Annotated in this window: 85 protein-coding genes, 5 tRNA genes, 3 pseudogenes and 1 CRISPR repeat array (1 of these 94 cut by a window edge); of the genes and pseudogenes, 19 read left to right on the top strand and 74 right to left on the bottom strand. The window is 47.9% G+C overall.

What is annotated here, in order from left to right:
- From ACTHTK_RS09670 to ACTHTK_RS09690, 5 genes are all read right to left on the bottom strand, one after another.
- Positions 1 to 2,329, bottom strand: the 5' portion of a protein-coding gene (locus tag ACTHTK_RS09670; RefSeq protein WP_440378585.1) for a valine--tRNA ligase. Its footprint begins 500 nt before the window's first position; only the first 2,329 of its 2,829 coding nucleotides appear in the window; its start codon is at positions 2,327 to 2,329; its stop codon lies beyond the left edge, outside the window.
- A 96-nt stretch (positions 2,330 to 2,425) separates the two neighbouring features.
- Complete coding sequence (gene zupT, locus ACTHTK_RS09675) at positions 2,426 to 3,235, bottom strand: zinc transporter ZupT (protein ID WP_107724214.1); 810 nt, start codon at positions 3,233 to 3,235, stop codon at positions 2,426 to 2,428.
- 180 nt (positions 3,236 to 3,415) lie between these two features.
- Positions 3,416 to 4,672, bottom strand: a complete 1,257-nt coding sequence (locus ACTHTK_RS09680) for a D-amino acid dehydrogenase (protein ID WP_107724215.1) — start codon at positions 4,670 to 4,672, stop codon at positions 3,416 to 3,418.
- Positions 4,673 to 4,754: 82 nt separating this feature from the next.
- Positions 4,755 to 6,146 carry an alanine/glycine:cation symporter family protein gene (locus ACTHTK_RS09685; protein WP_107724216.1) on the bottom strand — a complete coding sequence of 464 codons (1,392 nt, stop codon included), beginning with the start codon at positions 6,144 to 6,146 and terminating at the stop codon, positions 4,755 to 4,757.
- 370 nt (positions 6,147 to 6,516) lie between these two features.
- Positions 6,517 to 7,374 carry an ATP-grasp domain-containing protein gene (locus ACTHTK_RS09690; RefSeq protein ID WP_440378586.1) on the bottom strand — a complete coding sequence of 286 codons (858 nt, stop codon included), beginning with the start codon at positions 7,372 to 7,374 and terminating at the stop codon, positions 6,517 to 6,519.
- Between the two features lie 126 nt (positions 7,375 to 7,500).
- Between ACTHTK_RS09690 and ACTHTK_RS09695 the strand changes: the two genes are divergently transcribed.
- The 5 genes from ACTHTK_RS09695 to ACTHTK_RS09715 all read left to right on the top strand — a co-directional run bounded on the left by ACTHTK_RS09695 (position 7,501) and on the right by ACTHTK_RS09715 (position 11,636).
- Positions 7,501 to 8,736, top strand: coding sequence for an FAD-binding domain-containing protein (locus ACTHTK_RS09695; RefSeq protein WP_440378587.1), 1,236 nt, complete (start codon positions 7,501 to 7,503; stop codon positions 8,734 to 8,736).
- A gap of 147 nt (positions 8,737 to 8,883) precedes the next feature.
- The gene (gene minC, locus ACTHTK_RS09700) at positions 8,884 to 9,603 is read left to right on the top strand and encodes a septum site-determining protein MinC (RefSeq protein ID WP_371493053.1); all 720 of its coding nucleotides are present in this window, start codon (positions 8,884 to 8,886) and stop codon (positions 9,601 to 9,603) included.
- A 26-nt stretch (positions 9,604 to 9,629) separates the two neighbouring features.
- Positions 9,630 to 10,445 carry a septum site-determining protein MinD gene (gene minD / locus ACTHTK_RS09705; RefSeq protein ID WP_108700195.1) on the top strand — a complete coding sequence of 272 codons (816 nt, stop codon included), beginning with the start codon at positions 9,630 to 9,632 and terminating at the stop codon, positions 10,443 to 10,445.
- 3 nt (positions 10,446 to 10,448) lie between these two features.
- Positions 10,449 to 10,712, top strand: a complete 264-nt coding sequence (gene minE, locus ACTHTK_RS09710; RefSeq protein WP_003680625.1) for a cell division topological specificity factor MinE — start codon at positions 10,449 to 10,451, stop codon at positions 10,710 to 10,712.
- Between the two features lie 3 nt (positions 10,713 to 10,715).
- Positions 10,716 to 11,636: a hydrogen peroxide-inducible genes activator gene (locus ACTHTK_RS09715; protein ID WP_049330768.1), complete on the top strand. Its 921-nt coding sequence runs from the start codon at positions 10,716 to 10,718 to the stop codon at positions 11,634 to 11,636.
- A gap of 63 nt (positions 11,637 to 11,699) precedes the next feature.
- Here the strand turns inward: ACTHTK_RS09715 and ACTHTK_RS09720 are convergent, their stop codons facing one another.
- Positions 11,700 to 11,912: a glycine zipper 2TM domain-containing protein gene (locus ACTHTK_RS09720; protein ID WP_003684747.1), complete on the bottom strand. Its 213-nt coding sequence runs from the start codon at positions 11,910 to 11,912 to the stop codon at positions 11,700 to 11,702.
- A 254-nt stretch (positions 11,913 to 12,166) separates the two neighbouring features.
- On the opposite strand from ACTHTK_RS09720, the gene ACTHTK_RS09725 reads away from it, so the two are divergent.
- Positions 12,167 to 12,616, top strand: coding sequence for a CopD family copper resistance protein (locus ACTHTK_RS09725; RefSeq protein ID WP_049330770.1), 450 nt, complete (start codon positions 12,167 to 12,169; stop codon positions 12,614 to 12,616).
- Positions 12,617 to 12,649: 33 nt separating this feature from the next.
- Positions 12,650 to 13,624 (top strand): TerC family protein, encoded by a 975-nt coding sequence (locus ACTHTK_RS09730; protein WP_049330771.1) that lies wholly within the window; start codon positions 12,650 to 12,652, stop codon positions 13,622 to 13,624.
- A gap of 63 nt (positions 13,625 to 13,687) precedes the next feature.
- Here the strand turns inward: ACTHTK_RS09730 and ACTHTK_RS09735 are convergent, their stop codons facing one another.
- On the bottom strand, positions 13,688 to 14,119 hold the full coding sequence (locus ACTHTK_RS09735) for an Ag473 family lipoprotein (RefSeq protein WP_440378588.1): 432 nt from the start codon (positions 14,117 to 14,119) through the stop codon (positions 13,688 to 13,690).
- 182 nt (positions 14,120 to 14,301) lie between these two features.
- Here ACTHTK_RS09735 and ACTHTK_RS09740 point away from each other — a divergent pair.
- The 8 genes from ACTHTK_RS09740 to cas2 all read left to right on the top strand — a co-directional run bounded on the left by ACTHTK_RS09740 (position 14,302) and on the right by cas2 (position 25,279).
- Positions 14,302 to 14,377, top strand: a tRNA-Lys gene (locus tag ACTHTK_RS09740).
- A gap of 300 nt (positions 14,378 to 14,677) precedes the next feature.
- Positions 14,678 to 16,120 carry an aldehyde dehydrogenase gene (gene aldA / locus ACTHTK_RS09745; RefSeq protein WP_440378589.1) on the top strand — a complete coding sequence of 481 codons (1,443 nt, stop codon included), beginning with the start codon at positions 14,678 to 14,680 and terminating at the stop codon, positions 16,118 to 16,120.
- A 137-nt stretch (positions 16,121 to 16,257) separates the two neighbouring features.
- Positions 16,258 to 16,833, top strand: coding sequence for a hypothetical protein (locus ACTHTK_RS09750; RefSeq protein WP_440378590.1), 576 nt, complete (start codon positions 16,258 to 16,260; stop codon positions 16,831 to 16,833).
- Between the two features lie 429 nt (positions 16,834 to 17,262).
- A complete protein-coding gene (gene lysS / locus ACTHTK_RS09755; protein WP_440378591.1) occupies positions 17,263 to 18,774 on the top strand; it encodes a lysine--tRNA ligase in 1,512 nt (503 codons plus the stop codon).
- A 262-nt stretch (positions 18,775 to 19,036) separates the two neighbouring features.
- Complete coding sequence (locus ACTHTK_RS09760; protein WP_101756299.1) at positions 19,037 to 20,461, top strand: alanine/glycine:cation symporter family protein; 1,425 nt, start codon at positions 19,037 to 19,039, stop codon at positions 20,459 to 20,461.
- A 269-nt stretch (positions 20,462 to 20,730) separates the two neighbouring features.
- Entirely contained in the window at positions 20,731 to 23,979 is a 3,249-nt protein-coding gene (gene cas9, locus ACTHTK_RS09765; protein WP_440378592.1) for a type II CRISPR RNA-guided endonuclease Cas9, read from the top strand.
- Positions 23,980 to 24,045: 66 nt separating this feature from the next.
- Complete coding sequence (gene cas1, locus ACTHTK_RS09770; protein WP_311477062.1) at positions 24,046 to 24,960, top strand: type II CRISPR-associated endonuclease Cas1; 915 nt, start codon at positions 24,046 to 24,048, stop codon at positions 24,958 to 24,960.
- On the top strand, positions 24,953 to 25,279 hold the full coding sequence (cas2, locus tag ACTHTK_RS09775) for a CRISPR-associated endonuclease Cas2 (RefSeq protein WP_036493500.1): 327 nt from the start codon (positions 24,953 to 24,955) through the stop codon (positions 25,277 to 25,279). Before cas1 ends, cas2 begins: the two co-directional genes overlap by 8 nt.
- A gap of 63 nt (positions 25,280 to 25,342) precedes the next feature.
- A CRISPR array of direct repeats spans positions 25,343 to 27,885; the repeat unit is 36 nt; unit sequence ATTGTAGCACTGCGAAATGAGAAAGGGAGCTACAAC.
- Between the two features lie 113 nt (positions 27,886 to 27,998).
- Here cas2 and rplQ read toward each other — a convergent pair.
- From rplQ to rsmD, 48 genes are all read right to left on the bottom strand, one after another.
- Positions 27,999 to 28,373 carry a 50S ribosomal protein L17 gene (gene rplQ, locus ACTHTK_RS09780; protein ID WP_036493502.1) on the bottom strand — a complete coding sequence of 125 codons (375 nt, stop codon included), beginning with the start codon at positions 28,371 to 28,373 and terminating at the stop codon, positions 27,999 to 28,001.
- 24 nt (positions 28,374 to 28,397) lie between these two features.
- Positions 28,398 to 29,384: a DNA-directed RNA polymerase subunit alpha gene (locus tag ACTHTK_RS09785; protein ID WP_003749298.1), complete on the bottom strand. Its 987-nt coding sequence runs from the start codon at positions 29,382 to 29,384 to the stop codon at positions 28,398 to 28,400.
- Between the two features lie 25 nt (positions 29,385 to 29,409).
- Complete coding sequence (gene rpsD / locus ACTHTK_RS09790) at positions 29,410 to 30,030, bottom strand: 30S ribosomal protein S4 (protein ID WP_039863983.1); 621 nt, start codon at positions 30,028 to 30,030, stop codon at positions 29,410 to 29,412.
- A gap of 19 nt (positions 30,031 to 30,049) precedes the next feature.
- Positions 30,050 to 30,445, bottom strand: coding sequence for a 30S ribosomal protein S11 (rpsK, locus tag ACTHTK_RS09795; RefSeq protein ID WP_002216249.1), 396 nt, complete (start codon positions 30,443 to 30,445; stop codon positions 30,050 to 30,052).
- A gap of 19 nt (positions 30,446 to 30,464) precedes the next feature.
- Positions 30,465 to 30,827: a 30S ribosomal protein S13 gene (rpsM, locus tag ACTHTK_RS09800; protein ID WP_003749295.1), complete on the bottom strand. Its 363-nt coding sequence runs from the start codon at positions 30,825 to 30,827 to the stop codon at positions 30,465 to 30,467.
- 67 nt (positions 30,828 to 30,894) lie between these two features.
- Entirely contained in the window at positions 30,895 to 31,008 is a 114-nt protein-coding gene (gene rpmJ, locus ACTHTK_RS09805) for a 50S ribosomal protein L36 (protein ID WP_003697674.1), read from the bottom strand.
- Positions 31,009 to 31,026: 18 nt separating this feature from the next.
- Positions 31,027 to 31,245, bottom strand: a complete 219-nt coding sequence (gene infA, locus ACTHTK_RS09810; RefSeq protein ID WP_003684714.1) for a translation initiation factor IF-1 — start codon at positions 31,243 to 31,245, stop codon at positions 31,027 to 31,029.
- Between the two features lie 4 nt (positions 31,246 to 31,249).
- Positions 31,250 to 32,563 (bottom strand): preprotein translocase subunit SecY, encoded by a 1,314-nt coding sequence (secY, locus tag ACTHTK_RS09815; RefSeq protein WP_101756298.1) that lies wholly within the window; start codon positions 32,561 to 32,563, stop codon positions 31,250 to 31,252.
- A gap of 13 nt (positions 32,564 to 32,576) precedes the next feature.
- Positions 32,577 to 33,011 carry a 50S ribosomal protein L15 gene (gene rplO / locus ACTHTK_RS09820; protein WP_004520192.1) on the bottom strand — a complete coding sequence of 145 codons (435 nt, stop codon included), beginning with the start codon at positions 33,009 to 33,011 and terminating at the stop codon, positions 32,577 to 32,579.
- Position 33,012: 1 nt separating this feature from the next.
- On the bottom strand, positions 33,013 to 33,198 hold the full coding sequence (gene rpmD, locus ACTHTK_RS09825) for a 50S ribosomal protein L30 (RefSeq protein ID WP_003684808.1): 186 nt from the start codon (positions 33,196 to 33,198) through the stop codon (positions 33,013 to 33,015).
- Positions 33,191 to 33,709, bottom strand: a complete 519-nt coding sequence (gene rpsE / locus ACTHTK_RS09830) for a 30S ribosomal protein S5 (protein WP_003684704.1) — start codon at positions 33,707 to 33,709, stop codon at positions 33,191 to 33,193. Before rpsE ends, rpmD begins: the two co-directional genes overlap by 8 nt.
- A gap of 17 nt (positions 33,710 to 33,726) precedes the next feature.
- Positions 33,727 to 34,080 carry a 50S ribosomal protein L18 gene (rplR, locus tag ACTHTK_RS09835; protein ID WP_003749287.1) on the bottom strand — a complete coding sequence of 118 codons (354 nt, stop codon included), beginning with the start codon at positions 34,078 to 34,080 and terminating at the stop codon, positions 33,727 to 33,729.
- Between the two features lie 13 nt (positions 34,081 to 34,093).
- On the bottom strand, positions 34,094 to 34,627 hold the full coding sequence (gene rplF, locus ACTHTK_RS09840) for a 50S ribosomal protein L6 (protein ID WP_004464590.1): 534 nt from the start codon (positions 34,625 to 34,627) through the stop codon (positions 34,094 to 34,096).
- A gap of 13 nt (positions 34,628 to 34,640) precedes the next feature.
- Positions 34,641 to 35,033, bottom strand: a complete 393-nt coding sequence (rpsH, locus tag ACTHTK_RS09845) for a 30S ribosomal protein S8 (RefSeq protein ID WP_003684738.1) — start codon at positions 35,031 to 35,033, stop codon at positions 34,641 to 34,643.
- 14 nt (positions 35,034 to 35,047) lie between these two features.
- Positions 35,048 to 35,353 carry a 30S ribosomal protein S14 gene (gene rpsN / locus ACTHTK_RS09850; RefSeq protein WP_003684736.1) on the bottom strand — a complete coding sequence of 102 codons (306 nt, stop codon included), beginning with the start codon at positions 35,351 to 35,353 and terminating at the stop codon, positions 35,048 to 35,050.
- Between the two features lie 2 nt (positions 35,354 to 35,355).
- Complete coding sequence (rplE, locus tag ACTHTK_RS09855; protein WP_003684750.1) at positions 35,356 to 35,895, bottom strand: 50S ribosomal protein L5; 540 nt, start codon at positions 35,893 to 35,895, stop codon at positions 35,356 to 35,358.
- 9 nt (positions 35,896 to 35,904) lie between these two features.
- Positions 35,905 to 36,228 (bottom strand): 50S ribosomal protein L24, encoded by a 324-nt coding sequence (gene rplX / locus ACTHTK_RS09860; RefSeq protein ID WP_036493506.1) that lies wholly within the window; start codon positions 36,226 to 36,228, stop codon positions 35,905 to 35,907.
- Between the two features lie 11 nt (positions 36,229 to 36,239).
- Positions 36,240 to 36,608 carry a 50S ribosomal protein L14 gene (gene rplN, locus ACTHTK_RS09865; protein WP_002215434.1) on the bottom strand — a complete coding sequence of 123 codons (369 nt, stop codon included), beginning with the start codon at positions 36,606 to 36,608 and terminating at the stop codon, positions 36,240 to 36,242.
- Between the two features lie 227 nt (positions 36,609 to 36,835).
- Positions 36,836 to 37,099, bottom strand: a complete 264-nt coding sequence (gene rpsQ / locus ACTHTK_RS09870; protein ID WP_003684766.1) for a 30S ribosomal protein S17 — start codon at positions 37,097 to 37,099, stop codon at positions 36,836 to 36,838.
- A complete protein-coding gene (gene rpmC, locus ACTHTK_RS09875; RefSeq protein WP_003684705.1) occupies positions 37,099 to 37,290 on the bottom strand; it encodes a 50S ribosomal protein L29 in 192 nt (63 codons plus the stop codon). Before rpmC ends, rpsQ begins: the two co-directional genes overlap by 1 nt.
- Complete coding sequence (gene rplP / locus ACTHTK_RS09880; RefSeq protein ID WP_003684741.1) at positions 37,290 to 37,706, bottom strand: 50S ribosomal protein L16; 417 nt, start codon at positions 37,704 to 37,706, stop codon at positions 37,290 to 37,292. The genes rpmC and rplP overlap by 1 nt, the downstream gene beginning before the upstream one ends.
- Complete coding sequence (gene rpsC / locus ACTHTK_RS09885; RefSeq protein ID WP_003684753.1) at positions 37,690 to 38,382, bottom strand: 30S ribosomal protein S3; 693 nt, start codon at positions 38,380 to 38,382, stop codon at positions 37,690 to 37,692. The genes rplP and rpsC overlap by 17 nt, the downstream gene beginning before the upstream one ends.
- 9 nt (positions 38,383 to 38,391) lie before the next feature.
- On the bottom strand, positions 38,392 to 38,721 hold the full coding sequence (rplV, locus tag ACTHTK_RS09890) for a 50S ribosomal protein L22 (protein WP_003749277.1): 330 nt from the start codon (positions 38,719 to 38,721) through the stop codon (positions 38,392 to 38,394).
- An 8-nt stretch (positions 38,722 to 38,729) separates the two neighbouring features.
- Complete coding sequence (gene rpsS / locus ACTHTK_RS09895) at positions 38,730 to 39,008, bottom strand: 30S ribosomal protein S19 (protein WP_002215422.1); 279 nt, start codon at positions 39,006 to 39,008, stop codon at positions 38,730 to 38,732.
- A gap of 5 nt (positions 39,009 to 39,013) precedes the next feature.
- Complete coding sequence (gene rplB, locus ACTHTK_RS09900) at positions 39,014 to 39,847, bottom strand: 50S ribosomal protein L2 (protein ID WP_003684813.1); 834 nt, start codon at positions 39,845 to 39,847, stop codon at positions 39,014 to 39,016.
- Between the two features lie 5 nt (positions 39,848 to 39,852).
- The gene (gene rplW / locus ACTHTK_RS09905) at positions 39,853 to 40,167 is read right to left on the bottom strand and encodes a 50S ribosomal protein L23 (protein ID WP_002243944.1); all 315 of its coding nucleotides are present in this window, start codon (positions 40,165 to 40,167) and stop codon (positions 39,853 to 39,855) included.
- Positions 40,164 to 40,784 carry a 50S ribosomal protein L4 gene (gene rplD / locus ACTHTK_RS09910; RefSeq protein WP_003684798.1) on the bottom strand — a complete coding sequence of 207 codons (621 nt, stop codon included), beginning with the start codon at positions 40,782 to 40,784 and terminating at the stop codon, positions 40,164 to 40,166. Before rplD ends, rplW begins: the two co-directional genes overlap by 4 nt.
- Entirely contained in the window at positions 40,784 to 41,428 is a 645-nt protein-coding gene (rplC, locus tag ACTHTK_RS09915; protein WP_004464584.1) for a 50S ribosomal protein L3, read from the bottom strand. The genes rplD and rplC overlap by 1 nt, the downstream gene beginning before the upstream one ends.
- Before the next feature lie 251 nt (positions 41,429 to 41,679).
- Complete coding sequence (gene rpsJ / locus ACTHTK_RS09920; protein ID WP_002642322.1) at positions 41,680 to 41,991, bottom strand: 30S ribosomal protein S10; 312 nt, start codon at positions 41,989 to 41,991, stop codon at positions 41,680 to 41,682.
- Between the two features lie 17 nt (positions 41,992 to 42,008).
- Positions 42,009 to 43,193 (bottom strand): elongation factor Tu, encoded by a 1,185-nt coding sequence (gene tuf, locus ACTHTK_RS09925; protein ID WP_004520187.1) that lies wholly within the window; start codon positions 43,191 to 43,193, stop codon positions 42,009 to 42,011.
- A gap of 88 nt (positions 43,194 to 43,281) precedes the next feature.
- Positions 43,282 to 45,387, bottom strand: coding sequence for an elongation factor G (gene fusA / locus ACTHTK_RS09930; RefSeq protein WP_070825978.1), 2,106 nt, complete (start codon positions 45,385 to 45,387; stop codon positions 43,282 to 43,284).
- A gap of 18 nt (positions 45,388 to 45,405) precedes the next feature.
- Positions 45,406 to 45,876, bottom strand: coding sequence for a 30S ribosomal protein S7 (gene rpsG / locus ACTHTK_RS09935; RefSeq protein ID WP_002240962.1), 471 nt, complete (start codon positions 45,874 to 45,876; stop codon positions 45,406 to 45,408).
- Between the two features lie 117 nt (positions 45,877 to 45,993).
- The gene (gene rpsL, locus ACTHTK_RS09940; RefSeq protein WP_002218431.1) at positions 45,994 to 46,365 is read right to left on the bottom strand and encodes a 30S ribosomal protein S12; all 372 of its coding nucleotides are present in this window, start codon (positions 46,363 to 46,365) and stop codon (positions 45,994 to 45,996) included.
- A gap of 330 nt (positions 46,366 to 46,695) precedes the next feature.
- Complete coding sequence (gene rpoC, locus ACTHTK_RS09945; RefSeq protein ID WP_107724223.1) at positions 46,696 to 50,871, bottom strand: DNA-directed RNA polymerase subunit beta'; 4,176 nt, start codon at positions 50,869 to 50,871, stop codon at positions 46,696 to 46,698.
- Positions 50,872 to 51,026: 155 nt separating this feature from the next.
- Positions 51,027 to 55,205, bottom strand: coding sequence for a DNA-directed RNA polymerase subunit beta (gene rpoB, locus ACTHTK_RS09950; RefSeq protein ID WP_107724224.1), 4,179 nt, complete (start codon positions 55,203 to 55,205; stop codon positions 51,027 to 51,029).
- A gap of 189 nt (positions 55,206 to 55,394) precedes the next feature.
- Positions 55,395 to 55,766 carry a 50S ribosomal protein L7/L12 gene (gene rplL, locus ACTHTK_RS09955; protein ID WP_003677916.1) on the bottom strand — a complete coding sequence of 124 codons (372 nt, stop codon included), beginning with the start codon at positions 55,764 to 55,766 and terminating at the stop codon, positions 55,395 to 55,397.
- 57 nt (positions 55,767 to 55,823) lie between these two features.
- A complete protein-coding gene (rplJ, locus tag ACTHTK_RS09960; RefSeq protein WP_003680699.1) occupies positions 55,824 to 56,324 on the bottom strand; it encodes a 50S ribosomal protein L10 in 501 nt (166 codons plus the stop codon).
- 222 nt (positions 56,325 to 56,546) lie between these two features.
- Positions 56,547 to 57,242, bottom strand: a complete 696-nt coding sequence (gene rplA, locus ACTHTK_RS09965) for a 50S ribosomal protein L1 (RefSeq protein WP_003677918.1) — start codon at positions 57,240 to 57,242, stop codon at positions 56,547 to 56,549.
- Positions 57,242 to 57,676: a 50S ribosomal protein L11 gene (gene rplK, locus ACTHTK_RS09970; RefSeq protein ID WP_002220151.1), complete on the bottom strand. Its 435-nt coding sequence runs from the start codon at positions 57,674 to 57,676 to the stop codon at positions 57,242 to 57,244. The genes rplA and rplK overlap by 1 nt, the downstream gene beginning before the upstream one ends.
- Positions 57,677 to 57,780: 104 nt before the next feature.
- Positions 57,781 to 58,314, bottom strand: a complete 534-nt coding sequence (gene nusG, locus ACTHTK_RS09975) for a transcription termination/antitermination protein NusG (protein WP_003680697.1) — start codon at positions 58,312 to 58,314, stop codon at positions 57,781 to 57,783.
- Positions 58,315 to 58,316: 2 nt separating this feature from the next.
- On the bottom strand, positions 58,317 to 58,592 hold the full coding sequence (secE, locus tag ACTHTK_RS09980; protein WP_070461116.1) for a preprotein translocase subunit SecE: 276 nt from the start codon (positions 58,590 to 58,592) through the stop codon (positions 58,317 to 58,319).
- Between the two features lie 131 nt (positions 58,593 to 58,723).
- Positions 58,724 to 58,799 (bottom strand) — tRNA-Trp (locus tag ACTHTK_RS09985).
- Positions 58,800 to 58,805: 6 nt separating this feature from the next.
- Positions 58,806 to 59,990 (bottom strand): elongation factor Tu, encoded by a 1,185-nt coding sequence (tuf, locus tag ACTHTK_RS09990; protein ID WP_002215366.1) that lies wholly within the window; start codon positions 59,988 to 59,990, stop codon positions 58,806 to 58,808.
- Between the two features lie 48 nt (positions 59,991 to 60,038).
- A tRNA-Thr gene (locus ACTHTK_RS09995) sits at positions 60,039 to 60,113 on the bottom strand.
- Positions 60,114 to 60,122: 9 nt separating this feature from the next.
- A tRNA-Gly gene (locus tag ACTHTK_RS10000) sits at positions 60,123 to 60,196 on the bottom strand.
- Positions 60,197 to 60,227: 31 nt separating this feature from the next.
- Positions 60,228 to 60,311, bottom strand: a tRNA-Tyr gene (locus tag ACTHTK_RS10005).
- 98 nt (positions 60,312 to 60,409) lie between these two features.
- A complete protein-coding gene (locus tag ACTHTK_RS10010) occupies positions 60,410 to 60,661 on the bottom strand; it encodes a YfhL family 4Fe-4S dicluster ferredoxin (RefSeq protein ID WP_003679513.1) in 252 nt (83 codons plus the stop codon).
- A gap of 122 nt (positions 60,662 to 60,783) precedes the next feature.
- Positions 60,784 to 61,356 (bottom strand): 16S rRNA (guanine(966)-N(2))-methyltransferase RsmD, encoded by a 573-nt coding sequence (gene rsmD, locus ACTHTK_RS10015; RefSeq protein WP_440378593.1) that lies wholly within the window; start codon positions 61,354 to 61,356, stop codon positions 60,784 to 60,786.
- 266 nt (positions 61,357 to 61,622) lie between these two features.
- Here rsmD and ACTHTK_RS10020 point away from each other — a divergent pair, with 266 nt between their 5' ends.
- Positions 61,623 to 62,318: a hypothetical protein gene (locus ACTHTK_RS10020; protein ID WP_440378602.1), complete on the top strand. Its 696-nt coding sequence runs from the start codon at positions 61,623 to 61,625 to the stop codon at positions 62,316 to 62,318.
- Between the two features lie 73 nt (positions 62,319 to 62,391).
- On the opposite strand, the gene topA is transcribed toward ACTHTK_RS10020, so the two are convergent.
- The 11 genes and pseudogenes from topA to def form a co-directional block, all read right to left on the bottom strand.
- Positions 62,392 to 64,698 carry a type I DNA topoisomerase gene (topA, locus tag ACTHTK_RS10025; protein ID WP_440378594.1) on the bottom strand — a complete coding sequence of 769 codons (2,307 nt, stop codon included), beginning with the start codon at positions 64,696 to 64,698 and terminating at the stop codon, positions 62,392 to 62,394.
- A 79-nt stretch (positions 64,699 to 64,777) separates the two neighbouring features.
- Positions 64,778 to 65,233 (bottom strand): DUF494 family protein, encoded by a 456-nt coding sequence (locus ACTHTK_RS10030; protein ID WP_003749244.1) that lies wholly within the window; start codon positions 65,231 to 65,233, stop codon positions 64,778 to 64,780.
- 25 nt (positions 65,234 to 65,258) lie between these two features.
- Positions 65,259 to 65,414, bottom strand: a pseudogene (locus ACTHTK_RS10035) (DNA-processing protein DprA); the annotation flags it as partial.
- A 104-nt stretch (positions 65,415 to 65,518) separates the two neighbouring features.
- Positions 65,519 to 66,449: pseudogene (dprA, locus tag ACTHTK_RS10040) on the bottom strand (DNA-processing protein DprA); the annotation flags it as partial.
- Between the two features lie 234 nt (positions 66,450 to 66,683).
- Complete coding sequence (locus ACTHTK_RS10045) at positions 66,684 to 67,958, bottom strand: sigma-54-dependent transcriptional regulator (RefSeq protein WP_440378595.1); 1,275 nt, start codon at positions 67,956 to 67,958, stop codon at positions 66,684 to 66,686.
- Entirely contained in the window at positions 67,945 to 70,071 is a 2,127-nt protein-coding gene (locus ACTHTK_RS10050) for an ATP-binding protein (protein ID WP_440378596.1), read from the bottom strand. The genes ACTHTK_RS10045 and ACTHTK_RS10050 overlap by 14 nt, the downstream gene beginning before the upstream one ends.
- 3 nt (positions 70,072 to 70,074) lie before the next feature.
- Positions 70,075 to 70,668, bottom strand: a complete 594-nt coding sequence (locus ACTHTK_RS10055) for a DUF4390 domain-containing protein (RefSeq protein ID WP_049322230.1) — start codon at positions 70,666 to 70,668, stop codon at positions 70,075 to 70,077.
- Positions 70,634 to 71,893: a 16S rRNA (cytosine(967)-C(5))-methyltransferase RsmB gene (gene rsmB / locus ACTHTK_RS10060; RefSeq protein ID WP_440378597.1), complete on the bottom strand. Its 1,260-nt coding sequence runs from the start codon at positions 71,891 to 71,893 to the stop codon at positions 70,634 to 70,636. Before rsmB ends, ACTHTK_RS10055 begins: the two co-directional genes overlap by 35 nt.
- 47 nt (positions 71,894 to 71,940) lie before the next feature.
- Complete coding sequence (locus ACTHTK_RS10065; RefSeq protein ID WP_440378598.1) at positions 71,941 to 72,459, bottom strand: O-acetyl-ADP-ribose deacetylase; 519 nt, start codon at positions 72,457 to 72,459, stop codon at positions 71,941 to 71,943.
- Positions 72,460 to 72,492: 33 nt separating this feature from the next.
- Complete coding sequence (gene fmt / locus ACTHTK_RS10070) at positions 72,493 to 73,419, bottom strand: methionyl-tRNA formyltransferase (protein ID WP_315611437.1); 927 nt, start codon at positions 73,417 to 73,419, stop codon at positions 72,493 to 72,495.
- A 135-nt stretch (positions 73,420 to 73,554) separates the two neighbouring features.
- Positions 73,555 to 74,058 (bottom strand): peptide deformylase, encoded by a 504-nt coding sequence (def, locus tag ACTHTK_RS10075; protein ID WP_003678675.1) that lies wholly within the window; start codon positions 74,056 to 74,058, stop codon positions 73,555 to 73,557.
- A 234-nt stretch (positions 74,059 to 74,292) separates the two neighbouring features.
- Between def and ACTHTK_RS10080 the strand changes: the two genes are divergently transcribed.
- Positions 74,293 to 75,558 (top strand): LysM peptidoglycan-binding domain-containing protein, encoded by a 1,266-nt coding sequence (locus tag ACTHTK_RS10080; protein WP_107724234.1) that lies wholly within the window; start codon positions 74,293 to 74,295, stop codon positions 75,556 to 75,558.
- Positions 75,559 to 75,813: 255 nt separating this feature from the next.
- Here ACTHTK_RS10080 and ACTHTK_RS10085 read toward each other — a convergent pair whose 3' ends face one another.
- Both ACTHTK_RS10085 and pyk read right to left on the bottom strand, forming a co-directional pair.
- Entirely contained in the window at positions 75,814 to 77,229 is a 1,416-nt protein-coding gene (locus ACTHTK_RS10085; protein WP_107724235.1) for an OmpP1/FadL family transporter, read from the bottom strand.
- A 176-nt stretch (positions 77,230 to 77,405) separates the two neighbouring features.
- Positions 77,406 to 78,878 (bottom strand): pyruvate kinase, encoded by a 1,473-nt coding sequence (gene pyk, locus ACTHTK_RS10090; protein ID WP_107724236.1) that lies wholly within the window; start codon positions 78,876 to 78,878, stop codon positions 77,406 to 77,408.
- Positions 78,879 to 79,091: 213 nt separating this feature from the next.
- Here pyk and ACTHTK_RS10095 point away from each other — a divergent pair, with 213 nt between their 5' ends.
- Positions 79,092 to 79,595 carry a hypothetical protein gene (locus ACTHTK_RS10095; protein ID WP_049336347.1) on the top strand — a complete coding sequence of 168 codons (504 nt, stop codon included), beginning with the start codon at positions 79,092 to 79,094 and terminating at the stop codon, positions 79,593 to 79,595.
- 65 nt (positions 79,596 to 79,660) lie between these two features.
- Here the strand turns inward: ACTHTK_RS10095 and ACTHTK_RS10100 are convergent, their stop codons facing one another.
- The 5 genes from ACTHTK_RS10100 to pyrB all read right to left on the bottom strand — a co-directional run bounded on the left by ACTHTK_RS10100 (position 79,661) and on the right by pyrB (position 83,197).
- Positions 79,661 to 79,786, bottom strand: coding sequence for a hypothetical protein (locus tag ACTHTK_RS10100; RefSeq protein ID WP_003684698.1), 126 nt, complete (start codon positions 79,784 to 79,786; stop codon positions 79,661 to 79,663).
- A 23-nt stretch (positions 79,787 to 79,809) separates the two neighbouring features.
- Positions 79,810 to 80,673 (bottom strand): GNAT family N-acetyltransferase, encoded by an 864-nt coding sequence (locus ACTHTK_RS10105; RefSeq protein WP_049331270.1) that lies wholly within the window; start codon positions 80,671 to 80,673, stop codon positions 79,810 to 79,812.
- Between the two features lie 275 nt (positions 80,674 to 80,948).
- Entirely contained in the window at positions 80,949 to 81,614 is a 666-nt protein-coding gene (locus ACTHTK_RS10110; RefSeq protein ID WP_107724237.1) for a hypothetical protein, read from the bottom strand.
- 193 nt (positions 81,615 to 81,807) lie between these two features.
- Positions 81,808 to 82,266, bottom strand: coding sequence for an aspartate carbamoyltransferase regulatory subunit (gene pyrI / locus ACTHTK_RS10115; protein WP_003684689.1), 459 nt, complete (start codon positions 82,264 to 82,266; stop codon positions 81,808 to 81,810).
- 10 nt (positions 82,267 to 82,276) lie between these two features.
- Complete coding sequence (gene pyrB / locus ACTHTK_RS10120) at positions 82,277 to 83,197, bottom strand: aspartate carbamoyltransferase (protein ID WP_107724238.1); 921 nt, start codon at positions 83,195 to 83,197, stop codon at positions 82,277 to 82,279.
- Between pyrB and ACTHTK_RS10125 the strand changes: the two genes are divergently transcribed.
- The gene (locus tag ACTHTK_RS10125; protein ID WP_440378599.1) at positions 83,196 to 83,492 is read left to right on the top strand and encodes a hypothetical protein; all 297 of its coding nucleotides are present in this window, start codon (positions 83,196 to 83,198) and stop codon (positions 83,490 to 83,492) included. The two genes, pyrB and ACTHTK_RS10125, sit on opposite strands and share 2 nt — an antisense overlap.
- Positions 83,493 to 84,250: 758 nt before the next feature.
- Here the strand turns inward: ACTHTK_RS10125 and ACTHTK_RS10130 are convergent.
- A pseudogene (locus ACTHTK_RS10130) lies at positions 84,251 to 84,445 on the bottom strand (type IV pilin protein); the annotation flags it as partial.

Genomic DNA, 84,445 nt, shown 5'->3' on the forward strand with positions numbered 1-84,445 from the left:
TAATGCTGTCGGCGGTTTTGGCATTCGCCAGAGGCGCAACGACCTGCCACAGCTCTTCGGTAATGAACGGCATGATTGGGTGCAGCAGGCGCAGGATGGTTTCGAGTACGCGCACGAGGGTGCGGCGTGTGGTGCGCTGGGTTGTCGGGCAGCCGGTTTGGATTTGCACTTTTGCCAGCTCGATGTACCAGTCGCAATATTCGTTCCACACAAATTCGTACAGCGTTTGCGCGGCAAGGTCGAAGCGGTAGGTTTCAAAGGCTTCGGCAACGGCGGCTTCGGCTTGTTGCAGTTTGCCGATAATCCATTGGTCGGCAAAGGTAAACGCCAACGGCTGCATTTCGTCTTGGCCGCAGTCTTTGTCTTCGGTGTTCATCAACACGAAGTTGGTGGCGTTCCACAATTTATTGCAGAAGTTGCGGTAGCCTTCGGCACGTTTGAAGTCGAAGTTGACGCTGCGGCCGAGGCTGGCGTAGCTCGCCATGGTGAAGCGCAATGCGTCCGCACCCATGCTCGGAATGCCTTCGGGGAAGAGTTTTTTGGTTGCTTCTTCCACTTTCGGCGCGGTTTCGGGTTTGCGCAGGCCGGTGGTACGTTTCACCAGCAGTTTTTCCAAGTCGATGCCGTCAATCAAATCCACAGGGTCGATGACGTTGCCTTCGGATTTGGACATTTTTTTGCCTTCATGGTCGCGCACGATGCCGTGGATGTACACGTCTTTAAACGGTACTTTGCCGGTGAAGTGGGTGGTCATCATAATCATACGCGCCACCCAGAAGAAGATGATTTCGTAGCCCGTAACCAAGACATTGGACGGCAGGAAGGCTTTGAGTTCGTCGGTTTCAGACGGCCAGCCGAGTGTGGAGAACGGCACGAGCGCGGAGGAGAACCATGTATCCAATACGTCTTCTTCGCGGGTCAAACCGGTTTTGCCGGCTTGTTTTTCGGCTTCTTCCTGATTGCGGGCGACGTACACATTGCCTGCTTCGTCGTACCATGCAGGGATTTGATGGCCCCACCACAGTTGGCGCGAGATACACCAGTCTTGGATGTTGTTCATCCATTGGTTGTAGGTGTTGACCCAGTTTTCAGGGATAAAGCGCACTGCGCCGCTGTCGACGGCTTTTTTTGCTTTGTCGGCGAGGCTCAAGCCTTTGAATTCGCTGTCAGGCTCGCCGCCGTTTGGCGTGGCGGACATGGCGACAAACCATTGGCTGGTCAGCATCGGCTCAATCACCGAACCGGTACGGTCGCCTTTCGGCGTCATCAGCGTGTGCGGTTTGATTTCGACCAAGAAACCTTGTTCCTGCAAATCGGCAACCATTTGTTTGCGCGCGGCAAAGCGGTCTAAGCCTGCGTATTTTTCAGGCAGGGCAAAGCCTTGTTGCGCTTCGCCTTTGAAGTTGAACACTTCGGCGTTTGCCAGCACTTTGGCTTCCAAATCGAACACATTAATCAGGCGCGTGTCGTGGCGTTTGCCGACTTCGTAGTCGTTGAAGTCGTGCGCAGGCGTAATTTTCACGCAGCCTGTACCAAAGTCTTTTTCGACGTATTCGTCGGCAATCACGGGGATAGTACGGCCGGTCAGCGGCAGGATCAATTCTTTGCCGATCAAGTGGGTGTAACGTTCGTCTTCAGGATTGACGGCAACGGCAACGTCGCCCAGCAGCGTTTCAGGACGGGTGGTCGCCACGATAACGGCTTCGGCGGGATTGTCGGCCAGCGGATAGCGGATGTGCCACATAGAGCCTTGTTCTTCCACGCTTTCCACTTCCAAATCAGACACTGCGGTACCCAATACCGGATCCCAGTTCACCAAGCGTTTGCCGCGGTAAATCAAGCCTTGTTCAAAAAGGCGCACGAACACTTCGGTCACGGTTTCGGCGCGCACGTCGTCCATCGTGAAATATTCGCGCGTCCAGTCGGCAGAGCAGCCCACGCGGCGCATTTGTTGGGTAATCGTGCCGCCGGAAACTTCTTTCCATTCCCATACTTTTTCCAAGAATTTTTCGCGGCCCAAGTCATGACGGGACACATTTTGCGCGGCAAGTTGACGCTCGACCACGATTTGCGTGGCGATGCCCGCGTGGTCGGTGCCCGGAATCCAGGCGGTATTGCAGCCTTTCATGCGGTAGTAGCGGGTCAGGCCGTCCATGATGGTTTGGTTGAAGGCATGGCCCATGTGCAGCGTGCCGGTTACATTGGGCGGCGGCAGTTGGATGGAGAAAGACGGTTTGGTCAAATCCATATCAGGCTGGAAATAGCCCTGCTTTTCCCAGTTTTGATAATGTTTGGATTCGATTTCGGCTGGATTGTATTTGTCTAACATGATGGAACTTTGTGAAATTAAGGTTATTTTTGATGTGCGGATTATAACGCAAAAAGGCCGTCTGAATCATTTCAGACGGCCTTTGGCATACGGGTTTTAAAAATGGAACAATACCAGGCTGACGGCAATCACCGCCATGCCCGTTGTCAGGCCGTAAACGGTTTCGTGGCCGTCTGAATAGCGTTTGGCGGCCGGCAGCAGCTCGTCCAACGCCAAAAACACCATCACGCCGGCTATCACGCCAAACACCGAGCCAAAAACGGCAGGCGACAAAAACGGCTGCAAAACCAAATAGCCCAAAGCCGCCCCCAAAGGCTCGGCCAAACCGGATAACAGACACGCCCATACCGTTTTCTTACGGCTTCGGGTGGCAAAATAAACCGGCGCAGCGATGGAAATACCCTCCGGAATATTATGGATGGCAATCGCCAAGGCCAAAGGCATCCCGACCGCCGGATTTTCCAAGGTGGCAAAAAACGTCGCCAAGCCTTCGGGGAAATTGTGCGCCGTAATCGCAAACGCCGCCATCATGCCGACTCGCGCGATATGGCGGCGTTTGCTTTCTTGAAACGACGGGTCTTGCGCGTCCAAGGTTTCATGTGGGTTCGGCACCAGGCGGTCAATCAGCGCGATGCCGCCCATCCCGGCCAAAAATGCCATGGTCGCCGCCGCAAACGCGTGGTCTTTATCATAAATTTCAGCAAACGCCTCGCTGGATTTACTGAAAATCTCCGTCAGGGAAACATACACCATCGCACCGCCGGCAAATGCCAAACCAAACGACAACACGCGTGGATTGGGCGTTTTGGAAAACATCACCAAACCGCTGCCTAATACGGTAAACAAACCGGCAGCCAGCGTGATGGAAAAGGCAGCGGCCAAATTGGACATCGAAAAATCGGGCATGAGAAAACCTGCGCTAAAAGCTGGGACAGGTTCAGACTAACACTTTTTAATGTATATGATAATAGTTATTATTTATTTTATTGATTGGATACCCGGATTTTAAAACAAAAGGCCGTCTGAAAAATATTTTTCAGACGGCCCTTAAGTTTGAAATATCACCAAACCTTATCGCTTTCCAGCTTAAGCCTGATAGCGCGACAGGCTCAAGTCGTCGCTGCGGATTTCGGCGTCTTTGCCGCTCACGATATCGGCGGTCAATTTTGCCGAGCCCAGCGACATGGTCCAACCCAAAGTGCCGTGACCCGTATTCAGGAACAGGTTGTCAAAGCGGGTACGGCCGATTAGCGGCGTGCTGTCGGGTGTCATCGGTCTGAGGCCGCTCCAGAACAATGCCTGATTCAAGTCGCCGCCTTCGGGGAATAAATCGTTGACGACCAAAGCCAAGGTTTCGCGGCGTTTTTCGGGCAGTTTGATTTCGTAGCCGGACAATTCCGCCATACCGCCGACGCGGATTCTGTTGTCGAATCGTGTGATGGCGACTTTGTAGCTTTCGTCCAAAACGGTGGACACCGGCGCGCCGTCGGAATTTGTGACCGGCAGGGTCAAGGAATAGCCTTTGACGGGATAAATGGGCAGATTGAGGTCCAACTGCGCCAAAACCGTCCTGCTGAAGCAGCCGAGCGCGCAGACGAAGGCATCTGCTTCAAACCGTTCTGTTTCAGTTTCCACTGCGCTGATGCGCTGGCCGTTGTGTTCGATGCGGTGGATGGTTCGGTTGAAATGGAACTGTACGCCTTTTTCCAGACACAGTTTGTACAGGTTTTGGGTGAAGAGGTGGCAGTCGCCGGTCGCATCCGCAGGCAGGTGCAGACCGCCGGCAATTTTGGCGGTAACGCGTGCAAGTGCAGGCTCGAATTCTGCGCATTCTTCGGGTTTCAGACGACGGTAGGGTACGCCGTAGCGTTCCAAAACGGCAATGTCTTGTTCTGCCGCTTCGACTTCTTTGGCTTGGCGGAAAATCTGCAACGTCCCTTTTTTGCGCCCTTCGAAATTCATGCCGGTTTGCGCTTCAAAACGGCGGAACATTTCACGGCTGTATTCGGAAATCCTGACCATGCGCTCTTTATTGATTTGATAGCGCGCTGCCGTGCAGTTTTGCAGCATTTGCCACAGCCATTCGATTTGATACAGGCTGCCGTCGGGGCGAAACAGTAAAGGCGGATGGCTTTTAAACAGCCATTTCAGCGCTTTGGTCGGAATGCCGGGTGCAGCCCAGGGCGTGGTATAGCCGTAAGAAAGCTGGCCTGCATTGGCAAAACTGGTTTCTATCGCCACGCCCTCGGCGCGGTCGATGACCGTTACTTCATGTCCTGCCTCTGCCAGATACCACGCGGAAGATACGCCTGCCACGCCGGCACCTAAAACAAGCACTTTCATTTTTCTCCTCCTCTGACTTTTTTCAAAACAAACTGATATCCATCGGGCCGTCTGAATGTTCCGTTTCAGACGGCCTTGGACATCAATGCGGCAATTCGCCGTTTTTGATTTTTTGTTTGAAGTCGCGCGTTTCATTGACGATGACTTTCGCCATCAACAAAAGCGCAATCAGGTTGGGCAATGCCATCAAGCCGTTGAACGTATCCGAAGCCAGCCACACCAAATCAAGGCTCAATACGGTACCCAGCATGACGGAAGAGACGTAACCCACGCGGTACAGTCCGGCAAAGCGTTCGCCGAAAACGTACACCGCGCATTTCTCGCCGTAATAACACCAGCCGAGAATGGTTGAGTAGGCAAAGAAAATCAGGCCGATGGTAACAATCCAGCCACCGATGCCGGGCAGCATTTTTTGGAACGTGACGGTTGTCAGCGCCGCGCCGCTCAATTCAGGTTTGACAAACTCGCCGCCTGCGCCGAGCAGACCCATAACCAACACGATACCGGTAATCGAGCAGACAACGATGGTGTCCAAAAACGTACCGGTCATGGAAACCAATGCCTGACGGACGGGGTGGTCGGTTTTCGCGGCGGCGGCGGCAATCGGCGCAGAACCCATGCCCGCTTCATTGGAGAACACACCACGTGCCACGCCGTAGCGGATGACCGTGCCGATGGCACCGCCGGCCACAGCTTGCGCGCTAAACGCATCGGAGAAAATCAGTTTGACGGCAGGCATCAGTGCGTCAGAATTCACGACAATAATGGAAATACCGCCCACTACATAAAATACGGCCATGGCAGGCACGATAAAGGACGCGGCTTTGGCGATGCCCTTAATGCCGCCCAAAAGCACGATGGCCGTTAATACGGTCAATATCACGCCGGTGTAGGCAGGCTCGACGCCGAAGCTGGTTTGCACTGCCTGCGCAACCGAGTTGGACTGCACCGAGCTGCCGATACCGAAGGAAGCGAATGTGCCGAACAGGGCAAACGCGACGGCCATCCATTTCCAGTTTTTGCCCAAGCCTTTTTCGATGTAATACATCGGGCCGCCGGACATCTCGCCTTTGGAGTTGGTCACGCGGTATTTCACCGCCAACACGCCCTCGCCGTATTTGGTGGCCATGCCGAAAACGGCGGTCATCCACATCCAAAATACCGCGCCCGGGCCGCCGGTTACCACCGCAGTCGCCACGCCAGCGATATTGCCCGTACCGATGGTGGCCGACAGCGCGGTCATCAACGCCGCGAAATGGGAAATATCGCCTTCATGGTCTTCGCCGTTTTCATGCTTCTTTGACGGCACAAACGCCTGTTTCAGCGCATAACCCAACATGGTGAACTGCAAACCTTTCAGCAAAACGGTCAGCAAAATGCCCGTACCGACCAGCAGCATCAACATAATAGGTCCCCAGACCCAGCCGCTAATGGTTTCGAAAAAGGCTTTGAGATTGTCTAAAAACATTTGCATGGCTTTCTCCTTTGTCTGTTTTATTTTTTATGCACTACTTTTTTGTAGTGTCATGTAATTTCAGCACAGAATATTCAATAAGACAATATCTTTCTTTTTAAAAAGATTTTTGAGGTTTTACCCTAAAAAGATATCTATTTAGACCGGCCGGATTGTTTACAATCCGCTAAAAACAAAGGCTGCGGCCGAGATAAAATGCCAAATAAAAGTTAATCAACCATCAATTAAGACTGCAACAATTAAAATGACACAATCGACAAATGACACATTATTGAAAAATACAAACACGCAAATCTTGTTTAAAAAAGCCTCAGGCCGTCTGAAAGATGGTTTTCAGACGGCCTGAGGCTTGCTATTTATATTGATAAAGTCAGGTTGATGAATGTTGCCCAAGCAACTGCGCCAACACTCGGGCAAAGTGTTCCGTTGCGCCTTCGCTGGTGTGCAAATACAGGGCGGGCTCGATGAGTTCCAATTCATTGAGCAGGAAGGTGTCGCCGACCAATGTTCCGTCCACTCGGGCATAAACCGGCATTTGCGACAAAGCGGCCAGTACGTCTTGCGCGGCACTGATGGCAAACTCGGGCGGCTCAATACCGAACACCGACACGCCATAGGCAGAGTTGGCGCGCCATTCGCCTTGCGGCGGCTGACGGCGCACGGCATGGCTGAATATGCCGTTGAAAAACACCAGCGAGGTTTCGCCCACCGTTTCGATTTCGCGGATATAAGGTTGAACAATCATACCTTGCGGATAATCCGCCATGTTCACGTCCAATTCCTCCGCACAAACTTTGACCACGCCTTTGCCGCTCTGCCCGAATGCCGGCTTGATGACCGCTTCCGTCCAGCCTTGTTGGTTCAGGATGTCGGCCAATACGGCTTTTTGCGGCGGAACGAACACGCTGGGAATCACTTGCGTGCCGCGCGCCACCAAATCGCACAAATAAGTCTTTTCCATATTCCAAGCCATCAGCTCGGGCGGATTGATAAAACGCTGCCCCGCCTGCTCGGCTTGTTCCAACCATTGGCGGAAGGCTTCGGGTTCGGCGGCATAATCCCATGCGCACAAAGGCAGCAAAAACGGCGCGGACGGATGGTTTTGCCACGCATCAAATACGGTTTTCACGCCCATGCTTTCCAAGCATGCCGCCAATGTTTTCAGGTTGTCCGATGGTTCGGGATAAGTTTGGCAGGTAATGAGTGCCAAAACGGTTTGCTCGGTCATGGTTGCCGCCTCGTCGCTAAAACCAAAATTATATAGCGAAATCAAACCAAAAGATTTTTCAGACGGCCTGATACATGAGGCCGATTCTGATAAAATGGTTTTCTCCTTTTCCGTCGGAACATGCTCATGAAATCTGCCCACGTCCTTGTCTGGTTCCGCCGCAACCTCCGCCTGCACGACAATGCCGCGCTTAATGCCGCCGTTGCAAGCGGTTTGCCCATTGCCTGCGTCTGGGTCAGCCAAAGGCCGTCTGAAAACCACAATCCGCGTCAAAGCCTGTTTCATTATCAAGCCGCACAAGAGCTGCACACCCGTCTGGCGGCACACCATATTCCTTTATATGCCGTCGCTTCCGACGAAGACCTCCTCCCCTTGGCTGCTGCGCTCAATGCCCATACCGTCATCACAGACGAAGCCTATACCGAAGCCGAAATCCGCCAAGACAACCACCTCTGGCACAATCTCGACCGAGCAGGCATTGCCCTGCAACACGCCAACGACCGCGGCATTTTGGCCAAATCCCCCCTCATGGATGCCAACGGCCTGCCCTACACCGATTTTGCTGCCTATAAACAAGCATGGTTGCAGGCTTATTCAGGACAAAGGCCGTCTGAAACCGAATTGCCTGTTCAAACCGGACAAAACATTCCACTGTTTCCAGCCTATACCGGCGCAGTATTGCCTGCCTATCAACAGGGCGGCGAAACCGCAGCCTTAACGCAATGGCACGCGTTCAAACAGAATTTGGTTCACTACCCGATTACCCAAAACTTTCCGGCACGAAAAAACACCAGCCTACTCAATGCCTTCCTGTCCGCAGGCTGCATTTCACCGCGTCTGCTGGCTGCCGAAGGCTTGGCAAACCGATATTTCGAGTGGCTGGACAAACTTATTTTCCGCGACTACTGCTACCAGCTCGCCTACCACCGCCGCCTGCCCGAAACAACCGATGCCGCCCCGATACGCGAATACTGGCGACGCGGCCAAACCGGCGTACCCATCATCGACGCCTCCATCCGCGGCCTCGAAGCCACCGGCCACTTACACCCCGTTCTCCAGCAGCTGTGCGCCCACTATTTCTGCCATGCCCTCAACTTCAACCCCAACCAAGGCATCGCGTGGACAGCCTCCGTCCAAACCGGCACCGACCCTGCGCTCAACCAAGCCAACTGGCACCTTGCCGCCCAAGACACGGCCACCGTCCGCTATGCCCACCGTTCGCATCAAATCGATCCCGACGGCAGCTACATCCGCAGTTACCTCCCCGAATTGGCGCACCTGCCGTCCACCCTCATCCACACGCCGTGGGCCGCCGCCGACGACATCGACACACACGGCTATCCCTTTCCCACGGCCGTCTGAAACCTGCGTTCACACCAAAAAACCACACTAAATACAGCTGAAAAACGTTCAAACAAAATATTTTGGTTTCAGACGGCCAAACAGATTGAATAGCCAAGATTTACACGGTAAACTTACGTCATTAAAAAATTTTATTATTTCATTACAATGAAACCCGCATTCGACATAAAAACGTCACGTTTGGACGTCTTATCCATCCATCTGCACACCGCAGATCTAACCGAATTGGAAGAATTCCTGCGCCAACTGGCAGGCCAATCCCAAGACGAATTCGTTCCCTTCATTTTAGACGTACAAGATTTCGACCATCCAGAATCCATCGATTTGGGCGGCATGATTTCCCTGTTTGCCCGTTACGGCATGCAAATTTTAGGGTTGCACCACACCAGCGATACCTGGGCGGCAGCGGCGGCGCGTTACCACTTGGTCTTCAAACAAGGCAACGCCACCCAGGCAGCCGACACACAGGCAGCACCTGCTCCGCGCCAAGCACCACAGCCGCAAGACGTACAGGCCACCGTCATCAACAATCCGACCGTATTGGTCAGCACGCCCGTGCGTACCGGCCAGCAGGTGTACGCTGAAAACGGCGACCTCATCGTTACCGGCATCGTTAGCCAAGGCGCAGAACTTATCGCCGACGGCAACATCCATATTTACGCCCCCATGCGCGGCAGAGCGTTGGCCGGTGCGAAAGGCAACACCAACGCGCGCATCTTCATCCATTCCATGCAGGCCGAGTTAGTCTCCGTTGCCGGCATCTACCGCAACTTCGAGCAAGACCTGCCCGAGCATCTGCACAAAAAACCCGTACAAGTATCATTGCAAGACAACCGACTGGTTATCAGCGCAATCGACGCCGAATAAACATCAGTACTTAAAAAGGAAATATCGTGTCCAAAATCATCGTAGTAACTTCAGGTAAAGGCGGCGTAGGCAAGACCACTACCAGCGCCAGCATCGCAACCGGCCTAGCCCTGCGCGGCCACAAAACCGCCGTAATCGACTTCGACGTCGGTTTGCGCAACCTCGACCTGATTATGGGTTGCGAACGCCGCGTCGTGTATGACCTCATCAACGTCATCCAAGGCGAAGCCACACTCAACCAAGCCCTGATTAAAGACAAAAACTGCGAAAACCTCTACATCCTGCCCGCCTCGCAAACCCGCGACAAAGACGCGTTGACCCGCGAAGGTGTGGACAACGTGATGAAAGAGCTGTCCAGCGAAAAAATGGGCTTCGAATTCATTATCTGCGATTCCCCTGCCGGTATCGAACAAGGTGCACTGATGGCACTCTACTTTGCCGACGAAGCCATCATTACCACCAACCCTGAAGTATCCAGCGTCCGCGACTCCGACCGCATCTTGGGCATTTTGCAAAGCAAATCCCGCAAAGCCGAACAAGGCGGCACTGTTAAAGAGCACCTGCTGATTACCCGCTACTCCCCTGAGCGCGTGGCTAAAGGCGAAATGCTGTCTGTACAAGACATCTGCGACATCTTGCGTATTCCGTTGATCGGTGTGATTCCTGAATCACAAAACGTTCTGCAAGCTTCCAACGCCGGCGAACCTGTCATTCACCAAGACAATGCCGCCGCAGCCGAAGCCTACAAAGACGTTATTGCCCGCCTCTTGGGTGAAAACCGCGAAATGCGTTTCCTTGAAGCCGAGAAAAAAGGTTTCTTAAAACGACTGTTCGGAGGTTAATACATGTCACTGCTCGATATGCTGTTCGGCAGAAAGCCGAAAACCGCCACCGTCGCGCGCGACCGCCTGCAAATCATCATCGCGCAAGAGCGCGCACAAGAAGGCCAAGCTCCGGATTATCTACCAACCTTGCGTAAAGAGTTGTTGGAAGTCCTGTCCAAATACGTCAACGTATCATTGGACGATATCCGCATCTCCCAAGAAAAACAAGACGGCTTAGACGTTCTTGAGCTGAACATCACCCTGCCGGAACAAAAAAAGGCTTAACACATGACCTTGACCGAATTGCGTTACATCGTAGCCGTCGCACAAGAACGTCACTTCGGACGTGCCGCACGACGCTGCTTTGTCAGCCAGCCCACCCTCTCCATCGCCATCAAAAAGCTGGAGGAAGAGCTGTCGGTATCCCTGTTCGACCGTAGCAGCAACGACATCATCACGACCGAAGCGGGCGAGCGCATTGTCGCCCAAGCCCGACGGGTTTTGGAAGAAGCCGAACTCATCAAGCACCTTGCCAATGAAGAGCAAAACGAATTGGAAGGTGCGTTCAAACTAGGCCTGATTTTCACCGTTGCCCCCTACCTTCTGCCCAAGCTCATTACCGCGCTGCGTGAAACCGCGCCGAAAATGCCGCTGATGCTGGAAGAGAACTATACCCACATCCTGACCGAGTCGCTCAAACGTGGCGATGTCGATGCAATCGTCGTTGCCGAGCCGTTCCAAGAGCCGGGCATCGTGACCGAGCCTCTGTATGACGAACCTTTCTTCGTCATTGTTCCCAAAGGACATCACTTTGAAGAACTCGATGCCGTTACGCCTCAGCTTTTGGGTGAAGAACAAGTGTTGCTGCTGTCCGAAGGCAACTGTATGCGCGACCAAGTGTTGGCAAGCTGTTCCGAATTAGCTTCCAAGCAAAAAATCCAGGGCTTGACCAATACCCTGCAAGGCAGCTCCATCAACACCATCCGCCACATGGTTGCCAGCGGCCTGGCCATCAGCGTCATGCCGGCTACCGCATTGACCGAAAACGACCATATGCTTTTCAGCATTATCCCGTTTGAAGGCACTGCACCGCACCGCCGTGTCGTTTTGGCCTATCGCCGCAACTTTGTCCGTCCGAAAGCACTGACTGCTTTGCGCACTGCCATTTTACAATCGCAACTGACCGGCGTAACCTTCGTCAACGAATAAACCGCAAAACAAAAGGCCGTCTGAATGTTCAGACGGCCTTTTTATTTTTAACCGAATAAAGGATTAGTAGCGGGTATGAACCTGACTGCCGATAACACCACCCAAAGCCGCACCACCCAAGGTAGAGCCGGTATCGCCACCAATCAAGTTACCTGCCACGCCACCCAATACCGCACCAGCAGCAGTGTTGCGCTGGGTTTGAGTCATATTGGCACACGCACCCAAAGAAGCGGCCAGCATGATCAAGGTCACAGTTTTTGCAAAAGTTTTCTTCATGGTTTGATTCTCCATCAGGGGTTAAGCTTTATATGGAGCAGTATGGCACAACCTTTCATTAATATATTTTCTGATAAGTAAAGACAGATTAAACTAAGATAACGCTCTTGATGAACGGTTAACTTCAAAAATAAACGGCAATTCCAATAGAATATTTATAAAATTTAATATATTTGGCATAAAATTGCGCATACATCAACCGCATTCGGTAGTGATACAATGACGGCTTGTCTGAATTACCGGAAACACCCGTCATGAGTATCTACGCACTGGCACACATCATCCACGTTTATTGCGCGATTGCCTTTGTCGGCGGCGTATTTTTCGAAATGCTGGTTCTCTCCGTTTTGCACACCGGTCGCGTTTCGCGCGAATCGCGCCGCGAAGTCGAACGTGCCATGTCCTATCGTGCCGTTCGCGTAATGCCGCCTGTCGTCATTACCTTGTTCATCAGCGGCATCGTGATGGTGTACAACCGCTACCTGCCGATACTGCACCACCCATTCGACAGCTCTTTCGGCATCATGCTGAGCATCAAAATCCTGTTGGCAATAAGCGTTTTGGTACATTTTGCCATCGCCGTCGTCAAAATGGCACGGCACACCCTCACCGTCGGCTGGTCGAAATACATACACGCCGTCGTATTCAGCCATATGCTGTTTATCGTCTTTTTTGCCAAAGCAATGTTCTACCTGTCTTGGTAAACCTTACCCATACCCCACACACAAGGATTGTTTATGACCCAATACCCGTCCGTCGGCTCGCCGATGTTTTACGGCATCTTCTTTATTGCCGTCTTAATCATGATCGCCATCGATATGGTATCGCTGAAAAAAAACGGCGCCCACAAAGTCAGCATCAAAGAAGCCCTCGCTTGGAGCGGCATTTGGGTGGCCGTATCCTGCGCATTTGCCGGCTGGCTCTATTTCGAACTGGCGGGCAACCCGGCTTACGGTGCTGTTGTCGCCAAAGAAAAAATCCTCGAATTCTTCACCGGCTATGTGCTCGAAAAATCCCTTGCAGTCGACAACATCTTCGTTTTCCTGATGATTTTCGGCTATTTCAAAGTCGAACCCAAATTCCAACACCGCATCTTGCTCTATGGTGTATTCGGCGCCATCGTCCTGCGCGCCATCATGATCTTCATCGGCGCAGCCTTGGTACAACAATTTGAATGGATTTTGTACCTCTTCGGCGCCTTCCTCTTATACACCGGCATTCACATGATGAAGCCGGAAGCCGAAGCTGAAGAAGACCTTTCCCAAAACAAAATCCTGACCCTACTCAAAAAAGTCATCCCGACCAGCCAACAGTTTGACGGTGAAAAATTCTTTACCATCGAGAACGGCAAACGCATCGCTACACCGCTTTTGCTAGTATTGATTATGATCGAATTGAGCGACGTCATCTTCGCCGTGGACAGCATCCCCGCTATTTTTGCCGTAACCACCGACCCTTTCATCGTCCTCACTTCCAACATTTTTGCCATCTTGGGCCTGCGTGCCATGTACTTTTTACTGGCGGATTTTGCCGAACGCTTTATCTTCCTCAAATACGGCTTGGCCTTCGTATTGAGCTTTATCGGTATCAAGATGCTGATTATGCACTGGGTGCATATCCCGATTTCCATTTCCCTGTCCGTCGTCTTCGGCGCACTGGGCGCGTCCATCCTGACTTCTTTGGTGTACACGCGTCAGCAAGAGAAAAAATAATCTGCCGATATAAAAAGGCCGTCTGAACATTTCAGACGGCCTTTTCAAATATCAAACACCAGCTTATTTAGCAGCGTCTTTCAATTTGTCGGCAGCTTCTTGAGTTGCATCGGCAGCTTTACCCAAAGCATCTTTAGCCGCATCTTTGGCAGCGTCTTTAGCTTCGCCCACAGCAGCTTTTGCATCGTCCAAGGCTTTGTCGCTGGCTTCTTTAGCACCATCGATGGCTTTACCGGTAGTTTCTTTAGCATCGGAAATTGCTTTCTCCGCAGTTTCCTTCGCATCGGCACCGGCTTCTTTAGCGTCAGAAACAGCCTGTTCAGCAGCGCCTTTAGCTTCGGAAGCAGCAGCATCGGCAGCAGAAGCCGCGTGTTCGGCAGCAGCGTTCACATCAGAAGCAACGGCAGAAGCCGCTTCTTGAGTTTCCTGTTTCGCCTCTTGAGAACAAGCAGTCAAACCAGCCACCATCATCGCAGCAATCAATAATTTTTTCATGTTGTATATCCTTTGGTCTAAAAAATATCCATCAGAACTGACAGATTAGAAAATCATAACATAATTAATACTCGAAAACGGGAGAATTAACGCCAAATAACAGCCGGTTTACGTTTTTTGAAAAAAATTTCAAAAAAACAGTTGACGAAAAGAAACAAGCTCCCTATAATGCACAGCTCATCGGGTCGTTAGCTCAGTCGGTAGAGCAGCGGACTTTTAATCCGTTGGTCGAGCGTTCGAATCGCTCACGACCCACCAAATATGAAAACCTGCTTTGAAAAAAGCAGGTTTTTTTATATTCTCCATCAAGCCTTTCTTCATTTGATACCTCCCTTATTATCAACATCAATAATATTCGAGCTTTGCCACAATGCTGTTATAGATGCAACTCAAAGCATCACAAACCTCTTGAATCAATCAAACCCAACTCTTCACCCATCACCTTTTTCTAAAAACTTCCAAACACCTATCATCAACCCATGCCAAATCCTCTTGTATGCCAGACAATTTAGGCATAGACTAAAACTACATCCAACTACAACAACAGGAGAAGGTTTGATGAAACAACTGTCTATGTATATCAACGGCCGCTTTGAAACCGACTTTAACGGCACATGGCGTGATGTATTGAATCCAGCAACCGAAGAAGTCATCGCGCGTGAGCCTAAAGGCGGAAAAGCCGATGTTGACCGTGCCGTTGCCGCGGCCAGAGATGCACAAACTTCATGGGAGCGTTTGCCTGCCGTTGAACGCGGCGCATACCTGCGCAAAATTGCCCAAGGCATCCGCGAACGTGCCGACGAGCTGACGGATACTATTGTTGCCGAAGGTGGCAAAACCAAAGATTTGGCACGCATAGAAGTCATGTTTACTGCCGATTATCTCGATTATCAAGCCGAATGGGCGCGCCGTTATGAAGGCGAAATCATCCAGAGCGACCGCCCGCGCGAAAACATTTTATTGTTCAAACGTCCTTTAGGCGTGATCGCCGGCATTTTGCCGTGGAACTTCCCATTCTTCCTAATCGCCCGCAAAATGGGCCCGGCTTTGGTAACCGGCAATACCATCGTCGTCAAACCAAGCAGCGTTACCCCGATTAACTGCCACATTTTTGCTGAAATCGTTCATGCCTCAGGCTTACCGGCCGGCGTATTCAACGTCGTCAACGGCCCGGGCGCAGAAATCGGCAACGCCTTGGCATCGCATCCGCAAGTCGATATGGTCAGCCTGACCGGTTCTGTCGATGCAGGCCGTCAAGTGATGGAAGCTGCCGCCGCCAACATTACCAAAGTCTCACTGGAACTGGGCGGCAAAGCCCCTGCCATCGTTCTGAAAGATGCCGACTTGGATCTGGCCGTCAAATCCATCTTGGCTTCACGCGTGGGCAATACCGGCCAAATCTGCAACTGCGCCGAACGCGTGTATGTCCACAGCAGCCTGAAAGACGCGTTTATCGAAAAAATGACCGCCGCCATGAAAGGCGTGCGCTACGGCAATCCAGCTGAGGCCGAACCTGGCGCACTGGAAATGGGCCCGTTGATTGAAGAACGCGCCGTCAAAGCCGTTGCCGAAAAAGTGGAACGCGCCGTCAAACAAGGTGCGACGCTGGTTTGCGGCGGCAAACGCGCCGAAGGACGCGGCTATTTCTTTGAGCCAACCCTGTTGACCGACACCGACAACAACATGGACATCATGAAGGAAGAAACCTTCGGCCCTGTCCTGCCCGTTTCCACTTTCGACACGCTCGACCAAGTCATCACCTTGGCAAACGACTGCGAATTCGGTCTGACCAGCTCCGTGTACACCACCAACCTGAACGAAGCCTTCTACGTCACCCGCCGCCTGCAATTCGGCGAAACCTACATCAACCGCGAAAACTTCGAAGCCATGCAGGGCTTCCACGCGGGCTGGAAAAAATCCGGCATCGGCGGCGCGGACGGTAAACACGGTTTGGAAGAATATCTGCAAACCCAAGTCGTTTATTTGGAAACCGATATCTAACTGCCGATACGGCCCTTCATGAAACAAAAGGCCGTCTAAAACTGATTTTTCAGGTTAAACTGCACCCAAAAAGTTGCCACTCCAACTAACAAGGTGCAGTTTTTTATAACTAATTTTTATTAAATAGGAAAGTAACCATGTTGCACAAAATCGGAATAATGAGCGCGTTGATCTTGGGTCTTGCTATGCCAGCTGCTGCCGAATGTTTGATTCAAAAAGACAGTATCGGAGGAATTAAATTGGGGCAAAACTTGAAGCAGGTAAAACAGAAACTTCCGAAAGCAAAAATGGATAAAACAAGCGATGCCGATGGCGTGTCTTTTGTTGCCATCGCACTGTCTAAAGACATCTTGGTTTTCGCTTCTCAAGATGGGGAAGATGATCCTGATACCCCTATAAAACTGCATAAAAAAATTAATTTTTTGGAAACCGATTCTCCTACCTGTCACACGGCTTCAGGTGTACACCCGGGCATGAAGATTAAAGACGCAGAAGCCAAGCTGGGCAAAGTCAAAGGAATCCAACTATCAGAAATCAAAGCGCGTGAATACGCAACATTTGCCCGCCAACCGAAACATTTCGGATTTATAGTAGAACAGGGGGCAGGGATTTATCCGGGTAAAGGTGGAGCACCGAATCAAACTCGGCGTTACCATCAAACGGCACGTATTGAAGCAATTTCCGTATCTAAATCCAGAGGTTTTGATAATTGAAGAACACGATATTAGGCAGAATGAACTGCACCCAAAAGTTGCTCCCTCCAACTAACAAGGTGCAGTTTTTTATGACCCAATATACATTACACTTCAAATACCAAACCGTATTCCACTACCTGCCCACGTACACAGATCAATAGCGCATCTCGCGCACCCATCTGCGACGTTGGATAACCGCCTGTCAGGAAAGCGGCATCGGCGCACTCAAACCCTTCAGTCCAAAATCATAACCGACCACCGCAAAACCCCTTCATCGCCGACAAGCCGATCACAAAAATACAGTTTGGGAAGGCAGTTCAGGTTTCAGACGGCCTTTCTGCCTTTATAGAAAAAAACACCGACATCGCGTAAAATAGAGCCAATTTTTCACTTTATTCAGGCCGTCTGAAAACTCCGGCAGCCTGACTCATTTTTCCGGAAAACACCATGAGCGAACAAAACAATCCGCAAATCGAGCCGCAGTTGGACGAAAACCAAATCATCGCCCTGCGCCGCGAGAAACTGCACAACATCCGCAAAGAACGCAACGCCTACCCTAACGATTTCAAACGCGACAGCTTTGCCGCCGACCTGCACACCCAATACGGTGAAATCAGCAAAGAAGAACTCGACCCGCAAGGCATTCCCGTCAAAGTGGCCGGCCGCATGATGCTCAAACGTCAGATGGGCAAAGCCAGTTTCGCCACCATTCAAGACGTTACCGGTCAAATCCAGCTTTATCTGAACAACAAAGGCGTGAGCCAAGAAGTTTTGGACGACTTCAACCACTGGGACTTGGGCGACATCATCGGTGCGGAAGGTACTTTGTTCAAAACCAACCACGGCGAATTGACCGTGCGCGTGTCCAACATCCGCCTACTGTCCAAATCCCTACGTCCGCTGCCGGACAAACACAAAGGCTTGAGCGATCAGGAAACCAAATACCGTCAACGCTACGTCGATTTGATTGCCAACGAAGAATCACGCAATACCTTCATCAAACGCAGCCAAATCATCCAATCCGTGCGCAATTTCATGGTCAATGAGCATTATTTGGAAGTTGAAACCCCAATGATGCACCCGATTCCAGGCGGTGCGACGGCAAAACCGTTCGTTACCCACCACAATGCCTTGGACATTCCGCTCTATCTGCGCATCGCTCCCGAGCTGTATCTGAAACGCCTGGTTGTCGGCGGCTTGGAACGCGTGTTTGAAATCAACCGCAGCTTCCGTAACGAAGGCATGTCCGTGCGCCACAACCCTGAATTCACCATGATCGAATTCTACGAAGCCTTCTCCGACTACGAACGCATGATGCAAATGGCGGAAGACATCATCCGCAATGCTTCCCGCGCAGTAAACGGCACGGCAAAAATCAGCTACAACGGCAAAGAAGTCGATTTGGAAAGCCCGTTTGAACGCCTGACCATTCTCGGTGCCATCAAAAAATACAATCCGCACTACACCGATGAGCAGTTGAACAATGAAGAATGGCTGAAAAAAGAAATCGTCAAACACGGCGAAAGCCTGCCTCCGTCTCCGGGCATCGGCAGCCTGCAACTCGCCCTGTTTGAAGGTTGCGCCGAGGGCAAACTGTGGAACCCGACTTTCATCATCGACTACCCTGTCGAAGTATCGCCATTGGCACGCGCATCCGACAGCAAACCGGGTTTGACCGAACGCTTCGAGCTCTTCGTTGTCGGCCGCGAACTGGCAAACGGCTACTCCGAGTTGAACGATCCGGAAGATCAAGCCGAACGCTTCAAAGCGCAAGTGGCGCAAAAAGACGCCGGCGACGACGAAGCCATGCACTACGATGCCGACTACATCCGCGCCATGGAATTCGGCCTGCCACCGACCGGCGGTTGCGGCATCGGCATCGACCGCTTGGTAATGTTGCTGACCGATTCGCAAACCATCCGCGACGTGATTCTGTTCCCGCAAATGCGTCCTGAATAACACATTGAAATAAAATCAAGGCCGTCTGAAAACAAGACTCTGTTTTCAGACGGCCTTTTTGTTCAAATATGTAAAATGGGAAAATTAAAATCAATAAATCCTTTACACCATAATAATAAAATTACATGATAATCAAAAAGATAATATAAAAAAGAATATGTAAACGTTTTTCAATTTGTTGACAGTCTGCTAGAATACATCCAATTACAGGCAGCCCACACACACAGGCCGTCTGAAAATGCAGAAACTCTGAAAGGTTTGTATGGATCAATTTTTCGAACAGCTTCACGGCTGGGTAAACGCCATCAACGACCCAATGTGGTCGGGATTGGTATATATGCTTTTAGGCGCAGGCCTATTTTTTACCATTACCACCGGTTTTGTACAATTCCGCCTCTTCGGCCGCAGTATCAAAGAAATGCTAGGCGGTCGCAAACAAGGTGATGATCCGCACGGAATCACACCGTTCCAAGCATTTGTTACCGGCTTGGCCAGCCGCGTAGGTGTGGGCAACATCGCCGGTGTGGCGATTGCCATCAAACTCGGCGGGCCGGGCGCGGTATTCTGGATGTGGGTAACTGCCTTAATCGGCATGAGTTCGGCGTTTGTCGAATCTTCACTGGCCCAACTCTTTAAAGTCCGGGACTACGACAACCACCACTTCCGCGGCGGTCCTGCCTACTACATAACTCAAGGCCTGGGACAAAAATGGCTGGGCGTTTTGTTCGCCCTGAGCCTGATTTTCTGTTTCGGCTTTGTATTTGAAGCCGTACAGACCAATACCATCGCCGATACCACCAAAGCGGCATGGGGCTGGGATCAACACTATGTCGGTGTCGCCCTGGTCATTCTGACTGCCCCGATTATCTTCGGCGGTATCCGTCGCGTATCTAAAGCCGCGGAAATTATCGTTCCGCTGATGGCGGTTTTATATCTCGTCATAGCACTCTTCATCATTGCTACCAATATTTCCCTAATTCCTGATGTGTTCGGTCAGATTTTCTCCAACGCGTTCAACTTCGATTCGGCTGCAGGCGGTTTCCTCGGCGGTCTGATTTCGACCACCATGATGCAGGGTATCAAACGCGGCCTGTATTCCAATGAGGCGGGTATGGGTTCCGCGCCGAACGCCGCAGCCGCAGCCGAAGTGAAACACCCCGTCTCCCAAGGCATGATTCAAATGCTGGGCGTTTTCGTTGATACCATCATCGTCTGCTCATGCACCGCCTTTATCGTCTTGACCTATCAACAGCCTTACGGCGACCTGAGCGGTGCGGCGCTGACCCAAGCGGCAATCGTCAGCCAGGTAGGCGAATGGGGCGCGGGCTTCCTTGCCGCCATCCTGTTTATGTTTGCCTTTTCAACCGTTATCGGCAACTATGCCTATGCTGAGTCCAACGTCCAATTCATCAAGAGCCATTGGCTGATTACCGCCGTTTTCCGTATGCTGGTTTTGGCATGGGTCTACTTCGGTGCAGTTGCCAACGTACCCTTGGTATGGGATATGGCAGACATGGCCATGGGCATCATGGCATGGATTAACCTCGTTGCCATCCTGCTCCTGTCCCCACTTGCCTTCCTGCTGTTGAAAGACTACACAGCCAAGCTGAAAATGGGCAAAGACCCAGAGTTCAAACTCTCCGAACACCCTGGCTTGAAACGCAAAATCAAATCCGATATCTGGTAAAACCAAAGGCCGTCTGAAATTTCAGACGGCCTTTTTAATCCCTGCCATTTAGACAAAACGATGCCCCTTAAAGCAGAAGCCTTAAGGGGCAGAGCGTTGCGGCACATCTTTTCAGACGGCCTTATTGTAGCAACGTTTCTCATTTCGCAGTGCAACAATATGGACAGATTCTAATTCCAAATCGGTACCCAGTCAAGCATTTCATTTGCATGTTAATACTTACCTAGGATATATTTATACTTGCCAAACATCACATTACGGAGAAACTGATGACTGCCTTCAAACCCAATCCAATCAACTACATCCTCGGTCTCGATATCGGCATCGCATCCGTCGGCTGGGCAATGGTAGAAATTGATGAAGAAGAAAACCCCATCCGCCTGATTGATTTCGGCGTGCGCGTATTTGAGCGTGCGGAAGTACCGAAAACAGGCGACTCTCTCGCAGCGGCAAGACGCTTGGCACGTAGCGTCCGCCGTCTGACCCGCCGTCGCGCCCACCGCCTGCTTCGGGCCCGCCGCCTATTGAAACGCGAAGGCGTATTACAAGCCGCCGATTTTTATGAAAACGGCTTGGTCAAATCCTTACCGAATACACCATGGCAACTTCGCGCAGCCGCATTAGACCGCAAACTGACGCCTTTGGAGTGGTCGGCAGTCTTGTTGCATTTAATCAAACACCGCGGTTATTTGTCGCAAAGAAAAAATGAGGGCGAAACTGCCGACAAGGAACTTGGCGCTTTGCTCAAAGGCGTAGCCGACAATGCCCATGCCTTACAAACAGGCGATTTCCGCACACCAGCCGAATTGGCTTTAAATAAATTTGAGAAAGAAAGCGGCCATATCCGCAACCAGCTCGGTGATTATTCGCATACATTCAGCCGCAAAGATTTGCAGGCAGAGCTGAATTTACTGTTTGAAAAACAAAAAGAATTCAGCAATCCACATGTTTCAGACGGCCTTAAAGAAGGTATTGAAACCCTGCTGATGGCGCAACGCCCTGCCCTGTCCGGCGATGCCATTCAAAAAATGTTGGGGCATTGCACCTTCGAACCGACAGAGCCGAAAGCCGCTAAAAACACCTACACAGCCGAACGTTTCATCTGGCTGACCAAGCTGAACAACCTGCGTATTTTAGAGCAAGGCAGCGAGCGGCCGTTGACCGATACCGAACGCGCCATGCTTATGGACGAGCCATACAGAAAATCCAAATTAACTTACGCACAAGCCCGTAAGCTTTTGAATCTAGACGATACGGCATTCTTCAAAGGCTTGCGTTACGGCAAAGACAATGCCGAAGCCTCAACACTGATGGAAATGAAGGCTTACCACGCCATCAGCCGTGCGCTGGAAAAAGAAGGATTGAAAGACAAAAAATCCCCATTAAACCTTTCGCCCGAATTACAAGATGAAATCGGCACGGCATTCTCCCTGTTTAAAACCGATGAAGACATTACAGGCCGTCTGAAAGACCGTGTTCAGCCTGAAATCTTAGAAGCGTTGTTGAAACACATTAGCTTCGATAAGTTCATCCAAATTTCCTTGAAAGCCTTGCGCCGAATTGTGCCTTTAATGGAGCAAGGCAAACGTTACGACGAAGCCTGCGCCGAAATCTACGGAGACCATTACGGCAAGAAGAATACGGAAGAAAAGATTTATCTGCCGCCGATTCCCGCCGACGAAATCCGCAACCCCGTCGTTTTGCGCGCCTTATCTCAAGCCAGAAAAGTCATTAACGCCGTTGTACGCCGTTACGGCTCCCCTGCGCGTATCCATATTGAAACGGCAAGAGAAGTAGGTAAATCGTTTAAAGACCGCAAAGAAATCGAAAAACGCCAAGAAGAAAACCGTAAAGACCGGGAAAAAGCCGCCGCCAAATTCCGAGAGTATTTCCCCAATTTTATCGGCGAACCCAAATCCAAAGATATTCTGAAACTGCGCCTGTACGAGCAACAACACGGCAAATGCCTGTATTCGGGCAAAGAAATCAACTTAGGCCGTCTGAACGAAAAAGGCTATGTAGAAATCGACCATGCCCTGCCGTTCTCGCGCACATGGGACGACAGTTTCAACAATAAAGTGCTGGTATTGGGCAGCGAAAACCAAAACAAAGGCAACCAAACCCCTTACGAATACTTCAACGGCAAAGACAACAGCCGCGAATGGCAGGAATTTAAAGCGCGTGTTGAAACCAGCCGTTTCCCGCGCAGTAAAAAACAACGGATTCTGCTGCAAAAATTTGACGAAGACGGCTTCAAAGAACGCAATCTGAACGATACGCGCTACGTCAACCGTTTCCTGTGCCAATTTATTGCCGACCATATGCTGCTAACAGGTAAAGGGAAAAGACGTGTCTTTGCCTCCAATGGACAAATTACCAATCTGTTGCGCGGCTTTTGGGGATTGCGCAAAGTGCGTGCGGAAAACGACCGCCATCATGCTTTGGACGCCGTCGTCGTTGCCTGCTCGACCGTTGCCATGCAGCAGAAAATTACCCGTTTTGTACGCTATAAAGAGATGAATGCGTTTGACGGTAAAACCATAGATAAAGAAACAGGAGAAGTACTGCATCAAAAAACACACTTCCCGCAACCTTGGGAATTTTTCGCACAAGAAGTCATGATTCGCGTCTTCGGCAAACCGGACGGCAAACCCGAATTTGAAGAAGCGGATACCCCCGAAAAACTGCGCGCGTTGCTTGCCGAAAAATTATCTTCCCGCCCCGAAGCCGTACACGAATACGTGACGCCACTGTTTGTTTCACGCGCGCCCAATCGGAAGATGAGCGGGCAAGGCCATATGGAGACCGTCAAATCTGCCAAACGACTGGACGAAGGCATCAGCGTGTTGCGCGTACCGCTAACACAGTTAAAACTGAAAGACTTGGAAAAAATGGTCAATCGGGAGCGCGAACCCAAACTATACGAAGCGCTGAAAGCACGGCTGGAAGTGCATAAAGACGACCCGGCCAAAGCCTTTGCCGAGCCGTTTTACAAATACGATAAAGCAGGCAACCGCACCCAACAGGTAAAAGCCGTACGCGTAGAGCAAGTACAGAAAACCGGCGTATGGGTGCGCAACCATAACGGCATTGCCGACAACGCAACCATGGTGCGCGTAGATGTATTTGAGAAAGGCGGCAAGTATTATCTGGTCCCGATTTACAGTTGGCAGGTAGCGAAAGGGATTTTGCCGGACAGGGCTGTTGTACAAGGAAAAGATGAAGAAGATTGGACGGTAATGGATGATAGTTTTAAGTTTAAGTTTGTACTTTATGCGAATGATCTGATTAAGCTAACTGCTAAGAAAAATGAATTTTTAGGCTATTTCATCAGCCTAAATAGAGCCACAGGAGCAATTGATATTCGTACACATGATACGGATAGCACCAAAGGGAAAAACGGCATTTTCCAAAGTGTTGGTGTCAAAACCGCCCTTTCATTCCAAAAATACCAAATTGACGAACTGGGTAAAGAAATCAGACCATGCCGTCTGAAAAAACGCCCGCCTGTCCGTTAAATTAATCCATCCCTGTTTCAGACGGCCTGAAGCAGGGATTTTTTATATACAAATAAGGGGAAAAACATGACTTGGCGCAGCCTGCTTATTCAAAACGGCGGCAAATTATCTTTGCAACGCCGGCAATTGCTGATTCAACAAAACGGCGAGTCCCATACCATACCATTAGAAGACATCGCCGTTATCATCATCGAAAACCGCGAAACCCTGATTACTGCCCCGCTCCTATCGGCCTTAGCTGAGCATGGTGCAACCCTGCTGACATGTGACGAGCAATTCCTGCCCTGCGGACAATGGCTACCTTATGCCCAATATCACCGCCAGCTCAAAATCCTCAAGCTGCAACTGAATATAAGCGAGCCCTTAAAAAAGCAACTCTGGCAACATATCGTCCGCCAAAAAATCCTAAATCAAGCATTTGTCGCAGACGAAACAGGCAATGATCTTGCAGCCAAACGGCTGCGCACTTTGGCAGTCGAAGTCCGTTCAGGCGATACCGGAAACCGTGAAGCCCAAGCTGCCGCCCTCTACTTCCAAGCCATTTTTGGAGAAAAGTTTACCCGTAATGATAACAATGCCGTCAATGCCGCATTGAACTACACCTACGCCGTACTCCGTGCAGCAGTTGCACGCGCCCTGACCTTATATGGTTGGTTGCCTGCATTAGGCTTGTTTCATAGAAGCGAACTGAATCCATTCAACCTCGCCGATGACTTTATCGAACCCTTACGCCCACTGGCCGACCTGGTCGTTATACATTTGCATGAACAAGGCCGTCTGAAGACTGATTTGACCCCCGGCATCAAACAAAACCTTATCAAGACCCTTCACTGTCAAATCCGCATCGAACGGCAACACTTCAGCACCTTGGCCGCTATCGACAAAATGATTTCTTCACTTCAAGCCAGCGTAACCGCCAAAAACGCCAAACAGCTGAAATTGCCTGAAATCTTGCCATTGAAAGAATACCAATATGAGTGAGGCCAAATTTATGAGGATTATCGTCTTCTTCGACCTACCGGTTACCACAGCGGCCAAGCGCAAAGCCGCCAATCAATTCCGCCAGTTTTTATTAAAAGATGGATACCAAATGCTCCAGCTTTCCGTATACAGCCGTATTGTCAAAGGTCGAGATTCGTTGCAAAAACACCACAATAGACTATGTGCAAACCTGCCACAAGAAGGCTCAATCCGCTGTTTGGAAGTAACAGAAAAGCAATTTGCCACCATGAAACTGCTGTTGGGGGAGCTAAAAACCCAAGAAAAAAGGGTCAATTCAGACCAACTATTATTATTTTAAAGCCATTTTTTCAGACTAAATAAAACGGGAAACCCTTATAGAATAAGGATTTCCCGTTGAGGTATTGTAGCACTGCGAAATGAGAAAGGGAGCTACAACGGAAAATGTAGGTGAAGTGTTTTCTACGGTATTGTAGCACTGCGAAATGAGAAAGGGAGCTACAACACCTGGAACAGCAGCAAGTAAACTAAACTTATTGTAGCACTGCGAAATGAGAAAGGGAGCTACAACCTGAACATGTGATTGAATATGGGAAGGTCGATTGTAGCACTGCGAAATGAGAAAGGGAGCTACAACCAGCGGAGCAACCGGCATAAACCCCGGATGATTGTAGCACTGCGAAATGAGAAAGGGAGCTACAACAATTACTTGATAGCTTTTAAAGCAAAGGCTATTGTAGCACTGCGAAATGAGAAAGGGAGCTACAACTTTAGCCGCTTTGGACGAAAGAGCAGAACAATTGTAGCACTGCGAAATGAGAAAGGGAGCTACAACTGAGTATGGTATCAAACCGTCTCAATAGCAATTGTAGCACTGCGAAATGAGAAAGGGAGCTACAACACCCTCTTATTTTTTTTGTTTCGGATTTTTATTGTAGCACTGCGAAATGAGAAAGGGAGCTACAACTACCATCGTCGGTATAAGCGTACCAGAAATATTGTAGCACTGCGAAATGAGAAAGGGAGCTACAACCGTTAATATCGCTTATGGTTCGTCGAAATAATTGTAGCACTGCGAAATGAGAAAGGGAGCTACAACGGTAAGTATTTTCTAAATCAGTTCCAAATTATTGTAGCACTGCGAAATGAGAAAGGGAGCTACAACCTCCTCCGAGGCGACAGGGAGATGGGTCAGATTGTAGCACTGCGAAATGAGAAAGGGAGCTACAACGCTTCTTTACTTGATGAGATGCAAACTTTGATTGTAGCACTGCGAAATGAGAAAGGGAGCTACAACATCCAACTACCGTCAATAAGTGCCGGTTGTATTGTAGCACTGCGAAATGAGAAAGGGAGCTACAACACGACGACGGCGAAATAGATATAAAGGAAAATTGTAGCACTGCGAAATGAGAAAGGGAGCTACAACATAAATGTTACATCTTGAACATATTCCGTAATTGTAGCACTGCGAAATGAGAAAGGGAGCTACAACGATGATGTCGACCGCATGACTGTTAAGGAGATTGTAGCACTGCGAAATGAGAAAGGGAGCTACAACATTCAACAAGTACTGAAAGATAGTAAAGACATTGTAGCACTGCGAAATGAGAAAGGGAGCTACAACGCATTGTCAACAAATCAGGCGACACCGCCAATTGTAGCACTGCGAAATGAGAAAGGGAGCTACAACATTGATTCAGCGCACCGCGCAAACCGCGCCATTGTAGCACTGCGAAATGAGAAAGGGAGCTACAACTGCGGCCAGCGTGCGTTGCAAAGCAGCATGATTGTAGCACTGCGAAATGAGAAAGGGAGCTACAACCGTCCGTCTGCTTCTCACGCGCTCGTTTCAATTGTAGCACTGCGAAATGAGAAAGGGAGCTACAACTTCTTAGCAAAAACAATAACTTATAGAAAATTGTAGCACTGCGAAATGAGAAAGGGAGCTACAACTTAGCAAGGATTACCAAAGCCAAAAAATCGATTGTAGCACTGCGAAATGAGAAAGGGAGCTACAACCAATAATCGGAGACATGGCCGGCATATTGGATTGTAGCACTGCGAAATGAGAAAGGGAGCTACAACGAAGCCGTCGGACGTAAACACAAGATTAAGATTGTAGCACTGCGAAATGAGAAAGGGAGCTACAACAATGACATTGTAACGGGGTTATGACAAAGCATTGTAGCACTGCGAAATGAGAAAGGGAGCTACAACTTCCAGTTTTTGAAATGCTGATTGATTGCGATTGTAGCACTGCGAAATGAGAAAGGGAGCTACAACCACTTAACGCGCCTAAAGACGGTCGGTGTAATTGTAGCACTGCGAAATGAGAAAGGGAGCTACAACATCGACCAATTGCGCCTTGCCATGCTCCAAATTGTAGCACTGCGAAATGAGAAAGGGAGCTACAACGCAAATTCCGCTTGAGATTAAGTCGGTTTCATTGTAGCACTGCGAAATGAGAAAGGGAGCTACAACATCAGTCCTTTCATAGGTTTGGGATGATGTATTGTAGCACTGCGAAATGAGAAAGGGAGCTACAACTCGAGCTGACGAGCCTAATCGGGAGCGTGAATTGTAGCACTGCGAAATGAGAAAGGGAGCTACAACTGAGGCTCAGAAGCGGGCGGCCAATATTCGATTGTAGCACTGCGAAATGAGAAAGGGAGCTACAACAACTTCGAGGACGTTTTGCAGACTGGGCGGATTGTAGCACTGCGAAATGAGAAAGGGAGCTACAACTTCTAAGCAAATGCGCCGTTTAATGCGGCTATTGTAGCACTGCGAAATGAGAAAGGGAGCTACAACTGGCAGGCTTGGGGACAACACCGCAGGCGTATTGTAGCACTGCGAAATGAGAAAGGGAGCTACAACTCAACCGTCAAAATATCGACCGCCTCTGCTATTGTAGCACTGCGAAATGAAAAAGGGGGCTACAACTATATTCACCCCATTGAATGAAACAATAAAATTGTAGCGTTGCAAAATAAAATAGAGACTTCCTAAATAAAAAAAGCACTACCTAAATAGGTAGTGCTTTCATATCAATTTGCTTATTCAGCAGAATCAGCTGCTTTATCAACCAATTCAACCAATGCTAAAGGAGCATTGTCACCTTTACGGAAACCGTATTTCAGTACACGAACATAGCCGCCGTTACGAGCAGCAAAACGTGGACCCAATTCGTCAAACAATTTAACTACAACATCACGATCGCGAGTGCGGTTAAAAGCCAAACGACGGTTTGCCAAAGATGGTTTTTTACCCAAAGTAATCAAGGGTTCAACTACGCGGCGCAATTCTTTTGCTTTCGGCAAAGTTGTCACGATGGTTTCGTGAGTCAACAAGGAATTCGCCATATTGCGCAGCATCGCAGCGCGGTGGCTGCTAGTACGGTTTAATTTGCGGTTGCCATTACGATGACGCATGTCATTATCCTTTAATCTTCAAACTTACGGCTTTTCTAAGCCTACAGGCGGCCAAGCTTCTAATTTGGAACCTAATGTCAGACCTTTAGAGGCCAACACTTCTTTGATCTCATTCAAAGATTTACGACCCAAATTAGGGGTCTTGAGAAGCTCGGTTTCAGTACGTTGAATCAAATCGCCAATATAGTAAATATCTTCAGCTTTCAGACAATTAGCTGAACGTACGGTTAATTCCAAATCATCCACAGGACGCAGCAAGATAGGATCGATAGGAGGCGCTTTTTCTTCAACCTCTTCAACCGGAGTACCTTGCAGATCTGCAAAAATAGACATTTGGTCAATTAAGATACGTGCGGCACTACGTACAGCTTCTTCTGGATCAATAGAACCATTGGTTTCAATATCTAAAACCAATTTATCCAAATCCGTACGTTGCTCTACGCGTGCAGGTTCAACTTCAAAGCTAACACGACTGATGGGCGAAAAGCTCGCATCCAACTGAATCGCACCAATCTGTTTGTTCTCATCACGCAATACGCGACGACCTGAAACAGATTGATAACCACGACCTTGCTCTACTTTAATTTCCATGTCGATTTGACCATTGTCGGACAAGTGGCAAATAACATGTTCAGGATTGATGATTTCCACATCATGTGGCAAATCAATATCACCGGCTACAACAGCACCGGCACCTGCTTTTTTCAAAGTCAACTGAACTTGATTACGACCGTGAAGCTTAAATACGATACCTTTAATGTTCAAGAGAACGTCAACAACATCCTCTTGAACACCATCAATAGTAGAGTATTCGTGCAATACGCCGGAAATAACTACTTCAGTTGGGGCAAAGCCATTCATGGATGACAGTAAGATACGACGCAAAGCATTACCTAAAGTATGACCAAAACCACGTTCAAATGGCTGCATAGACACCTTGGCCCGAGTGGAAGACAAAGTATCTACATCGATTTGACGAGGTTTCAAAAATTCGGTTGTGCTATTTTGCATTTAACTGTCCCTCATTGAGCTAGCATTATTTAGAGTAGAACTCTACCACCAGCTGTTCATTAATATCGCCAGACAATTCTGAGCGATCCGGCATATTTTTGAATACGCCTTCCAATTTGTCGGCATCAACAGATACCCAGCTTGGCAAGCCAATTTGAGTAGCCAGGCTCAATGCTTCTTGGATACGTACTTGTTTCTTAGCTTTTTCACGAACAGCTACAACATCACCTGCTTTAACTTGGAAAGAAGGGATATTAACAACTTGACCGTTTACGACGATAGCTTTGTGAGAAACCAATTGACGTGCTTCGGCGCGAGTAGAGCCGAAACCCATACGGTAAACGACATTGTCCAAACGGGACTCCAGCAATTGCAGCAGCAATTCACCGGTAGAGCCTTTACGACGAGCTGCTTCCGCGAAGTAACGACGGAATTGACGCTCTAATACGCCATAAATACGACGGATTTTTTGTTTTTCACGCAATTGCAAACCGTAGTCTGACAAACGTGGTTTTTTCGCACCGTGTTGACCAGGTGCAGAATCCATTTTACATTTGGAATCCAAAGAGCGACGTGCACTCTTCAAAAACAGATCCGTACCTTCGCGACGTGCTAATTTACATTTAGGGCCAATATAACGTGCCATGTTTTAAATCACTCCAATATTAAATACGACGTTTTTTAGGCGGACGGCAACCGTTATGAGGCAACGGGGTAACGTCAGTAATGCTGGTAATCTTGAAACCAAGAGCGTTTAAAGCACGTACAGAAGATTCGCGACCAGGGCCAGGGCCTTTAATGCGAACTTCTAAATTTTTAACGCCATACTCTTGGGCAACTTTACCAGCTGCTTCTGCTGCAACTTGTGCTGCAAATGGTGTACTTTTACGAGAACCTTTAAAACCAGCGCCGCCAGAGGTAGCCCAAGACAATGCATTGCCTTGACGGTCAGTGATTGTAATGATGGTATTGTTGAAAGATGCATGAACGTGCACAATACCTTCGCTTACGGTTTTACGTACTTTTTTACGTACACGCGAAGCTGTGTTTGCTTTAGCCATTAATCAAATTCCTTAAAATTTATTTCTTACCGGCAATCGCTTTGCGCGGACCTTTACGGGTACGAGCATTTGTGCGAGTGCGTTGACCACGACAAGGCAAGCCACGACGATGACGGAAGCCGCGATAGCAACCCATATCCATCAGTCGTTTAATGCTCATCGTTACTTCACGACGCAAATCGCCTTCAACTTCATATTTAGCAACTTGCTCACGCAAAGCGTCTAATTGAGCCTCGTCCAAATCTTTTGCTTTAGTAGTAGGAGCAATATTTGCTGCCTCACAAATCAATTTAGCACGAGTCGCACCAATACCATAAATAGCCTGAAGGCCAATTACGATATGGGCATTATTAGGGATATTTACCCCTGCAATACGAGCCATATTTTTTCCTTTTTAGGGCAAAGTATGTCACTATACCACAAAATCAATAGTTAAGAAAACTAGCTTCTTAACCTTGACGTTGTTTGTGACGTGGGTCAGTACAAATTACGCGAACTACACGATTACGACGAATAATCTTGCAATTGCGACAAATTTTCTTTACAGAAGGTTGTACACGCATTTTATTTCCTTTTATCGTTTATCTTGCTCGGAAAACAATCCGAGCACGGGTTAAATCATAAGGAGTTAATTCAACTGTTACCTTATCACCTGGAGAAATACGGATATAGTGCATTCGCATTTTTCCAGAGATATGACCAAGTACTACATGATCATTTTCCAGTTTTACTTTAAACGTTGCATTGGGCAAAGTCTCAAGGATTTCACCCTGCATCTGTATGGTATCTTCTTTAGCCATAAGCCTACTTACGTGATAAAGATTTCATATCTGGACGACTCATCAAATCTTCATACTGACTGCTCATTACGTAGGAATTGATTTGCGTCCTAAAATCCATTGTAACGACAACCAAGATAAGCAAAGATGTTCCGCCTAAATAGAAAGGTACATTCAATGCTGTCGTTAAAAATTCAGGTATCAGACAGATTGTAGTGATATACAAAGCACCAAATAATGTTAGTCTCAGTACAACTTTTTCCAAATATCTAGAAGTTTGCTCACCTGGGCGGATCCCAGGTACAAATGCACCACTTTTCTTCAAATTCTCAGCCATTTCTTTAGGGCTAAATACTAAAGCAGTATAGAAATAGCAGAAGAAGATAATAGTTGTTGCAAATAATCCAATATACAAAGGCTGTCCGTGTTGCAGCATTGCAGCAACCTTATGAAGAACAGAATTCGTACTATTTGAACCAAACCAACCTAAAAGTGTAGATGGAAATAAAATAATACTGGAAGCAAAAATAGGAGGAATAACACCTGCCATATTTAGCTTGAACGGCATATGAATGCTTTGTCCCGGCATCATTCCAGAGCCAAACTGTCTTTTAGCATAATGCACAGGAACTTTACGCTGAGCACTCTCAAAATAAACTACAGCATAGATCAACAGCAAAATACCAATCACAATTGATACCGCCATCAACATACTCATAGAGCCTTGTTCAGTCAAAGTTAATAACCGAACAATACCGGATGGGATACCCGATACAATGCCTGCTGTAATAATTAAAGAAATACCATTACCAATACCACGCTCGGTAATTTGCTCCCCTAACCACATCAGAAACATAGTACCTGTAACCAAACAGACCACTGTAGAAATATGAAACTCAAGCGAACTCGTTACAACAACACCTTGTTGATAAACAAATGTTGCAACACCAAAGCTTTGCAATACAGCCAATAATACCGTCCCATACCTAGTATATTTCGTAATTATTTTCCTACCAGCCTCACCTTCCTTCTTTAAAGCTTTTAAAGAAGGAACAATTTCAGAAGCAAGCTGAACAATAATCGACGATGAAATATAAGGCATGATACCAATTGCAAATATACTAAAGCGCTCCAACGAACCACCCGAGAACATATTTAACATTCCGAATATGCCGTTTGCAGCGCCTTCGTATAACTTAGCTAATGCAACAGCATCTACGCCCGGTACCGGTATATGAGCACCAATACGGAAAACGACTAAAGCACCTAAAAGGAACACCAGACGTTTTTTCAGATCACCAAATTTGGATAATCCTGATAAAGATTGTTGATTAGCCACTGTAGTGCAAGCCTTATTCTTCTACTTTACCACCGGCAGCTTCAATAGCAGCTTTAGCACCTTTAGTAGCTTTTACACCTTTCAAGGTAACTGCTTTTGAGATTTCACCAGAAGCAATAACTTTTACATTAGAAGCAGTTGCAGGAATCAGACCAGCTTGTTTAAGAACCAAGACATCAATCTCGTTCACAGCAATCAGATTCAATTCACTCAAACGAACTTCAGCATTAGCGGCTGCAGTCAAAGATTTGAAACCACGTTTCGGCAGACGACGTTGCAAAGGCATTTGACCGCCTTCAAAACCTACCTTGTGGAAGCCACCAGAACGACTTTTTTGACCTTTATGACCACGACCACCTGTCTTACCCAAGCCGCTACCAATACCACGGCCTACACGACGACTAGCGTGAGTAGCACCCTCAGCAGGTTGAATAGTATTCAAAAACATATTAAGACTCCACTTTCAACAAGTAGCTGATTTTATTGATCATGCCACGGTTTTCAGGGGTATCCAAAACCTCTACAGTATGTTCACGACGGCGCAAACCTAAACCGCGAGCACATGCACGATGAGATTCAATTGTACCGATCAGGCTCTTAACCAATGTAACTTTAATCTTTTTTTGCTCAGTCATGGTTAGCTCCCAAAATATCTTCTACTGTCAAGCCACGTTTAGCAGCAATATCAGCAGGGGTATACAATTTAGACAAACCGTCTAATGTAGCGCGTACAATATTGTAAGGATTAGTAGAACCATGTACTTTAGCTGAAATGTTATGAATACCCATAGCATCAAATACTAAACGCATTGGACCACCAGCTTTCACACCGCTACCTTCTTTAGCAGGTTGCATAAATACCTTAGTAGCACCATGACGACCAATAACTTCATGATGAATAGTACCGTTTTTCAAAGGTACTTTAATCATAGAGCGTCGAGCTTGATCCATTGCTTTTTGAACAGCAACTGGTACTTCTTTTGATTTACCTTTGCCCATACCGATGCGACCATCACCATCACCAACAACAGTCAGTGCAGAGAAAGCCATGATACGGCCACCTTTAACTACTTTAGTCACGCGATTAACTGCGACCATCTTTTCAATCAGGCCGTCACCGCGTTCTTCAATTTCATGTTTTGCCATCTGAAAGTCTCCAAATATTAGAAGCTTAAACCATTTTCACGTGCAGCTTCAGCCAAAGCTTTCACACGACCGTGATATTGGAAACCTGAACGGTCAAAAGCAACTTTTTCAACACCCACTGCTTTAGCTTTTTCAGCAATACGCTTACCAACTACAGCTGCTGCTTCAACGTTGCTACCTGATTTCAGGCTACTACGTACTTCAGCTTCCAATGTAGAGGCTTGAGCCAATACTTTATCACCTTCAGCACTAATTACTTGAGCATAAATATGATTATTGCTGCGGAACACACATAATCTTACCATTTTCAAGTCCGCAATACGCGCACGGGTTTTGCGTGCACGACGGAGTCGGGTTGTATGTTTATCCATTAGTGAACCTCAATTATTTTTTCTTGGCTTCTTTCATCACTACTACTTCACCCACATAACGAACACCTTTACCTTTATAAGGCTCAGGAGAACGGAATGCACGAATTTCAGCAGCGACTTGGCCAACCACTTGTTTATCTGCACCAGTCAAAACGATTTCTGTTTGGCTAGGAGTTTGAACAGAAACACCTTCAGGCATTTCGTATACGATTGGATGAGAGAAACCCAAAGACAAGTTCAAAACTTTGCCCTGAGCTTGGGCACGATAACCCACACCAATCAATTGAAGTTTTTTCTCAAAACCTTCAGAAACACCCTTAACCATGTTATTAACCAATGCACGAGCAGTACCAGACATAGCATTAGCCTGTTTACTGTCATTTTTTGCAGCAAAAGTCAATTTACCATCGTTCAGTTCAATAGCAACATCGGAATGCAAAGGAAAAGACAATTCGCCGTTTTTACCTTTGATAACCAATGCATCTGTTCCGAATTTTACTTCTACACCAGCAGGAACAGTCACTGGGTTTTTTGCGACGCGTGACATTTACTTTTCTCCACTAGGCTACGATGCACAACAACTCACCACCAACACCCTCAGAACGGGCTTTGCGATCAGTCATTACACCTTTAGAAGTACTAACAATAGCGACACCCAGGCCATTCATTACGCTAGGGATCTCACTTGATGCTTTGTAAATACGCAAACCTGGACGTGAAACACGTTTAATTTGCTCAATCACAGGACGACCTGCATAGTATTTCAATTGAATTTCCAATACCGGTTTTGCATCAGCAGAAACCGCAAAATCCTCGATATAACCTTCTTCTTTCAGAACTTTTGCAATTGCACATTTCAGTTTAGAAGAAGGCATGGCAACTGCTGCTTTATTAGCACGTTGCGCATTGCGAATACGAGTCAACATATCGGAAATAGGATCATGCATACTCATTATTTATACTCCTATTACCAGCTAGCTTTAACAACACCAGGGATCTCGCCACGCATAGCGATTTCACGGATTTTAATACGGCCCAAACCAAATTTACGGAAAGTGCCACGAGGACGACCTGTTAAAGCACAACGACGACGTTGACGTACAGGTGCTGCATTACGAGGAATGGATTGAAATTTCAAACGTGCCTCAAAACGTTCTTCTTCAGTCGCATTAGCATCATTAATAACAGCGAAAATTGCCTCACGTTTAGCTGCAAACTTTTTCGCCAATGCTTGACGTTTCAGCTCACGATTAATAAGTGCTTTCTTAGCCATGATTATCCTTTAAACGGAAACTTGAACAGTGACAACAAAGCTTTCGCTTCTTCATCAGTTTTTGCAGTAGTTGTAATAGTAATATTCAAACCACGCAAAGCATCGATTTTATCGTATTCAATTTCCGGGAAAATAATTTGCTCACGAACGCCCATATTGTAATTGCCACGACCATCAAATGATTTACCGCTTACACCACGGAAGTCACGTACGCGAGGCAATGCAATAGTAATCAAACGATCTAAAAATTCAAACATTTGATCACGACGCAATGTTACTTTGCAACCAACTGGATAGTTATCACGGATTTTAAAACCTGCGATAGATTTACGAGCAACAGTAACAACTGGTTTTTGACCAGCAATTTTCTCTAAATCAGAAACAGCGTGTTCCATAACTTTTTTATCAGCAACAGCTTCACCTACACCCATATTCAAGGTGATTTTTTCAATACGTGGAACTTCCATTACTGATTTGTAACCAAATTGTTTAACCAATTCAGGAACAACTGTATCTTTATAAAACTCTCTCAAACGAGCCATGTTATCTCCTTATGCTCCAATGATAGAGCCATTTGATTTGAAGAAACGAACGCGTTTAACTTTGCCTTCATTTTCAATCAGCTTAATACCAACACGGTCTGCTTTATTAGTTTCCGGATTCAGGATTGCAACATTAGAAATATCCAAAGGCATTTCTTTAGTAATAATACCACCCTCAATACCGCGCATTGGATTAGGTTTTTGATGGCGTTTTACAACATTAACACCCTCAACAACAACTTTATCACCCAACACTCGAACTACTTGACCTTGCTTACCTTTATCTTTACCGGTAATCACTACAACCTGATCGCCTTTAATGATTTTATTCATCGCGCTATTCCTTATAATACTTCAGGCGCCAATGAAACGATTTTCATAAATCGCTCAGTACGCAATTCACGGGTTACCGGACCAAAAATACGAGTACCCAAAGGTTCAAGTTTATTATTCAATAACACAGCAGCATTGTTATCGAATTTAATTAACGCACCATCAGGACGACGCACACCCTTAGCAGTACGAACAACTACCGCATTGTATACATCACCTTTTTTGACACGACCACGTGGGGCTGCATCTTTAACTGCAACTTTAATAATGTCGCCAACAGAAGCGTAGCGACGCTTAGATCCGCCCAATACTTTGATGCACATTACGCGACGCGCACCAGAGTTATCAGCCACATCTAAGATGGTCTGCATTTGAATCATATTAGTACCTTTAAATTAACCAACTTAATTTACCACTTTCATATAACTCGCACCTTACTTTAAGCTGCTTATTAAATGAAACCATCACGGTTCTAGTAAACCAGTCTTGGATCCCGAAGGGAGAGAAACTTCCATAAGAAGCTGGAAGATAAGAAACGAAGTTTACACGCAAATTAACTTTGCTGCAAGACTTCGTTTCTTATTAAGCTACATTACTGTGTTTTAAATCAAACAGTACGCGCTTTCTCAACCAATTCTTTCACAACCCAAGACTTGGTTTTTGACAAAGGACGAGATTCCTCGATTACCACTACATCACCAATGCCATATTGATTGTTTTCATCATGAGCATGGATTTTAGTTGATAAACGAATAATTTTACCGTACAGAGGGTGTTTAACTTTACGCTCAACCAATACTGTAACAGTTTTGTCCATTTTGTCGCTTACCACTTTGCCTTGCAAAGTACGAACATTTTTAGCTTCGCTCATTACTTAGCACCTTTTTCAGTTAAAATGGTTTTAATACGAGCAATATCGCGACGTACACGTTTCAACTCGCTAGATTTACCCAACTGACCGGTTGCATTTTGCATGCGTAAGCCAAACTGAGCTTTCAACAAGTCCAACAAATCAGAGTTTAATTGCTCAATAGATTTGTCTTTCAATTCATTTGCTTTCATTATTGACCCACCTGTCTTACTACAAAGGTTGTAGGAATAGGCAATTTGGCAGCGGCCAATTCAAATGCTTCACGAGCCAAAGACTCAGGAACACCGTCCATTTCGTACAATACTTTGCCTGGTTTAACTTCAGCAATGTAATATTCCACATTACCTTTACCGCCACCCATACGAACTTGAATAGGTTTCTCAGTAATTGGTTTATCAGGGAATACACGAATCCAAATACGACCGCCACGTTTAATATGACGAGTCATAGTACGACGAGCAGCTTCGATTTGGCGGGCAGTCAAACGACCACGGCCTACGGCTTTCAAACCGAACTCACCGAAACTTACTTTGTTACCGCGAGTAGCAATACCGGTGTTGCGACCTTTTTGTTGCTTGCGATATTTCAGTCTAGTTGGCTGCAGCATTACGTCCACCTGCCTTTCTTTGTTTCTTCTCATGCTCAGGTTTAGAAGATTTAATATTACCTTCTGTATAAACCCAAACTTTCAGACCCAGTACACCATAAGTAGTGTGTGCTTCGCTAGTTGCATAATCCACGTTCGCACGCAAAGTATGCAAAGGTACACGACCTTCACGGTACCATTCGCTACGAGCAATATCAGCACCATTCAGACGGCCTGAAGTCATGATCTTGATGCCTTTAGCACCAGAACGCATTGCATTTTGCATTGCACGTTTCATAGCGCGACGGAATTGAACACGTTTTTCAAGCTGCTGGGCAATACCATCAGCAATGATTTGCGCATCCAATTCAGGACGGCGAATCTCTTCAATATTTACATGAACAGGCACACCCATCAGAGCTTGCAAGTCACGTTTCAAGATTTCGATATCTTCGCCTTTTTTACCAATAACCACACCTGGACGAGCAGAGTGAATGGTAATACGTGCAGATTTAGCAGGACGCTCGATCACTACGCGACCAACTGAAGCATTAGCCAGTTTTTTACGCAAGTAGTTACGAACATCAATATCTTGTTTCAAAACAGTAGAAAAGTCGGTGCTTTTAGCAAACCATTTTGAAGCCCAGTCTTTAGTTACCGCCAGGCGAAAGCCTGTAGGGTTAATCTTTTGTCCCATAGCTTTTCCTTAGTTGCCCACTGTCACGTTAATATGACAAGTTTGTTTCTCGATGCGGTTACCGCGACCTTTGGCACGAGCTTGGAAACGTTTCAAGCTTGGGCCTTTGTCAACAAAGATAGTTACCACTTTCAGTTCGTCAATGTCAGCACCATTGTTGTGCTCGGCATTGGCGATTGCTGATTCCAACACTTTTTTAATCAGCTCAGCACCTTTTTTAGGGCTGAATGCCAAGATATTCAAAGCTTGGGCAACGTCTTTACCACGAATCAAATCAGCTACCAAACGAGCTTTTTGAGCTGAAATACGGGCGTTTTTATGTTGTGCACTTACTCTCATGATTCACCTTATTTCTTTTTAGCCTTTTTATCAGCCAAGTGGCCTTTAAAGGTACGGGTCAATGAGAACTCACCTAATTTATGACCAACCATGTTGTCGCTGATGAACACAGGCACGTGAGTGCGACCGTTGTGAACAGCGATAGTTAGACCGATGAAATCAGGCAAAATGGTAGAACGACGTGACCAAGTTTTAATTGGGCGTTTGTCGTTGCTTGCACGAGCAGCATCTACTTTTTTCAGCAAATGCAGGTCTACATATGGGCCTTTTTTTAATGAACGAGCCATACTAATTAACCTTTATTTGAGTAACGACGACGAACAATCATGTTATCCGTGCGTTTATTATTACGAGTGCGGTAGCCCTTAGCAGGAGTACCCCATGGGCTAACCGGTTCGCGAGCCTCACCAGTACGGCCTTCACCACCACCATGTGGGTGATCAACAGGGTTCATTACAACACCACGAACGGTCGGACGAATACCACGCCAGCGGTTAGCACCAGCTTTACCGATTTTTTTCAGGCTTTGTTCTTCGTTACCAACTTCACCGATAGTTGCACGGCAATTCACGCTAATTTTGCGCACTTCACCAGAACGCAAACGAACTTGTGCGTAAGCGCCTTCTTTTGCAAGCAATACCGCAGAAGCACCAGCAGAACGTGCAATTTGCGCACCTTTACCAGGTTTCATTTCGATACAGTGAATAGTTGTACCAACAGGAATATTGCGGATCGGCAGAGTGTTACCTACTTTGATAGCAGCTTCAGCACCGGAAACCAATACTGCACCGGCTTGAATACCACGAGGAGCAATGATGTAGCGACGCTCACCATCTGCATAGCACAACAATGCGATAAATGCAGTACGGTTAGGGTCATATTCGATACGCTCTACTTTTGCAGGGATACCGTCTTTGTTACGTTTAAAATCTACTACGCGGTAATGATGTTTATGACCACCGCCTTTATGACGGGTAGTGATATGACCATTGTTGTTACGACCGGCAGTAGAATTTTTCTTTTCCAGCAGAGGTGCATAAGGTGCACCTTTGTGCAAACCTTCTGTTACCACGCGAACCATGCCGCGACGGCCTGCAGAGGTCGGCTTCATTTTAACGATTGCCATTTTGTTTATTCCTTATCTGCAGCTGCAGCAGCGGCTTCCAAATCCAACTCTTGACCGGCAGCCAAGCTTACATAAGCCTTTTTAACATCGCTGCGACGACCTAAAGTGCGACCAAAACGTTTAACTTTACCTTTAATGGTAACAGTAGTAACGTCTGCAACTTGAACGCCGAACAGCAGCTCAACAGCCGCTTTAATTTCAGGTTTGGTTGCATTTGCCAAAACTTTAAACGTCATTTGGTTACGTTTTTCAGCCAATACGTTGCTTTTTTCAGAAACGATAGGTGCCAAGATTACTTGAGTCAAACGTTGTTGATTCATACCCATTGCTCCTCTAATTGTGCAACTGCATCTTTAGTGATAACGACTTTTTTGTAACGCAGCAAGCTGTAAGGATCAACTTGTTGAGCTTCCAAAACCAATACGTTAGGCAAGTTGCGTGAAGCCAAGTAAACATTCTCGTCGAGCTGTTTAGTTACAAACAGCACTTGCTCCAAACCCAAGTTTTTCACTTGTTCGGCAAAAACTTTGGTTTTAGGAGTTTCAGCAGTCAATGCTTCGATTGCAAACAAACGTTCGTCACGAGCCAATTGGGACAAAATAGTCGCCATACCGGCACGGTACATTTTACGGTTCACTTTTTGAGTAAAGTTTTCGTCAGGTTTGTTTGGGAATGCACGACCACCTTTACGCCACAGCGGAGAAGAAGTCATACCGGAGCGAGCACGACCGGTACCTTTTTGGCGCCATGGTTTTTTAGTAGAGTGGTTTACTTCGGCACGAGTTTTTTGAGCACGATTACCAGAACGGGCATTTGCCAAGTAAGCAGTAACCAGTTGGTGAACCAGAGCTTCATTGTATTCACGAGCAAACAAAGCATCAGAAACAGCCAAGCTGCCAGATACTTGTCCTTTAGCGTCAATTACTTTCAATTCCATTACGCACCTACTTTCACGCTAGGACGAACCACGACGTCACTGTTAACCGAACCCGGAACAGCACCTTTAACCAACAAGAGTTGGCGTTCAGCATCAACACGCACAACTTCCAATTTTTGAACAGTTGCTTTAGTGTTGCCGTATTGACCTGCCATACGCTTACCAGGGAACACGCGGCCAGGGTCTTGTGCCATACCGATAGAACCAGGAACACGGTGGGAACGGGAGTTACCGTGGGAAGTACGTTGAGCACCGAAGTTATGACGTTTGATCGTACCAGAGAAACCTTTACCTTTAGAGGTACCGGTTACATCTACCAATTGACCAACTTCAAACATAGAAACGGTAATTTCATCACCGGCTTTCAATTCAGCCAGTTTTTCTTCAGTCAAAGCAAACTCAACCAAACCGCGACCAGCTTCAACACCTGCTTTAGCAAAGTGACCGGCTTCAGTTTTGTTGACACGATTAGCTTTTTTCTGACCAAAGGTAACTTGTACAGCAGTGTAGCCGTCAGTATCTTTGGATTTCACTTGTGTAACGCGGTTGGCAGACATATCCAAAACAGTTACCGGAACAGAAACACCCTGTTCGTCGAACACGCGAGTCATACCAACTTTGCGTCCAACCAGACCTAAAGTCATGATTATTTTCCTTTTAAGTAAAGGGGCGGGCTACGATTGGCCTGCCTTTCAGACAAAGTTAAACTTGATACGGATGTACCAAGTCCGCCATTATAATTGACAAATCAAAGAAATATCAACAAAAATTTCAATTTAACTTCTTAAAACCGTCATTTTTTTCGGATGAAGTGTTGCCAAATATCTGAAAATTTTCAGACGGCCTAAGAATTCTATAAAAAACCGAACAGCTAAGCTGTTCGGTTTTTCAGTTCTTATTGAACTTTAATTTCTACATCCACACCCGCTGGAAGATCCAGTTTCATCAGTGCATCAGTAGTTTTGTCAGTCCAGTCCACGATGTCCATCAGACGCAAGTGGGTACGGATTTCCAATTGTTCACGAGAAGTTTTGTTCACGTGAGGAGAACGCAAGATGTTGAAACGTTCGATTTTAGTTGGCAAAGGAATCGGACCTTTAACAACAGCGCCAGTACGTTTGGCAGTTTCAACGATTTCTTGCGCAGAACGGTCAATCAGACTGTAATCATAAGCTTTCAGGCGGATACGGATTTTTTGGTTTGCCATTTATCAATATCCCTCAATTAAGCGATTACAGAAGAAACCACACCCGCACCTACGGTACGACCACCTTCGCGAATCGCAAAGCGCAGACCTTCTTCCATAGCGATAGGCGCAATCAGTTCTACAGTAATGGTTACGTTCTCACCTGGCATTACCATTTCTACGCCTTCTTCCAAAGTAACTGCACCAGTTACGTCAGTAGTACGGAAGTAGAATTGTGGACGGTAGTTAGCAAAGAATGGAGTGTGACGACCACCCTCTTCTTTGCTCAGTACGTATACTTCTGCTTTGAACTTGGTGTGAGGAGTGATCGTACCTGGTTTAGCCAATACTTGACCACGCTCTACGTCTTCACGTTTAGTACCACGCAGCAATACACCTACGTTGTCACCAGCTTGACCTTCGTCCAGCAGTTTGCGGAACATTTCAACACCGGTACAAGTGGTTTTTTGAGTTTCTTTCAGACCTACGATTTCGATCTCGTCACCAACGTGGATGATACCGCGCTCTACACGACCAGTTACTACTGTACCACGGCCAGAGATAGAGAATACGTCTTCGATAGGCAACAAGAAAGGTTTGTCCACAGCACGCTCAGGTGTTGGGATGTAGCTGTCCAAAGCAGCAGCCAATTCGAAGATTTTTTCTTCGTAACCAGCGTCACCTTCCAAAGCTTTCAGTGCAGAACCTTGTACGATTGGGCAGTCATCGCCTGGGAAGTCGTAGCTTGACAACAAGTCACGGATTTCCATTTCAACCAGTTCCAACAACTCGGCATCGTCAACCATGTCGCATTTATTCATGAATACGATGATGTAAGGCACACCTACTTGGCGAGCCAACAGGATGTGTTCGCGAGTTTGTGGCATAGGACCGTCAGCTGCGGAACATACCAAGATCGCGCCGTCCATTTGGGCAGCACCGGTAATCATGTTTTTAACGTAGTCGGCGTGGCCCGGGCAGTCTACGTGTGCGTAGTGACGGGTTTCAGTTTCGTATTCTACGTGTGAGGTATTAATGGTAATACCACGAGCTTTTTCTTCAGGAGCGTTGTCGATTTGGTCGTAAGCTTTTGCAGCGCCACCGAATTTTTTAGCCAAAATAGTAGTCAAAGCAGCAGTCAGAGTGGTTTTACCATGGTCAACGTGACCGATGGTGCCAACGTTTACGTGCGGTTTGCTACGTTCAAATTTTTCCTTAGCCATGAGCTAATTCCTTTACATTAAAGATCGATTAAAGAACAGAGGCCGTCTGAAAAATCATTTCAGCCTTTCAGACGACCTATTTGCCTGATTAGCCTTTACGGGCTTCAGTTACAGCAGCAGCTATGTGTGCAGGAGCTTCAGAATATTTCTTGAACTCCATAGAGTAAGTAGCGCGACCTTGGGTTGCAGAACGCAGGTCGGTAGAATAACCGAACATTTCTGCCAGAGGCACTTCGGCACGGACTTTTTTACCGCCGATACCGTCATCATCCATACCCAATACGACGCCGCGGCGACGGTTCAAGTCGCCCATTACGTCACCCATGTATTCTTCAGGGGTTTCCACTTCAACTGCCATGATTGGTTCCAACAGAGCTGGATTGGCTTTACGCATACCTTCTTTGAAGGCTTGGGAAGCAGCCAATTCGAAGGCCAGTTGAGAGGAGTCGACGTCGTGTGAAGAACCGAAAATCAAACGTACGCGTACGTCAACTACTGGGTAGCCCGCAACGATACCATTAGGCAGGGTATCGCGGATACCTTTATCAACAGACGGAATGAATTCGCGAGGAATCACACCACCTTTAATTTCGTCGATAAATTCGTAACCTGCACCACCCGGTTCCATAGGTTCCATTTTGATCACAACGTGACCGTATTGACCTTTACCACCAGATTGTTTGGCATGTTTGTATTCAGCTTCAACTTCTTTGCGGATGGTTTCACGGTAAGCCACTTGAGGCGCACCAATGTTTGCTTCCACGCCGAATTCGCGTTTCATACGGTCAACAATAATTTCCAAGTGCAACTCACCCATACCGGAAATAATGGTTTGACCGGATTCTTCGTCTGTACGAACGCGGAAAGAAGGGTCTTCTTTCGCCAGACGGTTCAGGGCGATACCCATTTTCTCTTGGTCGGCTTTGGTTTTCGGCTCAACAGCAATATGGATTACCGGCTCAGGGAATTCCATGCGTTCCAAGATGATAGGTGCGCTTTCTGCACACAAGGTCTCACCAGTAGTAACGTCTTTCAGACCGATAGCGGCTGCGATGTCGCCAGCGCGTACTTCTTCAATTTCAGTACGGTCTGCAGCAGTCATTTGCACCAAGCGACCGATACGTTCGCGAGTACCTTTTACTGAGTTCAATACAGTATCACCGGATTTCACCACACCAGAGTAAACGCGGATAAATGTCAATTGACCAACGTATTTATCATTCAACATTTTGAACGCCAATGCAGAGAATTTCTCTTCATCGCTGGCTTCACGGCTGTCGGCTTCTTCAGTGTTAGGGTTAACACCTTGAACTGGAGGAATGTCGGTAGGAGCAGGCAGCAATTCTACAACTGCATCCAACATACGTTGAACACCTTTGTTTTTAAATGCTGAACCGCACAACATTGGTTGAATTTCACCGGCCAAAGTACGTTGACGCAATGCGCCTACGATTTCTTCTTCAGTCAGCTCATCACCGCCCAAGTATTTGTCCATTAATTCTTCGCTGGCTTCTGCTGCAGCTTCAATCATGTTTTGACGCCATTCTTCGGCAGTCTCAACCAATTCAGCAGGAATATCGCCATAGGTAAAGGTTGTACCTTTATCGGCTTCATTCCAAATAATGGATTTCATTTTCAACAGGTCAACAACACCGCTGAAGCTGTCTTCCGCACCAACCGGAATCACGATAGGTACAGGGTTCGCGCGCAAACGGGTTTTCATTTGCTCAACAACGCGGAAGAAGTTGGCACCTTGACGGTCCATTTTGTTTACAAATGCCAAGCGAGGTACTTGGTATTTGTTAGCTTGACGCCATACGGTTTCAGATTGAGGTTGAACACCACCTACTGCACAGTAAACCATTACCGCGCCGTCCAATACACGCATAGAACGCTCTACCTCTACGGTAAAGTCAACGTGTCCCGGGGTGTCAATGATGTTGAAACGATGTTCAGGGAACTGTTTCGCCATACCGGACCAATAAGAAGTCACAGCAGCAGAAGTAATGGTAATACCACGCTCTTGCTCTTGTTCCATGTAGTCGGTAGTAGCTGCGCCGTCATGCACTTCGCCCAATTTGTGAGTCAAACCTGTATAGAACAAAATACGTTCTGTTGTGGTTGTTTTACCCGCGTCAATATGGGCAGAAATACCGATATTGCGATACAGGCTGATAGGGGTCTTACGAGCCATTTTGTTAGCCTTTCGATATTAGAAACGGAAGTGAGAGAATGCTTTGTTTGCTTCAGCCATGCGGTGTACTTCTTCACGTTTTTTCAACGCACCGCCACGACCTTCAGCCGCATCAATCAATTCACCCGCCAAACGCAGGTCCATAGATTTCTCACCACGTTTACGGGCCGCGTCGCGAACCCAGCGCATTGCCAAAGCCAGACGACGTGAAGGACGAACTTCAACAGGAACTTGGTAGTTTGCACCACCTACACGGCGGCTTTTCACTTCCACGATAGGTTTGGCGTTTGCAATGGCTTCGTTAAATACTTCGATTGCTACTTTGCCGGTTTTTTTCTCAATTTGTTCCAGCGCACCGTAAACGATACGTTCTGCAACAGATTTCTTACCGTCAATCATCAATACGTTCATGAATTTAGTCAGCTCAACGCTGCCGAATTTAGGATCTGGCAGTACGTCGCGCTTAGGGACTTCTCTACGTCTTGGCATTTTAATTTCCTTTAATCTATTCAGTTGGGTCAATTCCCATGAATACCCAATTGAGTATTCACTTACTCGGCCGTTATTCAGCTTAGGCGGCCGACGTGCCTATTTGAGTCCCGATAATTATTTAGGACGCTTAGCACCGTATTTAGAACGGGCTTGTTTACGGTCTTTAACACCTGCAGTATCCAAAGAACCGCGTACAGTGTGGTAACGTACACCTGGTAAGTCTTTTACACGACCGCCGCGAATCAATACGACGCTGTGCTCTTGCAAGTTGTGACCTTCACCGCCGATGTATGAAATTACTTCAAAACCGTTGGTCAAGCGAACTTTACATACTTTACGCAATGCAGAGTTAGGTTTTTTAGGGGTAGTTGTGTATACACGGGTGCATACGCCACGTTTTTGCGGGCAAGCTTCCAGTGCAGGCACTTTGTTTACGTACACAGGCTTTTGACGGCCTTTGCGTACCAATTGGTTAATAGTTGGCATATTTTCTCGTCCTGTTGAGTTAAATACTTGCCGACACCATGTCGACAAGATTGGAATTATATTTTTATTGCAAGGGTTTAGTCAAGCAAATGACTGATAAAGTTTGGTGTTTTCCAATTTATGTCTAAATTTTGGAAACAAAGGCCGTCTGAAACATTCAGACGGCCTTTGTCATTTTAAATAAGTCCGCAATTTGGTTCTCTACTTATTTTCTCCATTGCTTTCCTTATTTATTCAGACGGCCTTAATCTCTACCCTCTTTTAAGTCCTCTAAAAAAATAAAACCGCAAGACTGGCTTGCGGTTTTATTTTCACAACAATCCTGAGGGATTATTCATCTAAAGCTTCGGTTTCAGAAGTTTCTTGATCGGCTTGCTGCCATTGTTGATGACGGCTGCGGTGGTAGGTTAAACCTGTACCGGCAGGAATCAATCGACCGACAATCACGTTCTCTTTTAAACCGCGCAGCTCGTCTTGCTTGCCCATGATAGCGGCCTCGGTCAAGACGCGGGTTGTTTCTTGGAACGATGCTGCAGAAATGAAGCTGTCGGTAGACAAGGAAGCTTTGGTAATACCCAACAACACATTTTCATAACGTGCCGGCTCTTTGCCTTCAGCAATGGCTTTCTCATTGGCAAGCATCACATCGCTACGCTCAACTTGTTCGCCGGTAATAAACTCTGTATCACCGGAATCGACAATGTTCACTCGACGCAGCATTTGACGGATGATGACTTCGATGTGTTTATCGGAAATCTTCACACCTTGCAGGCGGTAAACCTCTTGTACCTCTTGAACAATGTAGCGAGCCAATGCTTCGATACCTTGCAGACGCAGAATGTCGTGTGGGTCTACGGCACCGTCTACGATGGTTTCACCGCGGTTTACCACTTGACCATCGTGTACCAAAATCTGTTTCTCTTTAGAAATCAGGGTTTCGTATGCTACACCGTCTACGTCGGTAATAATCAGACGCTGTTTACCTTTGGTTTCTTTACCGAAGGAAACGGTACCGGTAATTTCAGCCAACATACCTGCATCTTTCGGCACGCGTGCTTCAAACAATTCGGCTACACGTGGCAGACCACCGGTAATATCGCGGGTTTTAGAAGACGCTTGTGGAATACGCGCCAACACATCACCCTTACCGACTTCCTGACCTTCCCGGATGGTAATCACCGCACCGACCGGGAATGCCATAGAAACTGGGGTAGTCGTACCAGGAATGCAAATTTCCAGACCATTTTCATCCAACAGTTTGACAGTCGGACGCAACAGTTTAGAAGCACTAGAAGAACGACGTTTGCCGTCAATCACTACCAAAGTAGACAAACCGGTTACATCGTCAGTTTGTTTCGCAACGGTAACACCCTCTTCTACGTTTTCGAATTTCACCAAACCTGCATGTTCGGTAATCATCGGACGGGTATGCGGATCCCAAGTTGCCAAAGTTTGACCGGCTTTAATGGCTTCGCCGTCTTGTACCAACAGGATTGCACCGTAAGGTACTTTGTGACGTTCACGTTCACGGCCGATTTCATCGTGAATCACAACTTCACAAGAGCGGCCAATGACAACCAATTCGCCTTTGTTGTTGGCAACGTAACGCATTTGGCTGCTGAAACGAGCTGTACCATTGGATTTGGCTTCCACTTGGCTGGCAGCAGCCGCACGAGATGCCGCACCACCGATGTGGAACGTACGCATGGTCAGCTGAGTACCTGGCTCACCAATAGATTGTGCAGCAATTACACCTACAGCTTCACCAGCGTTAACCAGTTTACCGCGCGCCAAGTCGCGGCCATAACAGTGTGCACACAAACCATGACGGGTTTTACAAGTAATTGGCGTACGGACTTTAACCTCGTCAACACCAGATTGGTCAATGATATCGACTAATTTCTCAGTCAGCAGTGTACCTGCCTCAACCAATGTTTCGCCTGTTGAAGGATCAACAACATCTGATGCTGTAACACGGCCTAAAATACGATCGCGCAACGCTTCAATTACGTCACCGCCTTGTACTACTGCTTTCATGACAAAGCCGTCTGAAGTACCGCAATCATCTTCAACAACGACCAAGTCTTGAGTTACGTCTACCAGACGACGGGTCAGGTAACCAGAGTTTGCCGTTTTCAACGCGGTATCCGCCAAACCTTTACGCGCACCGTGGGTCGCAATAAAGTATTGCAATACAGTCAAACCTTCGCGGAAGTTAGAGGTAATTGGCGTTTCGATAATAGAGCCGTCAGGTTTGGCCATCAAACCACGCATACCGGACAACTGTTTAATCTGAGCTGCAGAACCACGGGCACCAGAGTCGGCCATCATGTAAATAGAGTTGAAGGACTCTTGATCAACTTCGTTGCCGTCACGGTCGATAACTTTTTGTTTGGACAGATTGTCCATCATCGCTTTAGCGATCTTATCGCCGGCACGACCCCAAATATCGACCACTTTGTTGTAACGTTCGCCGTTGGTCACCAAACCTTGACGGTATTGGTCTTCGATTTCTTTAACTTCGGCATTAGCCTCAGCCAGCAAGGCTGCTTTTTCTTTCGGAATTTCCATATCGTCAACCGCAATGGAAATACCGCCTTTAGCCGCAAAACCGAAACCGGTATACATCAAGTGGTCGGCAAAAATAACTGTGTCACGCAAACCGCACAGACGGAATGATGCGTTAATCAGTTTAGAAATTTCTTTTTTCTTCAGCGCTTTGTTGATGTACTCGAACGGCAGGCCTTTAGGCAAGATTTCGCTCAACAATGCACGGCCGACAGTCGTTTCGTAACGGTTAACGACAGGCTCAAACTCACCTGCTTCGTTTTTTACCCATTCGCGCAGACGTACGGTAATTTTCGTACCCAGTTCAACCTGTTTGGTATGGTATGCACGATGCACTTCTTTCACATCGGCAAACAGGCTGCCTTCGCCTTTGGCATTGATACGGTCGCGGGTCATGTAGTACAGACCCAATACGATATCTTGAGAAGGTACGATGATTGGTTCGCCGTTGGCTGGAGACAATACGTTGTTTGAAGCCAGCATCAGCGTGCGTGCTTCCATTTGTGCTTCCAAGCTCAATGGAACGTGTACAGCCATTTGGTCACCGTCAAAGTCGGCGTTAAATGCGGCACACACCAATGGGTGCAACTGAATCGCTTTACCTTCGATCAGGATAGGTTCGAACGCTTGAATACCCAAACGGTGCAGGGTTGGCGCACGGTTCAGCATAATCGGATGTTCGCGGATCACTTCTTCCAAGATATCCCATACTTCAGGTACTTCTTGTTCTACCAATTTTTTCGCAGCTTTAACAGTAGACGCCAAACCTTGTTTTTCCAATTTGTGGAAAATGAATGGTTTGAACAGTTCCAACGCCATTTTTTTCGGCAGACCACATTGGTGCAGACGCAGGTATGGGCCTACGGTAATCACGGAACGACCGGAGTAGTCCACACGTTTACCCAGCAGGTTTTGACGGAAGCGGCCGCCTTTACCTTTAATCATGTCAGCCAATGATTTCAGCGGACGTTTATTGGCACCGGTCATGGCTTTACCGCGACGGCCGTTATCCAACAGAGAGTCAACTGCTTCTTGCAACATACGTTTTTCATTACGAACGATGATGTCAGGCGCATGCAGTTCCAACAGACGTTTCAGACGGTTGTTACGGTTGATAACGCGGCGGTACAAATCGTTCAAATCGGAAGTGGCAAAACGACCACCATCCAATGGAACCAACGGACGCAAATCAGGTGGCAATACCGGCAGCACGTCCATAATCATCCATTCCAGCTTCATACCGGAACGGTGGAAGGCTTCCAATACTTTCAAGCGTTTGGCAATTTTTTTGATTTTAGTGTCAGAACCGGTAGATTCTAGCTCTTGACGCAGGATTTCGATTTCGCTGACAATATCCAGGGTGCGCAGCAATTCGCGGATACCTTCCGCACCCATTTTGGCATCAAAGTCATCGCCGTATTCGTCCAGCTTGTTGTAGTAATCGTCTTCAGTCAGCAATTGACGGCGTTGCAACGGAGTCATGCCGGGATCGGTCACCACGAATGCTTCAAAGTACAATACACGTTCGATATCACGCAACGTCATGTCCAATACCATACCCAGGCGGGAAGGCAGGGATTTTAAGAACCAAATATGTGCAACAGGTGCAGCCAATTCGATATGGCCCATACGTTCGCGGCGCACTTTGGACAGGGTAACTTCTACGCCACATTTTTCACAGGTTACGCCTTTAAATTTCAAGCGTTTGTACTTACCGCACAAACATTCATAGTCTTTAACCGGGCCAAAGATTTTGGCGCAGAACAAACCGTCGCGCTCAGGTTTGAACGTACGGTAGTTAATGGTTTCAGGTTTTTTAACTTCGCCATAAGACCATGAGCGGATGGTTTCGGGAGAGGCAATACCGATTTTGATGGCATCAAACTCTTCTTCCATGCCGGTGGTTTGCAACGGATTAAATAAGTTCAACAAATTCATTTTTGCTCCTTGAAGGAAGTATTTTTACCGCGTGGCGGATTTTCGATATTGGAAACGGTACTTTTGATTTCAGACGGCCTAAATGCCGATTGCTTCATTCTTATTCTGAAACCGCTTTTTCAGACGACCTTAAAAGGCCGTCTGAAAACTTCTGTTTAGTAGCGTTCCAAATCGATATCCAAGCCCAGTGAGCGAATCTCTTTAACCAATACGTTGAAGGATTCAGGCATACCGGCATCGATTTTGTGTTCGCCTTTGACGATGTTTTCGTACATTTTGGTACGGCCGTTCACGTCGTCAGACTTCACAGTCAGCATCTCTTGCAGCGTGTATGCCGCGCCGTATGCTTCCAATGCCCAAACCTCCATCTCACCGAAACGTTGGCCACCGAACTGAGCTTTACCGCCCAGAGGCTGTTGGGTAACCAGACTGTATGGACCGGTAGAACGGGCGTGCATTTTTTCGTCAACCAAGTGGTGCAGTTTCAGATAGTGCATCACACCGACTGTAACCTTGCGGTCAAATGCTTCGCCTGAACGGCCGTCATACAGCGTGATTTGCGTTTTACTGTCGTTGAAGCCCAGTTTCTCAACCTCAGGATCTTCGCTTGGGTAAGCCAAGTTCAACATTTCGCGGATTTCAGACTCTTTCGCACCGTCGAATACAGGAGAAGCGAAAGATGCACCTTTACGCAGGTTGGAAGCCAATTCGATGATTTCTTCATCTGTCAGGCTGTCCAAATCTTCTTTCTTGCCGCTACCGTTGTAGAGCTTGTTCAAGAATTCACGCAGCTCGCTGGCTTTGCGTTGCTCTTTCAGCATACGGTCGATACGCTCGCCGATACCTTTTGCCGCCCAACCCAAGTGAACTTCCAAAATCTGACCGATGTTCATACGGGAAGGTACACCCAACGGGTTCAGTACGATGTCTACCGGACGGCCGTCAGCCATGTAAGGCATGTCTTCCACCGGCAGAATGCGTGATACCACACCTTTGTTACCGTGGCGACCCGCCATTTTGTCACCGGCTTGCAGACGGCGTTTGATGGCGATAAATACTTTCACCATTTTTTGTACGCCTGGTTGCAGCTCGTCGCCTTGGGTCAGTTTTTTCTTCTTGATCTCATACAACTCATCCGCTTCTTCGCGTTTTTGTTGCAGGCTCAATTTAATCAGTTCCAACTGCTTGGCCAAATCTTCGTCAGCCAGACGGATGTCAAACCAATCATGTTTGCTGGACAGGCTTGCCAAATATTCGGTAGTAATTTCGCTGCCTTTAGCCAGCTTCATCGGACCACCATTGGCTTTTTGACCAACAATCATACGCTCGATACGGTCGAATGCGTCATTATCGAAAATACGCAATTGATCGCCCAAATCTTGACGGTAACGTTTCAATTCAGAATCAATAATGGATTGAGCACGTTTGTCGCGTTGGATACCTTCACGAGTAAAGACTTGAACGTCGATAACGGTACCACTCATGCCGGTAGGCATACGCAATGAAGTATCTTTTACGTCAGATGCTTTTTCACCGAAGATGGCACGCAGCAGTTTTTCTTCAGGAGTCAGTTGGGTTTCGCCTTTAGGTGTTACTTTACCTACCAAGACGTCACCGGCTTCTACTTCTGCACCGATATATACGATACCGGATTCATCCAAACGGTTTTGCATACGTTCGGACAAGTTCGGAATATCGCGGGTAATGTCTTCCGCACCCAGTTTAGTGTCACGTGCAACAACGTTCAGTTCTTCAATGTGAATAGAAGTATAACGATCGTCCGCAGCCACTTTTTCTGAAATCAGAATCGAGTCTTCGTAGTTGTAACCGTTCCATGGCATGAAGGCGATGGTCATGTTTTGACCCAAAGCCAACTCGCCCAAGTCGGTAGATGCACCGTCGGCCACCAAGTCACCACGTTGCAACACATCGCCTGCTTTTACGGCCGGACGTTGGTTGATGTTGGTAGATTGGTTAGAACGGGTGAATTTAACCAAGTTATAAATATCGACACCCACTTCACCGGCAGTCGCTTCATCATCATGAACACGAACTACAACACGGTTGGCATCTACATACTCAACCACACCGCCGCGGCGGGCAACGATTGCAGTTGCAGAGTCAACGGCAACAGAGCGCTCAATACCGGTACCAACCATCGGTTTTTCAGGGCGCAGACACGGTACAGCCTGACGTTGCATGTTGGCACCCATCAATGCACGGTTCGCGTCATCATGTTCCAAGAATGGAATCAGAGATGCTGCAACGGATACCACTTGACCGGTTGCCACGTCCATATATTGAACGCGGTCAGGCGTCGCCATAATGGTTTCGCCTTTTTCACGACAAGTGACCAAGTCGCCAATCAAATTACCGTCTTTGTCCAAATCGGCATTCGCCTGTGCAATCACATAACGGCCTTCTTCGATAGCAGACAAGTAATCGATTTCTTCAGTTACTTTGCCATCGACAACACGGCGGTAAGGGGTTTCCAAGAAACCATAATCATTGGTACGCGCATAAACGGACAATGAGTTGATCAAACCAATGTTTGGACCTTCAGGTGTTTCAATAGGACATACACGGCCATAGTGGGTCGGATGTACGTCTCGCACCTCAAAGCCTGCACGTTCACGAGTCAAACCGCCCGGACCCAATGCAGATACACGGCGTTTATGGGTAACTTCAGACAATGGGTTGGTCTGATCCATAAATTGGCTCAATTGGCTGGAGCCGAAGAATTCTTTAATCGCAGCAGAAACAGGTTTCGCATTGATCAAGTCATGTGGCATCAAGTTCTCAGATTCTGCTTGGTTCAAACGCTCTTTAACTGCACGCTCTACACGAGCCAAACCGCTGCGGAATTGGTTTTCAGTCAACTCACCCACAGAACGAACACGACGATTACCCAAGTGGTCAATATCGTCTACTTCGCCATGACCGTTACGCAATTCAACCAATGTAGCAATAGAAGCAACGATGTCTTCAACGCTCAGAACGTAACCACCTTTTTCAGATGCGCCAGCCAAAGTTTCATTCAGCAAACGGCCATACCAAGAGTTTTGTTGTGCTTCAGACAATTTTTGCTCGTATGTGCGCGTATTAAATTTCATACGGCCTACGCGAGACAAATCATAGCTGTCTTCACTGAAGAACAAGCGGTTGAAGAGCTGCTCAACAGCTTCTTCGGTAGGCGGTTCGCCAGGACGCATCATGCGGTAAATCGCTACGCGTGCAGCTTGCTGATCAGCAGTTTCGTCTGTACGCAGAGTGCTGGAGATGTAACCGCCTTGATCCAATTCATTGATATAAAGGGTCGTAATTTCTTTTACACCATGGATATCAAGTTTGGCCAACAATTCTTCTGTAATTTCATCGTTAGCAGAAGCCAATACTTCGCCGGTTTCCGGATCAATCAGATCCGCAGCCAATGCTTTGCCAATCAGACTTTCTGGCTCCACATCCAAACGAGTCAAGCCTGCATTGGTAATATCACGGATATTTTTCGCAGTAATGCGTTTACCTTTGGCAACCAGTACATTGCCTTCTTTATCCAAGATATCAACTTTGGCAGTTTCACCTTTCAGACGGCCTGCAATCAGATCAGTTTGAACACCGTTTGAAGACAAATAGAAAGTTTCTTTGTCGTAGAAAATATCCAAAATTTGTTCATTGTTGTAGCCCAAAGCTTTCAACAAAATCGTAACCGGCATTTTACGGCGACGGTCGATACGGAAATACAGCAAATCTTTTGGATCAAATTCGAAATCCAACCATGAACCACGGTAAGGAATAATACGAGCAGAGAACAACAGCTTACCGGAAGAATGTGTTTTACCACGGTCATGCTCAAAGAACACACCAGGAGAACGGTGCAGCTGGGAAACAATCACGCGCTCAGTACCATTGATGACAAAAGAGCCGCTTGGCGTCATCAATGGGATTTCGCCCATATACACTTCGTTTTCACGAACTTCTTTTACAGTCGGCTTAGATGCTTCTTTATCCAAAATCACCAAACGGATACGGGCACGCAATGGGGCCGCATAAGTAATGCCGCGCAATTGACATTCAGGAATATCAAACAAAGGCTCGCCCAATGTGTAATGCACAAACTCCAAGCGCGCATAACCGTTATGGCTCACAATCGGGAAAATAGAATTAAATGCTGCTTGCAGACCATCATCAGTGCGTTGGTCAAAAGCATTTTCCAGCTGCAAAAATTTCGCATAAGAATCAATTTGGGTTGCCAGCAGGAAAGGAACATCTAAGACATTCTCTCGCTTTGCAAAACTCTTACGGATACGTTTTTTCTCGGTAAACGAATAGCTCATATACACTCCGAAAAGCAATTTTAAATAATAGGCCGTCTAAAACAACGGCATGCATCAACTTGATATTTACATTTATTTGCAATGATTTTATAAAGACTATGCAAATAAATGTAAACAATGCCTGATGCTTATTTTAAGAAGCAAAATAAGGCTGGCAGAAAACTGCCAGCCTTCATAGGAAGCATCAAATTATTTGATTTCGACTTTAGCGCCGGCTTCTTCCAGTTGTTTTTGGATGTCTTCAGCTTCAGCTTTAGAAACACCTTCTTTCAGAGTTTTAGGTGCACCGTCAACGATGTCTTTAGCTTCTTTCAGACCCAGGCCAGTGATAGCGCGGACAACTTTAATCACGCCAACTTTTTGATCACCGGCAGAAGCCAATACTACATCAAATTCAGTTTTTTCTTCAGCAGCAGCTGCACCAGCACCTGCAGGACCTGCAACTGCAACGGCAGCAGCAGAAACGCCAAATTTCTCTTCAAAAGCTTTAACCAGGTCGTTCAATTCCATTACGGTCAAAGAACCAACGGCTTCCAAAATGTCTTCTTTAGTAATAGCCATGCTATTTTACTCCAAATATTGTATTAAAAAATAATTGATTAAATGAAACAAAATCGATTAAGCGGCTTCTTCGCCAGCTTTTTTCTCTGCCAAAGCAGCCAAACCACGTGCAAAGCCTGATACAGGAGCTTGCATAACGAACAACAGTTTGGACAACAGTTCTTCGCGGCTTGGAATAGAAGCCAACTCAGCAACCTGAGCAGGGTTCATCACTTCGCCATTGTAAGAACCGGCTTTAACGATAATTTTGTCATCTTTTTTCGCGAATTGGTGCAGCACTTTAGCAGCAGCAACAGCATCTTCAGAAGCAGCGTAAACCAATGGACCAACCATTTGATCGGCCAAACCTGCGAATGAAGTACCCTCTACTGCGCGACGAGCCAGAGTATTTTTCAGAACGCGCAAGTAAACGCCTTCTTTACGTGCATTTGCACGAAGCTCAGTCATGCTGGAAACACTGATACCGCGATATTCAGCGACTACGAGAGTTTGAGCGTTAGCAATTGCTGCGCTAATTTCCTCTACGGCCACTTTCTTGGTTTCAATATTGAGACTCAAGGTCTACCTCCCACTGTTTATAAACAGGATACCGAATGATATCCCACCAGCGCGGTAACCTAAAAAGACATCTTACAAGCAATCTTGCAATGTGTTTCAGGACTACCGTCTGCGTAGGGCAATTACGATTAAATCTTACGATCCCTACGGTCTTGGACATCTACTTAATTTTAAGTAGCCCAAATTCAGGCAATCCAAAAAACCGGATCACCTGAAAATTTCTTAGTTGTTCACGCTTGCAGTATCAACGCGAACACCCAAACCCATAGTGCTGGATACAGCAACTTTTTTCAGGTACTGGCCTTTAGCAGCAGCAGGTTTGGCTTTAACGATAGCATCCAGCAACGCATTGAAGTTTTCTTTCAAGTCAGCTTCAGCGAAAGAAGCACGACCGATAGTTGCGTGAACGATACCGGCTTTATCTGTACGGTATTGTACTTGACCTGCTTTTGCATTTTTAACTGCTTCAGCAACGTTAGGAGTAACAGTACCTACTTTAGGGTTTGGCATCAGGCCACGAGGACCCAAGATGGTACCCAATTGACCAACGATACGCATTGCATCAGGAGAAGCAATAACAACGTCAAAGTTCAGGTTACCAGCTTTGATTTCAGCGGCCAGATCTTCAAAACCAACAATATCTGCACCAGCTTCTTTAGCAGCATCTGCATTTGCACCTTGAGTAAACACAGCTACGCGAGTTGTTTTACCGGTACCTTTAGGCAGAACGACTGAACCACGAATAACTTGGTCAGATTTACGAGGATCAACACCCAAGTTGAAAGATACGTCAACAGACTCGTCAAATTTAGCAGTAGCAGCTTTTTTAACCAAAGCAATTGCTTCATCGATTGCGTACAGTTTATTAGCTTCAACAGAAGAGCGAAGAGCTTTCAAGCGTTTAGATACTTTAGCCATTATACAACACCCTCCACATCCAAGCCCATTGAGCGAGCAGAGCCGGCGATAGTACGAACAGCCGCATCCAAGTCAGCAGCAGTCAAATCAGGCTCTTTAGTTTTAGCAATTTCTTCCAACTGAGCGCGGGTCAATTTACCCACTTTGTTAGTCAGAGGATTAGAACTACCTTTTTGCAGACCAGCAGCTTTTTTCAACAAGATAGAAGCTGGTGGGGTTTTCATCACAAATGTGAATGATTTATCTGCAAATGCGGTGATCACGACTGGAATTGGCAAACCAGGTTCCATACCTTGGGTTGCAGCATTAAATGCTTTACAGAATTCCATGATATTTAAACCACGTTGACCCAAAGCAGGACCAACTGGGGGAGATGGATTGGCTTTACCTGCAGGAATTTGCAGTTTGATGTAGCCGATAATTTTCTTTGCCACTTAAGGACTCCTAAAAACGGGTATAACGCGGAACCATTCCGCTTCCCAAACAGAATTTGCGATTATATCCGCTTAAAAAAAAAATTTCAAGCGAATTAAACCACTTAAATCTTTTCAACCTGACCGAACTCTAATTCAACCGGTGTTTCACGACCAAAAATCTGAACTGAAACACGCAGTCTATTACGCTCGTAGTTAACCTCATCAACAATTCCATTGAAATCAGCAAATGGACCTTCATTCACACGAACCTGCTGACCAACCTCAAATTCAACTTTTGGTTTTGGCTTCTCAACACCTGTTTTGGCTTGTTGCAAAATAGCATCTGCATCTTTTTGAGAAATTGGGATTGGACGATTTCCGCTACCACCTACAAAACCATTTACTCGAGGGGTACTCTTAACCAAGTGCCATGAATCATCGGTCATTTCCATTTCAACCAACACATAGCCTGGATAGAATTTACGCTCACTGATGGTTTTTCGGCCATTCTTGATATCTACCACTTCCTCTACAGGAACGAGAATCTGACCGAAATATTCTTCCATGTTTTCACGAGCAATACGCTCTTTCAATGTTTTTTGAACATTTTTCTCGAAACCGGAATAGGCCTGTACCACATACCAACGCTTTGACATCTTTACCCTTTCCTATTTAATAAAACATCAAAAAACAACCATGAAATAATTGTATCTGCCGCATAAATGAAGGCTGCTAAAACTGCAACGAAGATAATCACAAATACAGTCATTTTAACCGCTTCATCACGACTCGGCCAAACTACCTTCTTAAACTCAGTCCAAGAGCTCTTAAAATATGCAAACAGACCTTCTTTCTTTTCAGGAGCCGGCTTATTACTTACCACAACTTCCTTTTTCTGATGGCCTTCTTTGCGTCCAGACGGATGTTCTGTCATCTTTACTCACTTATCAATACCCCACCCGCCTTCATTTTAGATAGCGGTATTGATCCATTAATTAATTCCAAATAATCTTAGAACTTAAGTACAAAAAAATTAACCGGCACAAGGCCGGTTAATTTTTTATTTGGCAGGCCAAGAGGGTCTCGAACCCCCAACCCTCGGTTTTGGAGACCGATACTCTACCAATTGAGCTATTGGCCTCTAAACTTAAGCGATTACAGAAGAAACCACACCCGCACCTACGGTACGACCACCTTCGCGAATCGCAAAGCGCAGACCTTCTTCCATAGCGATAGGCGCAATCAGTTCTACAGTAATGGTTACGTTCTCACCTGGCATTACCATTTCTACGCCTTCTTCCAAAGTAACTGCACCAGTTACGTCAGTAGTACGGAAGTAGAATTGTGGACGGTAGTTAGCAAAGAATGGAGTGTGACGACCACCCTCTTCTTTGCTCAGTACGTATACTTCTGCTTTGAACTTGGTGTGAGGAGTGATCGTACCTGGTTTAGCCAATACTTGACCACGCTCTACGTCTTCACGTTTAGTACCACGCAGCAATACACCTACGTTGTCACCAGCTTGACCTTCGTCCAGCAGTTTGCGGAACATTTCAACACCGGTACAAGTGGTTTTTTGAGTTTCTTTCAGACCTACGATTTCGATCTCGTCACCAACGTGGATGATACCGCGCTCTACACGACCAGTTACTACTGTACCACGGCCAGAGATAGAGAATACGTCTTCGATAGGCAACAAGAAAGGTTTGTCCACAGCACGCTCAGGTGTTGGGATGTAGCTGTCCAAAGCAGCAGCCAGTTCGAAGATTTTTTCTTCGTAAGCAGCATCACCTTCCAAAGCTTTCAGTGCAGAACCTTGTACGATCGGGCAGTCGTCACCTGGGAAGTCGTAGCTTGACAGCAGGTCACGGATTTCCATTTCAACCAGTTCCAACAACTCTGCATCGTCAACCATGTCGCATTTGTTCATGAACACGATGATGTAAGGTACACCTACTTGGCGAGCCAACAGAATATGTTCGCGAGTTTGCGGCATAGGACCGTCAGCTGCGGAACATACCAAGATAGCACCGTCCATTTGGGCAGCACCAGTAATCATGTTTTTAACGTAGTCGGCGTGACCCGGGCAGTCTACGTGTGCGTAGTGACGGGTTTCAGTTTCGTATTCTACGTGAGAGGTATTAATGGTAATACCGCGGGCTTTTTCTTCAGGAGCGTTATCGATTTGGTCGTAAGCTTTTGCAGCGCCACCGAATTTTTTAGCCAAAATAGTAGTCAATGCAGCAGTCAAAGTGGTTTTACCATGGTCAACGTGACCGATAGTACCAACGTTTACGTGCGGTTTGCTACGTTCAAATTTTTCCTTAGCCATGGCAATATCCTATAATCTAAGCTTTTGAAAGAAAGGGTAATAATGAGATGGTGCCCATGGGCAGATTTGAACTGCCGACCTCTCCCTTACCAAGGGAGTGCTCTACCCCTGAGCTACATGGGCGAAATTGTTTGGAGCGGGTGAAGGGAATCGAACCCTCACCGTAAGCTTGGAAGGCTTCTGCTCTACCATTGAGCTACACCCGCATACTCACTATTTGCTCCAAGTAAGAATTTTTGGTGGAGGGAGAAGGATTCGAACCTTCGAAGCTCACGCAACAGATTTACAGTCTGCCCCCTTTGACCGCTCGGGAATCCCTCCAAAAGAGAACGCTAGTTTATTTGCAACTCAGATTTCCGTCAAGATTTTTTTTCACTTATTTCTTTAAAAATATCCAAGTTTTTGCTTTTAAACATTATTTACTTAAACTGAATGATTTTTTCGTACTTGGCCATCAGTTCTTCGTGCGTTTCAGGATGCTCTTCATCGATCAAGATACAGTCGACAGGACATACCTGTTGGCATTGCGGCTCATCGTAATGGCCCACACATTGCGTACACAAATTTGGATTGATTTCGTAAATTTCTTCACCTTGCGAGATGGCATCATTAGGGCATTCCGGTTCGCACACATCGCAGTTAATGCACTCATCTGTAATAAAGAGCGACATTTCTATTTCCTTTTTTCTTAAATTATCAAAACCGATTGGGCGCGGATTATAGCACAAATGACGTCGGAACAATCCGTTTGAAAGAATGTTTTACACCTTGGGAATGATTCTCAAATTCCATACTATTCAGCAACTTGCGAATAGAGCAACAATTCAAACTTACTCATTCCCGCCTTTCCTTCCCGATAAATTTCCAGCCAATCTGGTTTTTCAGGCACCTTCCCTGCTTCAATATAGACCATTGCCCCATTTTTCAAGTGGCTTTGCAATCGGATAAAAAGATTTTGCCAATCTTCCCATGCAAACGGCGGATCAAGGAACACGACATCAAATTTTTCAGACGGCCTTGTCAAATAAGCCATGCCGTCTGAACACACGATTTCCGCCTGTTTCAAACCTAATTCACGGATATTTTTCTGAAGTGTTTGCACAGTTTGGCGGTGGTTATCGACCATTACCACTTTTGCCGCATGACGAGAAGCAGCCTCCATTCCCAAAGCACCACTGCCGCTGAATAAATCCAATACTGTTTTGCCGGTTAAATCCTGACCCAACCAGTTAAACAGTTTTTCACGCACGCTGTCAGGTGTCGGGCGCAGACCATCTGCAGATAAAAATGTTAACTTTCGTCCCCTGCATTGCCCACCGATGATACGTACTTGATTGCTGTGTTTGGAATGTTTGTTGTTTGCCATAATTCTTAAAAGATGCCGAGTTTTCAGACGGCCTTAATTATATAGTGAAACCTCCATCAAGCCGTATTTCCCTCTATCCTTTCAATACCAAAAGGTCGTCTGAAAAATTTTTCAGACGACCTTTTGGTTTTGAATTTGACGACATGAAATATTGAACTGCGTTTCACCGTGTGAAGTATGTTTTCAACTTAAACATAAAACTAGATAAATTACATTTGCTTATTTATAATGAGTAGTCATTTTTGAAACATTAATGTAAGGCTACTATCATGTCAGGTCTGAATCTCAGTAACAGTATATTTCAAGGTTACAACGACAAACATGGCTTAATGATTTGTGGGTATGAATGGGGTTGGAGTAAAGCCGATGAGGCTGCTTATGTAGCAGGTGAATACAAACTCCCTGAAAACAAAATCGACCATACATTTGCCAATAAATCCCTCTATTTCGGTGAGCAGGCAAAAAAGTGGCGTTACGACAATACGATAAAAATTTGGTTTAAAATGTGGGGACACCCCTTAGACGAAAATGAATTGGGCGGTGCATTTGAAAAATCCCTGGTACAAACCAACTGGGCAGCTACTCAGGGCAACAAAATCGACAATCCAAACAAATTTCTCCAGCCTGAACACGTCGATAATTTTCTCTACCACGTTGAGAAACTACGCCCTAAATTGATTCTCTTCATGGGAAGCAATCTGACAAATTATCTTAATCGCGCAAATGTATTGCCGCGCTTCGAGCAGCTTGTCGGAAAACAAACTCAACCACTCCGAGTAGTACAAAAAGATTTTAGCGGTACACGTTTCAAAATCAGATTCCAATCGTTTGAAAATTGCGAAGTCGTCTGCCTGCCCCACCCTAGTGCCAGCCGCGGTCTATCTTACGATTACATAGCCTTATTTGAACCAGAAATGAACCGTATTTTATCGGACTTTAAAACGACACGCGGATTCAAATAAACCAATCACAGAAAAGCAAAAGGTCGTCTGAAAATTTTTCAGACGACCTTTTCTCTTTTAAACCGACCTAATCTCACTCTTTCGGTGCAGGCGGTTCAATCTGTTCTTTCCAGCCGCATTCTTTTTGCGGGCAGACTTTTTCCACGCCCCAGCGTTTGGTGGTTTTGATGGTCAAGACCGGCCAATGGCAGTTCGGGCATTCTTCGGCGACGGGCGGATTCCAAGTGGCGTAGTTACAGTCCGGATAGGTACTGCAACTGTAAAACAGTTTACCGTAGCGGGATTTGCATTCGACGAGGTTGCCTTTTTTGCATTGCGGGCATTGGACGCCGGTGTCTTTTGGTTTTTCCAGCGGCTCGACGTGCTTGCATTTCGGATAGTTGGCACAGCCGATGAATTTGCTGCCGGTACGGCTGTATTTGTACACTAGGCGACCGCCGCATTTGGGGCATTCGCGTCCGTCGAGTTCCGCTTGCTCGGCTTCGGCTTTGGCGATGCGCTCGGCGGCTTCTTCGGCGGTTTCGTTGACGTTGCGCGTGTAGCTGCACTCGGGATAACCGGCGCAGGCGACGAAGCGGCCCATTTTGCCGAACTTGATTTGCAGTTTGTGTTCGCCGCATTTCGGGCAGGTTTCATCGAGTTCCTGCGTGGTAAATTTGGCGCGTTCGATACCCTCTTTTTCTTCTACTTGTTTGATGAACGGTTTCCAGAATTTGTCCATCACGGGAATCCATTGGCGTTTGCCGTTGGCAATTTCGTCAAGCTGGTCTTCGAGTTTGGCGGTGAAGTGGTAGTCGACGTATTGGGCGAAGTGTTCGGTCAGAAATTTGTTGACGATGTCGCCTGTGTCGGTGGGCATGAAGCGTTTTTGCTCAAGGGTAACGTATTCGCGGTCTTTGAGCGTGGAAATAATACTGGCGTAGGTAGAAGGACGGCCGATACCGTATTCTTCGAGGGCTTTAACCAGTGTGGCTTCGTTGTAGCGCGGCGGCGGAGTGGTGAAGTGTTGTTCGCCGTAAAGTTTGTCAACCGGCAATTTATCGCCTTCGCTCATTTCGGGCAGTTTTTTGCTGTCTTCGCCTTCTTCATCATCGCTGCTTTCTTCGTAAACGCTGAGGAAGCCTGCGAAGGTTTGCACTTGTCCGGTTACGCGGAATACGCCTTTGCCGACGGTAATATCGACGGTGGTTTGGTCGAATTTGGCGGGCGTCATCTGACAGGCGACGGTACGTTGCCAAATCATTTGATAGAGTTTGAACTGGTCTGCGCTCAGGAAGGGTTTGACGCTTTCGGGCGTGCGGTACACGGACGTCGGACGGATGGCTTCGTGGGCTTCTTGAGCGTTTTTGGATTTGGTTTTGTATTGTTTGGCGGCACTCGGCAGATATTCTTTGCCGATTTTGTTTTCGATGTAATGGCGGATTTCGGTTAACGCTTCATCGGCCAAATTCACGCTGTCGGTACGCATATAGGTAATCAGACCGATGGCACCCTGCCCTACGTCTATACCTTCGTAAAGCTGCTGGGCGGTGCGCATGGTGCGGTCGGTGGTAAAACCGAGTTTGCGCACGGCATCCTGCTGCATGGTAGAAGTGGTGAACGGCGCGGCAGGATTGCGGCTGCGCTTTTTCTTTTCGATGGCGGTAACGACGGCCTCTTTGCCTTCGAGTTCTTTCAACACGTCGGCTTGCGCGGCTTCGTTCGGCAGGTCGAATTGTTCGAGTTTCGCGCCGTTGTATTGGGCGAGTTTGGCGGTGAACTTGCTACGGCCTTTGTGGCTGTCGAGATGTACCGTCCAATATTCCTGCGCTTCAAACGCGCGAATTTCATTTTCGCGTTCGCAAATCAGGCGCAGGGCGGGACTTTGCACACGGCCGGCACTCAAACCGCGGCGGATTTTTTTCCACAACAATGGCGAGAGGTTGAAACCGACCAGATAGTCCAAAGCACGGCGGGCTTGTTGCGCATCGACCAAGTCCATTTCGATTTCGCGCGGATGGGCGACGGCATCGAGTACAGCGTTTTTGGTAATTTCGTGGAACACGACACGCTGCGGCTTGATGTTTTTCAGGCCGCGTTTGGATTTGAGGATTTCCAAAAGATGCCAAGAAATGGCTTCGCCTTCCCTATCCGGGTCGGTTGCGAGGTAGATGTTTTCGGCTTCTTTGGCACCGGCGACGATGGCATCGACGTGTTTGCTGTTGCGGCTGATCAGCTGGTATTTCATGGCAAAGCCATTGTCGGGATCGACTGCTCCGCTTTTCGGAACCAAATCGCGGACGTGGCCGTAAGACGCCAAAATTTCAAAATCACCGCCCAGATATTTCTTCAGGGTTTTGGCTTTGGACGGGGATTCGACGATTAATAGGTTTTTCGCCATTGTTGTTCTCTTTTGGATGTATTGGGTTTATGTTTCAGACGGCCTTTTATCATTTTGTTCAGGCCGTCTGAAAAAAGGTTTAGTGCATCACGTTTTGTCCGGTCAACGCACTCATCAAGTCGTCGCCAATCAGGACGGGCAACTCGCTCTTGTGCATCCACAACACCAGCAATACCAATACTTTGGCGGTATCGAGGGTGATTTCGTCCGATGGAATGTGCATCAGGGCGTGAATGACGATTTCGCGCTGCTCGTAAGTAATTGCGTGTTCGGCAACCAGATACTGCATCAAGCCCATGACTTCCTGCGGCAGGTTTTCAGCTTCTTCACGGCAGAATACGCGCAGGGAATCGCTGTTAAACGGCTCGGCATAAAATTCGGACGTATTGAACAAGACTTCCATCATCATCAATGTATTGCCGATTTCCGTAGCGTCAAAACCTGCATCTTCCAGCAGGCGACCCAAATCCTCCGGAGGCGGACAGTTGTCGAAATCTTGGAAGTGTTCGATTAAATAGGCAATGACTTCGGTCATGCTGGTTCCTTAAGATATAGATAATTTATACTTTGATGCGCTGGTAACGGCCGCCCGGCAAAGCGGCAACGATACCGTCGAGTTCGTATTCCAAAAGCTGTGCGTACACGTCTGCCGCCGCCGTATTGGTTTGTTGCGCCAAAATATCGGGGTGTATCGGGTCGTAACCCATTGCTTCCAATAAAGCGCTTGTTGATGGAGCGGCAGGAGGGTTTTCAGACGGCCTTTGCGGTTCATCCGCTATTGTTTTGGGTTGCAGACGTTTGGTTTGGTCGTTTTTGGGTTTTACCGTCTTATTTATAGAATATGATGGAACAGGCGTATTTTGCAATAGCTGCGGACATTCGTGAAGAATATCGTCCAAACATTCCACCAATTTTGCCCCGTCTTTAATCAGCTTGTGGCAGCCTTTGCTGTGCGGATTGTCTATCGAACCGGGCACCGCCATCACTTCGCGCCCCATCTCCGCCGCCAGCTTGGCAGTAATCAATGAGCCGGATTCCAATGCCGCTTCGACCACCAATGTCAGCTGCGACAATGCGGCAATCAGACGGTTGCGGCGCGGAAAGTTGCCTGCAAACGGACGCGTGTCCAAAGGGAACTCGCTGACAATCAATCCTTTTTCAGCAATTTCATAAGCAAGGTTTTTATTGGACGGCGGGTAAATGCGGTCTATACCGGTTCCCCAGACGGCGATGGTGCCGCCATCTGCCTGCAATGCCCCCTGATGGGCGGCGGTATCGATACCCGAAGCCATACCCGATACGACGGGAATGCCTTTCTCACTCAACGCCCTGCCGAAATCTTTGGCAATCCGCATGGCCTGCGGCGTGGCATGGCGGCTGCCGACAATCGCGGCAGAAGGCGTGTGCAGCAGTCCTGCATTGCCGCGCAAAAACAAGACCGGCGGCGCGGTAATGCCTTGCGTCAGCATTTCAGGGAAATCATCATCTTGCAGCAGCAACAGACGGCAACCGTCCTGCATTTCCCATTGTAAAGCGGCTTCGGCAGACTGTTGCGCCAAAGCCCGTTTGTCCGCATTGCGCCATGACTCGGCCGCCTGTTTATGGCGTACCAGGGCGGCAATTTTGTCTGCCGGCGCACTCAAGGCAGCTTGTGCGCTACCGAATTGTTGCAACAGCACCAAAAAACTTTCTGCGCCGATATAGGGCGTAAATGCCAATTGCAACCAAGCAAAACGCTCGTTTTCCGTCATCAATCTGTTCCCTTTTCGTAATGGTTTTTCAGACGGCCTGAAGTAAATCAAGGCCGTCTGAAAATTTTATTGATATAAAACTTCTGTCGGCTTAAAAGGCAAAATAACAATGCCTAGCCATATCATTATTTTTATAAAGTATTGCTTGTCTAAGCAAACCGTCAAATGACGATGCCGTCTGAAAAACCTGATGGCTTTCAGACGGCCTCTTTTGTGTTTGAACCGATATTGCGCTTATTCTTCGGATTTGTCGGCGCTGCGGCGCGATACGCTGATACCGAGTTGTTTGAGCTTGCGGTAAAGGTGCGTACGCTCCAAACCGACCTTTTGCGCCACACGGCTCATATTTTGGCCTTCTTGGGCGATGTGGTACTCAAAGTAGCGGCGCTCGACTTCTTCCCTCAATTCGCGCAAAGGCATATTGAAATTGAAGCCACCGATGATTTCTGTCGCCGTCGCGTTTTCCTTCTGACCCAAAGCCACGGCAACGGCCTGATCGTCCACTTCTTTGCCGTCCGATTCCAACATGATGTTTTTCACCGTTTCGGCAAGCTGGTCGTAATTGCCCGGCCAATCGTATTGGCGCAAAACCACCAACGCGCTGTCGCTGAATTTTACTGGCTGGATTTTTTGACTTTCGGCCAAATCGGTCATGATGCGGTTGATTAAAAAGACGATATCGTCCGGCTGGCTGCGCAAAGAAGGAATATTGATGCGCTCTTTCAACAGCTCCGCCAGTCGGCCGGCAACGACGTCATCGGCGCTCTCACCGCGTTTAAAGCCGCATGAAGCAATCACACGGACATTGTAGCGGTCGGCTTTCTCCAGCAAGAAAGCGATGCCGTTTTGGATGTTTTTGCTGTAACGGGCAATATCGCCGACATACAAAATACCGCCCGATGCTTTTTGCAACAGCTCCATCGGCGTATCGACAATGTGTTCGACACGGTCGGTTGCCACCCAAGGCGTACCGCTTTTGTGCAGATAGCGGGCGACAATCTCAAACGGCGAGCCTGCCTCACCGGCCAACAGCAGCGGGCGGTTGTGTTTGGCGGCCGCTTCAATGCTGCCGTTCATTTCTTGAATAACCGGGCTATTGCCCAGTTTGTCCAAAGTCATGCCGGAGGCCGTCTGAACTTCTCCATGTTTCAAGGCGCGTTCTACTGCGGACAAGAGTTTTTGCAGGGCAATCGGTTTTTCCAGAAAATCGAGTGCGCCGATTTTGGTGGCTTCAACCGCGGTGTCGATGCTGGCATGGCCGCTCATCATGACCACGGGCATATTGAGTTGGCCGTTTTTCGCCCACTCTTTCAACAAAGTAATGCCGTCGCAATCGGGCATCCAAATGTCCAGCAATACCATGGCCGGACGCGTTTGGTAACGCAATTGGCGCGCTTCTTCGGCATTTTCGGCCAAAGTAACAGTATAGCCTTCGTCTTGAAGGATTTCAGAGAGCAGGTCGCGGATGCCTACTTCATCATCTACAATCAAAATATCACTGCTTCGCATAAGTTTCTGCCATTTCCGGTAAAGCTATTTTGACGCACGCGCCGCCGCTGTTCTGATTGCTCAGGCTGATGCGGCCGCCATGCTCCTCGATAATTTTTTTCACAACGGGCAAACCCAGCCCCGTTCCTGTCGGTTTGTCGGTAACGTACGGCTCAAAAGCATTGTGCAGCATTTCTTTGCTGAAACTTTTGCCGTTGTTGCAGACGGTCAGGAAAACCTGTCCGCCTTCGCGTCCTGTTTCGATGTTTACTTGCGGCGCCTCGTCCGACTCCGCCGCTTCTGCGGCATTCTTAAATAGGTTATGCAACACTTGGCGCATGGCCGTCGTATCGGCGGCAATCGACAGGGCGTCAGCGCTGAGCCGTGCATTAAATTTGCACGCGCCGGCCTCATATAATACCAATACTTCCGACACCAAACCGTTTAAATCTTGTTTTTCTAAGTTCAGAGACGGCGCACGCGCATAATTGCGGAATGCTTCGACCATTTCTTTCAGCGCGGCAACCTGTTTGACGATGGTATCGGTTGAACGGCTGAGGATTTGGGCGTCTTGCTCGTCAAGTTTATCATGCAATTTCCATGCCAATCTCTCGGCGGAAAGTTGGATGGGCGTAAGCGGATTGCGGATTTCATGCGCCAAACGTTTCGCCACTTCGCCCCATGCAGCCTCTTTTTGCGCGCGTATCAAGACGGTAATGTCGTCAATCACCATCACCACGCCGTTATCGTTGTCTTCCGGCAGGATGGTGGCTTTGCCCAACAAGATTCGGGCATCGTCGGGCGCGGCGTATTCGACTTGGACGGGTTTGTCGCCGTCGGCGGTTTCATGGATGGAGGCAAACACATCGGCCAACAGGGTTTGCTGCGGCGATTTGCCGTGCCATTGATGCCAGTTGCTGCCCCACAAAGACACCAGCGAAACGCCCAAAATCTGTTCGGCGGCTTTGTTAAAGGTTTTCAGACGGCCGTCGGCATCCAAAGTAATCACGCCTGTGGTCAAACTTTCCAACACGCATTCCAAATAATGGCGGGCGGCTTCTTCGCGCAAACGGTTGCGCTCGTCCGCCTCTTTGGCAATCGATAATTGCTCGGTCATGTGGTTGAACAATTGGGTCAAACGGCCGAACTCGTCATTGCGGAATACCGGCCGGGTCTGGCTGAAGTCGCCCTGAGCCACCGCCCGCGCGCCCTCTGCCAACGACAACACCGGCGCCACAAAACGACGGGCAAAATACAAAGCCATCACCAGCGCCAAAAAGATGGCCAACAATGTCGCGACCAACAGCGTGGACAGGAAAAAGGTTTGCAGGCCTTTTTTGGTATAACTCAGCTCGGCGTATTTGGCGCGGGCCGCTTCAATCAACGTCGCATCTTGGGCAACATCTTTCGGAATCGGCTGACGGAAAAACAACGCATAATCCTGATTTTTATGCGTACCGATCAGCATCCAGCCTTGAGCATACAGCACGCCACCGATGTTTTCCAAGCTGCGTACCGAGCCGGTCTGCTCCAGCTGCTCCCATCCTTCTTTGTTGAGCGTCGGTTGATTCAGTTTCAGGGGATTGATGCTTTTCTCGACTTTATGGGTGGTCGCGTTATAAAGCGCCAGCTGGGCAAATTCGGAAGTAGGCGCGGATTGGGTCAGTGTTTGCCCCAAGTCGCCGTCCAACGAAGCGGCGCTGATTAAGTCGATTTGCACCGGCGTGGCGTTGCTGACCGCGTTGTCCACCGCCAAGTTCAGCGCGGATTTGCTCAAGTTTAAGCTGCGCTCCAAAGCCTCATGGGTATCGTTGCCAAACCAAGAATTAATCGTACCGTTAATAAACTGGGCGGAAATACCGAACAAAAACACGCCCGGCAATACGGCAACCAAGGTAAACATCCCAGACAGCCGGCGCGCAATCTGCGAGCCGAACACGCTTTTGCTGTTGTCGCGCATCAAAAGCACGACATAGCGCACCAACACCGCAGCCAACACCAGCAACAGCAAGCCGCACAAGGCGACAATCCACCAAAAATAATCGGACAATACGTTGCTGCTGCCCGTTGCAACAGTCAGGCCGTACAACAAAACTACGGCAAATACGGCGGCAATCAGGAGAAAGCGGCGCATGGTTTACTCCTGCACGACCGACAAGGATTTCCAACCCGAATCCAAATGCCAATTTTTAGAAGTCAGGGCATTGATTTGGAATGGTTTGGGCAGCTTGGCGGTTGTCAGCAGCAGGCGGATTTCAGCCTTCGTGTCTTTGGCGGCCACATCACTCAGCGCGCCCTTGGACAAAACCTTCCAATTCGCGACCGCGCCCACTGCGCGCAAGGCGGCTTCAAGCGTGTCGTACTCGGTAGAAAACGTACCGACGGTAACGCGATAGCGGTTGGTCAGCGGATGGAAGGACAATTTGTATTGAATCGTGCTGTCGTTGTTGAGCAGCTGGTCGAACTTGAATTTATAAGACGCCACGGACGGCGCCGACAGCTGCCAACTTAAATTGAAATGCAGGGGGACGCCCTGTTTGAGTGCTTCTTTGAGCTGATCGGGCAGGTCGGTGCGGAAACGGCTGCTGACGGAAAGCTGTCCGGCATGGGTCAGCTTTGCCTCAGCACGGGTCGCACTGATGCCCTCGCCCGCCGCGTTCAACGACACGGCGAGCAAGAGCGGTACAATCAGCGTTTTACTGCTTTTTAATAAGCGCGTAATAAAAGCCATCTTGATGTTTGTTCGGTAAAAGCACATGCGATTCGATCAGCTCGGCATCGGCATGGCGGTTAAGGAATTTTTGCAATTGACCGTCGTTTTCTTCGACAAAGACCGAGCAGGTAGCCAGCAACATCCTGCCGTTTTTCGTCAGGGTCTGCCACAGCGCGTCTAATAATGCTTCCTGTTGGCGTGCGGTTTTGACGGCATCGGTCGGTCGGCGCAGCCATTTTACGTCGGGATTGCGGCGCGCCACGCCCGAAGCGGTACACGGCACATCTGCCAAGACAGCGTCAAAGGCCTTACCATCATACCATGCCGCCAAGTCCTGCGCATCGGCACAAGCCAAAGAGACCGTCTGAAAGCCTAAACGGTCAAGATTGCTCTTCACCCTGTTCAGACGGCCTTCGTCTATATCCAAAGCGGTAGCATGACAATCTGCCAGTTCCAAGATATGGCCTGTCTTACCGCCCGGCGCCGCACAGGCATCGAGGATGCGTTCGCCGTCTTTCGGGTTCAACAAATAGGCAGCACGCTGCGCACCAAAATCCTGCACAGACACCAGGCCGTCTGAAAAGCCGGGCAGGCGGCTTACCGGCACGGCTTCTTCCAACATCACGGCGTATTCGTCCAACGCCCTGGCCACAATACCTTCCGCAGCCAGTTTTTCCAAATAGCTTTCGGCATTGCCATGTCGGCGGTTGACGCGCAAAGTCATCGGCGGATGCGATTGCAGCGCGGTGGTGATGTTGTGCCAATGTTTCGGATAATGGTTTTTCAAGTAAGCCACCCACCACAGCGGCAAATTGTGTTTCGCCACATCGTCTTTTTTGCAGGAAGCCGCGAGCTTGTCGCGTTCACGCAAAAAGCGGCGCAAAATCGCATTGGCAAACGAGCGGAACTGGCCGCGGCCGATTTTGGCAATGTTTTCCACCGCTTCATTGACCACGGCATGAGGCGCGTTGCGCGTGTAATGCAGTTGGTACATTGCCGCCAAAAGCAGGCTTTCAAGCTGCGGATTGTCAATCGGCTTCTTCAGCATTTGCCCAAGCATATGTTTCAAACTGCCCAAATAACGTTGGCAACCATAGGCAATATCCTGCAATGCGCCGTTTTCCTGCGCCGTCAGCTGCGGATGCGCCGCGCGGATTTCCGCCAAAACATCCTGAAGATTGCGCCCTTCGGCAACCGCGGCAACGCTGTCGGCGGCCAGTTTTTGGGCGAGGGACATACTCATATTTTTGCTTTCTGATTCATAATTTGATTTCAAGTGTTCGGCGGATTTCAGACGGCCTGTTCGGCAGCCAGCAATGCCCGATAATATTCGGCATCTGTTTTGGAAAAACAGCAAAAGATGATTTTTTCCACTGCCGGACATTGCGGCAGGGTTTGTTTCAAACTCTCCAAAGCGATACGTGCGGCGGCTTCGGCCGGAAAACGGTACACACCGGTGCTGATGCACGGAAAGGCGATGCTGTGGAGCTCGTGTTTCTGGGCAAGCAGCAAGGAATTGGCATAGGATTGTGCCAATTTAGCCTCTTCATTTTGTTTTCCGCCAAACCATACCGGCCCGACCGTATGAATGACAAAACGCGCAGGCAAACGGTAGCCTTTGGTTATTTTGGCTTCGCCCGTGCGGCAACCGCCCAAAGTTCGGCACTCGTCCAGCAGCTCTTTGCCCGCGACGCGGTGTATCGCACCGTCCACGCCGCCACCGCCCAATAGCGATGAATTGGCGGCATTGACAATCGCATCGACTGACAATCGGGTAATATCGCCCTCGACCACTTCAAAAACAGCCATTGTTTTCTTTCCTCTACGTTGATTTCCAGCCTGTTACAAAACCGTTCCGACTTCAATCGTCCGGCCTGCCGCAAATGCCTGTATGCTCATGCGTTTGCTGCCGGAAGGCTGCAATTCGGTGATGTTCAGCGCGTTTTCACCGCACGCTACCAGCAGGCCGTCTGAAGTGCAAGACAACACCTCGCCTGCCTTACCCTGTTTGGCCACGACTTCGGCACGCCAGATTTTCATCGGTTTGCCTTGATACTCGACCCACGCGGCAGGAACGGGGTTAAAGGCGCGGATTTTGCGCTCGATAATGTCTGCGGACTCGTTCCAATCGATACGTGCCTCTTCTTTACTCAATTTTTGGGCGTAGGTAACGCCTTCTTCAGGCTGTTTGACCGCGTTCAGACGGCCTTCTGCCTGTAGTCGCTGCAAGTCGGCAACAATCGCTTCCGCACCCAAACCCATCAGTGCGTCATGCACTTCGTTGGCGGTATCCGTAGGCTGGATGGCATAACGGTGTTCGCTGACCACAGCGCCGGTATCCAAACCGATGTCCATCTGCATGATGCACACGCCGGTTTCAGCATCGCCGGCTTCAATCGCACGCTGAATCGGCGCCGCGCCACGCCAACGGGGCAACAGCGAGGCGTGGATATTAAGGCAGCCGTGTTTGGGCGTATCCAACACTTCCTGCGGCAAAATCAAGCCATACGCGGCCACCACCATCACATCCGCGCCCGTATCTTTGAGCATTTGCAGGGCTTCGGCGTTATTGCGCAACTTTTCCGGCTGCGCCACGGTCAAACCCAATTCCAAGGCTGCCTGTTTGACCGGTGATGCGGTCAACTGCATGCCGCGGCCTTTGGGGCGGTCGGGCTGGGTCAACACCAGCGGAATTTCAAAACCTGCGGCGGCGATGGCTTTCAAGGCGGCGGCGGCAAAATCGGGCGTACCGGCAAAGATGACTTTCATGTTGTGTCCTTGTGGAAATGGTTTGAATGGGCGCGTTGGGCAAACTGTTTCAGCTGAAAAGGCCGTCTGAAAGATTGAAAACCGAAGTCTGCCTTCTGTTTTGTCTTTTCAGACGGCCTTTAAGCGATGCTTAGGTCAGATGGTGTGTTTCTGACGTTTTTTCAGTTTGGTTTTGATGCGGCCTTGTTTCAGCTGCGACAGGTGTTCGACAAACACGATGCCCATCAGGTGGTCCAATTCGTGCTGCACGCAGATTGCCAGCAGGCCGTCTGCTTCCAGTGTGAATTTCTCGCCTTTTTCGTTCAAGGCTTCAACTTTGACGCGCTCGGCACGAGTCACGGTATCGTAAATGCCCGGCACGGACAGGCAGCCTTCTTCGTAAGTCGTCTCGCCGTCTTTTTCGACAATGACGGGATTGATAAACACGCGCGGCTCGCTGCGGTCTTCGGTCAAATCCATCACGACGATGCGCTCGTGTACGTCGACCTGGGTGGCCGCCAAGCCGATACCGCGTGCTTCGTACATGGTTTCAAACATATCGGCAACCAATGTCTGGATGCGCTCGTCGATTTTTTCAACAGGTTTGGCGACCGTATGCAAACGCTCGTCAGGGTATTGGAGGATGTTCAGTAAAGCCATAATATTCTCGTTTTATAAAGCTGATGTGTGATTTTCATACAGATTTGGTTTCCGCCGCCACAATCTCCTGTCATGACAGCAACATTCAATGCTAAAATAACGCCGAAAAATGTTAAGATAGCGCGACGGAGGCCGTTCGTTATCGTATTGATGAATGGGCGGCAGTTTCGCAAACTCCAGCCTTCTCTGTTTATCATCTGAAGACAAACCGAATCGATTTCAAGGGGAACGGTTATGCAACAACGTATTATAACCCTGCTTTGCATAGCAGGCATGGCTATTTCTGCCCACACTCAGGCAGCTTCTTTAAAAATCCGCCCCAATGCGCCGCAACGCTACGTCGTTAAAAACGGCGATACCTTGTGGGGTATTTCCGGTAAATATCTGTACAGCCCATGGCAATGGAACCGCCTTTGGGGCGCCAATCGCAACGCCATCCGCAATCCGCATCTGATCTATCCGGGTCAGGTGTTGGTTTTACGCTACGTCAACGGCCAGCCACGACTGGGTTTTGAACATGCCCAAACCCGTTCAGACGGCATTCCCGTGATCAAACTGCATCCGCGCGTACGCGAAACTTCCGGCTACGGCATTCCGACTGTCAACGTCAATCTCTACCGCATGTTCATGAAACATCCGCAGATTATCGCTCCAGAAGAAACCGCCAACGCGCCGCGCCTGATTGCCGGCCCCGACAACCGCGTCCTCTACACCCAAGGCAACCGCGTGTACGCATACGGCCTGACCGAACCCGGCCGCTACCTGACCTACCGCGTCAATAAAAACATCACCGATCCGGAAACCGGCAAATTCCTCGGTCAAGAAGTCGTGTTCAGCGGCATCGCCAACACGCTGCCTTACACCGACTCCGCATTGGAACACCGTACCCGCGCTTCTGACGAAAAACTCAAAAGCAACGAGTATTACACCCAAGTCAACAAAGCCATGAAGCTGCGCACCCAGTCCGCGCAACCTTTGGTTATCGAAGAAGCCGTTTCCGAAATCCGCAAAGACGACTATCTGCTGAAACTGCCCGAAGGCCTCGACAGCTTCAATGTGATGCCTCACGCCCCTGCCCGTCCAATTCAGGCCAAAGTCGTTTCCATCTTCGACGGCGTGGGCGAAGCCGGCCAGTTCCAAACCATTACTTTGGATAAAGGCGAACTCGACGGCCTGGACAAAGGCACGGTGGTCAGCCTCTACAAACGCGGCCGCCAAGTCCGTGTCAATCTGTCCAACAACCTGATTCGCAAGCCGAAAGACAAAGATACGGTTGAATTGGTTTCCATTCCGGCAGAAGAAATCGGTTTGGCAATGGTATACCGCACATCCGACCATCTGGCCTCCGCCATTATTTTGGAAAGCCTGAACAGCGTTTCCATCGGCGATACCGCTTCCGAACCCGGCCGCGATTTGGACAATATGGCTGATGAAAAAACCATGGACAAACCGGCTGAAGACGAACAAGAAAGAGAAATCGAACTGGAAGTCCGCAGCTGATTGGGCTTTTTTAGCACCATCCGGCAAATAAAGAAATCTGTAACATATTGTTTAAAGCGCAAACAACATCTCATTTCTCCAGCTATTTATCGGCTGTCCCCCTTTTCTATTGTCTTGCCGTTCTGCCATTCCAATCAGCAATATGGAAAGTCCGGCACGCTATTTATTGCTTATTGATTGCTCCATCTGTTCCTACCAATCAAAAAGGCCGTCTGAAATCTTCAGACGGCCTTTTTATCCACAACTCAAATCCGATTATTTGAATTTGTAAGTGTATTGCAAGCCCAAGATGTCCGCTTTGTTTTTGAAGCGGGCAGAAGATGCACCGCGGCTGTCCACGTCGTTGCCGCTGGCTTTGCCGGTGCGGTAAACCGTGTCATTGATGTGAATATGGCTGTACGCCGCATCGATAACATGGTTTTTACCCAGTTGATATTTGGCACCGACGGAGAACCAGATACGGTTGCCGTCAGGCAGGCTGTTCATGCGGTCCTCGGCGCTTTTAACCGGTGATTTGTCGAAAGCGATACCGGCACGCAGTTGCAATGGTTCGGTAACTTGATAAGAGCCGCCGAATGCAACTTTATAAGTGTTGCGCCAGTTAGGCGTGATGACAGTACGATCAGATTGGCCGTTGACAACTTTTTTGGTGTTTTCAAACACCAGCTCGGCTTTGTTGAAGCGGCTGTGGCGCGTCCAAGTCACATCGCCGAACAGGTTGGTTTTGTCGGTGGCGCGGTACATACCGTGAACAGACAAAGACTCAGGCGTTACGATTTTGACGCTGGCTTTTTCGTTCGGCACATAACCGCGTGCAGCCATTGCACCCAAATCCCAAGCGCGTTTTGCATATGCGCCGTCCGCTTCCCAATCGGCAGTGCCTTTCAGCGTATGCGATACTTTGGAACGATAGTTCACACCCACGCGTGCGCGCTCGTTGATGTCCCACATCCACGCCAATTGATAGCCAAAGCCCCAATCGTGGCCTTTTACATCGGCATGACCGTCAGCTTTGCCAGTCGCATCGACAGCAACGGGACGGCCTGCTTGACGGGAAGCCAAGCCGCTGGCCAACTGGCTGATGGCGCCGGAAGCGTCCCAGTCGGAGTATTTGCGCAATTCGGCTTTGGAATATTGGGCAATCAAACCAGCACCGACGGCGTGTTGCTCATTCAGTTTCCACGCGACTACCGGCTCGATGGCGATGGTGGTCAAACCCAGTTTGTTGATGTTGTGGCGCAAGACGGAATCTTTTTCGTATTCGGTTGCCGAACCGAAAGGAACGTACACGCCCAAACCCAAAGTTACATCGTCGCTGGCTTTGTACGCGCCATAGATGTGTGGAGCAACGGTGGTTTCGGTAATTTTGCCGCTGGTCGAGCCGCTGACATCGGCACCCGTGCGGAAGTGTTTTGCAGATTCTGCCTCATAATGAATGCTTGGGAAAACGATATTGGCGTTGACGGAAATTTGGCTGCTGTCGATTTTGCTCAAACCGGCCGGGTTGTAGAAAATAGTTGAGGCATCGGCGGCTTCGGCGGCGGCAGCGTTGGCCGTGCCTTGTGCGTTAACGGATTGTGTGCCGAAATGGTAGCCGGAGGCTTGGACGGCGGTAGATAACAGTGTTGCGCTTAAAATAAATGCTGTTTTTTTCAGATTGAAATGAATCATTTTGGTTTACCGTGAAAGTAGCGGACAAAGAAAAAGGCCGTCTGAAACGTCCTTTATTGATTTAGTATAGGCACTCAATTCTATACTACATCATTATTTTTGCCTAATCTTTTCTTTTTTTACACAAAAAAAGCAGGCTGAAACAGCCTGCTTTTCCAATCATTGGATCACTGCAATTATTTAACCTGCAACACTTCCAGCGTATTGGTCGAACCGGATTCGCGCATTTGCGAACCGCTGGTGATGATGTATTGGTCGCCGCTTTGGAGGATTTTGTGTTCTACCAGCATGGCTTCCACTTCGTTCAGCGCGGTATCGTGATCGGTACTGGTTGCCAAAATCAACGGACGTACACCGCGGTACATCGCCATGCGGCGTTGCGCTGAAACACTCGGCGTCAGGGCAAAAATCGGCAGGGTGATGTTGTGGCGGCTGACTTCGAAGGCGGTCGAACCGCTTTCAGTCAGGGCAACGATGGCTTTGGCGTGAACTGCTCGCGCCACGCTGACCGCACCGCCGGCAATCGCCAAGTTGGTGCTGACGGCTTCGGGATACTCGACCTGTTCGGCAACGCCGTTGAGCGAATCTTGTTCTTTTTCCGCAGCCGCACAAATAATCGCCATTTGGCTGACGGTTTCAAACGGATACGCGCCGACGGCGGTTTCGGCGGAACACATCACCGCATCGGTACCGTCCAATACTGCGTTGGCCACGTCGCTGACTTCCGCGCGGGTCGGTACAGGGTTGGTAATCATGGATTCCATCATTTGAGTTGCGGTAATGCTGAAGCGGCGCAACTCGCGGGCGCGGCGGATCATGCGTTTTTGCAGGGCGGGGACGGCTGCGTGTCCGACTTCGACCGCCAAGTCACCGCGGGCAACCATAATACCGTCGCTGGCAAGGATGATTTCGTCCAGGTTTTCAATGGCTTCTACGCGCTCGATTTTGGAAACCAAACCGGGGCGTACGGCTGTACTGCCTTTCATTTCTTCTTCGACTTTGGCGCGTGCGATGTGCAAATCTTCGGCAGATTTCACAAAGCTGATGGCCAAGTAGTCGCAACCGATGGCAATCGCGGTTTTCAAGTCGCGGAAGTCTTTTTCGGTCAACGCACCGGCAGACAGACCGCCGCCGCGTTTATTGATACCTTTGTTACTTTTCAGCACATGGCTGTTTTCTACTCTTGTAATAATCTTACTTCCTTCAACCGCTTCAACGGTCAAAGTCAACAGGCCGTCGTCCAGCCACAAAACATCGCCGGCAACGACGTCATTCGGCAAATCGCGGTAGTCCAAACCCACCGCTTCGCGTGTGCCTTCGCCTTCAAGTGCGGCATCCAAAATCAAGGTTTCACCCTTATTCAGCTCGATGCTGCCACCTGCAATTTTGCCCACGCGGATTTTAGGACCTTGCAAGTCGGCAAGAATGGCGATTTCCTGACCCGAACGTTTCGCGGCTTCGCGTACGATACGGGCATTTTCTTCATGAAACTCCGGCGTACCGTGGCTGAAATTGAAACGGACGACATTAAGGCCGCCGACACGGATCATGTCTTCCAACAATTGTACATTGTTGCTGCCCGGACCCAGTGTGGCAACAATTTTGGTATTGTGGCTGATACGGGTTAAATCACGTTGCAATTGGCTCATGTAAACGTCCTTTCCTGTTGATTTCACGTTTGATAATGAAGAAGATTGTACTCTTAATGCAATAATGTTGGCGTAAAATTACATCATTTTCTGACTTAAACTAAATTTATTTTTGCATTAACCTACTTTCCTATCGGATACAATACACTCTCACGTCGTCATTTTTGATTTTCAGACGGCCTCCCTCATACTAATAGAATACTCAACTGATCCATGAAACGTTTTTTGACTCCACTACCCATCGGCATCGTTTTGGCCGACCTGATCTACGGTTTCGTACTCAATGTCATGCAAGGCTTAAATTTGCAACAAACCGCCGCCAACCAGTCCGGTACAATTTCCGTTACGCCCGACATTGCCTTCAACAGCCTGCAAATCGTCGCCAACGGCGGCATGGTCTGCATTATCGGCTTCGGTTTGATTGTCTTGTTCCAACTCAACCGAGCTGTATTACGCCAACAAATCCTGCCCATCGGCATTTTCCGAACTCTCGGCCTGTTGGCTGTTTTGGCATTCAGCATTTCTTCTTTATGGGAATGGTTGCATGCCGCTTTGTCGCTGCTTTCCGGGCACAATGTTTTAAACTTCAGCAACCCGCGTTATCTGGTTACCGCAGCCTGTATGCCCATCATCGCTTTCTTGTGCATCTTGCGCCTGTACAATTGGTATCGCCTGCATCGGACTGTTGCCGCTGACGACACCTCCACGACCCTCTAATCAAGCTGCAAAAAGGCCGTCTGAAACAGGAAAACCTATTTCAGACGGCCTTGTCATTATATATCTCAACGTTGATGGCTGGTTTCTACACCGGCCTTAATCTCACCATACATTTGCGAGCTGCCTCCGCTGCCTGATGCGCAGGCCGCCAAGCTCAGTGTCAAAACAGCCGCGGTCAAAATCTTCAACATTGATTTCTCTCTTTCCACAAAAATTATTTCGGATCGCAACGGAAATGGTAGGCACAAATTTCAAATCCGTTTTTGAAGTAGAGACGATGAGCATCTGCTCGGTCATGGTTCACATGGACATTCAGATGGATTTTGGTCGCACCCGTTTCCGCACCGATTTTACGTACTTCTTCCAACAAGCGTGAAGCATAACCTTTTTGGCGGCATTGCGGCATGGTTACGAGATCATCAATATGGATATGGTAACCACTGGCCAAGTTATGTGCAGTATGGAAACCGCATACGGCCACGGCATTTTGTTTGCCTTCTTCAAAAATACCCAGCAGACGGTAGCCGGTTTTGCGTTGATGCTCGTTGATTTGTTCGACGAAACGGTGAATATCGGTCAAAGAAGAACGCAAAATACTCAGTGCCGCAAAAGCGGTTGCAGTTTCTTCCGGCGGAATTTCACGCAATACGCCGACCACAGGCGCGGCAGCTTGAGGCTCAGGCTGCGCATTGGCCGCTTCCGCACGCTCGGCGGCATGTTTTTCTTCAATCGCCTGCGCCAACAAAACACGCTCGACCGGCACTTCGCCCTGCTGTTTGCTCTCTTGCTCTTTAAGCAAGGCTTTGCAGTCAATCACGCGTAAATCATTATCCGCCGCAAAGTCCATCAAGAAACGGAACATTTGCGGATTGTCTTCTTCCAACTTTTTATCGACCGCTACACAACGGACATTATCCACCAAAATAGGGCGCACCCAATTCGAATAGGAAAGGCGGTTGTCTTTAGTAAAGGAAGACAAAATACCGCACAGGCGCTCCGCCCAGTCGCTTGGTCGGAAAATCTTGCCTTTGCTGGTCGTACCATGGATCACAACTTCATAAGGATTACACACTAACATAAGCAGCTTCCTGAGAGTAAATGGCTGAAGGAATATTTCGCCAGTGCCAACATCAGAAAAAGTTCCGATACATAGCAACAGATTATTGAAAAAATATCAGTAAGGTTTTGAAATACGACAATGATGAGACGGCTTGCCGATCCTGACAATCCGTTTCGAATTCTTTGATTATTATACCCGATACGCCTCTTTTTCTTCAAAAATCATTTGAAAAATAACAACAGGCCGTCTCAAACCAAGTATTTCGGTTTCAGACGGCCTGCATATTTTGTATATCAATACAACAATTTCTTGCGGGGCTTTTGCTCGCTACTGGATCTAATTTCCGACAGATTGAAATTCAGTATGCTCAAATCCAAGACGCTTTCAGAAGTGCATTGATCACCAAAAGCATTTTCATAAGTGGCCTTCAGTTTCAATACTCCGCCGAATGTTTGGTCCGGCAATTCGGCAGCCAGCGCCAACATGCTTGCAAACACGCCGCCATACAATTCTCCCGATGCCAGCATATCCACGCCGCCGGAAAACATCTCCAAGCGCATAACCGCATCGGCAACCAGCTTGCTCGGCAAGTGATCCGGCAAAGCCTCAGCCTCAAAACGCACATTCTTCGCCAAGCCCTTACCGCTATTGCGGACAACCAAAACCAATAAATCCGTTTGACCGTCAGAACGCTGCAACGTCGCATGCAAAACAGGATGAATGCTCTCTTTTTGAATCAGCTGCTCACGGTGCAACATCTTGCTTTTTGCTTTGGATCGCGCAGAGACGACAGCCCAAATCAACCAAACCAATGCAACGGCAGAAATGGCAGTGACCAAAAGGGGAAGGTTGGTCAAATAGGCTTGCTGATTAAACCAAACTTGTGCTGCCAAAAATCCGGCAAAGAAAATCAAAACGTATAAAATTGGGGCAAACCGGCTTTGTATGGATGAGTGCATAAGTTTTCCTACATTTCGTATCATGTTATTAAAAAATAATGCCTTTCGGGCGAATAATGTCATCAACCCGGAAGGCATTATTTTAACGTAATTTTAACGCAATTTGCTTAATATCTTGCTTTTTATGAAACTAATGTATCAAGCAGACAACTCAAACCGTATAGCCGTATTTTCAGACGGCCTGAGATTTTTATCAGGCTTCGGCAACCGAATCACGCGAGAAGGTTTTTTCGCAATAATGGCATTTCAAACGCGTCTGACCATTATGTGAACGGACATAAAAACGGCTGATGACCGGCTCTCCATGACTGGCACAATTGGTATTCGGGCAGCGGAATACTTCCGAAATTTCGTCCGGCAATGACAAATGCTGTTTGTCGATCACTTTAAACTGATCAATTTTGTTTACCACTGCTTCAGGAGCAAATAAAGCCAAACGGTTGGCCGCATTGGCATCCAACCATACGCCGCTGACTTTGATAATGTCTTTGCTTCCCTGCGTTTTGCTGGGCAAATTAAAGCCGACCGTAACCGCACTGCCATAATGCAGCAACTTAAACTGCCTCAAAATGGCCAAGCCTTTACCGGCAGGAATATGGTCAATCACCGTACCTTGTTCAATCGCTTCAACGCTGAGTTTTGAGTTTTCCATCTTTCGCTCCTTAAACTTCTTCGTTCAATACCAAAGACAAAATCGCCATCCGTGCATACACGCCGTTGGTTGCCTGTTCAAAATAATAGGCATGAGGTGTTTTATCCACATCCGGATGAATTTCATCTACCCTCGGTAAAGGATGCAAGACGCGCAAATTGGGTTTGGCGTTTGCCAACATTGACGCATCAAGATTGAATTTACCCTGGATTTTGACAAATTCCTGCTCATCAAAACGTTCGCGCTGAACGCGGGTCATGTACAAAATATCCGCCCATTCGACCGCTTCTTCCAAGCCGGGTAAAATTTGATAAGGGCAACGGGCCTCTTCCAGCTCTTCAGTGATATAGTCCGGCATCGCCAAGCTGGGAGGGGAAACAAACGCAAATTCACAACCCCAACGCTTCAATGCCTGACATAATGAATGTACCGTACGGCCATATTTCAAATCACCGGCCATCGCAATCTTCAAATTGCTCAAACTGCCCTGCGTTTCATAAATCGTTACCAAATCCAAAAGTGTCTGGCTCGGATGTTGGTTGGTACCATCGCCGGCATTAATCACGGGCACGCTCGAAAACTCGGCCGCCACACGGGCCGCACCGTCTTTCGGGTGTCGCTGAATAATCGCATCCGTATAGCTGGAAATAATCCTCGCTGTATCCGCAAGCGTTTCACCCTTTTTCGCACTGGTATTCGCGCCATCGGAAAAACCGATAACTTTCCCACCCAAACGCTGTACCGCAGTTTCAAAAGACAAACGCGTACGGGTAGAGGGTTCAAAAAAGCACGAACCAATTAATTTACCCTCAAGCAAATCTTCACGAGGCTGCTTTTTCAACTTCAAGGCCGTCTGAAGCAACAATTCGAGCTGCTCTGTCGTCAAATCTGAAATTGAAATAATATGTTGCCGATAAAGCGGATTAGGCATGACCATTCCTTCCCATAAAAAAACCCGCAAAGCGGGCGTTTCAAGCAAACCGATTTCATCGTTGTCCGGCATGATTCCCACCGGACAGTCTCAACCATGTTTCTACCACACCCATGAAATCTTCCGCATTATCGCATATTTAACAGACGGCTGCTTCTTTCAAGTTTTCAGACGGTCTGAGACCTTTGCAAAAAATCCTTCATCCCCAACAGCCAAAAATCAAACACAGGGACTTGACAGCTCCCTTTTATCTTCCCAATGCTCGCATCTTGTAGGAGCAAACAAGCGCAAGTAAGCTGTTAACCACTTCAACGATTCAAACATATCGCTTTCGAATAGCGTTGCACACCCATGTTGCCTAAAGCAAATTAGGTTCACAGCCTGATTTACAATGAAATGTAACAAAGCTTTGTTCAACTGCATAACGGGTTTTTCAACAAATATTCGGTTGTGTTTGATTTGCGTTTTCGTCAATGAGTTATTGCAAAGGGCTTTTCAATAATGCAGGTCTATAGCTGATGTTTTTCTAGGTGCTATCTATTTTTCTGCCGTAGCCTTTGATCGAACCTTTTGTCATACTTTATCTCGTGGACATTGATGGAGTGATGTGCAGTTTCTCAATATAGCCTTTCAAAATAGATACAGATATATGTTTGCCGTATCAACCAGCTTTTTACCCTGCAGACAATGCTATCTTTGCTTGGTGTAATTTTTCTTCAGCCTTATCTTTCATTGTCCTTACCCATGACCGAAACTATTGATCTCGGGCCGTCTGAATAATGTTGCATAAATGACTTAAACTACAGCTTTCTCTACTTTTAAAATTTTCCGCTTAATTTACAGTTAATCAGTTCCAATAGTTCTGATCAAGGCATTACCTTTCGCCGACTGGTTGCAGTGTCAGCATAAGGTTCTGGATTTGAAATATTTAGTTCGTCAAAATAATAAAACGGGTTAAGACAATAATGCAGTACTCGAGGTTGAGATCAGCTTACCCAAAGGACGTGCCTGTGCACGTCCTTTTTACTCTCTTATCTCCTTTCCACCCTATTGTCACCCCATAAAAGGCTTACACTCCGCATCATTGCCCCTAAATATCTCCTCACCGTCCGTACAGCTGCCCTTCCCCTTCATCTTCCCGCATACCACCGCCGTCAGCGACTCGTTCAAACGCAGCACCCTCGGCTCCGCTTCCCTATCCAGCGCCACCGCCTTCAAGGTAAACTTACCCTCCAGGATGCCCTTAGC

Source organism: Neisseria sp. P0006.S009 (genome assembly GCF_051962915.1).
In the GTDB taxonomy this organism is placed as follows: Bacteria; Pseudomonadota; Gammaproteobacteria; order Burkholderiales; family Neisseriaceae; genus Neisseria; species Neisseria subflava_E.

Coding starts and splice junctions, on each gene's coding strand:
- rpsD (WP_039863983.1), bottom strand. CDS start 30,030: ATGGCACGTTATATTGGCCCTAAATGTAAATTAGCACGTCGCGAAGGT.
- ACTHTK_RS10030 (WP_003749244.1), bottom strand. CDS start 65,233: ATGACCGAAGTCATTGCCTATTTAATCGAACACTTCCAAGATTTCGAC.
- nusG (WP_003680697.1), bottom strand. CDS start 58,314: ATGTCAAAGCGTTGGTATGTGGTACAGGCCTATTCCGGTTTCGAGAAA.
- ACTHTK_RS09680 (WP_107724215.1), bottom strand. CDS start 4,672: ATGAAAGTGCTTGTTTTAGGTGCCGGCGTGGCAGGCGTATCTTCCGCG.
- fusA (WP_070825978.1), bottom strand. CDS start 45,387: ATGGCTCGTAAGACCCCTATCAGCCTGTATCGCAATATCGGTATTTCT.
- ACTHTK_RS10080 (WP_107724234.1), top strand. CDS start 74,293: ATGCAACAACGTATTATAACCCTGCTTTGCATAGCAGGCATGGCTATT.
- aldA (WP_440378589.1), top strand. CDS start 14,678: ATGAAACAACTGTCTATGTATATCAACGGCCGCTTTGAAACCGACTTT.
- cas9 (WP_440378592.1), top strand. CDS start 20,731: ATGACTGCCTTCAAACCCAATCCAATCAACTACATCCTCGGTCTCGAT.
- rpsS (WP_002215422.1), bottom strand. CDS start 39,008: ATGGCTCGTTCATTAAAAAAAGGCCCATATGTAGACCTGCATTTGCTG.
- rpoC (WP_107724223.1), bottom strand. CDS start 50,871: ATGAATTTGTTGAACTTATTTAATCCGTTGCAAACCACCGGCATGGAA.
- ACTHTK_RS09685 (WP_107724216.1), bottom strand. CDS start 6,146: ATGCAAATGTTTTTAGACAATCTCAAAGCCTTTTTCGAAACCATTAGC.
- ACTHTK_RS10055 (WP_049322230.1), bottom strand. CDS start 70,668: ATGGCTTTTATTACGCGCTTATTAAAAAGCAGTAAAACGCTGATTGTA.
- ACTHTK_RS09690 (WP_440378586.1), bottom strand. CDS start 7,374: ATGACCGAGCAAACCGTTTTGGCACTCATTACCTGCCAAACTTATCCC.
- rsmB (WP_440378597.1), bottom strand. CDS start 71,893: ATGAGTATGTCCCTCGCCCAAAAACTGGCCGCCGACAGCGTTGCCGCG.
- rplQ (WP_036493502.1), bottom strand. CDS start 28,373: ATGCGTCATCGTAATGGCAACCGCAAATTAAACCGTACTAGCAGCCAC.
- rpsL (WP_002218431.1), bottom strand. CDS start 46,365: ATGCCAACTATTAACCAATTGGTACGCAAAGGCCGTCAAAAGCCTGTG.
- ACTHTK_RS09730 (WP_049330771.1), top strand. CDS start 12,650: ATGACCCAATACCCGTCCGTCGGCTCGCCGATGTTTTACGGCATCTTC.
- rplV (WP_003749277.1), bottom strand. CDS start 38,721: ATGAGAGTAAGTGCACAACATAAAAACGCCCGTATTTCAGCTCAAAAA.
- rplN (WP_002215434.1), bottom strand. CDS start 36,608: ATGATTCAAATGCAGACCATCTTAGATGTGGCTGATAACTCTGGTGCG.
- ACTHTK_RS09760 (WP_101756299.1), top strand. CDS start 19,037: ATGGATCAATTTTTCGAACAGCTTCACGGCTGGGTAAACGCCATCAAC.
- rplL (WP_003677916.1), bottom strand. CDS start 55,766: ATGGCTATTACTAAAGAAGACATTTTGGAAGCCGTTGGTTCTTTGACC.
- rpsN (WP_003684736.1), bottom strand. CDS start 35,353: ATGGCTAAGAAAGCACTTATTAATCGTGAGCTGAAACGTCAAGCATTG.
- ACTHTK_RS10095 (WP_049336347.1), top strand. CDS start 79,092: ATGAAACGTTTTTTGACTCCACTACCCATCGGCATCGTTTTGGCCGAC.
- rpmJ (WP_003697674.1), bottom strand. CDS start 31,008: ATGCGTGTACAACCTTCTGTAAAGAAAATTTGTCGCAATTGCAAGATT.
- zupT (WP_107724214.1), bottom strand. CDS start 3,235: ATGCCCGATTTTTCGATGTCCAATTTGGCCGCTGCCTTTTCCATCACG.
- cas1 (WP_311477062.1), top strand. CDS start 24,046: ATGACTTGGCGCAGCCTGCTTATTCAAAACGGCGGCAAATTATCTTTG.
- minE (WP_003680625.1), top strand. CDS start 10,449: ATGTCACTGCTCGATATGCTGTTCGGCAGAAAGCCGAAAACCGCCACC.
- ACTHTK_RS10105 (WP_049331270.1), bottom strand. CDS start 80,673: ATGTTAGTGTGTAATCCTTATGAAGTTGTGATCCATGGTACGACCAGC.
- rpoB (WP_107724224.1), bottom strand. CDS start 55,205: ATGAGCTATTCGTTTACCGAGAAAAAACGTATCCGTAAGAGTTTTGCA.
- lysS (WP_440378591.1), top strand. CDS start 17,263: ATGAGCGAACAAAACAATCCGCAAATCGAGCCGCAGTTGGACGAAAAC.
- tuf (WP_004520187.1), bottom strand. CDS start 43,193: ATGGCTAAGGAAAAATTTGAACGTAGCAAACCGCACGTAAACGTTGGC.
- ACTHTK_RS09735 (WP_440378588.1), bottom strand. CDS start 14,119: ATGAAAAAATTATTGATTGCTGCGATGATGGTGGCTGGTTTGACTGCT.
- rplP (WP_003684741.1), bottom strand. CDS start 37,706: ATGCTGCAGCCAACTAGACTGAAATATCGCAAGCAACAAAAAGGTCGC.
- ACTHTK_RS09750 (WP_440378590.1), top strand. CDS start 16,258: ATGTTGCACAAAATCGGAATAATGAGCGCGTTGATCTTGGGTCTTGCT.
- rpsM (WP_003749295.1), bottom strand. CDS start 30,827: ATGGCTCGTATTGCAGGGGTAAATATCCCTAATAATGCCCATATCGTA.
- ACTHTK_RS09725 (WP_049330770.1), top strand. CDS start 12,167: ATGAGTATCTACGCACTGGCACACATCATCCACGTTTATTGCGCGATT.
- rplW (WP_002243944.1), bottom strand. CDS start 40,167: ATGAATCAACAACGTTTGACTCAAGTAATCTTGGCACCTATCGTTTCT.
- ACTHTK_RS10125 (WP_440378599.1), top strand. CDS start 83,196: ATGACCATTCCTTCCCATAAAAAAACCCGCAAAGCGGGCGTTTCAAGC.
- rpsQ (WP_003684766.1), bottom strand. CDS start 37,099: ATGAGCGAAGCTAAAAATGTTCGTACTTTGCAAGGCAAAGTGGTAAGC.
- pyrI (WP_003684689.1), bottom strand. CDS start 82,266: ATGGAAAACTCAAAACTCAGCGTTGAAGCGATTGAACAAGGTACGGTG.
- ACTHTK_RS10010 (WP_003679513.1), bottom strand. CDS start 60,661: ATGTCGCTCTTTATTACAGATGAGTGCATTAACTGCGATGTGTGCGAA.
- rpmC (WP_003684705.1), bottom strand. CDS start 37,290: ATGAAAGCAAATGAATTGAAAGACAAATCTATTGAGCAATTAAACTCT.
- rplO (WP_004520192.1), bottom strand. CDS start 33,011: ATGTTTTTGAATACTATTCAACCTGCTGAGGGTGCTACTCACGCTAGT.
- rplD (WP_003684798.1), bottom strand. CDS start 40,784: ATGGAATTGAAAGTAATTGACGCTAAAGGACAAGTATCTGGCAGCTTG.
- rpsC (WP_003684753.1), bottom strand. CDS start 38,382: ATGGGACAAAAGATTAACCCTACAGGCTTTCGCCTGGCGGTAACTAAA.
- rplR (WP_003749287.1), bottom strand. CDS start 34,080: ATGGATAAACATACAACCCGACTCCGTCGTGCACGCAAAACCCGTGCG.
- ACTHTK_RS09720 (WP_003684747.1), bottom strand. CDS start 11,912: ATGAAGAAAACTTTTGCAAAAACTGTGACCTTGATCATGCTGGCCGCT.
- rpsK (WP_002216249.1), bottom strand. CDS start 30,445: ATGGCTAAAGCAAACACAGCTTCGCGTGTACGTAAAAAAGTACGTAAA.
- rplB (WP_003684813.1), bottom strand. CDS start 39,847: ATGGCAATCGTTAAAATGAAGCCGACCTCTGCAGGCCGTCGCGGCATG.
- ACTHTK_RS10045 (WP_440378595.1), bottom strand. CDS start 67,958: ATGCGAAGCAGTGATATTTTGATTGTAGATGATGAAGTAGGCATCCGC.
- infA (WP_003684714.1), bottom strand. CDS start 31,245: ATGGCTAAAGAAGATACCATACAGATGCAGGGTGAAATCCTTGAGACT.
- ACTHTK_RS10065 (WP_440378598.1), bottom strand. CDS start 72,459: ATGGCTGTTTTTGAAGTGGTCGAGGGCGATATTACCCGATTGTCAGTC.
- fmt (WP_315611437.1), bottom strand. CDS start 73,419: ATGAAAGTCATCTTTGCCGGTACGCCCGATTTTGCCGCCGCCGCCTTG.
- ACTHTK_RS10100 (WP_003684698.1), bottom strand. CDS start 79,786: ATGTTGAAGATTTTGACCGCGGCTGTTTTGACACTGAGCTTGGCGGCC.
- rplX (WP_036493506.1), bottom strand. CDS start 36,228: ATGAATAAAATCATTAAAGGCGATCAGGTTGTAGTGATTACCGGTAAA.
- ACTHTK_RS10085 (WP_107724235.1), bottom strand. CDS start 77,229: ATGATTCATTTCAATCTGAAAAAAACAGCATTTATTTTAAGCGCAACA.
- ACTHTK_RS09695 (WP_440378587.1), top strand. CDS start 7,501: ATGAAATCTGCCCACGTCCTTGTCTGGTTCCGCCGCAACCTCCGCCTG.
- cas2 (WP_036493500.1), top strand. CDS start 24,953: ATGAGTGAGGCCAAATTTATGAGGATTATCGTCTTCTTCGACCTACCG.
- ACTHTK_RS09715 (WP_049330768.1), top strand. CDS start 10,716: ATGACCTTGACCGAATTGCGTTACATCGTAGCCGTCGCACAAGAACGT.
- minC (WP_371493053.1), top strand. CDS start 8,884: ATGAAACCCGCATTCGACATAAAAACGTCACGTTTGGACGTCTTATCC.
- topA (WP_440378594.1), bottom strand. CDS start 64,698: ATGGCGAAAAACCTATTAATCGTCGAATCCCCGTCCAAAGCCAAAACC.
- pyrB (WP_107724238.1), bottom strand. CDS start 83,197: ATGCCTAATCCGCTTTATCGGCAACATATTATTTCAATTTCAGATTTG.
- pyk (WP_107724236.1), bottom strand. CDS start 78,878: ATGAGCCAATTGCAACGTGATTTAACCCGTATCAGCCACAATACCAAA.
- secE (WP_070461116.1), bottom strand. CDS start 58,592: ATGACAGAACATCCGTCTGGACGCAAAGAAGGCCATCAGAAAAAGGAA.
- rpsH (WP_003684738.1), bottom strand. CDS start 35,033: ATGAGTATGCATGATCCTATTTCCGATATGTTGACTCGTATTCGCAAT.
- tuf (WP_002215366.1), bottom strand. CDS start 59,990: ATGGCTAAGGAAAAATTTGAACGTAGCAAACCGCACGTAAACGTTGGT.
- rplC (WP_004464584.1), bottom strand. CDS start 41,428: ATGACTTTAGGTCTGGTTGGACGCAAAGTTGGTATGACTCGCGTGTTC.
- def (WP_003678675.1), bottom strand. CDS start 74,058: ATGGCTTTACTGAACATCCTCCAATACCCTGACGAGCGTTTGCATACG.
- rplF (WP_004464590.1), bottom strand. CDS start 34,627: ATGTCACGCGTCGCAAAAAACCCAGTGACTGTTCCTGCTGGTGTAGAA.
- rplA (WP_003677918.1), bottom strand. CDS start 57,242: ATGGCTAAAGTATCTAAACGCTTGAAAGCTCTTCGCTCTTCTGTTGAA.
- ACTHTK_RS10110 (WP_107724237.1), bottom strand. CDS start 81,614: ATGCACTCATCCATACAAAGCCGGTTTGCCCCAATTTTATACGTTTTG.
- ACTHTK_RS10050 (WP_440378596.1), bottom strand. CDS start 70,071: ATGCGCCGCTTTCTCCTGATTGCCGCCGTATTTGCCGTAGTTTTGTTG.
- rsmD (WP_440378593.1), bottom strand. CDS start 61,356: ATGGCAAACAACAAACATTCCAAACACAGCAATCAAGTACGTATCATC.
- ACTHTK_RS09785 (WP_003749298.1), bottom strand. CDS start 29,384: ATGCAAAATAGCACAACCGAATTTTTGAAACCTCGTCAAATCGATGTA.
- rpsE (WP_003684704.1), bottom strand. CDS start 33,709: ATGGCAAAACATGAAATTGAAGAACGCGGTGACGGCCTGATTGAAAAG.
- rpsJ (WP_002642322.1), bottom strand. CDS start 41,991: ATGGCAAACCAAAAAATCCGTATCCGCCTGAAAGCTTATGATTACAGT.
- rpsG (WP_002240962.1), bottom strand. CDS start 45,876: ATGCCAAGACGTAGAGAAGTCCCTAAGCGCGACGTACTGCCAGATCCT.
- rpmD (WP_003684808.1), bottom strand. CDS start 33,198: ATGACTGAGCAAAAAAAGATTAAAGTTACATTGGTTAAGAGCCTGATC.
- rplE (WP_003684750.1), bottom strand. CDS start 35,895: ATGGCTCGTTTGAGAGAGTTTTATAAAGATACAGTTGTTCCTGAATTG.